This is a genomic window from Enterobacter sp. SA187 (assembly GCF_001888805.2).
Taxonomy (GTDB): Bacteria; Pseudomonadota; Gammaproteobacteria; order Enterobacterales; family Enterobacteriaceae; genus Enterobacter_D.
Genome location: NZ_CP019113.1, coordinates 3,271,403 through 3,385,872, shown reverse-complemented (window position 1 = coordinate 3,385,872; position 114,470 = coordinate 3,271,403). Strand labels below are relative to the sequence as shown.

The window sequence follows — 114,470 nt, the reverse complement described above, 5'->3', positions numbered from 1 at the left end:
GCGTCAGCTGGTTGCCGGTGAGGTCGGCCTGTGCCCCTTCATTCATCATGGCGCTGAAAGTCTGATCCAGCTGATTACGCTGCGGATCGGCACACATCATGCGCGTCATCGCCAGATTTTTCGCCGACAGCGCGCCGTCGGACACTTTCCCCTGACCGGTGAAACGGTTACACATCACACCGGAAAGGTGCATTTTCTCGCCAAAGCTGATTTCCGGCGGATTACTGCCAGGATTGATGGCAGTGCCGTTAACCGTTTGCAGCACAAAACGGTGGTGCATCAGCTCATCCGGCGTGACAGAGACTTTGCCATCACGGGCACAGCCAGCCAGCAGCAACGTGGCTGCGGTTAACGCAATAAAATATTTCATAAAACTCCCTGGATATTCTCCGTGATTGAGCGCTGATTTTAACAGGCGTATAAGAGGTGTCTTGCAGGAAAATCTGAAAGCGCTCCCCTGAAGAGAGGGGAGCGAAGGGCTCTTACACCAGGGCGTTCGGGCAGTTTTCGCCTTTTTCCAGCTGGCGCAGGTTCTCCAGCGTGGTTTCCGAAATGCTGATCAGGGCTTCGGCGGTAAGGAACGCCTGATGGCCGGTGAACAGCACGTTATGACAGGCGGACAGGCGACGGAAAACGTCATCCTGGATCACATCGTTAGACTTATCTTCAAAGAACAGATCGCGTTCGTTCTCATACACGTCCATACCCAGCGCGCCGATTTTCTGGGTTTTCAGCGCTTCGATGGCCGCCTGCGAGTCCACCAGGCCGCCACGGCTGGTGTTGATGATCATCACGCCGTCTTTCATCTGCTCAAACGACGAACGGTTCAGCAGGTGGTAGTTATCCTCGGTGAGCGGGCAATGCAGGGAGATCACGTCCGACTGGGCAAACAGCGTGGGCAGATCCACATACTCCACGCCCAGCTCCAGCGCCGCGGCGCTCGGATAAGGATCAAACGCCAGCAGGCGCATACCGAAACCTTTCAGAATACGCAGCGCCGCCACGCCAATCTTACCGGTGCCGATCACGCCTGCGGTTTTACCGTACATGGTGAAGCCGGTCAGGCCCTCCAGCGAGAAGTTAGCATCACGGGTACGCTGATAGGCGCGGTGAATACGACGGTTCAGGGCCATCATCATACCCACGGCATGTTCCGCCACCGCTTCCGGGGAATAGGCCGGGACGCGCACCACTTTCAGCCCTAACGCTTTGGCAGCCTCAAGATCAACGTTGTTAAAGCCCGCACAGCGCAGCGCAATAAACTTCAGACCCTGTTTTTTCAGTTCTTCCAGTACCGGACGGCTGCCGTCGTCGTTGACAAAAATACAGACGCCATCGCAGCCATGGGCCGTTTTCGCGGTTTTATCAGTCAGCAGAAAGTCGAAAAATTCAAGTTCATAGTTATAATTCTCGTTAACATGCTGCAAATACTTTTTATCGTACTGCTTTGTGCTATATACAGCGAGTTTCATAAGACTTTCTCCAGTGATTGTAATATCAATCCAGCATAATGATTAATTCTAGAACATCTACTCTTATCAGAGGCATTCACTTCACCAATATATGTAAGCATGCCACAATAACGCCACGGACAGACAGAAAATTGATGCCAAATCAGGATATTAACTGCCCATGAAGGGTAAATATAAAGTCGCGCTCGCGCTGCTCTTACTGTTCATACTTTTGCCGCTTACGCTGCTGATGACGCTGGCGCAGTGGGTGCCGGGGCTGGCCGGGATCTGGCTGCCGGTGGGGACACGCATCGCCTTTGAAGAAAGCCCCCGTCTGACGCGTCATGGTCTGAAAATCCCTGATTTGCTTTACCTGGTGGACGACTGCCCGCTGGCGAAACTCACGCATGCCGAACTGACGCACCCGAGCCGCTGGCAGCTGAATGTCGACTCGCTGGTGCTTAACGCCGCCTGTCTGAAAAAACTCCCGCAGACGACAGCATCGCCCGCCGCGCCGCGCACCCTGGCGCAGTGGCAGTCCATGCTGCCTTATACCTGGGTTAATATCGATAAACTGACGGTCACGCCCTGGCAGCAGTGGGAAGGGAAAATCGCCCTTGCGCTGACGCCAGCGCGCCAGCAGCTCAGTTATGAGGGCGAGCGCGTCACCGTGCAGGCGCAGCTTTCCGGACAGGCGCTGACGGTGGAAAAATTCGCGGTCAAACTCGTGGAAAACCAGCCGCCGCTGAGCCTGGCGGGGGAGTTCACCCTGCCGCTGGTGCCGGACGGTCTGCCGGTTAACGGCCATGCCGCCGCCACCCTGCACCTGCCGCAAAGCGCCGATCCTGTGGATGCGGAAATCGAGTGGCGCGACAACGAAGGCCAACTGATCGTCATGGCGCGGGATACCGCCGATCCGCTGCTTGATCTTCCCTGGCAGGTGACGCAGCAGCAGCTTACCATCAGCGACGGACGCTGGAACTGGCCTTATCAGGGCATGCCGTTAAGCGGGCGCGTCGGCATACGCATCAAAAACTGGCAGGCGGGGCTGGAAGGCGCAGAAGTCAGCGGCCGGATGAACGTGCTGACCCGGGGCGATGCAGGCAAAGGCAACGCCGTACTGAATATCGGGCCGGGGCGGCTGAGTCTGGAAAACAGCGATCTGCCCCTGCAACTGACCGGCGAAGCCAAGCAGAACGATTTGATTTTATACGCCGTGTTACCGGCGCATCTGAGCGGCAGCCTCACCGATCCGCTGCTGGCGTTCAGCCCCGGCGCGCTGCTGCGCTCCCGCGGCACGCTTATTGATTCCCTGAATATTGATGAAGTGCGCTGGCCGCTGGCAGGGGTGAAAGTCACCCAGCGCGGCATTGATGGTCGCTTACAGGCCATTTTGCGCGCCCATGAAAACCAGATGGGGGATTTTACTCTGCACCTTGACGGCCAGGCGCACGACTTCCTGCCGGATCACGGTCTCTGGCAGTGGCGTTACTGGGGTGATGGCCGCTTCACGCCGATGCAGGCGCGCTGGGATGTCGCCGGAAAAGGGGAGTGGCGTGATAGCCTGATCCTGCTGACCGATCTGTCCACCGGCTTCGACCAGTTGCAGTACGGCACCATGCATATGGATAAACCCCGGCTGGTACTTGACGCGCCCATACGCTGGCAGCGCGATGAACAGCATCCGCAGTTTAGCGGCGCGCTGTCGCTCGACGCCGCGCAGACCACCTTCAGCGGCGGCAGCGTGTTACCACCCTCAACGCTGAAATTCAGCATCAGTGGACGCGAGCCGACGATCTTTCAGTTTAAAGGCGATCTCCACGCACAGGAGATTGGCCCGGTACGGGTTAACGGGCGCTGGGACGGCGAACGGCTGCGCGGGCAGGCGTGGTGGCCGCGCCAGGCGTTGAAAGTCTTTCAGCCGCTGGTACCGCCGGACTGGAAAATGGCCCTGCGCGATGGCGAAATGTACGCGCAGATCGCCTTTTCTGCCGCTGCGGATCAGGGGTTCGAAGCCGGGGGACACGGTGTGCTGAAAGGCGGCAGCGCCTGGATGCCGGATAACGAGCTGAAAGGCGTCGATTTTGTGCTGCCGTTCCGCTTCAGCGAGGGGACCTGGCAACTGGGGACGCGCGGGCCGGTCCGGCTGCGCATTGGCGAAATCATCAACCAGGTGACGGCGAAAAACTTCACTGCGGATTTGCAGGGCGCATACCCGTGGAGCGAAGATAACCCGCTGCGCCTGAGCGACGTCAGCGTGGATATGCTCGGCGGGAAAATCACCCTCCGCCAGCTGCGTATACCGCAGCACGACGCCGCGCTGCTGCGGCTGGAGCATATTTCTGCCAGCGAAATTATCAGTGCGGTTAATACCAAACAGTTCGCCATGTCCGGCGCGCTCAACGGCGCGCTGCCGCTGTGGCTGAATAACGATCAATGGATCGTGAAAGATGGCTGGTTAAGCAATCCGGGCGCGCTGACGCTGCGTCTTGATAAAGACACCGCCGACGCGCTGGTGAAGGATAATATGGCGGCCGGGGCGGCCATCAGCTGGCTACGCTATATGGAGATTTCGCAATCCTGGACGCATATCGACCTGGACAATCACGGCGTAATGAAGATGCGCGCCGCCCTGAAAGGCATCAGTTACGTTGATGGCAAAAGCAATGCGGTCAACCTGAACTATAACCATGAAGAAAATGTCTTCACGTTATGGCGCAGTTTACGTTACGGCGATAATTTACAGTCATGGCTTGAGCAACATGCGACAGTGCCGGATAACCGCTGCGCGCCTGGCAAGGAATGTGAGGTAAAACAATGAAATTCTCGTTAATCGCTCTGTGTGCGCCCCTGATGTTGCTGACAGGCTGCACGCCGCGAATCGAAGTGGCGGCACCGTCCACGCCAATCACCATCAATATGAACGTAAAGATCGACCACGATATTCATATTAAAGCGGATAAAGACGTCGAAACGCTGCTGAAGACGCGCAGCGATTTACTATAACTCATGCAGGAAGGATCATGATGACGCACACAACAGCAAACACTTTTACCTTCGGCGGGATGACCGTCAACCGTCTGGGCTACGGCGCGATGCAACTTGCCGGTCCCGGCGTATATGGCCCGCCGAAAGATCATGACGCGGCGCTGGCGGTTCTGCGCGAAGCCATTGCGCTGGGCGTTAACCATATTGATACCAGCGATTTTTATGGTCCGCATATCACCAACCGTATCATCCGCGAGGCGCTGCATCCTTATCCGGATGATCTGGTGATCGTCACCAAAATCGGCGCGTGCCGCGATGAAACGGCAGCCTGGCTACCGGCGTTTTCTGCGGATGAGCTGAAACAGGCGGTACACGACAACCTGCGTAATCTGGGCGTTGAAGCGCTGGACGTGGTTAACCTGCGTTCGATGCTCGGCGACGGACACGGCCCGGCGGAAGGTTCGCTGGCGGAACATGTGCAGGTGCTGGCGGATCTGCAAAAGCAGGGGCTGGTGAAACATATTGGTCTGAGCAATGTGACCGCGACCCAGGTCGCCGAAGCGCGTGCAATGGTGGACGTGGTCTGCGTGCAGAATCTCTACAACATTGCCCATCGTGAAGATGACGCGCTGATCGACGCGCTGGCCCGCGACGGTATCGCCTACGTACCGTTCTTCCCGCTGGGGGGCTTTACGCCGTTGCAGTCATCCACGCTGTCAGAGGTGGCGGCGAGCCTGAATGCCACGCCGATGCAGGTGGCGCTGGCCTGGCTGCTGCGCCGTTCGCCGAATATCCTGTTAATTCCCGGAACCTCGTCGGTTACGCATTTGCGTGAAAATATGGCGGCGGCAGAGCTGGAGTTGTCAGAAGAGGTGCTGGCTACGCTGGAAAGTATCGGCGGGTAAGTGTTTTTGCCCGGTGGCGCTGGCGCTTACCGGGCCTACAAAAAGTGTAGGCCCGCGCAAGCGAAGCGCCGCCGGGCGCAAATTAGCAAAAACGTTACGCTGTCACAACGCTGTCGATGGCCGCTTTCGCGTCGGACTGCGCTTTGGTCGCCACTTCCGGACCGTAAGCAATGCCTTCTGCAAACACGAAGTTCACATCGGTGATACCGATAAAGCCCAGGAACACTTTCAGATACGGAGCGATCAGGTCAGTCGGGGTATCTTTATGGATGCCGCCACGGCTGGACACCACCACCGCACGTTTACCGGTCACCAGACCTTCCGGTCCTTTCTCGGTATAACGGAAGGTCACGCCAGCACGGGCAATCAGGTCAAAGTAGTTTTTCAGCTGCGTCGGGATGTTAAAGTTGTACATCGGGGCGTTGATGACGATAACGTCATGGGCCTGCAGTTCAGCAATAAGTTCATCGGACAGCTTCAGGGCTTCCTGCTGACGCGGCGTCAGCGGGGCATCGGACGGACGCAGCGCGCCAACCAGCTCGCCATCGAGAACCGGAACCGGGTTAGCCGCCAGATCACGTACGGTAATTTCATCAGCCGGATGCTTTTCGCTCCACTGTTCAACAAAATAGTCGGAAAGCTGACCAGACTGAGAGTACCCTGCCAGAATACTGGATTTAAGCACTAATACTTTACTCATGGGTGATTCCTTTTATGCATGTATGTTGAGGTATAGCCTCAATAATTACCGTCACTCTATTCATTATCCGCCGCCATGAATAGCGCAATATATCGATACCAATGTTCGAATTTTTTGAATAAGCCAAAGAAAGCGGCGATGTGATAATCTACAGTAAACGAAACAGAGACATTTTACCGGCAGTGTGCTGCCCGATAACCTTATGACAGAACAACAAAATTTTACTTTCTCCGCCCTTAACCAGCAGCTTGAAACCTTAATGCTGCGCGACAGACAACGCTTCGCGCGCCGTCTGCACGGGGCGAGAAAGGTTAAAAATCCAGAGGCGCAACAGGCCATTTACCAGACCATGGCGCAGGAAATTGAACAGGCTGCCGGTAAAGTGCGCCAGCGCATGGCCGCGCGCCCTGACATCACCTATCCGGATAATCTGCCGGTCAGCCAGAAGAAGCAGGACATTCTGGAAGCCATCCGCGATCACCAGGTGGTGATTGTCGCCGGGGAGACCGGCTCCGGTAAAACCACTCAGCTGCCGAAAATCTGCATGGAGCTGGGGCGCGGCGTGACCGGGGTTATCGGCCACACGCAGCCACGCCGACTGGCGGCGCGGACCGTGGCCAGCCGTATCGCCGAGGAGCTGAAAAGCGAGCCGGGCGGTTGCATTGGTTATAAAGTGCGTTTCAGCGATCACGTCAGCGACAACACCATGGTCAAGCTGATGACCGACGGCATTCTGCTGGCGGAGATCCAGCAGGACCGCCTGTTGATGCAGTACGACACCATCATCATCGATGAAGCGCACGAGCGCAGCCTGAACATCGATTTTCTGCTCGGCTATTTCAAAGAGCTGCTGCCAAAACGCCCGGATCTGAAAGTGATCATCACCTCGGCGACCATCGATCCGGAACGCTTTTCCCGCCACTTTGATAATGCCCCGATCATTGAAGTCTCGGGCCGCACCTTTCCGGTGGAAGTGCGCTATCGCCCGATTGTGGAAGAGGCGGACGATACCGAGCGCGATCAGCTTCAGGCAATTTTCGACGCCGTGGACGAGCTGGGCCGTGAAAGCGCCGGCGACATTCTGATTTTCCTGAGCGGTGAGCGGGAGATCCGCGACACCGCCGATGCGCTCAACAAGCTCAGTCTGCCGCATACTGAAGTGCTGCCGCTGTATGCACGACTGTCGAACAGCGAACAAAACCGCGTGTTCCAGTCTCACAGCGGGCGGCGCATCGTGCTGGCGACAAACGTGGCGGAAACCTCGCTTACCGTGCCGGGCATCAAGTATGTCATCGATCCCGGCACGGCGCGTATCAGCCGCTACAGCTTCCGTACCAAAGTGCAGCGCCTGCCGATTGAACCGATCTCGCAGGCGTCGGCGAACCAGCGTAAAGGCCGCTGCGGCCGCGTTTCGGAAGGTATTTGTATTCGTCTTTATTCGGAAGATGATTTCCTGTCGCGTCCGGAATTTACCGATCCCGAAATTCTGCGTACTAACCTCGCGTCGGTCATTTTACAGATGACCGCGCTGGGGCTGGGGGACATCGCCGCGTTCCCGTTTGTGGAAGCGCCGGACAAACGCAACATTCAGGACGGTGTGCGCCTGCTGGAAGAGCTGGGGGCGATCACCACCGATGAGCAGCAAACGGCGTATAAGCTGACGCCACAGGGCCGCCAGCTTTCGCAGCTGCCGGTGGATCCGCGTCTGGCGCGCATGGTGCTGGAAGCGCAAAAGCTCGGCTGCGTGCGGGAAGCGATGATCATCACCTCGGCCCTGTCGATTCAGGATCCGCGCGAACGTCCGATGGACAGGCAGCAGGCGTCGGATGAAAAACACCGCCGTTTCCACGACAAAGAGTCCGATTTCCTCGCCTTTGTGAATCTGTGGAACTACCTCGGCGAGCAGCAAAAAGCGCTGTCCTCGAACAGTTTCCGCCGCCTGTGCCGCACCGAGTTCCTTAACTATCTGCGGGTACGGGAATGGCAGGATATTTACACCCAGCTGCGCCAGGTGGTGAAAGAGCTGGGCATTCCGGTGAACAGCGAACCGGCGGAATACCGCGAAATTCATATCGCCATGCTGACCGGGTTGTTATCGCATATCGGCATGAAAGACGCCGATAAGCAGGAATTTACCGGCGCACGTAACGCCCGTTTCGCCATCTTCCCCGGTTCCGGTTTATTCAAAAAGCCGCCGAAGTGGACGATGGTCGCCGAGCTGGTGGAAACCAGCCGCCTGTGGGGACGCATCGCCGCGCGTATTGATCCGGAATGGGTCGAACCGGTGGCGCAGCATCTGATCAAACGCTCCTACAGCGAACCGCACTGGGAGCGGGCGCAGGGCGCGGTAATGGCGACGGAAAAAGTCACGCTTTATGGGCTGCCCATCGTCAGCGCGCGCAAGGTGAACTACAGCCAGATTGACCCGGCGTTGAGCCGCGAGCTGTTTATCCGTCATGCGCTGGTGGAAGGCGACTGGCAGACGCGCCACGCGTTTTTCCGCGACAACCTGAAGCTGCGCGCGGAAATCGAAGAGCTGGAGCATAAATCGCGCCGCCGCGACATTCTGGTGGATGATGAAACCCTGTTTGAGTTTTACGATCAGCGCATCAGCCATGAGGTGATCTCCGCACGCCATTTCGACAGCTGGTGGAAGAAAGCCAGCCGCGAAACGCCGGATCTGCTGAACTTTGAAAAGAACATGCTGATCAAAGAGGGCGCGGAAAAAGTCAGTAAGCTCGACTATCCAAACTTCTGGCATCAGGGCAACCTGAAACTGCGCCTGAGCTATCAGTTTGAGCCTGGCGCGGATGCCGATGGCGTAACGGTGCACATTCCGCTGCCGCTGTTAAACCAGGTGGAAGACAGCGGTTTTGAGTGGCAGATCCCGGGACTGCGCCGCGAGCTGATTATCGCGCTGATCAAATCCCTGCCGAAGCCGGTACGCCGCAACTTTGTGCCTGCGCCGAACTATGCCGAAGCCTTTTTGGGGCGTGTGACGCCGCTGGCGCTGCCGCTGCTGGATGCGCTGGAGCGCGAGCTGCGCCGCATGACCGGCGTGACCGTTGATCGCGACGCCTGGCAGTGGGATCAGGTGCCGGATCACCTGAAGATCAGCTTCCGCGTGGTGGATGATAAAAATAAGAAACTCCAGGAAGGCCGCAACCTGACGGCGCTGAAAGAGGCGCTGAAAGGCAAAGTGCAGGAAACCCTGTCGGCGGTGGCCGACGACGGTATCGAACAGAGCGGACTGCATATCTGGAGTTTTGGTCAGCTACCGGAAAGCTACGAGCAAAAACGCGGCAACTACAAAGTGAAGGCATGGCCTGCGCTGGTGGATGAGCGCGACAGCGTGGCGATCAAACTGTTCGATAACCCGCTGGAGCAGCAACAGCAGATGTGGCGCGGTCTGCGCCGTCTGTTACTGCTCAATATTCCGTCGCCGATCAAATATCTGCATGAGAAGCTGCCCAACAAAGCCAAGCTGGGCCTGTACTTTAACCCGTACGGCAAAGTGCTGGATCTGATTGATGACTGTATTTCCTGCGGCGTCGATAAGCTGATCCATGAGGCGGGCGGCCCGGTGTGGACGGAAGAGGGTTATGCGCAGCTGCACGAAAAAGTGCGCGCTGAACTTAACGACACCGTGGTGGAGATTGCGAAGCAGGTAGAGCAGATCCTGACCGCCGTGTTCAATATCAACAAGCGCCTGAAAGGGCGGGTGGATATGACCATGGCGCTGGGGCTGTCGGACATCAAAGCGCAGATGAACAATCTGGTGTATCGCGGTTTTGTCACCGGCAACGGTTTTAAACGTCTGGGGGACACGCTGCGTTATCTGAATGCCATTGAAAAACGGCTGGAGAAGCTGGCGGTCGATCCGCACCGGGATCGCGCGCAGATGCTGAAAGTGGAGAGCGTACAGCAGGCCTGGCAGCAGTGGCTGAACAAGCTGCCGCCCGCCCGCCGTGAGGATGACGATGTGAAAGAGATCCGCTGGATGATCGAAGAGCTGCGCGTCAGCTATTTCGCCCAGCAGCTCGGCACGCCGTACCCGATTTCCGATAAGCGTATTTTGCAGGCGATGGAGCAGATCCAGCCGTAATGCCTCGCCGGGCGGCGACTGCGTCTTGCCCGGCCTACTAAAGCGGTGTACACGCCGTTTGTAGGCCCGGTAAGCGCCAGCGCCACCGGGCAGTCACCTCACCAGCCCGTAGGCCCGGTAAGCGCAGCGCCACCGGGCAGTTCACGCCACCCAGGGCAAAACCCTCACCGCACTCCGGTCCACCCGCCGCCAAGCGCCCGGTACAAATCCACCTGTGCCAGCAGCAAATTATTCTTCACCTGCACCACGCTGGTCTGCGCCGAATAGAGCGTGCGTTGCGCATCCAGCTCATCAAGATACGAAGCATAGCCATTCCGGTAACGGTTATGGGCGATCCGCAGCGCCTCTTCCGCCACCGTCGCCTGCTCCTGCAACTCGACTAACTGTTCCTGCAAGCGCGCAATAGCATCCAGGCTGTCGTTCACCTCTTTGAACGCATTGCGCACCGTATTTTCATAGCTGTACAGCGCCTGATTGCGCTGGGACATCGACACATCTACCTGCGCGTTCAGCGCCTGACGGTTAAGCAGTGGCGCAAGAATACTGCCGCCGACGTTCCACAAGCGCAGAGGATTATCCAGCAATCCTGGCAGGGTATCCGCCTGCCAGGTGCCGCCCGCCGTCAGACTGATCGACGGCAACAGCCGGGCCTGTGACGCCGCCAGCGAGGCATCGGCAGCGATCAATGCCTGCTGTGCCTGCACAATATCCGGGCGACGATTTAAGAGCGTAGAGGGCAACTGCGCAGGCACCGGCAACGGCGTTAACCGGTCAAAGGCTCCGCGCGGCACCGGGCCGGGATTGCCGCCAGCCAGCAGGCTGAGGGCGTTTTCCTGCTCGCTAATCTGGTGCTGCAACTGCGGGATCTGCGCGCGGGTGGCGCGACGTTCCGAGTCCGACTGCATCAGCTCCAGCCGCGAGCTGTAGCCCGTTTCAAACTGCCGTTTAGCGAGGTTATAAGCTTCTTCCCGCGCCGCCAGCGTCGACTGCGTAACGCGCAGCTGTTCATCCAGCGACAGCAGCGTGATATAGCCGGAGGCCACCTGCGATGCGACAGTCAGATCGGCCGCCGCCGCCGCGGCTTTCTGCGCCGCCAGCGATGCCCGCGCCGCTTCCGTGGCGCTGCGGTTCGCCCCCCACAGATCCACGTCGTAATTCGCCGTCAGTCCGCCTTTGTAGAGCGTACTGTGTACCGGCTGGCCGGTGGCGGCAGACTGGGAACGCGCCCGCGTGCCGCCAAGGTTAGCATCCAGCGTCGGGAACAGATCGCCTTCCGCGGCATAAATGCGCGCCTGATATTCATTGATCCGCTCGCGGGCGATCAGAATATCGTTGTTCTGGCGCAGCGCCTGTTCCACATAACGGTTCATTTGACTGTCATGGAAATTACGCCACCATACGCCCTCGACCGGGCTTTGCGGACCCACGGCGGTGCGCCATTCCGCGGGAATGGTTAATGAATGACGGGCAGGGGCAACGTCAACAGACTGACAGCCCGCCAGCGCTAATGTCAGCGCCAGCCAGACAGGACGGAAGGTCATTATTCTGCCTCCCGGGTATCAATATTCACCTGCACCGACATCCCCGGACGCAGGCGCTGTAGCTGTTCCGGTTTACCGTCGATCTCAATGCGCACCGGAATACGCTGGGCGATCTTCACAAAGTTGCCAGTGGCGTTATCCGGCGTGACGGCGCTGAATTCAACGCCGGTAGCCGGGGAAATGCTCTGCACCCGTCCGCTGAAGGCCTCGTCGTTAAGGGCGTCAACGGTGATGTGCACCGGCTGGCCCAGACGGATCGACGCCAGCTGCGTCTCTTTCACGTTGGCGATAATCCAGTGCTGCGGCGGCACCAGCGAGGTCAGGTGCGTCCCGGCGGTAACGTAGGCTCCCAGACGCACTGCAATCTGCCCGAGCTGTCCGTCGCGCGGCGCGACGATGCGCGTGTTTTGCAGGTCGATCTGCGCCAGTTCAAGCGCGGCGCGGGCATTTTCCACATCCGCTTCCAGCGAGGCGCGATTGACGATCACCGTTTGCAGATCCTGGCGCGACATCTCAAGGGTGGCGCGTGCCTGATCGATATCGGCGCTGCCCTGCGCTGCGCTGGCAAGGGCGGCATCGCGCTCACGTACGGAGAGCGAACCATCAGAGGCCAGCTCTTTCACGCGCTTCAGATCCGCCTGGCTTTTCAGGCTCTGGGCGCGGGCATTTTGCAGCGCTGCTTCATTACGCTTGATCACCGCCTCGGCGCTTTTGCGTTGTTGCAGATTATTGTTCAGCGCGGCAATTTTCATCGCCAGCTGGGCCTGCGCCTGATGTACGCGCTGGGTATAGATGCGGTCGTCAATCTGCATCAGCAGATCGCCCCGTTTCACGATGGCGAAATCCTGCACCTTAACGTCGGTGATATAGCCGTTGACCTGCGGGCTGATAAAGGTCGTCTGCCCGCGTACGTAGGCGTTATCCGTAAACTGGGTGTGACGGGTAAAAGGGGGAAGTTGCCAGGCGTAGAGGATCACCAGTACGCCCACAATACCTATCGCTGCAGCGGCAAAAATAGAAACCACACGCAAATTGCTGCGCGTGTTGGCCTGCTCTTTGGCGGCGTCCTGCTGACTCATAACCACTCCTGTCGTAATTTCTGTTTCATTTCATTGTTCCGCTATTTTTATGCTTTTTGCTGCATGGCCCGCTTCAGGGCCAGATGAGCCGTAATGCGCAATCGCAGTAACCGCCACAGGATCCACAGCAGGGTGCAGGCCGCGATGGTCGCCGTGAGCAGATAGGTATCGTTATAGGCCAGAATATTCGCCTGCAACGCGCTGGCGGTCTGTAACTGATTGATCGCCTGCACGTTCAGCAGGGTGCTGTCGTCGATCTGGCTGCGGTACATCTGACTGTAGAGCTGGATCCGATCGTTCACCAGCGGATTAAGCGTGGTGAGTTGTTCGGCGAGCACACTGGAGTGATATTTTTCCCGCCACACCTGAAAGGTGCCAAGGATCGCCGAACCGAGCAGGCCGCCGAGGTTCTGGCTTATCCCGAAGAGCACGGAAAAACTCACCAGGTTGCGCGGTTCCGCCACCACGCCGCCGATGGCGGCAAGCATGGCAGGGGCGAGGAAAAAGGCGCTGCCAAAGCCGAGCAGAAACTGGCTGACCAGTAACTGGTCCGGGCGTGTCAGGCTGTTTGACTGACTGTCGAGCAGAGCAGCGATGATCATCAACACCAGCGAGGTGACAATCGGCCAGGCCAGCCGTTGCGGTTTGATGGTCAGGCAACTGGTGACGATGCCGCAGACAATCCCGGCAAGAATAGACCACGCCAGGTGCGTCATTTGTTCATTTTGCAACCCGACATATTGCAGCCAGCCGATGGCGCCGGTGTTCTGTTCCGCCAGCACAATACGAATGAGCACCATAATCAGCCCGAGGCGCACAATACTGCCGCTGGATAACCAGCGGGTATTGAGCAACGGGTTGCTGCGGTTGTGCTCAAAGACAATGGCGCTGACGATCAGCACCAGCGAGCCGGCCAGCGCCCAGCCGATCCACGGCGCTTCAAACCACCAGTCAATTCTCCCCAGCGACAGCACCGCACACAGCAGCGCCATACCCGGGGCAAACAGCATAAAGGTGATGAAATCTTTTTTCTCGAACACCTTTTTTCGATCCCCCGGCGGCAGCTTGAGGAGGATCACTCCGGCAAGCGAGATCAGTGCCAGCCCGAGTTCAAACAGGTAAAGCCCGCGCCATTCGTCGATTTGCAGCAGTTCAGTGGAGAACAGGCGGGCGATGGGGATAGCCAGCGACGAACCGGTAATGCCGATAGTGAGCGCTTTTAACCGATGTTTCGCAGGCCAGGCCTGAATCTGATAATAAATGCCCAACGAACTCAAGGCCGCCGCCACCATACCGTGCGCGGCGCGCACCATCAGGGCAGAGTTGAGATCGTTGACGAACAGGTGAAAAAAGGTCACCAGCACGTACAGCACCAGAAAACCTTCGGTAAAAGCGCGCAGGCCGAACTGCTGACGGAATTTAACCAGCAGCAGGTTAATGGAGACGTTGGTCATCACATAGACGGTCGGCAGCCAGGCGATTTCGTTAGACCAGGCGGCAAACGAGCCCTGCAAATTTTGCAGGTTGGCGGTTACCATGGCGTTGCCAAGCGCGCCGGTCAGGCACACCAGTAGCCCGACAATGCCATAGGCGATGCGCCTGGGCGTGCTGTGAAAGGGGGTCGATGGCGACCCTAAAAGCATGGGCTTTTCATGCGGTGCCCACTCTCTTGGCTGGTACGGATCGCTTTTGGGCAAACGCATTGGGATTCCAGATAACGACAATGAATAATTAGGCGGCTAAGGATTTTATAGTGCCCGCGAATGATAATTCAAGTCAATTAATTACGGTAATTCAATATTTATAGTGAATATTTTACGTGACGTTGTCACATACAACTGGCAACAGCATGACAGAATTTGAAACCGTTAAAGGTATAAACATCTGATGAAAATATTGCGATAAAATTCGGTAAGTTACCTAAGGATTAGGAGAGATCCGCTATTTAAATCTGTGAGCGATCGTACTCTACAGGATGGTACGTAAAAGGAGATTTGCATGATCATTACCCGCTTTCCCACTTTGCCGGAAACCACGCTGGCGGCGGTCAATACGCTCGGGCAGTGGCTGGCGCAAAATGATTTTGCCGGCAAGCCGCATCCGGTGCAGGCCGACGCTATTATTCTGGCAGGGAACGCCGTGATCCCGACCATAGACGCGGCCTGCCAGCTCGCCGCCCGCGCCAGAGCGCCCTTGTTGATCAGCGGCGGTATTGGTCATTCCACGCCGTTTTTGTATGCCGCTATCGCCCGCCATCCGCGTTATAACGTCATCCGCACCACCGGACGTTCAGAGGCGGCCATCATTGGCGATATTGCACGGCAGTTCTGGCGCATTCCCGCTGAACGTATTCTTGCGGAAGATAAGTCCACAAACTGCGGTGAAAACGCGCGACTGTCCTGCGAATTGCTGCGCGCAAAGCTACCGACGGCGCGCAGGGTGCTGGTGGTGCAGGATCCGACCATGCAGCGGCGCACCATGGCGACCTTCGCCCGCGTCAGCGCAGAGCAGTCGCCGGACATTCGTTTCCTGAGCTGGCCGGGCGTGACGCCGCAGTTGCGTAACGGACAGCGCGGGCTGAGCTTTACGCCGCGCGAAGACGGCCTGTGGGCGGCGGATCGCTATCTGTCGCTGATCCTCGGCGAGGTTCCGCGTCTGCGGGATGACGAGCAGGGGTACGGCCCGCGGGGGCGCAACTTTATCGCCCACGTCGATTTTCCCGCCAGCGTGGAAACCGCCTGGCGCACCTTACAGACGGATGACACCCTGAACGCCGCCCTGCGGGATCGGGCATTACGATAACGTGCTGCCCGTTTGCGATATTCACAGCGCAAACGGGCATTCGTCCTCTCTCTGATGTAATACATTTGTTGCATATCCGCCGTGCTTTTATGAGTTATCTCACAAAATCAGCCTATTAAGATGGGAATAGCCCGCTGCACTTGTAGATTTTTAACAACGAATTTACTTGTTAAAAACAATGTTATTACAGGAGCAGGTCATGACAGCACCCGTACAACACCCTATGTATATCGATGGACAGTTTGTCACCTGGCAGGGGGACGCGTGGATTGACGTGGTCAACCCGTCCACAGAAGCGCTGTTATCGCGCATCCCGGACGGTACGGCGGAGGACGCCCGTAAGGCGATTGATGCCGCAGAGCGCGCGCAGCCCGCCTGGGAAGCGCTGCCTGCTATTGAACGTGCGGGCTGGTTACGCAAAATTTCCGCCGGGATCCGCGAGCGCGCCAGCGAAATCAGTCAGCTTATCGTCGCTGAAGGCGGCAAAATTCAGCAGCTGGCGGACGTCGAAGTGGCCTTTACCGCGGATTACATTGATTACATGGCAGAGTGGGCGCGGCGCTATGAAGGTGAGATCCTGCAAAGCGACCGTCCTGGCGAAAATATTTTCGTCTTTAAACGCGCGCTGGGCGTCACCACCGGTATTCTGCCGTGGAACTTCCCGTTCTTCCTTATCGCCCGCAAACTGGCCCCGGCGCTGATCACCGGCAACACCATTGTGATTAAACCCAGCGAATTCACGCCAAACAACGCCATCGCCTTTGCAAAAATTGTCGATGAGATCGGTCTGCCGCGCGGCGTCTTTAACCTGGTGCTCGGGCGCGGAGAAACTGTGGGACAGGAGCTGGCGGGCAACCCGAAAGTGGCGATGGTCAGCATGACCGGCAGCGTCGGCGCGGGCGAGAAGATCATGGCGGCAGCGGCGAAAAACATCACCAAAGTGTGCCTGGAGCTGGGCGGCAAGGCCCCGGCGATAGTGATGGACGATGCGGATCTGGAGCTGGCGGTGAAAGCCATTGTCGATTCACGCATCATCAACGCCGGGCAGGTATGTAACTGCGCCGAGCGCGTCTATGTGCAAAAAGGTATTTACGACCGCTTTGTTAACAAACTGGGCGAGGCGATGAAAGCGGTGCAGTTTGGCGATCCGGCGCAGCGTAACGATATCGCAATGGGGCCATTGATCAACGCCGCGGCACTGACCCGCGTGGAAGAAAAAGTCGCGCGCGCGGTTGAGCAGGGCGCCACCGTCGTGCTCGGCGGCAAAGCGGTGGAGGGCAACGGCTATTTTTACCCGCCGACGCTGTTGGTGGACGTGCGTCAGGAAATGAGCATCATGCACGAAGAGACCTTCGGTCCGGTGTTGCCGGTGGTGTCCTTTGATACCCTTGACGAGGCGCTGGCGATGGCCAATGACAGCGAATACGGGCTGACGTCTTCGATCTATACCGCCAACCTGAACGTGGCGATGAAAGCGGTGCGCGGCCTGAAGTTTGGCGAAACCTACATCAACCGCGAAAACTTCGAGGCGATGCAGGGTTTCCACGCGGGCTGGCGTAAATCGGGCATTGGCGGCGCCGACGGGCGCCACGGCCTGAATGAATATCTGCAAACCCAGATGGTGTATTTGCAGAGCTGATCGCTGCCCCTCATCCGGCAGATGAGGGGAATTTCGACGCGATCCACGCCATCATTAATTCCGGCCACACGGCAACCGGCAGTCCCTGCGCATCGCGTATGCCAAAGCCGTGCTGGCCCTGTTCAAACAGATGCATCTCCACCGGGATCCCCAGCCGCCGCAGGGCGCTGAACATCACCACGCTGTTTTCCACTTTTACCGCCGGATCGTCCACCGCATGCAGCAAAAACGTCGGCGGCGTATTCACACCGACGCGATCTTCCGGGGAGTAGTGCGTAATTTGCGCCTCCGTCGGCGCATCGCCGATCAGCTCAAAACGCGAGCCGGGATGATCAATATCCGCATGCATGGTGATCACCGGATAGACCAGCGCCATAAAGGCCGGGCGGGCGTTTAACGCATCGACGTCATCCACCGGCGCGTACACCGCTTCGTCATAGCGGATGCCAAGGCTGGCGGCGGCATGTCCGCCCGCTGAAAAGCCCATCACGCCGAGTTTATCCGCATCCAGATGCCACTCTGCCGCACGGGCGCGCAGCAGGCGCATCGCCCGTTGCACGTCTGCCAGCGGCGCATCCGCGCCTTCCGCGTGGCCGTCCCCCGGCAGGCGATAGGTCATCACAAACAGCGTGTATCCGCGCGCATTAAAGAACGGGGCCAGCGCGCTGCCTTCCTTATCCAGCACCACGCGGCGATAGGAGCCGCCCGGCGTCACCAGGATACCGATGCCGTTAGGGTTATCCGGAGCATAGACCGTAATGGTCGGCGCACGCACGCCGGTAACGGAACGGTCAAAAGCCGACGGCCCGGTATGCTGCTCTTCGGTGCGAAACGCCACCGGGCTTTGCTGTGCGCCGGGGGCTTCACCCTGCGGCCAGACGGAAAAGGTCGTGGCGCGGCTTGACGCCTCTTCCATAAGTTGTAACAGGTACGCATTACTGAGGGTTTTCAAGCCAGTCTCCTTTATGGTTTACACGTCAGATTCAGAACCGAAAAATTAATGAATTTTTGCAAAAAGCCCGGTATGTTTGCCTTCTTACTGTTTTATTTCAGGAAAGTCTCATGCGCAGCACCTATTCAGGATGGCAGATTGCCATTCACTGGCTGGTTTTTTTATTGGTCGTCACTGCGTATTGCGCCATGGAATTTCGCGGCTTCGCGCCGCGCAGTTACCGACCTTACTTTAATATCGTCCATGTTTCCTGTGGCATCTCGATTCTGGTGCTGATGGTGACCCGTTTGCTGCTGCGCCTGAAAACGCCGTCACCGGCTATTGTGCCAAAGCCCAGAGCGATGCTGACCGGCATGGCGCATCTGGGACATCTGGTGATCTACCTGCTGTTTATCGCGCTGCCAGTCATCGGCCTGCTGATGATGTGGTTCCGCGGCAACAACTGGATCGCTTTCGGCATAGTGATGCCACACGCCGCCGAAGCGGATTTCGATCTGGTGGATATGCTCAAGGATTATCACGTCACGCTGGCGACCCTCGGCTATTATGTTATCGGCCTGCACGCCGCGGCGGCGCTGATGCATCACTATGTGTGGAAAGATAATACGCTGCTGCGTATGTTACCAAAAAAACGCCGCTGATCCGGCAACGACAGGCCCCGCACTGGCGGGGCTTTATATATTCAGCACGGTAATAAATGTGATCCTGACGGGTTTTTCACCGTTTTTGTTCGTTATGCATCACATTTTAAAACGGCTGTAGTGGGCGAAACTCCGGCACAGCGTATAGATAGTATATCTATTATAGAAACACTGTGATTAGGAGAGGGTATGACTCAGCCTGTTCAGCAGTCGCTTGACCGTGCACCAGCCGGGGAAACCAGCGTGGCGGCACGAAAATTACGCAAAGTCTTACTTGCCACCGGCGTCGGCCATTTTGTCGAGTGGTTTGATTTTGGGCTGTACGGTACGCTCGCGGCAATTATCGGCTTGCAGTTTTTCCAGGCCGGCGATCCCGCCGTGGCGCTGCTTTCTTCTTTTGCGGTATTCGGCGCGGGATTCATTATGCGTCCGCTGGGCGGGCTCTATTTCGGTTCGCTGGGCGATCGCGTCGGCAGACAAAAAATCCTCGCCACGGTGATTTTGCTCACCTCGGGCGCCACCTTTGTGATGGGGTTACTGCCCACTTATCATCAGATTGGTATTACCGCCACTGTGCTGCTGGTGATCACCCGTCTGGTGCAGGGCTTCGCCGCCGGGGGCGAAAGCTCTGGTGCCACCACCTTTCTGGCGGAATATGCGCCCGATGCCCGGCGCGGCTACTTTACCTGCTGGATCGACAACTTCGGCTTTATGGCCTTTGTCGCGGGTTCCGGGCTGGTGTTCCTGCTGACCGCGCTGTTGGGCGAAGGGGCGATGAACGACTGGGGCTGGCGGATCCCGTTTTTGATCGCCGGACCGCTGGGCTGGGTCGGGCTTTATCTGCGTAAGCATCTCGAAGACTCGCCGGAATTTCTGGCGATGGCAAAGCTCGGTAAAAAAGAAGCCGCGCCGCTGCGTACGGCGGTAAAAACCGCCTGGGGCGCGCTGCTGTTTTGCGTGGGCTTTGTGGTGATCAAGGCGGTAGGGCACTGGACGTTGCAGACCTTTATGCCGAGCTATCTGTCCACGCAGATGCATTTTTCAAAACTCGACGCTTACGCCATCACCACTATCGGGCTGTTTGGCATCGCCATACTGGTGCCTTTTATGGGGCTGCTGTCGGATAAATATGGGCGTAAACCGCTGATGCTGGCGGGCTGCGGCGGCTTCATCCTGTTCAGCTATCCGGCCATGATGGTGATGGCGAACGGCAATATGCTGTCGGCTGTGCTGGCAATGCTGATGCTGGGCGCGTTTATCGCTGCCTTCGACGGCGCATGCAGCGCGGCCATGGCCGAACTCTTCCCGACCCGCATTCGCTACGGCGGGCTCTCCATCGCCTATAACTTTGCCGTGGCCTTTTTCGGCGGCATCACCCCGTGGTTCTCGGTGTGGTTAATTACCTCTACCGGTAATCCATTCTCCCCGGCGTTCTATGTAATGGGCGCGGCGCTGATCACCTTCCTGACGGTGATGCGCGCGAAGGAAACGGCGGGGCTGCCGCTGAAGCGGTAACCGAGTGGCACTTTCTCATGCACCTCCTAAGCTTAACTACCTGAGCGTAGCGACAAAAATAAGAAGGGATGGGATCGTGAAAATTGCATGTCTTGGCTGGGGATCGCTAATCTGGAAGCCAGAGGCATTGCCGCTGGCCAGCGAGTGGTTCAAAGATGGACCAGCACTACCCATCGAATTTTCCCGCGTCGGGGATGGCGGCGAACTGGCCACCGCGGTGTGCATGAATGCGCCGCTGACCCATGTTTTCTGGGCGATGCTGAATGCCGAAACGCTGCATGATGCGGTTTCAGCGCTACGTGAACGCGAGCAAATCCCGCTCTCCCGTAGTGATGGCGTCGGCGTGATGGTGTTTAACAGTACGTCCGCAGGTCCATTAGCTGAATGGGCAAGGGAAAAACAGCTGGACGCGGTGATCTGGACGGCGCTGCCGCCACGCATTCATGGTCTTGAAGGCCGCGTACCCTGCGTGAAAGAAGTGCTGGACTACCTGGCTACGCTGGAAGGGGAAAAGCGGCAACATGCGCAGGATTATCTGCGCAGGGTTCCCACTGAATTCGAAACGCCGTATCGGCAGGCGATACGAAAAAGTCTGGGCTGGGAGTGTTAAGCGCAGATCTATTTATCAAATGAATGGTTATATTACTGATTTGATTTATTAAATTCTGCTGCGTAGTATGGCTGACGGGTGCTTGAGGCTTTCTGCTTTGAGTTCACCGGGCAGAAGAGAAAAGCCCCACTCGACTATAAATCGAATGAGGCCAATCCAATGCCTAGACAACAGAAGATTAGCCTCTTAATTGTGAGAAATCAATCAGGAGGTTGTATGCGCAGGAGCTATGTGTATTGTCTGATGGTGATTTGTATCACCATTCTGGTTTTCGTCTGGATGGTGCGCGGCACGCTATGCGAGCTGCATATCAAAAGAGGAAGCACAGAGCTTACCGCGTATTTAGCCTACGAAGTTGAAACACGTTAAGAGCCACGGCGGGGAGCGATCCCCGCCACACCTCTGGCGTTTAGTCAGCTCATTGCATCCGCATTTAAAACCCGCTTCGGCGGGTTTTTTCATTATAAGGATGATGTAGCGGTTGCTCAGAAGCGCCGTCAACTTTTCTTGTCCGCGGGGATGTGTTTATTTCAAATCTAACAGATATGATTTAACATATGTGTATTCTAATGGCATCGGAGCAAGTAATGCTGGTTCCCGTTCAGTTGTTCAAGATCCTCTCAGATGAAACACGGCTCTCCATCATCATGCTTCTCAGGGAGGCCGGGGAGCTGTGCGTCTGCGATATTTGTGCCGCCACCTCTGAGTCACAGCCCAAAATTTCACGGCATATGGCGATATTACGCGAGGCAGGGCTGGTCATTGACCGCAGGGAGGGTAAGTGGATCCACTATCGTTTATCACCTCACATGCCAGCCTGGGCCGCCGAGACCATTACCACGTCATGGCAATGCCTGCGGGAGGATGTGCGTGAATGGCTACAAAAATTCGCCTGTACCTCCTGCTGAAACAGTAAAACACATTCACTTATGCATATGTAATGGAGTCTTAAATGTTACTGGCAGGAAGTATTTTCTTACTGACGCTGATACTGGTCATCTGGCAACCCAGAGGCCTCAGGATCGGCTGGAGCGCTAGTATCGGCGCGGTGCTGGCGCTGGCAACCGGCGTCATCCAGCTCGATGATATTCCCGTCGTCTGGGATATCGTCTGGAACGCGACAGCGGCATTTATCGCCGTCATTATTATCAGTCTGTTGCTTGATGAATCCGGATTCTTTGAGTGGGCAGCGCTGCATGTGTCCCGCTGGGGCAACGGACGGGGGCGGCTATTGTTTACCTGGATCGTCTTGCTGGGCGCGTCGGTGGCGGCACTATTCGCTAACGACGGTGCCGCGCTCATTCTCACGCCAATAGTGATAGCCATGCTGCTTGCGCTGGGATTCAGCAAAGGCACCACCCTGGCCTTTGTCATGGCCGCGGGGTTTATCGCCGACACGGCCAGCTTGCCTTTGATTGTCTCGAATCTGGTTAATATCGTCTCGGCTGATTTCTTCAGGCTGGGCTTTACGCAATACGCCTCGGTGATGGTGCCTGTGGATATGGCGGCCATTGCCGCCACCCTGGTGATGCTGCACTTATTTTTCCGCAAGGATATTCCGGCAACCTATGACGTTTCGCTGCTGAAAACACCCGACAGCGCTATTAAAGATCCCGCGACCTTCAGGGCGGGCTGGATTGTTTTGCTGCTGCTTCTGGTGGGTTTCTTCGTTCTGGAGCCACTGGGTATCCCGGTCAGCGCGATTGCGGCGATGGGGGCGGTAGTCCTCTTTGTCGTGGCGAAAAGAGGACATTCTATAGATACCGTAAAAGTGCTGCGCGGTGCGCCCTGGCAGATCGTCATATTTTCTCTGGGCATGTATCTGGTGGTTTATGGTCTGCGAAATGCGGGACTCACCGAATATTTGTCGGGCGTGCTGAATATACTGGCAGTGAGGGGCTTATGGGCAGCCACATTTGGCACGGGTTTCCTGACTGCTTTTCTGTCGTCGATCATGAATAATATGCCAACGGTGCTGATCGGCGCGCTGTCGATTGATGGCAGCGCGGCGAGCGGTGTGATTAAAGAGGCGATGATTTATGCCAATGTGATTGGCTGCGATTTAGGGCCAAAAATCACCCCGATCGGCAGTCTGGCGACGCTGCTGTGGCTGCATGTTCTGGCACAGAAAAATATGACCATCACCTGGGGCTACTACTTCCGCACCGGTATCATCATGACCCTGCCAGTGCTGTTTGTCACTCTGGCCGCGCTGGCGTTGCGTCTCTCTTTCACATTGTAATGAGATAACACTATGAGCAACATTTCCCTCTATCACAATCCAGCTTGCGGCACGTCGCGCAATACGCTGGAGATGATCCGTAACAGCGGCCATGAGCCTGACATCATTTATTATCTTGATACCCCCCCGTCGCACGATGAGCTGGTAAAACTCATTAACGATATGGGAATTTCTGTACGGGAGCTGATACGCAAGAACGTCGAGCCTTATGAGCAGCTTGGTCTTGCGGATGCCAGTTTTAGCGATGAGGAGTTAATCGGATTTATGCTCCAGCATCCTCTGCTAATCAACCGTCCCATCGTCGTAACCCCCCTGGGTACCCGGCTGTGCCGCCCCTCTGAGGTGGTGCTGGATATTCTTCCGGCGCCTCAGAAAGGCGCTTTCACGAAAGAAGACGGCGAAACAGTGATCGATGCCTCCGGCAATCGGGTAAAACCGCAATAGCGCAAATTGATACTGACTAAAACCCGCTTCGGCGGGTTTTTTCATTCAGATTTCTTGTTTACATGAACACCCTTAACTGTTTACTATACCCCCTACAGTATAAGAAGGAGAATGTATGCCGCATTCACCCGAAGACAAAAAACGCGTATTAACCCGCGTGCGTCGCATTCGCGGGCAGGTTGAGGCGCTGGAGCGTGCGCTGGACGCAGGCGAACCATGTATTGCCATTTTGCAGCAAATCGCCGCCGTTCGCGGTGCGGCTAATGGCCTGATGGGCGAGATGGTCGAAATTCACCTCAAAGATGAGCTGGTCAGCGGTGACACTTCACCGGATCAACGTGCAGCCCGGATGGCCGAAGTCGGTCATCTTTTGCGCTCTTATCTAAAATAATCATTACCGTTCAAAGAACAGAAGGGGAGAGACACTATGAAATCACGTGCTGCAGTAGCATTCGGGCCAGGCCAGCCCCTGAAAATTGTTGAGATTGACGTTGCGCCGCCGAAAAAGGGCGAAGTGCTGGTTAAAATCACTCATACCGGCGTGTGTCACACGGATGCGTTTACCCTGTCGGGGGACGATCCGGAAGGCGTATTCCCGGCGGTGCTCGGTCATGAAGGCGGCGGCGTAGTGGTGGAAGTGGGTGAAGGCGTCACCAGCCTGCAACCGGGCGATCATGTGATCCCGCTTTACACCGCTGAATGTCGTGAATGTAAGTTCTGTAAATCCGGCAAAACCAACCTCTGTCAGGCAGTACGCGCCACTCAGGGCAAAGGCCTGATGCCGGACGGCACCACCCGTTTCTCTTACAACGGCGAGCCGATCTATCACTACATGGGCACCAGTACGTTCAGCGAATACACCGTAGTGGCGGAAATTTCCCTGGCGAAAGTGAACCCGGAAGCCCCGCTGGATAAAGTTTGTCTGCTTGGCTGCGGCGTGACCACCGGTATCGGCGCGGTACATAACACCGCTAAAGTAAAAGAGGGCGATACCGTTGCGGTGTTCGGTCTGGGCGGTATTGGTCTGGCGGTGATCCAGGGCGCGGTCCAGGCGAAAGCCGGGCGCATTCTGGCGGTGGATACTAATCCGGAGAAATTCAAGCTGGCGCGTGAAATGGGCGCGACCGATTTCGTTAACCCGAAAGATTACGATAAGCCGGTTCAGGAAGTCATTGTTGAAATGACCGACGGCGGCGTCGATTTCAGCTTCGAATGTATCGGTAACGTCGACGTAATGCGTGCTGCGCTGGAGTGCTGCCATAAGGGCTGGGGCGAGAGCGTGATCATCGGCGTGGCCGGTGCGGGCCAGGAAATCAAAACCCGTCCGTTCCAGCTGGTCACCGGGCGCGTATGGCGCGGCTCCGCCTTTGGCGGCGTCAAAGGCCGTACCCAGTTGCCGGGCATGGTGGAAGACGCGATGAGCGGCAAAATCCAGCTCGATCCTTTCATCACCCACCGTTTACCTCTGGATCAGATCAATGAAGCCTTTGACCTGATGCACGAAGGTAAATCTATCCGTACCGTTATCCATTTCGGCGATAACTAATGCCACAGCCGGCGGTCTGCCGCCGGCAATTTACCCCTTCAGGATTTCTTTAGGGGGTATTGTTTGAATCTGTGAGCCAGCTAGCGCTTTTAGGCATAAGGGAAATTCCCGGATTGCCGATGACTATTTTACAGGCGTGTATGACGCACCTTCCTATAAGAGAGTCGATAGCATGGACAACACAGCAGCGATGCACAAACCGCAAACCGTAGGTTTTTTACATCACATACGGTTAGTTCCTCTGTTTTCTTCAATTCTCAGCGGCATCCTGGTGCTGTTTGCATTGAGTGCAGGGCTGGCGGGATATTTTCTGATTCAGGCTGATGGCGATCAGCGCGACGTCACTGAAGAAATTCAGATACGCATGGGATTATCGAACAGCTCCAACCACTTACGCACAGCGCGTATCAATATGATCCATGCCGGCGCGGCCAGCCGCATTGCGGAAATGGATGATATGAAAGCCAACATCCAGGAAGCGGAAAAGCGCATTAAGCAGTCGCAGGAAGGCTTTGCCGTCTATCAGAATCGCGGCGTAAAAACCTCCGCCGACGAAGCGCTGGACGGCGAACTCACCACCCGCTACAACGCCTATATCAATGGCCTGCAACCGATGCTGAAATATGCCAAAAACGGCATGTTTGAAGCCATTATCAACCACGAAAACGAACACGCCCGTCAGCTGGACAGCGATTATAACGACGTGCTCATGAAGGCGATCAAGATCCGTACCGAACGCGCCGCGGCGCTGAGCGATCTGGCGCACCAGCGTACGCAGCTCGGCCTGATGTTTATGGGCGCGGCCTTTGTCATCGCGCTGATCCTGACACTCATTACCTTTGTGGTGCTGCGCCGTACGGTGATCCAGCCGCTGCAACGCGCCGCAAATCGCATTGAGCACATTGCCGCAGGCGATCTGACGCTGGCCGACGAACCAACCGGTCGCAGCGAGATTGGCTTGCTGACCCGCGATCTGCAAAAAATGCAGCACTCGCTGGTGCAGACCGTGGGCACCGTGCGGGAGGGGGCAGAAGAGATTTATCGCGGCACCAGCGAGATCTCCATGGGCAACACCGATCTCTCCTCGCGCACGGAACAGCAGGCTGCGGCCATCGAGCAGACGGCTGCCAGCATGGAGCAGCTCACCGCCACCGTGAAACAGAATGCCGACAACGCGCATCACGCCAGTAAACTGGCCGGTGACGCTTCCGGTAAAGCCAGCAAGGGCGGGCAGATTGTCTCCGGCGTGGTGAAAACCATGGGCAATATCTCCAGCAGCTCGAAGAAAATTTCTGAAATTACCGCGGTGATCAACAGTATCGCCTTCCAGACCAATATTCTGGCGCTTAACGCCGCCGTTGAAGCTGCCCGTGCGGGTGAGCAGGGGCGTGGTTTTGCGGTAGTGGCAAGCGAAGTGCGCACCCTGGCAAGCCGCAGTGCGAACGCCGCTAAAGAGATCGAGGGGTTGATCAGTGAATCCGTATCCCTGATTGAACGTGGTTCAAACGAAGTGGTCGCCGCCGGTGACACCATGGGCGATATTGTGGACGCGGTTAAACGTGTGACCGATATTATGCTGGAAATTGCTGCCGCTTCGGATGAGCAGAGCAAAGGGATCGAGCAGGTAAGCCAGGCGATCACTGAAATGGATAACGTCACCCAGCAGAACGCCTCGCTGGTGGAAGAAGCCTCGGCCGCTGCTGCCTCGCTGGAAGAGCAGGCCGCGCGTCTGACTCAGGCGGTAGGCGCATTCCGTCTGCAAAAGGCCGCACCGGTTCGTACTGAGAAAGCGGCTCCCAAAGCCCCGCTGGCGACAACGCGCCCGGCGATGGCGAATAACGATAACTGGGAAACCTTCTGACAGGTTGAATTTCCCCTCACCCCGGCCCTCTCCCTGAGGGGAGGGTTAGGATGAGGGGCAACGATTTACGGCAATGCGTAGGCAATAATATAATCACCGCGATCCGGCGACTGACGAGCGCCGCCCGCATTAATCACGATGTACTGCTTACCGGTTTTCGGTGACACATAAGTCATCGGGCCGGACTGGCTGCCAACCGGCAGACGATCCTTCCAGATTTCTTTCCCGGTCGCCGTATCAAAGGCGCGCAGATAAAAATCCTGCGTCCCCGCGAAGAACAGCAGGCCAGATTGCGTGGCCAGCGAAGCGCCCAGCGTCGGCATACCAATCGGGATCGGCAGGTGCATACGAATACCCAGCGGACCGGTATCCTGCACGGTACCCACCGGAACCTGCCACACCAGCTTGCCGGACTTCAGATCCACCGCTGACATAGTACCGAACGGCGGTTTCTGACACGGAATGCCCAGCGGCGACAGGAAACGTTCGCGCATCGCGCCGAACGGCGTACCGTCCATCGGCACAATCCCCATTTCAATCCCGCTGGCGTTTTTCGCCACATTAGCGCGCGGCACCATGTAGTTCGCCAGTCCCAGACGCATGTCGTTGACAAACATCAGGCTATTGTTGGGATCGACGGACACGCTGCCCCAGTTCATGCCGCCCAGCGAGCCGGGGAATTGCAGCGAGCGATCCAGACCCGGCGGGGTAAAGACGCCCTGATGACGCATCGCCTTAAATTCGATACGGCACAGCAGCAGATCGACAGGCGTGGCGCCCCACATATCGGATTCGGTCAACGTCTGATTGCCGATCATCGGCATGCCAACGGAATAGGGCTGCGTCGGGGAGTAACGTTCACCCTCAACGTTCCCCGCAGGCACCGGACGCTCTTCCACTTTCGCCACCGGCTCGCCGGTTTCACGGTTGAGCATAAAGATCATGCCCTGTTTGCTGGTCTGCACCAGCACCGGGGTGGAGCCGCCTTTACCGTCCGGCAGATCGTACAGCAGCGGCTGTGACGGCAGGTCAAAGTCCCACAGATCGTGGTGGGTGGTCTGATAATGCCAGCGCACCTGACCGGTGGCGGCGTCTACCGCCACGATTGACGAGCTGTACTTATCGTCCAGTTCCGTACGCTGACCCGCCCAGAAGTCCGGGGTGGCGTTGCCGGTCGGCAGATAGATCAGGTTCAGTTTCGCGTCATAGGACATCGCCGACCAGACGTTCGGCGTACCGCGCGTATAGGTCTGGCCTTCCGGCGGCAGGCCGGTCAGCGCCGGATTGCCCGGATCCCAGGCCCAGGCCAGTTTCCCGCTGTGCACATCATACGCGCGCACTACGCCCGGCGGTTCACCGGTGGAGAAGTTATCCGCCACGCGCCCACCGACGACCACCACATCCCCTGCCACCAGTGGCGTGGAGGTTTGCTGGTAATAGCCTGGTTTGATCTCGCCCATGCCGATGCTCAGATCCACCACGCCATGATCGCCAAAATCATCACAAAGTTGGCCGTTATCGGCGTTGATCGCCACCAGACGCGCATCGGTGGTCGGCAGGAACAGACGACGCGGGCAGGCCGCGACCTGCGGGCTTTGCGCCGGTGCGCTCTGCGCCTGCGTCTCTTCGTAATAGCCTAAACCACGGCAGCGCTGCCAGTTAGGCGCGGTGGCTTTACTGTCGTAACGCCATTTTTCTTTACCGGTGTCCACGTCCAGCGCCAGCACTTTACTGTAAGGCGTACAGACGAACAGCGTGTCGCCAATCTGTAGCGGCGTGTTTTGATCTTCCGCGCCGGAGCCGTTGCTCTGCGGAATATCGCCGGTATGGGCAACCCAGGCCACTTTCAGGTCGTTAACATTATGCTTGTTGATTTGATCCAGCGCGGCGAAGCGGTCGCCGTGGGTGGTGTTACCCCAGTGCTTCCAGTCTTTCTGCTGCTGACCGGGGGCAACAGGCTGCACCGGGACATCTTCATTTGCACTGACCAGCGTTTGCGGTTTAAACATCCAGCCCGCGCTGACCAGCAGCACCAGCGCCAGCACCGCCGCCACGCCAAAGGCCGGTTTTTTATTGATCGGCTGCGCCGTCTGCGTGGCGCGCAGGAAAGGCCAGAGAATAGCGGCCAGAAACGCCAGCACGCCGAAGGTGAAGAGCCGTGAAAACAGCGGCCAGAATTCCCAGCCTGCATCGCTAATCGCCCAGATAATGGAGGCGATAAATGCCAGCGCATACAGCAGGATCCCGCTGCTGCGCGTGCGGATAATCAACACGGCGGCAATGAGCATCACCACGCCCATCACCAGAAAGTAAGCGCTGCCGCCAAGGGAGACGAGCTTAATACCGGGAATACCTATCGCCAGACCGATAAGGATCATCAGCCCGGCAAGTAACCACTGCAGGATACGAACCATCCCGCGCGGCCTGTTGCTTGTTGCCATAAGTTCTCCTGAACACACCAATCCGCTGGTTATTGCGAACCAGACGGATAAATAAAACTTTAAATTTAGCGTAAAGATGGGGTCTTTACCCACCAGATAATAAGTTAATGAACCATCTGGTGAACTGGCAACATGATAAAACTGTTAAATTGTTTTACGCAATTGTTAAAAATAAAATCAGCATTATTTGGGAACGAAGGGGGGAGAACAAATAACGTAGGCCCGGCAAGCGCGCGCCGCCGGGCAAGGCAGGAAGATCAGGCAATACGCAACGATGGTCGCGTCTGCGCCGGCGTCACCGACACCGGGATCGATTTCGAGGTCGGCGTGCCGGTGCCGTCACCAAAACTGGTCAGCGGCACCAGCGGATTGGTTTCCGGGTAATAGGCCGCCAGATTACCGCGCGGAATGTCATAAGAAACCAGGCGGAAATTCTCCACCTGACGCAGGATGCCGTCGCGGGAGGCGGTGGTAATGTCCACCCGATCGCCATCGCTTAGCCCCAGCGCGGCGATATCGTCCGGATGCATAAAGAGCACATCACGTTGGCCGTACACGCCGCGGTAACGATCGTCCAGCCCGTAAATGGTGGTGTTGTACTGGTCGTGCGAACGCAGTGTTTGCAGCACAAAAGGGGACTCCACATCCGGGCAGATGGAGGCGGGCAGCGGCGCGGCGCTGAATTCCGCTTTGCCAGACGGCGTAGTGAAATTCAGCGCGGCGGCGGCATTGCCCAGCCAGAAACCGCCGGGTTCATCGCAGCGGGCGTTAAAGTTTTCAAAGCCCGGCAGGGTGGCGGCGATGTGATCGCGGATCAGCGAATAATCATCCGCCAGCGCCAGCCAGTTCAGCTTCTCATCCCCGAGCGTAGCGTGGGCGATGTTCGCCACAATCGCCGTTTCCGAACGTTGCAGCGCGCTGAGCGGTTTGCCGATACCTTCAGAGGCGTGCACCATGCTGAAAGAGTCTTCCACGGTGACAAACTGGCGGCCGCTGGCCTGCATATCTTCTTCCGTGCGGCCCAGCGTTGGCAGGATCAGCGAGGCTTTACCCGGCATCAGATGACTGCGGTTAAGCTTGGTGCTGATATAAACCGTCAGCCCGCAGCGGCGCAGCGCGTCGTGAACGCGGGGCGTGTCCGGCGCCGCAGCCGCCAGGTTGCCGCCGAGGGCGATCAGCACTTTCACCTCGTCCCGCAACATGGCTTCGATGGCTTCAACCGTATGATGACCCGGCTCGCGCGGCGGCTCAAAATCAAAGTGACGCCCCAGACTGTCGAGCAGCGCAGCGGGCGGCTTCTCGTCGATCCCCATGGTGCGGTTACCCTGCACGTTACTGTGCCCGCGTACCGGGCAGAGTCCCGCGCCGGGCTTGCCGAGATGGCCGCCCAGCAATTGCAGGTTGGCAATCTCCCGCACCGTGTCCAGCGAGTGTTTATGCTGGGTGATGCCCATCGCCCAGGTGCAGATCACCCGCTCGGCGTGCTGCCACACGGCGGCGGCGTCACGCAGCTGCTGTTCCGTAAGGCCTGACTGTTGCGTAATGGCGTCCCAGGACGTGGCATCGATTTGCGCAAACCAGGCATCAATGCCGTGGGTATGCTGATTAATAAAGGTTTCGTCAAAAATGCCCGGCTGGCCGTCGGTAAGACGCTGGCGTTGCGTCTCCAGCAGCGCTTTCGCCATACCGCGTACCGCCGCCATATCCCCGCCGAGGTTCGGCTGATAGTAGGCGGAGCTGATGGTGCCTGCTTTTGGCGTCACCAGCTCCAGCGGTTTTTGCGGATCCGCAAAGCGTTCCAGCCCGCGCTCGCGCAGGGTATTGAAGGTGACGATTTGCGCACCGTGATCGGCGGCGTGGCGCAGGCTGTGCAGCATACGCGGATGATTGGTGCCGGGGTTTTGCCCGAAGACGAAAATGGCGTTCGCGTGGGCAAAATCATCCAGATGAATGGTCCCTTTGCCCACGCCGATGCTGCGTTTTAACCCTGCGCCGCTGGCTTCGTGACACATATTGGAACAGTCAGGAAAATTATTGGTGCCGAGCATACGGCCAAACAGCTGATAGAGGTAAGACGCCTCATTGCTGGCGCGTCCGGAGGTGTAAAGTTCCAGCTGATTGGGATGAACCATGGCATGCAGATGTTGCGCAATTAATGCATATGCATCTGCCCAGCTTATCGGCTCATAGCGATCGCTCTGCGGGTTATAGCTCAGCGGTTCGGTCAGGCGGCCCTGGTATTCCAGAAAATAGTCGCTCTGCGCGTTCAGGGCGCTGACACTATGTTGCGCAAAAAACTGGGCGTCCACTTCACGGCGCGTCGCCTCCCAGGTCACGGCTTTGGCACCGTTTTCGCAGAAACTGAAGGTACTTTTATTGTCATCGCCCCAGGCGCAGCCGGGACAGTCAAAACCGCGGGCTTTGTTCATACGCAGCAGGTTGCGCATATTGCTGAGGGCATTTTTGCTGTCAATCACGAAGCGGGTGGTCGCTTCCAGAGAGCCCAGACCACCGGCAGCAGCGTGGTAGGGTTTTATGGCGGTTTTGAATTTCATCGGTTCTTCCTGACAGCGGGTTGCTGATGAATGAGTGTAATGTGCGTAACAGCAACCCTTAATCAACAACTTTATTATCACACAATTAACGAAAAATTCATAAATTGCGCAACAGGAAGAACGCCGGATTTACTCCGGCATCGATTTGCGAATGGCGCTGAGCAGCGTTTGCGCACCGGCAGAAAGCGGGGCGTCAATGCGGGTAATGATACCAATGGGTTCGCCCGCGCCGTGCGTCGGCACCGGCAGGGCAACCAGCGCGCCCTGGCGAAGATCGTCTTTCACCGCGCCGGATGGCACAAACCACACGTAGTCATATTCTATCGTTAACTGACGCGAGAGAGAGGCGGATAGCGTTTCGATGCAGCCGGTGGGCAGCGTGCAACCCTGGGTGGCGAGCAGCGCTTCAGTATGCTGACGCGGCGCGGTACCCTCCGGCGCGACCACCACCGGCCAGGAAAGCACGCGGCTTAAGGTCACGGTATCCTGCAACAGCGGATGACGCGGACGCACCACCAGTTTCAGGGATTCAAGGAACAGCAGTTCGTAGTTCAGCCCGCTCATCAGCTCCGGATCGGACATGCGCCCGATGCCGATGTCCAGCTCGCCGGTTTTTAAGCCCGCCAGCAACATCGGGTTATTCATGGTGCCGACCTGAATGGTAATGTCCGGCAGATGCGGATGAAATTCCCCGATCACCGTCGGCAGAATGCCCAGCGCGGCTGTAGGCAGCGCGCCGATGCGCACCACGTCCGTTTTCACGCCTTCTTTACGGGTCAGGGATTGCCCGGCGGAGTTCACCGCTTCCAGTACGCGCACCGCGTGGCTGAGAAATTGTTCGCCGACCAGCGTCAGCTGCGCGCCCATGCGTCCGCGATCGAACAGCCGGGTGCCGGTCAGTTGCTCCAGTTCATTGAGCGTTTTTGATAACGCCGGCTGACTCAGGTTAAGGGTTTCAGCCGCACGCCCCAGGGTACCCTGTTGAGCGACGGCGACAAATGTATGTAGATGGCGCAGACGGATGCGCTGACTGAACAGACCATTTTTTTCCATAAGTAATGTTAAAAACAGAGCGTACCCGCTGACAAGAGAAGTTGTTGAATATTGATAACCTGCTAGCAAAATATTATTAACATTTAATCTATTTGACTTACAACTGCTTATTGCGCAAAGCGGGTACGCACGCCGTCTGGCGGTCAGCAATGGGGAGGAGGCTGAACATAATGTTTTGTTATGCAAGCGGACTCGCGGACGAGGCGGGGGCTGGTCAGGATCACACTTTCTAAATTCTTCCCGCGCGGCCCGGCTGCCTTCTCTACACTCCAGATATATCAACCAGAGGCATGACAATATGGCAAGCAACATCACGGCAGATGACATTCGGGAAGACTTTTCGCAGGCCATGTCGACGATGTATCAGCAAGAAGTTCCGCAATACGGCACGCTGCTGGAACTGGTGGCCGATGTAAACCTGGCGGTACTGGAGCAGAATCCGCGCCTGCATGAACAGCTGGCGAATGCCGATGAGCTGGCGCGTCTGAATGTCGAACGGCACGGCGCGATCCGCGTCGGCAGAGCGTCAGAGCTGGCGACGTTGCGGCGTATGTTTGCCATTATGGGTATGTATCCGGTGAGCTATTACGATCTCTCGCAGGCTGGCGTGCCGGTACATTCCACGGCTTTTCGTCCCATTGACGACGCGGCGTTGCTGAAAAATCCCTTTCGCGTCTTTACCTCGCTCCTGCGCCTCGATCTGATCGAAAATCCCGATCTGCGCGAGCGTTCGGCAGCGATCCTCGCCGCCCGGAATATCTTTACCCCGCGCTGCCTGGCGCTCATCGAACGGCATGAACAGCAGGGAGAGTTCACCGCCGCCGAAGCCCGCGAATTTGTGCGCGAGGCGCTGGAAACCTTTCGCTGGCACCAGCATGCCACCGTTGATCACGCCACCTATCATGCGCTGCACAGTGAGCACCGGCTGATTGCGGATGTGGTGTGCTTTCCGGGTTGTCATATCAACCATTTAACGCCGCGCACACTGGATATCGATCATGTGCAGTCGCTGATGCCTGAATATGGTATCGAACCCAAAGTTCTGATTGAAGGCCCGCCGCGTCGTGAAGTGCCGCTGCTGCTGCGTCAGACCAGTTTCAAAGCGCTGGAAGAGCCGGTGCGGTTTGCCGGGGAGGAGCAGGGGACGCATACGGCACGCTTTGGCGAAATCGAACAGCGCGGCGTGGCGCTGACGCCGAAAGGCCGCGCGCTTTATGATCGTCTGCTGAGCGAGGCGGGCACCGGCAAAGACAACCTCAATCACCAGTTGCATCTCCAGGCGGTGTTTAAAGCCTTTCCGGACAGTGAGTTGCTGCTGCGCCGCCAGGGGCTGGCCTATTTCCGCTACCGCCTGACGCCGACCGGCGAGGCGCACCGCCAGGCTATCCGCCCCGGCGACGATCCGCAGCCGCTGATTGAACGCGGCTGGGTCACCGCGCAGCCCATCATTTATGAAGACTTTCTGCCGGTCAGCGCGGCAGGGATTTTCCAGTCTAATCTGGGCAATGAAACCCGGCAGCGCCGCCAGGGTAACGCCAGCCGCGAAGCCTTCGAGCAGGCGCTCGGCTGCGCGGTGCTGGATGAGTTCAGTCTCTATCAGGCGGCGGAGGATCGCAGTAAACAGCGTTGCGGTCTGCTGTAAACCCGCTACGCTGATGGACTGAACAGCAAGAGGAATGCGCTTATGGAAAATCCCTCCACCCCGCTGGCGGAAACCCGCCAGGGAACGGTTATTGGCCTCGAGGAAAACGGACTGCACGTCTGGCGGGGCATCCCTTATGCTGCGCCGCCGGTGGGTGACCGCCGCTGGCGTGCGCCGCAGCCGTTGACCGCCTGGTCAACCCCACGCGTCGCCGACACCTATTCGCCCTCCAGCTGGCAGAGCAGTGAATACTGCCGCGCGCTGGGCGGCGGCGATCCGGGCGAGTTCTCGGAAGACTGTCTGTATCTCAATATCTGGTCCCCAGCGGTGCGTCGTGAACCGCTGCCGGTCATGGTCTGGCTGCACGGCGGAGGCTTCACCATAGGCGCGGGCGGTCTGCCGCCCTATAACGGCAGCGGGCTGGCACGACGCGATGTGGTGGTTGTCACCCTTAATTACCGCCTCGGGCATCTGGGCTTCTTTGCGCATCCGGCGCTGGAAGAGGAAGCGGGCGAGCGGGTGTATAACTTTGCATTGCTCGATCAGATCGCCGCGCTGCGCTGGGTGAAAGAGAATATTCACGCCTTCGGCGGCGATGCGGAAAACGTCACGCTGTTTGGCGAATCGGCCGGAGCGCGCAGCGCGTTATCGCTGATGGTGTCGCCGCTGGCAAAAGATCTGTTCCATAAAGCCATTATTCAGAGCGGCTATGCGCTGCCCGATACGCCGCGGCGTACGGCGCTGGCGAAAGGCAAAGCGCTGGCGGAGCATCTGGGGCTGCCGGACGCCACGCCGGAACAGCTGCGCGCCATTCCGGCGGAAGATCTGTGGCCGCTGGCCGCGCCGCACAATGTTGCGCCTGTGCCGATTGTCGGCGATGCCGTGCTGCCGCAGCCGATGATTGAATGCTTTTTCAACGCCCGCCAGCATCCGATGCCGGTAATGATCGGCTCCAACAGCGACGAGGCGAGCGTCATGTCGGTATTCGGCGTCGATCTGGCGGGGGAGATCCAGAAGCTGCGCCGTCAGCGCCGCTTCGGTCTCGGGCTTATTAAGTTGCTCTATCCCGGCGTTAAAGGCGATACCGAGCTGGGCCGCCAGGTGTGCCGCGATATGGCATTCACCACCATGGGATTTGTGGTGATGCAGGCGCAGCAGCGCATCGGCCAGCCCTGCTGGCGCTACTGGTTTGATTATGTGGCGGAGGCCGAGCATGAAACCTATCCCCACGGGGCCTGGCATGGCAACGATGTGCCCTATGTGTTCGACACCCTCGGCGAGATTTCACCGTCCTGCGACTATGTCACAGAAAGCGATCTGAAAGTCGCCGGACAAGTGGCGGATTACTGGGTTAATTTCGCCCGTCACGCCAGCCTCAGCTGCACTGCGCTGCACGGCCCGGTGCGCTGGCAGGCCAGCGTACGAGGTAAAGACCGCCTGTTACGTATCGGTCTGAATAAGTATGCCGGGTTTAAGCTGGTCAACCGCTTTATGCGGGCGCGGATGGAGCTGTTTAAACGGGTGATGCACCAGCACGTTAGTCTGGATTAGCGATCAAAAGGGCATTGCGTAAGATTGGCGTCTGGTCCCATTAATGGGAAGGGGCTTCTGATAAAATGTTTCAGAAGGCATTGATATTAAGGAGATAAAATGCGCCAGCGAGTGATTGTTTGTCCGGTGATCCAGAATAACGGAGAGTATCTGCTGTGTAAGATGGCCGCCGATCGTGGTGTTTTTCCCGGACAATGGGCATTACCGGGCGGCGGCATGGAGCCTGGGGAAACGATGGAAATCGCGCTCAGGCGTGAAATCAGGGAAGAGTTAGGAGAGCGTCTCGATATTACGGATATTCAGCCCTGGACGTTTTGGGATGATGTGCGAACCAAAACCTACCCGGATGGCACCACTGAAGAGATTTACATGATCTACCTGATCTTCGACTGCATAACCGCCAACCGCGACATCACCTTTAATGAAGAATTTGAGGAAGTGATGTGGGTGTCGGCGGACGCGCTGAAAGCGTTGGATCTGAACGAGGCCACCCGCATTACCTTTAAACAGAAAGGACTGCTTTAATCAGCATGGATTAGCCGCCAGCAGAATATCGCGGAAGATGGCCAGCCCGGCGGCTTTATCCGGCGACTCCCGCAGTACCAGCCGGTAACAGGCGCCGGTTTTCACGCTGTGGCTGAACGGGCGGCGCAGTCGCCCGGCACGCAGATCTTCGGCCACCAAAGTTTCATCGGCGATGGCGATGCCAAAGCCCTGGATCGCCGCGCTGATCGCCAGATCCATGGTGTCGAAGTGTTGATTTTTTTTCATGACCGGGGCGATCTGCGTCTGGCCCGCCAGCCACAATGTCCAGTCGGTTTTATCCCGCGTCGGGTGCAGAAAGGTCATCTGCTCCGGCGCGCTGTGCTCATCACCTTGCGCGCCGATCACCGGCGTCAGTGCTTCTTCAAACAACAGATCGCCCGCGCTCAGCTGTGTGCCAAACACGATGGCCGCGTCATAAGGTTCGGTTTTGAAATTGACCGTGTGATCGCTGGTGGTGGTCAGCGACACCTGCAAATCCGGGTTTTCCCGCTCCAGCCTTAATAACCGTGGCACCAGCCAGCGCATGGCGCAGGTGGGCGCTTTCAGCCGCACCACCGTCTGCTGCTGGCGCGCCTGCTCGGCCACCGACGCCAGATGTTCAAACGCCGCCTGTAACTCCGGCAGCAGGGCGCTGCCCTGGGGCGTCAGGCGCAAGCCTCTGGCGTGACGTTCGAACAGCGGAAAGCCAAACCACTGCTCCAGCGCGGCGATTTTGCGGCTCACCGCGCCCTGGGTCAGGCACAGCTCTTTTGCGGCGTGGGTCAGATTCAGATGCCGGGCGGTCACAAGAAAGGCGTCAATAGCGTTAAGGGGCAGGGAACGACGCAGCATGGTGTCTCCGGGTATGCATTTTTGTCATGGCTATTATGACAACAATTCGGTTGTCGCCTCAATCGACTTTTGGTTTGAATGGTTATGCAATTTTGCTGAGAAAGGAACGAAAATGACTTTGCGTACGCCGGTGCAGACCCGCTCAAAACTTCCCGATGTGGGCACCACCATTTTTACCGTCATTGGTCAGCTCTCCGCTGAACATAACGCCATTAACCTTTCTCAGGGCGCGCCCAATTTTATGTGTGATGCCGGGCTGATCGCGGGCGTCACCCGTGCCATGGAGGCCGGACATAATCAGTACGCCGCCATGACCGGCCTGCGTCCGCTGAAAGAGCGCATCGTTGAAAAGGTGCAGGATCTATATGGTACCCGGTATGACGTGGATGACGAAGTGCTGATTACCGCCAGCGCCAGCGAAGGACTGTACTCGGCCATCAGCGGGCTGGTGCATCCGGGCGATGAAGTGATCTACTTTGAGCCATCCTTCGACAGCTACGCGCCCATTGTGCGTTTACAGGGCGCAACGCCAGTGGCAATCAAGCTGACGGTGCCGGAGTTTGCCGTCGACTGGGAAGAGGTCAGCGCCGCTATCACGCCGCGCACGCGGATGATCATCGTCAACACGCCCCATAATCCCAGCGGACAGGTCTTTTCCCGTCACGATATTGAGCAACTGGTGCGCCTGACGCGCAATACCGATATTGTGATCCTGTCGGATGAAGTGTACGAACACGTGGTCTTTGACGGGGAGCAGCATCACGGCATGGCGACGCACCCGCAGCTGGCGGAGCGCAGCGTGATTATCTCCTCGTTCGGCAAAACCTATCACGTCACCGGCTGGCGCGTTGGTTACTGTATCGCTCCCGCCGCGCTGATGGATGAGATCGTCAAAGTGCATCAGTTTATGATGTTCTCTGCCGATACGCCGATGCAGTACGCCTTTGCCGAACATATGAACGATCCGCAAACCTGGCTTTCGCTGGCGGCATTTTATCAGCGTAAGCGCGATATGCTGCAATCGCTGCTGGAAGACTCGCCGTTTCGCGTCCTGCCGGGCGCCGGGTCGTTCTTCCTGCTGGCGGATTACAGCGCGTTCAGCGACGAAAGCGACAGCGAGCTGGTGAAACGGCTGATCGTCGAATGCGGCGTTGCCACCATTCCGCTGTCGGCGTTTTATACCGATGGCACGGATAACAAACTGATCCGCCTCTCTTTTGCGAAAGACGAGGCAACATTACGGGCAGGGGCGCAGGCCCTGTGTCGGGTTAAGCCACGCTAAGGAGCGTCATTGATGAAACTGAAAGCACTCTGTCTGGGAATGGGTATGCTCTGCTCGCTGTCGTCCTTTGCGGCCGCCGAGCTGCGTTACGGGCTGGAAGCGGAATATCCGCCCTTTGAAAGTCGCAACGCCAGCGGCGAACTGGAAGGGTTTGATATTGACCTCGGCAATGCCATCTGCAAAGCGGCGGCGCTGAAATGCAGCTGGGTGGAAACCTCTTTCGATGCCCTGATCCCGGGACTGGTGGCGAAAAAATATGACGCCATTAACTCGGCGATGAACATTACTGAACAGCGCCGTCAGAGTATTGATTTTACCCAGCCGATCTACCGTATCCCGTCGCAGCTGGTGGGTAAAGCGGACAGCGGTATGGAAGCCACGCCGGAGGGACTGAAAGGTAAATCAGTAGGTGTATTGCAGGGCTCCATTCAGGAAACCTACGCCAAAGAGCACTGGGAAAAACAGGGCGTGACCGTGGTTTCTTATAAAGATCAAAATCTGGCGTGGGCGGATCTGCTCAATGGCCGCATCGATGCCTCGCTGGTGATGTCCGCTGCCGGACAGGCCGGTTTCCTCAGCAAGCCGCAGGGCAAAGGCTTTGGCTTTATCGGCAAGCCGGTATCGGACGACACCATTCTGGGCAGCGGTATTGGTTTTGGGCTGCGTAAAGGCGATGAGGCGACGAAAAAACAGCTGGACGCGGCCATTGATAAAGTGCGCGCCGACGGCACCATCACCCGTCTTGCCGCGAAATATTTCCCGGGCATTGACGTTAGCGTCAGCGGGAAATAACGCCCTGATCCCCCGCCCGTAAGCCTGTGGCGGGGGATTGCAGCACCTCAGAAGTAATAGCGCATCCCAAGACGGATGCGGTAACGCTCCGCATGATTACCGGTATCCCGATCCAGCCAGGACAGCTGCACAAACGGACGCCAGTTGCGGGTCATTTTCCAGCTGAATTTATGGTTCAGCTCCCAGCTATGATCTTTGCCGTTTTTACGGTTGTAGTTCTGCGTATTGATATAGAGATCCGGTTCAAATTCATAACTCAGCACCTCACTGATTTTATAATTCACCACCATTACCAGCTGATGATTATCATTATATTCCATTTCCCGATCCAGGCTGCGGGTCCGGTAGTTCATATGGTTAAAGCGGTATTTAAACGCGGCGGCCAGATCCGGATTAATGCTGTAACCCAGTTGCACATAAGGCGAGGTGGTGGAACCGGCATTAGTCGAGTTAATAATACCGCCGGGACTGAGCGTGAGTTTATCGGTAATTTTCCACAGCGGGTACCAGCCCTCTATTTCATCGAAGCTGTGCTTAAGCTGATTGAGCTCACCCGTATTATAAACCGTCTGGAACAGTAGCCCCGCGCCGTTATCAAAATTATAGCCCGCACCCAGTTTAAACTGGTGTTCTTCCGACGCGCTTTCCCAGGCTTCGCGTACTTCAAGATAGCCGCCGGCATGGCTAAAGGCGGGCAGCGCAATAGCCAGAAGCAGTATATTTTTATTCATAACAAACCTTTTGACAGAGATAAGATATTCTCAGCAAAGCTGATATTTTTTTAGATAAATATGATTACCAGTATTTTGCTAACGGCGAATGCAGGCGCGAAATTGCCTCAAAGAAAAAATAATCGCCCCACAGACAATATTCATCAACGCCGCGCGATTTATTCATATTGTAAACCGCATGCTTTAAATAACCGCCGTCCGTTAATGCCGGATCGTAATAATTCACGCACAGTTCATTCATGATCGTCAGCGCACTCTGTATGAAGTTCCCGCGTTCGGGATCAAGCACGGACAGCGAATCCGCCAGCGCCAGTAAACCACAAACTGCAATGGCCGCCGCTGAACTATCCCGCGCGGTTCCGGGTGCGCTGAGGCTCAAATCCCAGTAACAGATGGCATCGCCAGGCAGATGCCGCAAAAAATAACGTGCCGTTGCGGTCGCAGCCTCAAGGAATTGTTTTTCTCCGGTGTAGTGCCAGCTGAGGGTAAAACCATAGATCGCCCACGCCTGGCCGCGCGCCCAGCACGAATGATCGGCATAACCCTGATGCGTGGTGCCTTTTAGCGGTTCGCCTGTTTCCACATCCATATAAAAGGTGTGATAGGTGGAGCTGTCTTCCCGCAGCAGATATTTCTGCGCCTGGCAGGCGTGCTGACGGGCGATCTGCGCATAGCGGCGGTCGCCGGTTTGCTCTGAAGCCCAGTACAGCAGCGGTAAATTCATCAGACAATCGATAATCATGCGGCCCTGCTGGTGCGGATCCGCTAAATCGCCCCATGCCTGAATAATCTGCGCATGAGGGTGATAGCGGGCAATCAGTAAATCCGCCGCCCGCAGCGCCTGGGTGCGGGCATTTTCATCCCCGGTGCTGCGCCAGGCGTTTACGCAGGACAGGCTGAATAAGAACCCCAGATCGTGCGTTTCAATATCATGTTGATTATCCAGGCGTTCTGCATAACCGGGTAATTGTTGTTGCAGCTGGCGGAGGAAAAAATCATCTTCCGTCATCTGCCACGCCAGCCAGGTCATACCGCTCCAGAAACCCGTCGTCCAGTCGGTATTGGGCGTTGTCGGGTAAGCGCTGTTAATACTGCACGCCGCGGGATAGCGTCCTGCAAAACCTGTCAGTTGATACTTCAGCTTTTGGGTCATGCTGACCCGTATCGCATTGAGATCGCTATTCAGCGGTTTATCTTTCAGGCTGTTTTGATGCATATTCATGTGGCAGTAAGTCCTTACGAGACGGAAGGTTTAGTATTACTGGCAAGCGCCAGCCGCTCATCGTTATCAGAGAGCACAAAGATGGAGAGCAGGGCAAAGAGGATCACGATGCCGCCCATAATGAAATAGGTATTGCCGAAACCAATATGGTCATACAGATAACCCACTGGCGCCGAGACAAATATGGTGCCGACATACATGGTGCACTGGTAGCCAATCAGGTACATGGTGGCATTGACCTTTTTATCGAAGTGATTGGCGATATATTTGAACACCGCGATTAACAGCAGGGCGTTTTCCAGACCATATAATGGTTTAATAAAGGCGATCATTAACGGACCGGTGGCGAAACCGGAAACGACCAGCCGCAGGCCGATAACCAGACCGGCAAATATTAGCGCTTTGCGTGCGCCAAGTTTATTCACCACCCAGGGCATGGTGAGCATTGAAATAAACTCGACGATAGCCTGCACGGTACTGAGGTAGCCGTACCAGGAGGTGCCGGAATTATCGCCATGAAAGAAGGAAATAAAGTAGCGCGGGAACTGTTGTTCGGCGATATGCATGATCCAGAAAATACCGGCAACATAAAAACAGAAGCGCCAGAACTTGCCATCTTTCAGCAGGCGTCGCACGTCCGGCAGGCTGATTTTCTTCTCCGGCACCACGGCGTTTTCCTGATTATCGGAGGCCGGAATTTTAATGCTCACCAGCAGCGCCAGCATGATAAGCGAGGTGATGCTGCTGATGGTAAAGTTAATGGTCGGCAAAATATTAAATAAGATCCCCGCAAACGAAGCGGTAACCGCTGCGCCACAGGATCCCCACATTCTGATGCGGCCAAATTCAAAGCCTTTTAAGCGGCCAAAGCGATCGCAATAGGATTCAGAGGCGGCGATCCCGGCGTACCACGCAAGGCTAAGATAGAGCGCGCCCGCCACCACGCCGAGCGAAAAATGGCTGCTCAGTAACGGGTGATAAACATAGACGAAAAACGGCATCAGCAGCGACGACATGATCGCCACAAAATAAAGCAGATATTTTTTCATTCCCAGTTTATCGGTAATAAAACCATAAACCGGTTTCATTACCACGGCGAATGCACCGTTCACCGCGAATACCGCGCCGATTTCCGCGCTGGTTAAATCGGCATGCTGACCAAGCCAGATGGAATATAAGCTGAAGCTCATAGTCCAGATAACAAAATACAAAAAAATAAAGGCGCTGATCTTTATATAATCAATACGATGGGTGGTGTTCATTTCCTACTCCACAGTGACGGTACAGGGCAAGGGGATGTCATAAACATGGGGGTGAAGCACCACCTGAATATGCTGCGGCTGACGGATAATTTCCGGCAGCGCAACCTCATCAGGCGGGGTGGTCCCGGCGTGCACAAAACAACACAAAATATGCTCGCCGGGCGCGAGATCCTGTTGCAGAACCGGAACGGCACTACAGCAGGGGTAAAGAATATTGCTGGCAGGCGGGCTGACGATCAGGCTACAGGGGCGCACCAGCGCCGGTGACAGATCCACCATGCGCGAGAAAAAACCGTGTTGCGGGCTGACGCAGGTTCCGGCGCAGGCATCAAACGAACGCTGCGGATCGCCGGTGATCGGCACCGGAAAGCCGCCTTCCACGCTGTGCAGCGATCGCGCGGTATTGACCACATGCAGACGCAGATGGCCTGACGCGAGCGGCAGCAGCCAGCTATGGATAGTGACATCCGGCCACGGCGACCAGACAAAATGCAGTTCGTTTTCCGTGCAGGTTTTCAGTTCGCTGGTGCGACGCCCGCGGTAATACCCGTCGTGCTCCGAGAGCAGCAGCATGGAATCGCAGGCGTTGAGTTCGATACCGTAACGGCTGCGTTCCAGGTTAAATCCCAGCAGCGACGAGCAGGCAAATTTGCTGTATTTGCTTTCGCTGTTGGCGTAATTTTTCCCTGGCCACTGGCCGCCATTAAGCAGGTAATGATGTCCGGCAACGGCGTCGTCAATAATGATTTGTCCGGCATGGGGTAAGGCGCGGCGCGGTTCGCGCGCAGGCAACGGCTGCGCATCGCTGGACCAGAAGGGGTGATCGTCATTAAGAGCCAGCACCAGAAACAGCTTACAGGCCCAGTACGGCGAGCCGGGCGCGTTGTATTCTTCGGCAATGAGATCGCTGGCGTAGCCATATCCGACGGTGAGCACGCCGCGCGCGTCGAGAATGTCCCGTTGCAGCCAGTCGTTGAGATGACGTAACACCAGGCCTTTCAGCACGCCAGGCGGAAAAGTGCTTAACCCGGCAAACGCGGCGGCGCTCCAGAAAGCGGCCTGTGCAAAGCGATAGGTCATACTGCGGCCAAAAGCGATGGCCGCGCCGTCGTGATTAAAAAAACAGATAAAATCGCGGGCGAAGCGATCGGCGCGTTCACGCAGCAGGGCGCAGCGCTGCGGATCATAATCGCCCATCAGACGGGAATAGATCAGGCCGTAAAAATGCAGCGCCATCGCATTATAATAATCGCGGGGTCGATTAAGGCCGTCGCTGTACCAGCCATCGCCACAGTAAAAGCTGTCCAGGCGGGAAAAGTGCTGCTGAATAATGTCCATCGACCAGGACTCACCGCACAGGCAAAAACCCATTTCGATCATGACGGGAAAAAACGACCAGTTATTCGCCGGAATTTTTGCATGGCGTAATTGCCGCAGCCAGTCGATCAGCCGTTGCCACTCCTCATCGCGCATCTGATCCCGCAGTTGTTTACCTGCCAGCGCCAGGCCTGCGCCAAACACCGCCATTTCAACGCTCAACTGGTCAAAGTCCCCCACGTCACCCCAATAATGCGGGTGCGAGGGGTCGGTACCCTCGGCCATACGACGAATAATTTCCGCGGTGATGTCGTGCTTAACTTCTCCCTGCGCTAACAGGGGAAATATTCCCCACAGCAGGCGGCTGAAGGTTTCCATCGCCGCGGTTTTTTCGCCGTAAAGAGGAATGCGATTACCGGTTAAAATACCCGCGTAATCATCATTGCGCTGCTGCCAGACGGCAGCAAATAAGGTGTTAAAACACGATTTAGTTTCGCGGCGTGTTTGTATCTGAGTCGATTTATTGTCTGAAAAGAACATATTCTTTTGCTCGCTTGCGTAACTGAAACAAAGTTTCACTCTGTATTCGATGACGACGAAAATAGGGGGGATCAGCACTGCGAAGCGTTAGCAAGATCACAAAAGAAAACATGGAGGGAAGCAGACAGGATAATACGGCTATTTTCAGCGAATATTTTTAACTATGCTGAAGCGAAATTTAACTATCTTGACCTTAGCCTATGACCGATCAGGCCCTGTTAGATCGCATCAGCCTTGATGACTTCTCAGCGGAATTCAAAAGAAGCAGCGGCAGGAGCGTGAACTATTACCACTGGCATCAGTGCCTGGAGCTGCTTTACATCGAAAGCGGGGTGGGTATTGTGGTGGTGGACAATCAGAAATTCACCGCCAGAGCAGGGCGGCTTTTTGTTTTTCCGCAGGGTAAAATCCACAAGGTTATGGTGGAGAATTCCGATACTAACCGTTATCGCCGCACTATTATTCATGTCGATGCGGCGATGATGAGCGGCTATCTGCGCCCTTTTTCCCAGCGGCATCAATTATTTTTACAGATAGCCGACGCCGGAGCGCGGGTATCGATTTACGATCTTTCAGGCGCGGCGGATAAATTTGCAGGAATGCTGCAAACCTTCTGGGAAAGTTATCATGAAGCGGGCAGTAAAACCGAACTCATGGCGCTGCTGCTGTTAAATATTCTGGGTTTTCTCTCCAGCGGCGTTTATGTCAGGGCAGGGAACAGCGGGGTACTTTCATCGAAAATCATGAATTATATCGAGGTGAATTATGCGCATAAAATCAGCCTCGAAAATATGGCGGCCAGCCTGAATGTCTCAGGGAGTTATGCGTCCAGGACATTTCGTAAGGAAACCGGCGGCACCATTCAGGAATATATTATCATTCGCCGCATCAAACATGCCTGTGAATTACTGGAACACTCTACTCTTTCTGTGGCAGACATCGCCACGCAAAGTGGTTTTAACCATGTCACCTATTTTATTAAGTGTTTCAATGATGTAATGGGCTGTGCGCCGCTGAAGTATAAACAGCGGATGATTACCCCTAAAAAATCGGCGTGTTAGTCATACATTCTGTTGACATTTCATACACTTCTTTACGCAGGAATCAGTGCGCTCCCATCGACAGGGCGATATTGCAACTTTGCGCAGACGATCACCAACCAGGCATTGGATTCTCTATGTTTTTTGTCTAGAGTGAGCGTTCTTTTTGATGCCGCTGTTTCGCCAGTGGCGGAACGCATTCACCCGACCAGAAGGATGTTTTCTCAGGCATGAACCGCAGACGATTTATTAAAGGCTCTATGGCCCTGGCCGCTGCGTGCGGAACAACGGGATTCGCCTCTCTCTTCCCCCGTGCGGCATTTGCTGCGGAACCTGGCATTGCCGATGGTCAAAGCCGTCGCTTCGATTTTTCCGTGCTGCAATCCATGGCCCATGACCTGGCGCAGAACGCCTGGGCCGGTAAACCTAAGCCGCTGCCGGATACGCTGGCCACACTGACGCCGCAGGCTTACAACAGCATCCAGTACGATGCGCAGCACTCATTGTGGAACAACATCCCGGATCGCCAGCTGGATATTCAGTTCTTCCACGTCGGTATGGGCTTCCGCCGCCGCGTGCGCATGTTCTCGCTGGATCCCGCCACCTCCGAAGCGCGCGAGATCCATTTCCGTCCGGAGCTGTTCAACTACCACGACGCGGGTGTAGATACGAAACAGCTGGAAGGGCAGAGCGATCTGGGCTTTGCCGGTTTCCGCGCCTTTAAAGCGCCGGAGCTGGCGCGCCGGGATATTGTTTCCTTCCTCGGCGCGAGCTATTTCCGCGCGGTGGACAGCACCTACCAGTACGGCTTATCCGCGCGCGGGGTGGCGATTGACACCTTTACCGACACGCCGGAAGAGTTCCCGGATTTCACCTCCTTCTGGTTTGAAACCGCGAAACCCACCGACACCACCTTCACCGTGTATGCGCTGCTGGACAGCCCGAGCCTCACCGGTGCCTACAAATTCGTGATCCACTGCGAGAAAAGCCAGGTGATCATGGAGGTGGATAACCATCTGTACGCGCGTAAAGACATCAAACAGCTCGGCATCTCGCCGATGACCAGCATGTTCAGCTGCGGCAACAACGAACGCCGCATGTGCGACACCATTCACCCGCAGATCCACGACTCCGACCGTCTGGCGATGTGGCGCGGCAACGGCGAATGGATCTGCCGCCCGCTGAATAACCCGCAGAAATTACAGTTCAACGCCTTTCAGGACGACAACCCGAAGGGCTTCGGGCTGCTGCAACTGGACCGCGATTTCTCCCACTATCAGGACATCATGGGCTGGTATAACAAACGCCCGAGCCTGTGGGTGGAGCCGCGCAACAAGTGGGGCAAAGGGTCTGTGGCGCTGATGGAGATCCCGACCACCGGCGAAACCCTGGATAACATCGTCTGCTTCTGGCAGCCGGAGCGGCCGATCAAAGCAGGTGAAGATCTCGCCTTCCAGTACCGTCTCTACTGGAGCGCGCAACCGCCGGTGCATACGCCGATGGCGCGCGTGCTGGCGACCCGTACCGGCATGGGCGGTTTCCCGGAAGGCTGGGCGCCGGGCGAGCATTATCCGCAGGTATGGGCGCGTCGCTTCGCGGTGGATTTTGTCGGCGGCGATATTAAAGCGTCAGCACCGAAGGGCATTGAGCCGGTGATCACCCTGTCGAACGGCGAAGCGAAACAGGTGGAGATCCTCTACGTTGAGCCGATCGACGGCTATCGCATCCAGTTCGACTGGTATCCCACTAATGATTCCACCGATCCGGTGGATATGCGCATGTTCCTGCGCTGTCAGGGCGATGCCATCAGCGAAACCTGGCTGTACCAGTATTTCCCGCCCGCGCCCGACAAGCGTAATTACGTCGATGACCGCGTAATGCGTTAATATTTGTAACTTGCAGGCCGGGTAAGCATCAGCGCCACCCGGCGGTGCCGGTATTGTGCCCGGCGGCGCAGGCTTGCCGGGCCTACGTTTCTGCTCAGCGCCTGTAAACCGTAGGCCGGGTAAGCGTCAGCGCCACCCGGCATTTTTCCCGCCTCAAGGAGTTCCCATGACTCAGGACGACCTTATTCCCGTCAGCGACACCCTCACGCTCTGCGCCATCAACGAGCAGGACGTCCCCGAGCTGCACCAACTGGTGCTGAAAAACAAAACCTGGCTGCAACAGTTCTTAAACTGGCCGCAATATGTCGGTTCGGAAGACGACTCGCTGAAAAACGCGCAGAGCAACATCATGCTGCACCAGCGCGGCTACGCGAAAATGTTCCTGCTGAAGTTCAACGAACGCATCGTCGGCGTGCTGTCGTTCAACTCTGTAGAGCCGTCTAATAAAACGGCCTATATCGGCTACTGGCTGGATGAAGATCATCAGGGGAAAGGGTTGCTGTCGCAGGCGTTACAGGCATTTATGGCGTTTTACGCCGCGCGCGGGGAAGTGCGCCGTTTTGTGATCAAATGCCGGGTGGACAACGCCGCCAGCAATCAGGTAGCGCTGCGCAATGGCTTTACGCGCGAAGGCTGTCTGAAAGAGGCCGAATTCCTTAACGGCCGCTTTGACGATCAGTATATTTACGCGCGTATTATCGATTCGGCGTCACAGTGAGCCGATAAGCGGCGTGCGGGTGATATGCTCCGCGCCGTTCAGCACCTTTGGTCCGCGCAGGTGAATGCCACCGTCCGCCTGGCCTGAGATATTGACGGTACCGCTGATCTCCACCTGCTGCTCGATCAGGACATTGCCGCTGATTTTCGCCTCGCCCTGAATAATGACTTTGTTATCCAGCAGGATCGGGCCGCCGTGCAGCCATGCGTGACCGCCGACCAGCACGTGATGTTTGAGCACACAGTTGCCTTCCACTACCGCATGTTCCGCCACCTGCGCGCTGTAGCGCAGCGTCGGAATGGCGTCTTCCTCACTGCCTGCCACCACCCGCGCATGGCCGTAAACTTTGGCGCAGTCGCACACCCAGACGTTATTTTCTTCATTGCCTTCCAGCAGGGCGAAATCAAACACCTCAGCGCGGTGCTCGATAAAAGCATCGTTGACGATGGCGTCACCGTAGATTTGCGCCTGATGCACCACGCGGGAGCGACTGACGGTAGCGCGCTGGAAGATACGCAATCGCTGGTGCTGGTCGGGCGTCAGACCGCGGGCGGCAATGACGTCGCTGCCGTTAAGCACCCGCGCTTCATCGGCGATGTCACAGTCGCCGCGCACCCTTGACGCCTGAACCAGCACCGTACCGCACAGCCTCGCCCCATGGCTGATTTCCGCGGCGTCCACCCAGGCGTTATCGCTGATCTCTGCGTTATGACGCAGAATGCACGCGCCGGTAATACGGGCGTTATCGCGGATCTGGCAGCCGTCAAAAGCGAGGCTGTTTTCATCGTAGATCCAGCAGTCGCCGTGCTGAGAAAGCACGCTTTCATCATCGATCCAGCCGCCGGGCGTCCCGGCCGTCACATCGTTAAATTCGGTAAAGGCTATAATCTGGCGCAGACTGATGCTGCGCTTTTCCACGCCGTCCTGATAGCTGAACGTGCGGCACTCATCGCTGAGACGATATTTATTCATCTTGGTTATTCCGCAGAAGCCTTCACTGAGCGTAGCAAAATTTACGTCACTGGCTATCTGGCGCGAATTTCCATAAAATGTATTTCAAATATCATTTAAAAATTCAACAAAATGTGTAACCGAATTGTTAGCAAAAAAGTGCTGCATTTGCCCGCCGGTTATTTCGGGATGGTGCTGGGGATTATCGGCATGGGCTTCGCCTGGCGTTATGCCAGCACTATCTGGCCGGTCAGCCACGTCATTGGCGACGGGCTGGTCGCGCTGGCGACCTGTATCTGGGCGTTGCTGACGCTGGCATTTCTGTGGCGACTGGCGCGCTATCCGTACAGCGTTTTGCGGGAGATGCGTCATCCGGTGCAGAGCAGCTTTGTGAGCCTCTTTCCGGCGACCACCATGCTGGTGGCCATCGGCATGGTGCCCTGGTGGCGCGCGCTGGCGCTGGGACTGTTTATCGTCGGGGTGACGGTGCAGCTAACCTATGCCGCCTGGCAATCCGCAGGCCTCTGGCGTGGCCGTCATCCGCAGGACGCCACCACGCCGGGGCTGTATCTGCCGACGGTGGCGAATAACTTTATCAGCGCCATGGCCTGCGGCGCGCTCGGTTTTCATGACGCCGGGCTGGTGTTTTTAGGGGCCGGCGTCTTCTCCTGGCTCAGCCTTGAACCGGCGATCCTTCACCGGCTGCGCAGCGCCGGGGAGCTGCCCGTCGCCATGCGCACGTCCCTCGGCATCCAGCTTGCGCCCGCGCTGGTCGCCTGTAGCGCCTGGTTTAGCGTCAACGGCGGCGAGGCGGACACCTTCGCCAAAATGCTGTTTGGCTATGGTCTGCTGCAACTGCTGTTTATGCTGCGGCTGATCCCCTGGTATCTGTCGCAGCCGTTTAACGCCACCTTCTGGAGCTTTTCGTTCGGCGTGTCGGCGCTGGCCACAACCGGATTACATCTGGGGCACAGCGCGGGCGCGGGATTCTTTCACACGCTGGCGCTGCCGCTGTTTGTGTTCTGTAACCTGATCATAGTGCTACTGGGGATCAAAACCCTGATGCTGTTATTTCAGGGCAAACTGCTGATCCGCGTCGACCCGGCACAATTAATTAACGCTAAGGATGAATAATGACCACTCGCGATGAAAACTATTTTACTGAGAAATACGGCCTGACCCGTACCCATTCCGAAGTGCTGGAAGCCGGGGCGATGATCCCACCGGGTAAAACCCTGGATCTGGGCTGTGGCAACGGGCGCAACAGCGTCTGGCTGGCGGCAAAAGGCTTTAACGTAACGGCCTGGGATAAAAACCCCAACAGCATTGCTAATCTGCAACGCATCAAAGCGGCGGAAGGGCTGGATAACCTTGAGATTGCTATTCAGGATCTGAACGCGCTGACCTTCGATGGCGACTACGATTTTATTTTGTCCACCGTGGTGATGATGTTCCTTGAGCCGCAGACTATTCCGGGGCTGATTGCCAATATGCAGCGCTGCACCGTGCCGGGGGGCTACAACCTGATTGTCGCCGCCATGGATACCGAAGATTTTCCGTGCAATGTCGGCTTCCCGTTTGCCTTTAAAGAAGGTGAACTGCGCAACTATTACGACGGCTGGGAGATCGTGAAATACAATGAAAATCCGGGGGAATTACACCGCACCGACGCGAATGGCAACCGCATTAAACTGCGCTTCGCCACGCTGCTGGCGCGTAAAGCCGCCTGAGCATAAATTACCCGGCCTGACGCCGGGTTTTTTATTTGCCTGAAATGTGCGCCACGCCTCTTTTAGTCACAACAGCGACACAATGGTTTTGCTATAACCACCTGTGCATATGTGCACTAACTGAGATCTTATTATGCGTACTCATACTTTATTTAAAGTTGCAGTGCTTACAGGCCTGCTCACCCTGGCAGGCTGTGCGTCGAAAGTGGCGGAGCCTGATAACTATTCCGGGTTTTTGAAAGATTATTCTGGCTTGCAGCAAACCACCTCCGCATCGGGTAAACCTGTTTTGCGTTGGGTGGATCCCAATTTTGATCCCAACCAGTACGACAGCATTATTTATCATCCGGTGACTTACTATCCGGTGGCAAAACCGACCTCGCAAATCGGGCAGCAAACGCTGGATGGTCTGCTGAACTACACCAACAGCAAACTGAAACCTGCCATCGGACAGCGTAAACCGCTGGTGACGTCGCCCGGCGCGCACAGCCTGATTTTCCGCGGGGCGATCACCGGGGTGAATTCCAGCAAAGAAGGGCTACAGTTCTATGAAGTGGTGCCCGTCGCGCTGCTGGTCGCCGGGACGCAGGCCGCCACCGGGCACCGTACCATGGACACGCATCTCTATTTTGAAGGCGAACTGATTGACGCCGCCACCAATAAACCGGTGCTGAAAGTGGTGCGTAAGGGCGAAGGGAAAGATCTCAACAATGAAAGCACGCCGATGACCGTCGAAACCTTAAAACAGGTGGTTGACGACATGGCGACCGACGCCACCATGTTCGATCTCAACAAAAAGTAAAACCGCGCGCCACCGACCGGTGGCGCAGTTTTATGCCTGTTTCACCCGCCAGCCCCTGCCGGTAAACCACTTTTCCGGGCGGGCGAACATCACCAGATTGCCCACCAGGATCAGCGCCAGTCCGCACACTGCATTCAGATGCCAGACATAACCCTCATACAGGGTGGAGATGGTCAGGGCGACCAGCGGAAACAGCAGGGTGCTGTATGCCGCTTTGCTGGGGCCGATGCGTCCGACCAGCGTGAAGTACGCGCCGAAGCCGATTACCGAGCCAAACAGCGCCAGGTAGACCAGCGCGCCGAGGTAAGAGAGCGTCCAGTCTGGGGTAAAATCGTCGCCGCGCACCAGCGCAATCCCGCCCATAATCAGCGTGCCGTAGAGCATCGCCCAGGCGTTGGTGGTCATGGTTTCCAGCCCGTTACGCTGATGGCGCAGACTGATCATATTGCCCATCGAAAACCCCAGGGTGCCGAGCGCCGACAAGCCGATACCCATCAGCAGCGTACTGCTCATATCGGTGGCGACCAGATCGTGCCAGAACAGGGCCACAATACCGCACAGTCCCAGCAGCGCTGCCAGGTAAAAGCGGGCAGGTGGCCGGTTACCGAAAAACAAAAAGCTGTTGATGGCGTTAAACAGCACCGCCATGGAGAAGATCACCGACTCCAGCCCGGTATTGATCCATGCCGCCGCGGTATAAAAACACCAGAAGTTAAAGCCGAACACGCAGCCGCCCTGCAACAGGCAAAACAAGTGATCGCGTCGCGCCAGCGGCCGCAAACGCCGCCACACAATAAGCGTCGTCATGATGACCAGGGTCGCCAGCGCAAAGCGCCAGAATATAGAAACCGGTGCCGGGACGCTGCCCTGTTGTAAAAAGATGGCGATCCAGGTGGTGCCCCAGATCACCACTACCAGGCAATACAATAATGCGTTCATGTTTTATCTCTTCTCGGTTGACCTGCTGCTGATTCTGGCGTGGCATTTCGCCCGCGGCTTGCACCGTATTGCGGTCAACTTGCAAATTCTTGCGCTTTTTTATCGGGCGGCGGGACAATATGCGGGGAAGGCGGGTAAACTGCGGATCTGGTTAATCATTTGTTAAGCGGCGTTATGGCGGAAACTTATCGGGCGTTTGAAAATCTGCGCAATCACAATGCGGTGCTGCATGATTCGGTGGCGCTTAATACCGGTATGCAGCTGGCCGCCTGGTCTAACACGCGCGATAACATCACCCAGTATTGCGATCACCACACGCTGAGCCTGTACATCGCCGACGGTTACGAGAGCTATCACAAAACCTCCGGCGGCTGGAAGAATGGCGGCGGCCCTGATCGTTTCTGCCTGATGCCGACCGACAGCGAATCCAGCTGGGATATTCGCGACGACCTCTCCTTTGTGCATCTCTACTGTACCGATGCGCATCTGCGTACGGTCAGCGAGCAAATCTGGGATCGCCGTCCCGCATCCTTAACCCTGAACGAACAGATGTTTGGCGAAGACGCGCAGATCACCGCGCTGTACCGTCATTTTCTGCTCGGCTGCGACTGGCAGCAGCAGGCGAATCAGCTGACGCTGAGCACCGCCTCAACCTTACTGTTAACCCATCTGGTGCAGCACTACAGCAACGTGCGCTGGCGGCTGCCGACCGTCACCGGCGGGCTGTCGCCGTCGGTATTACGCAACGTCCTGGCCTATATTGACGCCAGCCTCGCGCAACCGCTGACGCTGGCGGATCTGGCCGCCGAAGCGGCATTAAGCGAATTCCATTTCGCGCGCATGTTCCGCCAGTCGATGGGGCTGGCGCCGCACCAGTATGTGATGCAGCGCCGCATGGCGCAGGCCGAGCAGATGGTGCGCTACAGCGACAGCTCCCTGACCGATATTGCGCTGGCCTGCGGCTTTAACTCCGCCAGCCATTTCAGCAACCGCTTTAAAAGCGTCACCGGTATAACGCCTTCGCAGCTACGCGCGCGCCGCGCGTGACAGCAGGGCGTAGCATGCGCCGCCGATAATCAATCCCCAGAAGGCGGAGCCGATGCCGAGCAGCGTAATGCCGCTGGCGGTGATCAGAAAGGTGACAATGGCCGCGTCACGCTCACGGGGATGCGCCAGCGCCTGATACAGGCTGCCGCTGAAGGTGCCGAGCAGCGCCAGCCCCGCCAGCGTCTGGATCCAGCTCACCGGCAGCGCCGTCATCAGCGCGGTAATGGAACCGCCAAAAATCCCCGCCAGCAGATAAAACCCTCCGGCAGCCATTGCAGCCAGCCAGCGTTTACTGGCGTCCGGATGCGCATCCGGGCTGAGACACACCGCCGCGCTGATCGCGCCAATGCACACCGAAAACGCGCCGAAACCCGACAGCAGTACCGTTAACCCGCCGGTAAAAATCATCAGCGGCGAAACGGGAACCTGATAGCCCGCCGCCTGAAAGGTCGCCACGCCAGGCGCGTTTTGCGATGCCATGGTGACGAGGAAAAAAGGAATGCCGATGCTGATAAGGGTGGTCAGGCTGAACTGCGGGGCGATAAATTCCGGCATGACCGGGTTAAAATGCAGTCCATAAGTGACAACGTCACCTGAAGCCCATGCGGCGACAATCCCCGCCAGCAGCGTGCCGACGATGGCGTAGCGGGGCGCGAACGCCTTGCCCAGCATCCACGCCAGTAGCATACTGCCGCACAATAAAAAGTGTCCCTCAATATTCCTGAAGGCTTGCAGGCCAAAACGCAGTAAGATGCCGCCCAGCATGGCGGCAGCCAGCGAATGGGGAATAATTTTCATCAGCCGTGCAAATAAGCCGGTGAGGCCGCACAGCAGGATCAGCGCATTGGCGAAAATAAAAACGCCTACCGCTTCGTTAATGCTTACCCCGTGCAGGCTGGTCGCCAGCAGCGCCGCGCCGGGCGTGGACCATGCGGTGAGCAGCGGAACGCGGTACCATAGGGTGAGCGCCAGCGTACTGACGCCCATCGCGAGGCCGAGGGCGGTCATCCAGCCGGCGATCTGCGCCTCGCTGGCACCGGCGGCAGAAGCGGCCTGCCAGATAATGGCCGCCGAGCTGGCGTAACCGACCAGCACCGCAACAAAACCCACGAGCAGCGCGGGGAGTGGGAAAGAGAACGGACGCATAATGATCCTTGTGCGTTATAGCGTCCGCACAAACTATCACTGTGCGCTATAACGTACAAGCGACGGGTAATGCAACCAGGAGAAAATGATGGATCTGACACAGTATCTGGCCGGGACGCTGAAAAGCCTGCGTCAGGCGCGGGGCTGGAGTTTGTCACGGCTGGCGGAAGAAACCGGCGTATCCAAGGCGATGCTCGGCCAGATTGAGCGCAACGAGTCCAGCCCGACGGTGGCGACGCTGTGGAAAATCGCCACCGGCCTGAACGTGCCGTTTTCGACCTTTATTGCCGCGCCCGATACGATGGTGCCCCAGGCCTACGATCCCGACCAGCAGGCGATGGTTATCACGCCCTTGTTCCCCTGGGATGCGCAACTGCACTTTGATCTGTTTTCCATCACGCTGGCCCCCGGCGCGCTGAGCGAATCCACGCCCCACGAATGCGGTGTGATTGAACATGTGGTGGTGATTTCAGGCGTGCTGGAGATGTGTCTCGACGGCCAGTGGCAGAGCATTAGCGCCAACAGCGGCGTACGTTTTGCGGCGGATAAAGCGCATGCCTATCGCAACAGCACCGCGCAGACCGTGCACTTTCATTCACTGATCCATTACCCCAAAGAAAAAAGCCGCGGTTAAGGCGTGGAAAGTGTTTTGGTCTGTGGGCTATTCTCACTACAATAGCGGCCATTTTGACCATCCTGGATAACGACGACCGTATGCGCCTGCAATCCCATCATCTTGAATTATTAAGCCCGGCCCGTGATACCGACATCGCCCGCGAAGCCATTCTTCACGGCGCGGATGCGGTGTACATCGGCGGCCCCGGCTTTGGTGCCCGCCACAATGCCAGCAACAGCTTGCAGGACATTGCGAAACTGGTGCCTTTTGCCCATCGCTATGGCGCGAAGGTGTTTGTGACGCTGAACACCATTCTCCATGATGATGAGCTGGAACCGGCGCAGCGGCTGATCACCGATCTCTACCAGACCGGCGTGGATGCGCTGATCGTCCAGGACATGGGCGTGCTGGAACTGGATATTCCGCCGATTGAACTGCACGCCAGCACCCAGTGCGATATTCGCAGCGTTGAAAAAGCCAAATTCCTCTCGGATGTCGGCTTCTCACAGATTGTGCTGGCACGTGAACTTGACCTCCAGCAGATCAAAGCCATCCATCAGGCCACCGACGCCACCATTGAATTTTTCATTCATGGCGCGCTGTGCGTGGCGTACTCCGGCCAGTGCTACATTTCTCATGCCCAGACCGGGCGCAGCGCCAACCGCGGCGACTGCTCGCAGGCCTGCCGTCTGCCGTACACCCTGAAAGACGATCAGGGGCGCGTGGTGTCCTATGAAAAACACCTGCTGTCGATGAAAGACAACGACCAGACCGCCAACCTCGGGCAGCTGATCGACGCCGGTGTACGCTCCTTCAAAATCGAAGGACGCTATAAAGACATGAGCTACGTGAAGAACATCACCGCCCATTACCGGCAGATGCTCGATGCCATCATTGAAGATCGGGGCGACCTGGCGCGCTCTTCTGCCGGGCGTACCGAGCACTTCTTTGTTCCGTCCACTGATAAGACGTTCCACCGTGGCAGCACCGATTATTTTGTGAATGCCCGTAAGGCTGACATTGGGGCCTTTGATTCGCCGAAGTTTATCGGCCTGCCGGTGGGCGAAGTGCTGCGGGTGGGTAAAGATCACCTGGATGTGGAAGTCACTGAACCCCTGGCGAACGGCGACGGGCTTAACGTGATGATCAAGCGCGAAATCGTAGGTTTTCGTGCCAACACGGTGGAGAAAACCGCCGAAAACCGTTATCGCGTCTTCCCGAACGAGATGCCCGCCGATCTGTTTAAGGTGAAGCCGCATACGGCGCTGAACCGCAACCTCGACCATAACTGGCAGCAGGCGCTGACCAAAACCTCCAGCGAACGCCGTATCGCGGTGGATATCGAGCTGGGCGGCTGGCAGGAACAGCTGATCCTCACCGTCACCTGTGAAGACGGCATCAGCGTCACCCATACGCTGGACGGTCAGTTCGATGAGGCCAATAACGCCGAAAAAGCGTTAAACCAGTTGCAGGATGGCCTGGCAAAATTAGGCCAGACCCGTTACTACGCGCGCGATATTCAGGTAAACCTGCCGGGTGCGCTCTTTGTACCGAACAGTCTGCTCAACCAGCTGCGCCGTGAAACCATTGAACTGCTGGACGACGCCCGTCTGGCTAACTATGAGCGCGGCAGCCGTAAACCGGTGGCGGTACCTGCGCCGGTGTACCCGGAAACGCATCTGTCATTCCTCGCCAACGTCTATAACGCCAAAGCGCGGGCGTTTTATCATCGCTACGGCGTACAGCTGATCGATGCCGCTTACGAGGCGCACGAAGAGAAGGGCGACGTGCCGGTGATGATCACCAAACACTGCCTGCGTTTTGCGTTTAATCTCTGCCCGAAACAGGCAAAAGGTTCGATCAAGAGCTGGAAAGCGACGCCGATGCAGCTGGTGCATGGCGATGAAGTGCTAACCCTGAAATTTGACTGCCGTCCGTGTGAGATGCACGTAGTGGGTAAGATCAAAAACCGTATCCTTAAAATGCCGCATCCGGGCAGCGTGGTGGCGTCGGTGAGTCCTGAAGATCTGATGAAGACCTTGCCGAAACGCAAAGGAGTTTGACGTTATTGCCGGGTGGCGGCTACGCCTTACCCGGCCTGGGGTATGGTGTGGTTGCGTGAATGTGCCGGGTGGCGGCTGCGCCTTACCCGGCCTACGTATGGTGTGGCTGCATGATTGCGCCGGGCAATAACCGCCCATCAATGTGACTTAAACCCCGCCGCGCTCATCAGCAGCCGGAACCCCATACTCACCGCGCCGAGCGCCAGCACGCTGGCGCCCCAGATGATCACCAGCCACATCAGCCGTTTCCATAAAGGTTTCTGCATCAGTGATAGCCCTCGCCGGGTTTAACTTTGCCGCGGAACACGTAGTAGCTCCAGAAGGTATAGACCAGGATCACCGGAATAATCAGCAGCGCGCCGACCAGCATAAAGCCCTGGCTTTGCGGCGGCGCGGCCGCCTCCCAGAGCGTGATGGACGGCGGGATAATGTGCGGCCAGATGCTGATGCCCAGCCCGCTGAAGCCCAGGAAAATCAACCCCAGCGTCAGCACAAAGGGCAGCGAATGGTGCTCGACGTTACTCAGGCTGCGCCATTGCCACAGGCTCAGCAGCACCACCAGCACCGGCACCGGCATCAGGAAGAAGATATTTGGCATACTGAACCAGCGATCGGCAATCGCCTGATGCGCCAGCGGCGTCCACAGACTGATCACCGCCGTCACCACCAGCAGCGCCAGCAGCAGCTGTTTCGACGAGCGACGCATTTTCACCTGTAATTCACCGCCGCTTTTCATCACCAGCCAGCTTGCGCCGAGCAGGGCGTAGGCCACGACCAGCCCAAAACCGCAGAACAGGTTAAAGGGCGTCAGCCAGTCCAGCGCACCGCCGCTGAACGTACGGCCCGTCACCGGGAAACCGTTCAGCACCGCACCCACCACTATCCCCTGGGTGAAGGTGGCGAGGATCGAACCGCACAGGAATGACTTATCCCAGAACGGCCGGTGTTCCGGGGTGGCTTTGAAGCGGAACTCAAAGGCCACGCCGCGGAAAATCAGCCCAATCAGCATCAGCGTCAGGGGGATGGTCAGCGCGTCAATAATGACCGCATAGGCCAGCGGGAACGCACCGAACAGACCCGCACCGCCCAGCACCAGCCAGGTTTCGTTGCCATCCCATACCGGGGCGACCGTGTTGACCATCACATCGCGCTCGTCTTCATCCTGTACCAGCGGAAACAGAATGCCGATGCCCAGATCAAAGCCGTCCATCACGATATACATCAGCGTGGAGAAGACGATGATCACAAACCAGATTACCGACAGATCGATACCCATTATTTAAACTCCTCCCTGGTGGCCGACAGCGGGCGGGCAGGCCGGCCATCTGTGGGATGTTCGTCAGGTGGCTGCGGCCCCAGTTTGATCAGGCGCACCATGTAGCTGTAACCGACGCCGAAGACCGAGGTATAGACCACGAAGAAGGTCAGCAGGCTGATACTCATCTGCAAATCGCCGTGGGCGGAAACCGCGTCGATAGTGCGTTGCAGGCCATACACCACCCAGGGCTGACGGCCGACTTCCGTCGTCACCCATCCGGCGAGAATGGCGATAAGTCCGGAAGGCCCCATCCATAACGCAAAATGCAGGAACGGCCGCGACTCGTAAAGGCGGTGTTTATAACGCAGCCACAACGCTGCGACGCCAAGCAGCATCATCAGCAGGCCCATCGCCACCATGATGCGGAACGACCAGAACACAATGGTGGAGTTGGGGCGGTTCTCTTTCGGAAACTCTTTTAACGCCGGAACCTGTTTATCCAGACTGTGCGTGAGGATCAGGCTGCCTAGCGCGGGGATCTCCAGCCCGTAGCGGGTGCGCTCTTCTTCCATATCCGGCAGGCCGAACAGCAACAGCGGCGTCGCTTCGCCCGGTCTGTTTTCCCAGTGGCCTTCAATGGCAGCGATCTTGGCCGGTTGATGCTCCAGCGTGTTCAGCCCGTGCATATCGCCGATCATCGCCTGAATGGGCGCGACAATCAGCGTCATCCACAGCGCCATGGAAAACATGGTGCGAATAGCGGGGGTGTTATTACCGCGCAGCAGATGCCAGGCCGCGGACGCCCCCACAAACAGGGCGCTGCTGAGAAACGCCGCCACCGTCATATGCAGCAGCCGGTACGGGAAGGAAGGGTTGAAAATAACCGCGAACCAGTCCACCGGCACCACCTGACCGTTGACGATCTCAAAGCCCTGCGGGGTGTGCATCCAGCTGTTGGACGCCAGGATCCAGAAGGTGGACATCAGCGTACCCAGCGCCACCATGCAGGTCGCCAGAAAGTGCAGCCCCGGCCCGACTTTATTCCAGCCGAACAGCATTACGCCAAGAAAACCCGCCTCCAGGAAGAAGGCTGTCAGCACTTCATAGGTCAGCAGCGGCCCGGTGATACTCCCGGCAAACTGCGAAAAGCCGCTCCAGTTAGTGCCGAACTGATAGGCCATCACCAGACCGGAAACCACCCCCATACCAAAGTTAACGGCGAAGATTTTCGACCAGAAATGGTACAGCGCACGCCACACCGGATTTTTGGTTTTCAGCCACAACCCTTCCAGCACCGCAAGGTAACTGGCCAGCCCGATGGTGATCGCCGGAAAGATAATGTGGAATGAAACCGTGAAAGCGAACTGGATCCTCGCCAGATGAAACGCATCAAGACCGAACATAGACAACCTCTGATAACCTGCTGTTAGCGTTAATGGTAATGATCCGGGAGCGAAACGTGCAGACGCAGATACCCGATATTTTTAGATAACAGTTTGCAAAAAGCCGTCATTTTGAGTGAACTGATATAGCGAAAGGGCAACTGTCGTGGTACGGTAAGTTTAGGTTAGTTTTGTGTAAGTGAAATGAAAAAATATCAGCGCCTTGCGCAACAAATTATCGACCAGATCGAACTCGGCGTCTGGCAGCCAGGGGACCGTTTACCTTCGTTGCGCGAGCAGGTGACGCACAGCGGCCTGAGCTTTATGACCGTTGGCCATGCCTATCAGATGCTGGAAAGCCAGGGGCGCATCGTCGCCCGCCCGCAGTCCGGCTATTTCGTCGCGCCGCGTCCGGTGAGCCAGAAACTGACGCCGCCCGCGCAGGTGATGCGAGATGAGGCGGTGGACATCAACACCTACATTTTTGACGTGTTACAGGCAAGCTGTGACGCCTCGGTGCTGCCGTTTGGCTCGGCGTTTCCCGATCCACATCTTTTCCCGCAGCAGCAGCTCAACCGCTCGCTTTCGGCGATTGGCAAAACCGCCACCGCCATGAGCGTGATCGAAAACCTGCCGCCGGGCAATGCCGCGCTGCGTCATGCCATTGCCCGCCGTTACGCCCAGCAGGGCATGACCATATCGCCGGATGAAATCGTGATCACCGCCGGGGCGCTGGAAGCGCTCAACCTGAGTTTGCAGGCGGTCACGCAGCCGGGAGACTGGGTGATCGTCGAAAACCCCTGTTTTTACGGCGCATTGCAGGCGCTGGAGCGGCTGCGGCTGAAGGCGTTGTCAGTGGCGACGGACGTGAAAGAGGGTATCGATCTGGAAGCGCTCGCCCAGGCGCTGAACGACTATCCGGTAAAAGCCTGCTGGCTGATGACTAACAGCCAGAACCCGCTCGGCTTTACCCTCAGCGCCGACAAAAAAGCCAGACTGGTGGCGCTGCTGGCACAGCATAACGTCACGCTCATTGAGGATGATGTTTACAGCGAGCTGTATTACGGGCGGGAAAAACCCTTGCCGGCCAAAGCCTGGGACACGCAGGACATGACGCTGCACTGCTCGTCGTTTTCCAAATGTCTGGTGGCGGGATTTCGTATCGGCTGGGTGGCGGCGGGGAAACATGCGCGGCGTATCCAGCAGCTACAGCTGATGAGCACCTTATCCACCAGTTCGCCGGTGCAGCTGGCGCTGGTCGATTACCTCTCCACCCAGCGTTACGACGCCCATCTGCGCCGCCTGCGGCGCACGCTGGCCGCCCGCAAACAGCAAAGCTGGCAGGCGCTGCTGCGCCATCTTCCGCCGGAGGTGAAGATTCACCACAACGACAGCGGCTATTTTTTATGGATCGAACTGCCCGCAACCCTGGATGCGGGAAAATTAAGCGAGCAGGCGCTGGCGCACCGCATCAGCATCGCGCCGGGCAAGATGTTTTCCACCTCCGACGCCTGGGTGCCGTTTTTCCGCTTTAACACCTCCTGGGAGTGGGGCGACCGCCAGGAACAGGCGGTGAAGATCCTCGGACAATTAATTCGTGAATTGCTGAAATAACAACTCTTTGCGGCGGCTTATTTACTGAATTTAACGCCGGTCACAACCTGAGCAAATTTCTTTTATACGGATCGTGCCGCTGTCTACCTTTATGAAGGGAGACTTTTTAACGGCACGGCTGCCGCACCTCTTATTGCGACAGGAGTACATCCGTATGAGCAAAACATTTGCGCGCAGCTGTCTGTGTTCGCTGGGCATGACCCTTGCCTGCGCCCACGCCGCCGAACCGCCCACAAAAATCGGCGATGGCGAAGGGCGGCTCGATATTATCGCCTGGCCCGGTTATATCGAGCGCGGGCAAACCGATAAGGACTACGACTGGGTGACGGCCTTTGAAAAAGAGACCGGCTGCGCCGTTAACGTCAAAACCGCCGCCACCTCCGATGAAATGGTCAGCCTGATGGCGAAGGGCGGCTACGACCTGGTTACCGCCTCCGGCGACGCCTCCCTGCGGCTGATCATGGGAAAACGCGTCCAGCCGATCAATACCGCGCTGATAGAGAACTGGAAAAACGTCGATCCGCGTATGGAGAAGGGCGACTGGTTTAACGTCAACGGTAAAGTCTACGGCACGCCGTATCAGTGGGGGCCGAACCTGCTGATGTACAACACCACCACGTTCCCCACGCCGCCGGACAGCTGGGCGGTGCTGTTTATCAAACAGCAACTGCCGGACGGCAAAAGCAACCAGGGGCGCGTACAGGCCTATGACGGGCCGATTTATATCGCCGATGCCGCGCTCTATGTGAAAGCCACCCAGCCGGAACTCGGCATTGAGGATCCCTACCAGCTCACCCAACAGCAGTACGACGCCGTACTGAAGGTACTGCGCGACCAGCATCAGTTGATCCATCGCTACTGGCATGACACCACTGTGCAGATGAGCGACTTCAAAAACGAAGGCGTGGTGGCCTCCAGCGCCTGGCCGTATCAGGCAAACGCGCTGAAAGGCGAAAATCAGCCCATCGCCACCGTCTTTCCGAAAGAGGGCGTCACCGGCTGGGCGGACACCACTATGCTGCACGCCGACGCCAAACACCCGAACTGCGCCTATAAGTGGATGAACTGGTCGCTGACGCCAAAAGTGCAGGGCGATGTGGCGGCCTGGTTTGGCTCGCTGCCGGTGGTGCCGGAAGGCTGCAAGGCCAGCACGCTGCTGGGCGAGAAAGGCTGCGACACCAACGGCTACAGCTTCTTTGACAAAATCGCCTTCTGGAAAACGCCGGTGGCGGACGGCGGTAAATATGTGCCGTACAGCCGCTGGACGCAGGATTACATCGCCATTATGGGTGGACGTTAAGCATGGCCCGGGCCGTAGAGTTTCAGAATGTCTCGCGTCTGTATGGGGATGTGCGGGCGGTGGATGGCGTCAGCCTTGAGGTGCAGGACGGGGAGTTTTTCTCGATGCTGGGGCCGTCCGGCTCCGGCAAAACCACCTGCCTGCGGCTGATCGCCGGGTTTGAACAGCTGTCAGGCGGGGCGATACGTATTTTCGGGCAGGACGCCAGCACGCTGCCGCCCTGGCAGCGCGACGTCAATACTGTGTTTCAGGATTACGCGCTCTTCCCGCATATGTCGATCCTCGACAACGTCGCCTACGGCCTGATGGTGAAAGGCGTCGACAAAAAACAGCGCCATGCCCGCGCCCGCGAGGCGCTGGAAAAAGTGGCGCTGGGATTTGTGCACACCCGTAAACCGTCGCAGCTTTCCGGCGGCCAGCGGCAGCGGGTGACAATCGCCCGCGCGCTGGTCAACGAGCCGCGGGTATTGCTGCTGGATGAACCCCTCGGCGCGCTCGATCTCAAACTGCGTGAGCAGATGCAGTTCGAACTGAAAAAGCTGCAACAGGATCTGGGCATCACCTTTATTTTTGTGACTCACGATCAGGGGGAAGCGCTGTCGATGTCTGACCGGGTGGCGGTGTTCAACAATGGCCGCATCGAGCAAATCGACAGCCCGCGCGAGCTCTATCTGCGACCGCGCACGCCCTTTGTCGCCGGTTTTGTCGGCACCGCCAACGTTTTTACCGCCGACACCGCCCGTCAGCTGTGCGGTATGACGGGGATGTACTCCCTGCGTCCGGAGCATATCCGGCTGAACGAGTCCGGCGAGATCCAGGTGCAGGGCGTGGTGCAGGCAGTGCAGTATCAGGGGGCGGCGACGCGCTTTGAGCTGCGCTTGCCGGGCGGGGAAAAATTACTGGTCAGCCAGGCGAATCTCTCCGACGCGCAGCTGCCCGAACTATTACAGCCGGGGCAGAGGGTGCTGGCCTGCTGGGCGCGGGCGGCGATGGTACCACTGCAGGGGGCGGGCTGAATGGCGACAAACTTCTCCCGTCTTTCTGCGCCGCCACAAACGGGGCGGCTGTCGGGCTTTTTCTGGCGCAGGCCTGGCCTCGGGCTGTTCCTGCTGCTGGTGCCGCCGCTGATGTGGTTCGGCGTAGTCTATTTCGGATCGCTGCTTACGCTGCTGTGGCAGGGGTTTTACACTTTCGACGATTTCACCATGTCGGTGACGCCGGATCTAACGCTGGCGAACCTGAAGGCGCTGTTCAACCCCGCCAACTATGACATTATCCTGCGCACGCTCACCATGGCGCTGGCGGTCACCGTTGCCAGCGCCATTCTTGCCTTCCCGATGGCGTGGTTTATGGCGCGTTATACCACCGGCAAAATGAAAGCGTTTTTCTATATCGCCGTGATGTTGCCGATGTGGGCGAGTTACATCGTCAAAGCCTACGCCTGGACGCTGCTGCTGGCGAAAGACGGTGTGGCGCAGTGGTTTTTAAGCCATCTGGGGCTGCAACCGCTGCTGGCGGCCTTTCTGACGCTGCCCGCCGTGGGCGGTAGCACGCTTTCCACCTCCGGGTTCGGGCGCTTTCTGGTGTTTCTCTATATCTGGCTGCCATTCATGATCCTGCCGGTGCAGGCGGCGCTGGAGCGGTTACCCGCCTCGCTGTTGCAGGCGTCGGCGGATCTGGGCGCGCGTCCGGCGCAGACGTTCCGTTATGTGGTGCTGCCGCTGGCTATTCCCGGCATTGCCGCCGGATCGATTTTTACCTTCTCGCTGACGCTGGGGGATTTTATCGTCCCGCAACTGATCGGCCCGCCAGGATATTTCATTGGCAACATGGTTTACTCCCAGCAGGGGGCGATTGGCAATATGCCGATGGCGGCGGCCTTCACGCTGGTGCCCATTGTATTGATTGCCCTTTATCTGGCGTTCGTGAAACGTCTGGGAGCTTTCGATGCACTCTGATCGCGCCCCCTTTTTGCTCAAAGTCGCGGCCTGGGGCGGGGTGATCTTCCTGCATTTCCCCCTCGCCATCATCGCCATCTATGCGTTTAACACCGAAGACGCCGCCTTCAGTTTTCCCCCGCAGGGGCTGACGCTGCGCTGGTTCAGCGTGGCCGCCACAAGGGGCGACATTCTCGAATCCGTGACGTTGTCACTTAAAGTCGCCGCGCTGTCGACGGCGATTGCCCTGGTACTTGGCACGCTTGCTGCAGCAGCGTTATGGCGCAGCACGTTTTTTGGCAAAAACGCCATCTCTTTACTGTTGCTGCTGCCCATTGCATTGCCGGGGATCATCACCGGGCTGGCGCTGCTGACGGCCTTTAAAACCGTCGATCTGGAGCCGGGTTTTTTAACCATCGTCATCGGCCATGCGACTTTCTGCGTGGTGGTGGTGTTTAACAACGTGATTGCCCGCTTTCGCCGCACCTCATGGAGCCTGGTGGAAGCGTCGATGGATTTGGGCGCGACCGGCTGGCAGACCTTCCGCTATGTGGTGCTGCCGAACTTAGGTTCGGCGCTGCTGGCGGGGGGCATGCTGGCGTTCGCGCTGTCGTTTGACGAAATTATCGTCACCACTTTCACCGCCGGGCATGAACGTACGCTGCCCCTGTGGTTGCTCAACCAGTTAGGCCGACCGCGCGACGTGCCGGTGACTAACGTGGTGGCGCTGCTGGTGATGCTGGTAACTATGCTGCCGATCCTCGGTGCCTGGTGGCTGACCCGCGAGGACGACACCGGGAAATAACTGACCACAGAGAAAGGACCATATTATGCAACATCAACTGTTAATTAATGGCGAGCTGATCAACGGCGAAGGCGAAACCCAGGCAGTGTATAACCCGGCCACCGGGGAGGTGTTGCTGGAGATCGCCGAAGCGTCCGCAGCCCAGGTCGACGCCGCCGTGCGCGCCGCCGATCGCGCCTTTAGCGAATGGGGGCAGACCACGCCGAAAGTACGTGCCGAAGCGCTGCTGAAACTGGCGCAGGTCATAGAAGACAACGCCGACGCGCTGGCAAAACTCGAATCGCTGAACTGCGGCAAACCGCTGCACTGCGCGTTAAACGATGAGATCCCGGCGGTGGTGGACGTGTTCCGCTTCTTTGCCGGGGCGGCGCGCACGCTTAATGGTCTGGCGGCGGGGGAATATCTGGAAGGTCACACCTCTATGATCCGCCGCGATCCGGTGGGCGTGGTGGCGTCCATTGCCCCCTGGAACTATCCGCTGATGATGGCGGCCTGGAAACTCGCACCGGCACTGGCGGCGGGCAACTGCGTGGTGATCAAACCTTCGGAGATCACGCCGCTGACCGCGCTGAAGCTGGCGGAACTGGCAAAAGATATTTTCCCGGCGGGCGTGCTGAACGTGCTGTTTGGCCGTGGCAAAACCGTCGGCGATCCGCTGACCGGTCATGAAAAAGTGCGTATGGTGTCGCTCACCGGCTCCATTGCCACCGGCGAGCATATCATCGCTCATACCGCTTCTTCGGTGAAACGTACCCACATGGAACTGGGCGGCAAAGCGCCGGTGATCGTCTTTGACGATGCGGATCTGGAGGCGGTGGTGGAAGGCGTGCGCACTTTCGGCTATTACAATGCCGGACAGGACTGCACCGCCGCCTGTCGTATCTATGCGCAAAAGGGCATTTATCCGGCGCTGGTGGAAAAACTCGGTGCGGCCATTGCCAGTCTGAAAATGGGCGCGCCGGAGGACGGCTCCACCGAACTGGGGCCATTAAGTTCCGAAGCACACCTGGCGCGCGTGGCGGCGGCGGTCGAAGAAGCCAAAGCGCTGCCGCATATCAAAGTGATCACCGGCGGGGCGAAGCGCGAGGGCGCGGGCTACTATTACCAGCCGACGCTGCTGGCCGGGGCGAAGCAGGAGGACGCCATCGTCCAGCGCGAAGTCTTCGGTCCGGTGGTCAGCATGACAGAATTCGACGACGAAGATCAGGTACTGGCATGGGCCAACGATTCGCAGTACGGGCTGGCGTCATCGGTATGGACTCAAGACGTGGGCCGGGCGCACCGCCTGAGCGCTCGCCTGCAATACGGCTGCACCTGGGTGAATACGCACTTTATGCTGGTCAGCGAAATGCCGCACGGCGGGCAGAAAATGTCCGGCTACGGCAAAGATATGTCAGTCTTCGGGCTGGAAGATTACACCGTAGTGCGGCACATCATGATTAAACATTGAACCACCTTGTGACAGGCGTCTCCTTCAGGGCAGCAGGTTAGGTTAATAATGCCTGCTGCCTTTACGCAGGGAGCGACCGTCACCATGACACTGTATCTGAAGCTACTGATTTTTTATGGGGTGATGGCGATAGTGAGCGGCGTCATCACCTGGTTTCTCACCAAAGACAAAGTCTGGGTTCGCCTGCTCGCCGCCGTGCTGGTCGGGCTGACGTGGCCGATGAGCTTTCCGATGGCGTTACTGGTATCCCTGTTATAAATGCCCTGTCTCAATGACTCGTTTTTTACTCCAGTTGTAGTTCACCAGCGCCAGCGTCAAGGGCGCGCTTACTCCACCAAAACGTGAGGCGCGCTGGTCCTCAAAATACTTACGAAAGCGCACAGGCAGACGGGCCGCTTCATAGCGCACCAGCGTGCTGTGCCAGAAAGGCGGCGGCAGCGGGGTGTTGCCGTAACGCTGCGTTAACGCTGATTTCCAGGGGCTGGCGAGCAGGGCGTCCGCAAAATGTTGCCGCCGCGCGAGGCTGACGGCATCCGGCGTGCCGGCGAGCAGGAGTTGATCGGGAAGGGCGACCAGCCGCAGATCGCTGATGGTCACGGTCAGCGGCGCTATATCCATAAATGCCGACTTCAGGCTGGCGAGTTCCTGCGGCGGCTGCGGCCTGTCATAAAGCGCATCGGTAACGGCTAAAAAGGTGAAGTGCAGCGCACTGGCTGGCATGACATCCGCCAGCGGATCCCCTGCCGCCAGCGTATGCAACTGCTGTAACAGGGTGGCGATGGCAGGCGATAACGGCGGGGTGATGCCCGTCGCCAGCGCGTATTTATCTTTCGCATAACGCGGCTTGCTGCGTGTCGCACCTGTGCCGGGATCCTGCGCCCAGGCCGCCAGGGTGCAGGATGATGTACTGTCGTAAAGCGCATTTAGTGTCTTAATCAATTTACCCCTTCCTTTTGTTGTAACAAAACTTGATTAATATCAATAAACGATGCATATTGCGGCGGTTTTGTCTCTGGAATCGATCACAACAATGACGCTATATCAAAAAATGCTGGCTTTCTACGCTGTCATGGCCGCCATCAGCGCACTGATCACCTGGTTTTTGTCGAAAGATCGCAAGCGTATTCGCTTCCTCAGCGCTTTCCTGGTCGGCTCAACCTGGCCGATGAGTTTTCCGGTCGCGCTGCTGATCTCACTTTTCTAATCGATTCAACGGGCTGACGCGAAAGCATGATCCCTGGGTCGTTAATTAAAACAGCGTTCCATTAATATCAATCCTCCATTTCTTAAAATGACGAGGCGAGATGATGGCGAAACGCGGTTTTGGTCTGTCAGCAGCATTATGTATGCCGCTGGTGTTGCATGGCTGTGCCAACGGCGGCGGAAAAGTACCGGGAACGCAAACGCGCGGTATATTGACTGCGCAGGAAGCGGCTCCCTATACGCCGGAAAATTATTTTGCCCGCGGCGGTCTGCTTGCCGCCCCGGACGGCCCGTGGCAACCGGAAGCCATCCATCCTGAGCAGGTTTCCACGCCCTGGCGCGTTGGCCCAAATGAACCCTGGCAAACGGTGCAACAGGCGATAAACGCCGCCATTCGTAATGCCACCGATCGCTCGCGCATCTATATCAGCGTGCAGCCCGGCGTTTATCAGGGCGCGGTGTATATTCCCGCCGACGCGCCGCCAATCACCCTGTTCGGCACAGGTGAGCAGCCCCAGGATGTGCGCCTTGAACTGGCGCTCGATTCACCGTTTTCTCCCGCCCGCTATCGCCAGACGGTCAATCCTGCCCAGCAGTTCCGCGAGGGCGATCCCGCCTGGTATCTCTATGCGCAATGTGCCGGTAAAACCAGCGCGCTGATTGGCACCAACTGCGCGGCTGTGGTCTGGTCGCAAAGTAATGATTTTCAGCTGGCGCAGCTCAGCGTGGTGAATTCGCTGCTCGATACTGTAGATGGCGGTACCCATCAGGGCGTGGCGCTGCGCACCGACGGCGACCGCGTACAGCTGGAAAACGTGCGGCTGATTGGCCGCCAGGACACGGTATATCTCAATACCAGTAACCGTGAAAATCTCGCGGTGACCGACCGCATCAGCCGCGTACTGGTGAAAGACAGCTATATCGAAGGGGATGTGGATTACGTGTTTGGCCGCGCCAGCGTGGTGTTTGACGGCGTGGAGTTCCACACGGTATCCACGCGCCGCTCGCAGGAAGCTTACGTGCTTGCGCCAAACACCCTGCCGGATCAGCCATATGGATTTCTGGTGCTGAACAGCCGTTTCACCGGTGATGCGGGTTATCAGGGAAGCTTTAAAGCGAAGCTGGGACGGGCATGGGATCAGGGCGCGGGCAAGACCGGGTATCTGCCGGGTAATACCGCGAACGGTCAGGTGCTGATTGCCTGGAGTACGATAGATTCCAGCTATGACCGGTTATCACCCTGGGGATCGGCGGCGACCACCTCGCGGCCATATCGTGCCAGCGTGGCGGCGGATCGCAACCTCAACGACACCGCATGGAACCGGTTATGGGAGTGGCAGACCCGGTGGCAGTGAGTTTTTGCCCGGCGGCGCGTTGCTTGCCGGGCCTACGTGATACGTCCACCGATAATATTTTGTAGGCCGGGTAAGCGCAGCGCCACCCGGCAACAAGGCTCACCCCAGCGCCAGCCCAAACAACCGGCTCATGGCAACTTTCCCGCTGGTCGTCACGCTTACCTCGCGGTATCCCGGCGTGCGGCTGATCCAGGCTTTTTGCAATAACAACGCCATCAGCGCCGCGCCTGCATCGCCGCCCAGATGACAGCGTCTCTCGCTCCAGTCCAGGCAAGGGCAGCAGGGCTTGCGGCGCGTATGAGGATTTAACACCGCACCGAGGCGCTGCAACCGATCTTTGCCGATGGCGGTCAGCGCCGTGCCGTCAGCGCTGATCCACTTCTCATGCTGCATAAATTCATAGATCTTTACCGCCAGCTCACCCGCCAGATGATCGTAACAGGTGCGGGCATAACGCAGATGCTGGGGCGTGCGGGTCACCGGCGTGGTGCGCGCCTGCATCGACACGCCCATCAGGTTTTCCAGTAGCCCGGCAATGTGATGCCCGGCCAGGCTGTAATAACGGTGCCGCCCCTGGGTCAGGCACATCACCAGCCCGTTATTCAAAAGACGAGTCAGATGCCCGCTGGTCGTGGAGGCGGCAATGTCCGCCACGGCGCTGAGTTCCGTGGCGGTCCAGGCGCGGCCATCCATCAGCGCGCATAAAATGCTGACCCGCGACGGATCGGCAAGGGCGGCGGCAACCAGCGACATGGATTTTTCCAGACCCTCATCCGGGTCATCCTGGTATTCAGTGTTCAGCAGACTCATGCAGCGGCATCCATTGGCGGGTAAGATCAGCAGCCCGCGCGTCATCGTCCGTCAGGAGGATGAGCTGGTTACTGTGGTCGCTGTACTGTACCAGAATATTGATGCCGTGGCGGGCCAGCGCCTCTGCAATTTCTCCCAGCTCGCCGGGGCGTTTTTGCGGCAGTTTTCTGATCACCGGCCGACTGATCTTCACGACTTCAAAACCGGCGGCAAGCAGCACGGCACGCGCCTTTTCACCGTCTTCCACCAGAAAATGGGCGTGGCTGACGTCCGCCACGGAAAAGACACCGCCGCCTTCCAGCCCGACACCGTTTTTGCCCAGCTCGCAACCTAGCGAAGCCAGCGCGCCGGGCGCATTGCTGAGGATCACGTGAATATCATGCATGGGCATGGGCTCCTTTATCAGAGGAATAGTCGCGGAACACGGTGGCGACGCGAATTCGGTAGAAGGAAAAGATCGAGGTTTTCCCTTCCTGCTGGGCGGCGAGATGGCGCAGATTGTGCTTCCAGCCAGCCACAGCCTCTTCATCTTCCCACCAGGAAAGCGAAAGGATTTTTCCCGGCGTGCTCAGGCTCTGGAAACGTTCGATAGAAATAAAACCTGCCGTCTGTGTCAGCAAGGGCTTAAGTTCAGCCGCCAGCTGGAAATAGCGATCCTGCGCGTGCGGCAGGGCGTCGGCCTCAAAAAGAACTGCGATCATGGATTTTCTCCGTCGTTGAATTTCAGCCAGCGTAATGGGGATGAAAGACGGATGCTTCGGCGGGGAGCGAAATGTGGATGTGGTGTGGAAAGGGGCAGTGCCCGGCGGCGCGTTGCTTGCCGGGCCTACGGGGTATGTCCACCGAAATTATGGGCATCCGGTGCCCGGCGGCGCTGCGCTTGCCGGGCCTACGCCAGATCGGTAGGCCGGGTAAGCATAGCGCCACCCGGCGTTAAATCCCGGCAATCACCATCACACCAGCTTAATCAGTTTCTTACGCATCGCCAACGGCACATCAAGCGGATGCTGATAGCCGATGTTTTCATTGCTGCGGGTATACAGCGCAACCAGCCAGTCATACACATAGCGCGTGGCGGCATGAACCGGCTGCTCGCCAAGACGCGTCAGGCGGGCATCGCTGGCTGCGGGGGCGCTGGCGCTGAAAATACCCTGGCCTTTCTGCACCCGGCTGGCAGGACGCTGATCTTCCGGCAGCGACGCATAGCCAAGCCAGGCAATAAAATTACCTATCGCGGCATGCAGCTGCGCGGCGCAGGCGGTATCGCGCTGCATGATCTGCTGTAAACTTTGCGGCAGTTCCAGCCGATAGCTGGTGACGATCAGTGTATCCGCGACCTGGCGCAGCGCGGCAGGGGTCAACCCTAAGCGTTCGGCGCTGACGTCGTTACGGCTCCACTGACGCAGGTGATTGATCCACATCGCATGGGCCTGATGGCCGGTGTCTTTCGCCGCCGTGACGGTTTCCGGCTGCGCGGCGACATCAGCAAACAGATCGATGGCGTCGTTAAACAGCCCGCTGACTTTTTCTTCGCGCGGCTGCTGCACCTTCCACAGCGCGTCGAAATGCTTCATCTCCGGCAGTAAAGCGTCCAGCAGTTCACCGTGACGGCTCGCCTGGCCCTGTAATTCGCGGATCGCCGCTTCAGCGCGGGCGCGCTGGCTTTCCGGCGTCTCTTTCAGCGGCGCGGTCCAGTGTTGCATCAGATCGCGCAGCAATTGCAGATGGCGATCGCGCAGCGCTTTCAGGCGCACCGTGCGCTGTGAAGCAGCCGTGGCCTGCGACAGCCACTCGATCAGACGTTGCAGACTGCTGGCATCCAGCGCCTGTAACGTACCCCAGTATTGCCCCGGTTTGCCGAGCAGCTGTTGCACGGTCTCATCCAGATTCTGCGCGGTAGTGAAACGCGCATCCTGCGGGGTAATCGCCCATACCAGCCCCGGCAGCGCCGTTTCCTGGCCGGACTGGGTTTCCTTCACCCAGTTGAGCAGCGTGCGCGCGGTAGTGGCGGTTTCGCTGCGCTGCGGCGTGGCGTTACAGATCATCAGCACGTCCGGCTGCAACTGCTGACGATAATGGTCGGGCAGCCAGCGGCATTTACTGTTTTGCAGCGACGGCTGCGCGCCCAGGGCAGGTACCGGAATATCGAGAATATCCACGCCGTCCAGCACACCGTTTTCCACCGGCAGCACCAGTTCACGGGTCAGCAGCGCCAGGGTGGCAAGCGGGATGCTGACGGCGTTATGTAACCGATCTTCCGACCAGGGATGCACCACCACTTCGCCGTGGGCGCTGTCGCCGTCCGTCGGCTGCGGGTTCAGAAAACCCTCCGTCGGCAGGGCGAAGTTATCCACCAACAGGCTGAGCGGGGCGGCGAGCGCGCGGGCATTACCGGTCTGATGCAGGATGTGCGCCAGCGCCAGCCACTGTTGTGTTAACTCCTGATGCTCGCCCCACAGCAGCGACCATGCGCTGGCGCGGGCGCTGAGATCCAGCGACGGCAACAGCGTAATAAACTCATACCATAACCTGTCGTCCAGCTGCTGGCGGGCAGACGGGACAGTGGCGCGCCAGAAACGGGCAATTGCGCCCACCTCGTCGGCGGTGATCCCCGGCACCTGTTGCGGCTGGCGCAGGGCGCGCCAGCGGGTCAGCCGATCTTCAATGACGCTTTTATCCACCATGCGCAGATCCGGCAGATGCTGCGCATGGGCGATAAACACCTGCACCAGTTCTGCTTCGCTCAGAATGCCCAGTTGCAGCGGGAAACGCTCGTCAGGGGTCGCGCTGGTCTGTGTGAAACGCAGCGCCATACCGGTCAGCGCATGGCCCGGATTGATATGGGTAAAGTAGTCGAGGGTTTTGTCGCCGGGTTTAACATTCACCCGGCCATTGCCGCTGTTGCACAGGGCGGCGAGCAGGTGCGCTTTCGATGCCTGCGAATGACCGTACAGCGCCACCGTGCAGGTGGTCTCTGCCGCCTGCATCAGCACGGATTCCTGGGCCGACGCGGCGGTAAGGCGCGCCAGCAGGGCGTCGGCGTCATCGTCGAGCAGTGGCGCATGGGCGCGGGTGTCATGCACCCAGGACATCACGGCCTGGGAAATTTTTAAAGGCGCTTTCATTTCAGGTACACACTCCCGCTGTCGATCCAGTAGTGGCTGCCGCTGTGACGGCGATCGGCCAGCGTATTCAGTTTAAACGTCAACGCATCGGCATCCACCGGGGTGCCGTCCGTCAGCCAGGCATCGCTCAGGTTGAAGGCTTCCGGCCCCTGGGCTTTGCTGCCGCCGGTAAATTGCAGGCGCACATTCAGCACGCCGTCTCCGGCAATGGCTTTCGCCAGCTCCGGCGAATTGATGCTGAGCGTATACAGCGGCGTCGCGGGCCAGCGGGCGTTGGCCAGCTGACGGAAGCCGAGCGTGACGTTGCCGCGCAGCGGGAAATGCAGTCTGGCGTCGAGCTTCGCGCCGGGCTTGTCCAGATCGATATCGTGATACCAGACGTTCTCGTCGCGCAGCGTATTAACGGTGTTATCCAGCACGCCGAGATAGCGCACGGTGGAATACGCGCCGATGTCCGCCGCTTTAAAGTTAAAGCGTGGCAGACGCAGATCCAGCGCCAGGCTGCACAGCATGGCGCCCACGGCGGCGGTTGATTTCGGGTTGCCGATGCGCCCCTGCTGGCTGAACGGATACCACTCATGCACGCGGTATTTATCCAGCCACACCATGCGGTTGACCGGCACCGGTTGCAGATGACGGATCAGCGCCTGCACGCCCGGCAGACAGCCCGGACGCCCGGTGATCAGCAGTACATCGCAGCAGTAGTGGGAGATGGCCTCGCACACCGCATGCAGCGGGGCGGTCAGGGTGAACTGCCCGGCGAGCATCGCGCTTTGCAGTTCGCTGAAATTGACCTGTAACGGCACGGCGAAAATATCGAATTCCGCTGCGCCCTGTGGCAGCGCCGGATCGATGGCCTGTTTCAGATAGTTAAGCACGTTGCGCGTCGGCGGCTGTTTGATCAGATCGCCAAAGGTGGCGTGCAGACCGGCCAGCGGATCGTTAACGTCGCTGGATTCCCAGGCCGCCAGGATCGCATGACCCACCGGCATAAAGAGTTGCAGGGTGGTTTGCTGGCGCAGTACCGCCTGGGTGTCAATGCGCCCGGAGTCGCCGAACAGTGTCGCCATCAGCGCGGCGGCGTCAGTAATGCCCGCTTTTTGCAGCTGGGTTTGCAGCGCGGGCAGCACGCAGCGCTGGATCACATCCAGCAGAATGTCATCGCCTGCGACTTTGAAGCCTTCGCGGAACAGCAGTTGCGGCGTGATTTTGACGTTGCTGCCGGTGCCGTCATCCAGCTGATAGTGGGTGATCGCCATATCGGTAGTGCCGCCGCCGATATCAATGGACGCCACCCGCAAGGCGCGTCCCGGCGCTTCGCCAGGCGCTGTGGGGCGATCCGGGCGGGCGAGGGAGGCGAAAAAGGTTTCCGTCTGTCCGGCAAAGTGGGAAATGGCTTCGTTATACAGCCACACCAGCTGACCACAGCTGGCTTCGTCCCACTCCATCTGAATGCGGGGTACCGGCACGACGCTTTTTTCCTGCTGCTTGCGGCTGGCGAAATCATCGTCCTGCGGGTGCCAGCCCATCGCTTTCCACACCAGCGCGATGGCTTCGAACATGCGGCGACGGAAGATCTCGCGCTCCTGTTTCGGCATCGCAGACGGCAGGGTAAGAATAATGGTGCGCAGCTGACGCGGCGAGGCGGGGAAGCCCAGACGCAGACGCGTCGCCACGCTGTTAATCTGTCCTAACGCCTGCGCCAGCAGTTCGCACAGCATATGGGTCATCAGCGTGCTGCGGCTGTACTGCGGCGAAAAGACCGGCAGACGTTCGTCCAGCGGCAGCGTGTAGAGCGGCTGGCCATCGTCGTTCATCAGGTTCATCAACGGGAAGGCGGTCGCCAGCGGCTCGCGCTGGGATTTGCTGTTCATCTGGCTGAAGCGCCAGTCCTGCAACACCGGGGTTTCATCCCACAGGTAACGGCGCGGGCTGGAGATGCCGCTGTTGCCTTCGGTGCCCAGACGACCCGTCGCCAGTTTGCGGGCTTCGTCACCCACGCGCACGATGGACGGCCAGATAAAAGCATCTTCACGACCACTTTCCACCGAGAAATGCTGTTTGCCAAAGCGCGCTTCGGAAAACTCAAGGCGGCTTGTGAACAGCGGTTCATTTAAAAATTGCGGTTCGCTAAGAGAGCGCACCTGGAGTTCGGCGGTCTGGCGCAGGCCATCGTTGGCATCGCCATGATCTTCGATGATCACACCGCAGGTATGGGTGTTGCCCACGTCGAGAATTAAATCCACCGGGATCGCCGGGGTGCTGAGCGTATGGGTAACGATCTTCACTTCAGGCACGCTGAGCTGCTCGCCGAGCAGCGTCATCAGGTTCAGCCAGTGCGCCTGATATTCAAAGCCGCGCAGCGCCTGCGCCACGTCGCGCTCGCTGCGGTTTTCATCCTGGATGGCCTGCAAAAAGACTTCCCGCAGCCAGCCGTCGATCCACGTCTGATCGAGGAAATCCGCCACTTCATCATCGCGCCACGCCAGTGAAAAACGCGTACCGTTCAGAATGTCGTTTTCAATGGGCGCAAGGGCGGCAGGGGAGAGATCGTTGATCTGGCTGTCGAGGGCCACCGTCACGCGGTGGGTGTGACCGTTGCTGTCCGGCTCGCTGAGCTTGCGGATCTGCACCCGCGCCCAGTTATCCGGGCCTTCCACAAAGGTACGCGGCGGGTTGAAACGTAAAAACGGGATCGGCAGCCAGACGCCGTCAAGCAGGGCGAGGGACGCCAGCAGGCCGATAGTGTTTTCCGGCTTGACCACTTCCGCCGGGCCGCCGTTGCTGGCGGGCAGGGTAAAGCGCTCGTTCACCAGATCGTAATCCAGACGCAGCAGCGGGCCGTTGGCGGTTTTACGCACGAAACGGCCATTGTGGGTGGACACCAGCGGCGTCAGCCCGAAATCAAGAAACTGCACGCCGCTGTTGGCAATCAGCGTCACGCTCTGTTTGTAGTCGCAAAGATTTACCAGCATAAAATCAGGCACCTGTTTTTCTGAAGGTTACCGGCACAACGGTGTTGCCGTCATAGCGTGCGGTACATTGCGCAATATCATTGCTGCCCGCGGTGCAGGTGATTTCCGGCATCGGGTAGCGGGAGCCATCGCTGCAACGCGCATTGCTGCGGCTTTTGATCATCAGTTCGCCGGTCTGATGCAGACCAGAGAACAGATCGGCGCGGCAGGTGATATTGCCAGCCTGGACCAGACGGGCCGTGCCTTTGTTGTTCTGGATCTGGTAGCGCAGGGTCGGCGCTTTGCCGGTGGCGTGATCTTTGATCTCTGGCGTTACGCGCCAGTTACCATTCAGGAAGCGGGTATTACCGGTTTTCACCTGAATGGCATCCATCACCATCACGTCTTTCGGGATGGCGGCGATCACCGCCGGGGCGGTTTTCTTCTCTTCGACAACCGTGGTTTTCACGGCGACGACATCCGCCTGATGCAGCGGCAGGGAAGCGGTGAGCTGTGGCGCAGGCGTCACCGGCACGGGCGGGGTAACGGGCGCGGCGGCGCTGGCCAGCGGCGTTTCAGGGGTAACCTGTTGTTTCAGCAGCATGGGCGCGGCGACGGCAACGGCGACCAGCGCCGCGACGGGCAGCAGCCACAGCGCAGGGGAACGTTTTTTAGCCACAGGCGCGGCAGCCGGTTCCGGCGCAGGCGCTGGGGTAACGGAGGCCGCAGGCTGGGGTTTTTCATAAACGGCTTCAGCAACCTCTTCGGTTTTCACCACGGGCGGCGGAGCGATCAGCGGTTCGTCCGCCTGGCTGAAATTAACCACCGGCGCGGGCTCTTCTTCCGGCTCGGGTGGCTCAACCAGCGAAATTACCGGTTCCGGCAGCGCCTGCTCGCGCAGACAGGCCAGCACGTCGTCACGGGCGCTTTCGTTCAGATTAACAAAGCCCCAGAAGGTGATAACCGGTTTGCCATCCACCAGGAAAACGTGGTTAACGCCGGGAAACTGCAAGGCTTTTTCCAACAGCGAGCCAAACAGCTGTTGCGCGGTTTTATTTGATTGCAGGCTTTTGCGGCTCAGCGCGGCGGCGCTGTCGAGGGTGCTTTCCAGATAGCGCAGAGCGCGAAAACGCGCGTCCTCATCAGCGGCTTTCCACGAGATGGCGCGTCCGTCAATCGGCGAATACCAGTCAACGCGATCGCCATCATCGTTAACCTGCGGGATTGCCAGACAATCTACCATCGCCTGCTGTTTACGCAGACGTAATGCTTCACGAATTTGCAGTGCCGAATCAAATACGGCCTGACCGCCGCCGCCAACTGCCTGAAAATCATCCAGATCGCCGCTGCGCAAGAGAGTTTTTGCCACGTTTTCATCCCATAGACTTCTTCACACGTCTACTTTACGCAAACCGGCATGTAAACAAACGACAGAAGAGAGGCTAAAAGCGTTGAATTCTCGTCGTATTGAGAACGTCTTCAGGGCTTGACCTTTGCGAAAATACTTAACGCAAATTTTCAGCGATTCAGTGGATGAATATTCAACAAAAAACGCGGCATTAGAATAACCTGATAGTGATTCGTTATTTGCCAGTTTTATATTGCTGTGCTGTGATCACTGTCTGTCATAAAAATCCATAAGGCATAACAATGAATACAGGGAAAACGCTGCTCGCGCTGGCGCTGAGCACACTCTTACCGGCAAGCGCCGCGCTGGCGGCATCTAACGACACGCTGATTTACTGTTCTGAAGCATCTCCGGAATCTTTTAACCCGCAGATCGCCAGCTCCGGCCCGACCTTCGTGGCCAGCTCACAGGTGCTGTATAACCGGCTGGTGAATTTCGACCCCAAAAATAATACCCCGGTGCCGTCGCTGGCGACGGAGTGGAAAATTTCCCCGGACGGCAAAACCTATACTTTTACGCTGCGTCAGGGCGTGAAATTTAACAGCAATAAATATTTCAAACCAACGCGGGATTTTAATGCCGACGATGTCATTTTCTCGGTACTGCGCCAGAAAAATGCCGACCATCCGTATCACAATGTTTCCCAGGGCAATTACGAATATTTTAACGATGTCGGTCTGGATAAGCTGATCAAAGACGTGAAAAAGCTGGATGATTATCACGTTCAGTTTGTTCTCAACGAACCGAACGCCGCGTTCCTGGCTGACTGGGGCATGGATTTCGCTTCCATTCTGTCCAGCGAATACGCCGATGCGATGCTGAAAAAGGGCACGCCGGAATATGTCGATACCTGGCCCATCGGTACCGGCCCTTATGCGCTGCAACAATATAAAGTGGATTCATTGATCCGTTACGTCGCCAACCCGAATTACTGGGACGGTGAAGTGCCGACCAAACACCTTATCTTCTCCATCACGCCGAACGTGCAGACCCGTCTGGCGAAACTGCAAACCAATGAGTGCCAGATCATTCCGGCGCCTGCTCCGGTGCAGTTTGACGAGATCAAAAAGAATAAGGATTTAACGCTGCATTCCGTCGATGCGCTGAACGTCGGTTATCTGGCGTTTAACACGGAGAAAAAACCCTTCGATAACGTGCTGGTGCGTCAGGCGCTGAACTACGCCACCGATAAAAAAGCCATTGTGGACGCGGTGTTCCTCGGCTCCGGCACGGTGGCGAAATCGCCGCTGCCGCCAAATATGCTCGGCTTTAATAAAGATCTGAAGGATTACCAGTACGATCCGGAAAAAGCCAAAGCGCTGCTGAAACAGGCAGGGGTGGCAGAGGGTACAGAAGTGACGCTGTGGTCAATGCCGGTACAACGTCCTTATAACCCGAACTCCAAACGCATCGCTGAGATGATCCAGAGCGACTGGGCAAAAGTGGGCGTGAAGGCAAAAATCGTCTCTTATGAGTGGGGCGAATATCTCTCCGGCATGCGTAAAGGCGAGCACGACAGCGCGCTCTTTGGCTGGATGTCTGACAACGGCGATCCGGATAACTTTGCCGATGTGCTGCTCGGCTGCAACAGCATCAAAACCGGCTCTAACGCCGCCCGCTGGTGCGATAAAGGCTATAACGATCTGGTTGAAAAAGCGAAGCTGACCAGCGTGCCGGAAGAACGCGCGCGTCTGTACGAACAGGCGCAGGAGGTGTTCTATCAGCAGGCGCCGTGGATCGCGCTGGCGAACGGCAAAACCTTTTATGCCACGCGCAGCAACGTCAGCGGTTATAGTGTCAGTCTGATGGGCAGTGATTTTTCCAAAGCCAAAGTTAACTAGATCGTAAGGAGAGGGTATGTCGCATCTGGATGAGGTTATTGCGCGCGTGGATGCCACCATTGACGAGAACGTCATCGCGCACATGAACGAGTTGCTGATCGCCCTGAGCGATGACGCGGAGCTGAGCCGGGAGGAACGTTACCAGCAGCAGCAGCGCCTGCGCCATGCTATCGCGCATAAAGATCGTCATAACAAGGAAGAGCTGGAGGCCAGGCGCGAGCACCTGACCCAGGGCGGCGTTATTCTCTGATCTAAAACTGGCGTCTGGCCACGAGCCAGGCGCCGACTACCAGCAACACCGCGCCGCAGACCGGGCCAATCAGCGCCCGCAGCGGGATCCCCTGACTTTTCAGCACGTCCATCACCAGCCCGCCAATCAACTGACTGGCGACCAGCACGGCAATAGTCGTGGCTGCCCCGACATACTGATAACCGCTGATACTGGCAAAAACGAAAAAGGATCCCAGCAGGCCGGGAATAATCGTCCACCAGCGCACCGTCGCCGCCAGTTCACTGAATCCCGCGAAGCCATTTTTAATCAGCAGAATGCTGACAAACAGCACAATGCCCACCAGCGAATTCAGCAGCATGGCGATCAGAATGGTTGAGGAACTCTGGGTAATGCGCACCATCAGCGTGTTCTGCACCACCAGACCAATGCCCGCCGCCACCAGAAACGCCAGCGTCAGCGACTGATTCATGGCAGCGCGTCCGGTTCGCTACGGTTATCCAGCTGGAGCTGCATAAAGGTCAGATCCAGCCAGCGGCCAAATTTGGTGCCCACCTGCGGCATCTGCGCGGTGATGGTAAAGCCGAGCTTTTCATGCAGATGAATGGAGGCGTGGTTTTGCGACTCAATGCCCGCCACCATCACATGTTTGCCGATGCGCTTCGCTTCTTCGATCAGGCGGATCATCAGTGCCTGGCCGATGCCTTTGCCCTGGTGCGCCGGGTGCACATAGACCGAATGCTCGACCGTATGGCGAAAGCCGTCGAAGGCGCGCCAGTCGCCGAAGGAGGCGTAGCCGGTGACTGTGCCGTTTTCTTCACTCACCAGCACCGGATACCCCGCCAGCGAGCGCGCTTCAAACCAGGCGATGCGGTTATCCACATCCACCGTGGCGTCGTTCCAGATGGCAGCGGTGTGCAGTACCGCATGGTTAAAAATTTCAGCAATGGCCGCGCAGTCGTCTTTGTGCGCGTAACGAATATTCATGGTTGAACCTCTGGAGTTGTTCACTATAGTATTACGATATGAATACTATTACAGACAACATAAATCAACGGATCAGTGTGCGAATTCGTCTTGAGCGCGAAGCCAGAGGCTGGTCGTTAAGCGATCTGGCGAACCGGGCCGGGGTGTCGCGGGCGATGATCCACAAGATTGAAAAGGGCGAGAGCAGCCCCACCGCCACGCTGCTGGCGCGGCTGTCGGGCGCTTTCGGCATCAGCATGTCGACGCTCATCGCCCGTGCGGAAATGCAGGAGGGCAAACTGCTGCGTTTTGCCGATCAACCGCTGTGGCGCGATCCGCAAACCCATTACCTGCGCCGCCATGTTTCGCCACGTACCGATCTGCCCCTTGATCTGGTGCAGGTGGAGCTGCCGCCGGGCAGCGACATTCCCATGCCCGCGTCGTCCTATGCGCTGGCGCGTCAGCTGATCTGGTTGCAAGAGGGCGAGCTGACGTTTGTCGAAGGGGATACCCGCCATCAGATGCACGCCGGTGACTGTCTGGAGCTCGGCCCGCCCAATGACTGCCGATTTATCAACGATTCCGCAGAGATCTGCCGCTATCTGGTGGTGCGCTTAAACCATTCTGGCTCGTAATGTGAAAGCAAACCTGGCTTTAAGCTTCTACCCTTGTTTAAGGTTTACTTCGAAAGGAAATCCGTATGAGTCAAAATTCACAACGTAATCGTCGCTGGGTACTGGCATCCCGTCCGAAAGGCGCACCGGTAAAAGAAAACTTCCGCCTGGAAGAAGATGACATCGCCACGCCGGGGGAAGGCCAGGTGCTGCTGCGCACGCTCTACCTGTCGCTCGATCCCTATATGCGTGGCCGTATGAGCGATGCGCCGTCCTACACGCCGCCAGTACAGATTGATGAGGTGATGTGCGGCGGTACCGTAAGCCAGGTGGTGAAATCCTTTAGCCCTGACTTCGCCGAAGGCGATCTGGTACTGGGCTACAGCGGCTGGCAGGAGTTTGAGATTTCCGACGGCAGCGGGCTGGTGAAGCTTCAGGAAACGGAACATCCGTCCTGGGCGCTGGGTGTTCTGGGGATGCCGGGCTTTACCGCCTATATGGGCCTGCTGGATATCGGGCAGCCAAAATCCGGTGAAACCCTGGTGGTAGCCGCCGCCACCGGGCCGGTGGGCGCCACCGTCGGGCAAATTGGTAAGCTGAAAGGCTGCCGCGTGGTGGGCGTCGCTGGCGGAGAAGAAAAATGCCGCTACGCAGTGGAGAAACTGGGCTTTGATGCCTGTATCGATCACCGGGCGGACGATTTCGCCGAACAGCTGAAGAAAGCCTGTTCTGAGGGCATCGATATCTATTATGAAAACGTCGGCGGCAAAGTCTTCGACGCCGTTCTGCCACTGCTGAACAGCGCGGCGCGCGTGCCCGTATGTGGTCTGGTCAGCGGCTATAACGCCACCGACCTGCCGGACGGCCCGGACCGTCTCTCCCTGCTGATGGGCACCATCCTGAAAAAACGTCTGCGCGTGCAGGGTTTCATCATCAATCAGGATTACGGCCATCGCCTCGACGAGTTCCGCAACGAGATGATCCCCTGGGTGAAAGAGGGCAAGATCCAGTATCGCGAACACATCACCGACGGGCTGGAAAACACCCCCGATGCCTTTATCGGTCTGCTGGAAGGGAAAAACTTCGGCAAACTGGTGATTAAGGTTGCCGAACGGTCATAACAACATTGATGGCGGTCAATGCCGCCATCAAATTCCAGGCAAAATTTCCATTAGCGTCTTTAATTAACTCTGAATAACCAAAATTTATACTAACCTTTCAGAGACGAACCATACCAGGCATGCATAAAGAGAATATATCCCTACGATTTCGTGCATTTAATTACACTAGCCCGCTTGAGATTGTTAAGTATTGGACAGGAACGGAATATGCTTGATCTGGTCAAAGCGCAACGCATGAGCCTTACTATGCAGGTGGAAGTAAGCCTGAAAAGCGCACTTATTGTTGGCGCATTAAAGCCTGGCGCGCGGCTCATCACTAAAGAAATTGCCGATCAACTGGGTACCAGTATTACGCCGGTGAGAGAGGCGCTTTTACGGCTGGTTTCCGCAGGCGCGCTGCATGCCACCCCCGCACAGGCGTTTCTGGTGCCGGAAGTGCGTCGGGAAAGGTATCTGGAAATCAATGCGATACGCAAAAAAGTCGAGGGTATGGCGGTGGAAGTGGCCTGCGCTAATCTCGATGCCGATAAAATGAAAAAGCTGCAACAGCTGGCGGCAAGTTATCAGGAAGCGCTGGCCAGCGGCAATATTGAACAGACCTTACAGGCCAACCGTACGTTCCGTTTTTGTCTTTATGATTATGCGGAAATGCCCACGCTGACAGCCATCATTGAGCAACTCTGGGTGCGCCTCGGCCCATGCTTTAATTATCTCTATCCTTCGTCCGAAAGTTTAATGCGCAGTCACGGCGCTTACGATGAATTATTATCCTCGCTGGAAAAAGGTCAGTGCGCGGAAAGTAAACAGGCAATAATAGATGCTATCGAGGTGGGTGAAACAATTCTGCTTCGTCAGTATGACAACGATATGCACTAATAAAAAAATCCGGCCTGATGATCAGGCCGGAATCGTTTTACTGGAAGCTATAGGCCACGGACAAGCCAACGCCATAATTTCGGCCTGGCGCAGGTTCGTAGTAGCGACCGTTAGATTCGTTGACGATCACTGAACCGACATATTCCCGGTCAAACAGATTATCCACGCGACCAAACACGTCCATCATCCAGTTACCATAATTGAGTTTGTAGCCGCTGTTCAGGCCAACCACGGTATAAGACGGCGCTTTAGCGGTGTTTTCGTCATCGGCCTGGATGTCGCTCATATAACGCACATCCGCCCCGGCGTACCAGCCGCTTTCCGGCTGCCAGCCCAGTGACGCAAAGCCCATATTACGCGCGATGCCCGGCATACGGTTGCCGTTGCAGTCGCCGTCATTACAGACGTTAGTGCGGTAGGTGGCATTCAGATAGGTCCAGGCCATTTTCGCGCGCCAGTTACCGGCAAACTGCTGATCAACCGACAGCTCCGCGCCCTGACGACGGGTTTTACCGGCGTTTTTATAGGTGGTGCGGCCGCCGCTGCTGGCATCGGTGACGATCTCGTTATCGGTATCGGTCTGGAACAGCGCCGCGGTCAGCAGGCCGTTACCCACACGGGTTTTACTGCCCACTTCCCAGGTGGTGTTGGTGGACGGTTGCAGATCGAAATTCAGGCCGCTCTGGCCGCCGGAACGATAGGAAAGCTCGTTAATGGTCGGCGTTTCAAAGCCACGACCGCCCGCCACGTACAGATTCCAGGCATCGGTCACCGCATATTTCAGCGATCCGGCCGGCAGCCATTTGTGATAGCTGGCTTCACCGCTGTCATCGCCGTTACGCGGGGTGACATAGTGATCGTTGGAGTCAAACCATACGGAGCTGTAGCGCACGCCCGCGTCCAGAGAAAGCTTGTCGGTCAGCTGCCATGCGGTTTGCAGATAAGGATCCACGTTCCACATCAGGTTGCGCTCGTTACGGCGCTGCTGGCCTTTCTGCCCGTATACCGGCGTACTGCCGGACATCACGAAGTTCTCGTAGCCTTTACGATCTTCGCTCATATTTTCGTAGTTCAGACCGGTGGTAAAAGTAACCGGCACGCCCAGTTCGCCACGGTGCGTCCAGCGGGTGTCGACGCCCTGATAATGACGGGTTAAGTCGATCACGCCGCCCGCGTGGGTCGGATTAAGCTGCGGGGCGCGGGGAATAGACTGGTATTGGGTAGTTTCGCGCTCACCGGCGTACATCATCACGCTCAGATCGTCCTGCTCGCTGAGCTGGCGTTCATAGCGCAGGCCCGCCTGGGTCTGCTTGATGGTTTTACGCATGTTGTACTGATCGCCACGGGGCGACTGGCGCGGGTTATCTTTCCATTCGCTTTTGCTCAGGCCGCCGGGATCGTTCGCTTTGGTATCAACGCTGTTAAGGATCAGCGTTAGCTTACTAACGTCATCAATGCGAACGCCCAGTTTGGCGTTGGCGAGATTTTTCTGCGCGCCGCTGTGATCGCGATAGCCGTGGGTGGCGAAACGGCTGGAGGAAACGGTGTAATCCACGTCGCCCGGCTGCGTGCCATCGCCGACCGCGCCTGTGGCTTTCAGGCCGTAACGCCAGCTGCCAAAGCTGCCGTAATAGCTGCTCGCTTCAATGGTGGCGGGTTCGCGACCAGTTTCGGTGGTGACGTTCATCACGCCGCCGGACGCGTTACCGTACAGGGCAGAAAAGGGCCCGCGCAGCACATCGACGCTTTCAATACTATTGATGTCGATGTTGGACGTCTGGCCCTGGCCGTCCGGCATGGTCGCCGGAATGCCGTCCACATACATACGAATGCCGCGCACGCCGTAGGTGGAGCGGGAGCCAAAACCGCGGATCGACAGCTGCAAATCCTGGGAGTAGTTCTGACGGTTCTGGATCTGTAAGCCCGGCACGCTGGTCAGCGATTCCGAGAGGTTCACGCGCGGCGTCGCCTGACGCATATCCTCGCCCTGGACCACGCTGACGGCGGCAGGCGTATCCAGTTCGGAGACGGTTTGCGGGGACGCGGTGACGATCATGGTCTGTTCCGCTGCCGCGAAGGCAGGGTGAAAGACCGCGGGAAGTAACAAAAACGGCAGGGCCGCCGGGCGTGCAAAAATGATTTTCATGGTTAAACCGGTTAAAAATAAAACGTACCAAATGGAACATGCGCCAACATGTTACGGGTAATGTAAAGAAATTGAAAACTTTAACGGCACTTACTGTGAATAATCGCCGGGAGAAATTATGGCCTGAATGGCGGATTCGGCAAGAAAGAGTGCCATTTTAATCAATTAATGATTACTATTCTCACTTAGAAAAACAAGCGAAGCGCGACTTCGCTGACCGGAAGCCATGTGATGCAGCTATACATTCGTTATCAAAGGGAGTCGTCATGTTTACTCGTCATTTAAGCTCACCGCGCCTGCGTGGTTCACTGTTATTAGGTTCTCTGCTGCTTGCCGGCACGTTCAACGCCACCGCAGCGGAAGAAATGCTGCGCCAGCCGGTAGGGAAAGGGGCCTATGAAATGGCGTTCAGCCAGCAGGAAAACGCGCTGTGGCTTGCGACATCGCAGAGCCGTAAAACAGACAAGGGCGGGGTGGTTTATCGTCTGGATCCGGTCACGCTGAACGTGACCCAGGCGATCCATAACGATTTAAAACCGTTTGGCGCGGCCATCAACACCAGGACGCAGACCCTGTGGTTTGGCAACACGACCAGCAGCGCCGTTACCGCCATTGACGCCAAAACCGGCGATGTGAAAGGCCGTCTGGTGCTGGATGAGCGTAAACGTTCCGAAACCGTGCGCCCGTTGCAGCCGCGTGAGCTGGTCGTGGACGAAAGCACCAACAGCGTTTATATCACCGGCGTCGGCAAAGAGAGTGCGATCTGGGTGGTGGATGGCGACAATATCGCACTGAAAACCACCATTAACGGCACCGGCACTTTTGCCACCGGTCTGGCTATCGACAGCGCCGCCAAACGCCTGTACACCACTAACGGCGACGGTGAATTCATCACTATAGACACCGCGACCAATAAAATTCTCAGCCGCAAAAAAGTGCAGGACGACGGCAAAGAGCATTTCTATCTTAACCTGAGCCTGGATACCGCCGGACATCGCGCCTTCCTGACCGATTCCAAAGCGCCGGAAGTAGTGGTGATCGACACCCGCAACGGTAACGTGATCGAGAAGATCGCCGCCCCGGAATCGCTGGCGGTGCTGTTTAATCCGGCGCGTAATGAAGTCTATGTCACCCACCGTCAGGCCGGTAAAGTGAGCGTGATCGATGCGAAAAGCTACAAAGTGGTGAAAACCTTCGACACCCCGACGCACCCGAACAGCCTGGCGTTGTCCGCAGACGGTAAAACGCTGTACGTCAGCGTGAAGCAGGCCTCCACCCGCGAGAAAGAAGCCACGCAGCCGGATGATGTGATCCGTATTGCGCTGTGATGTGATGTGAAAAAAAGAAAGGCTCCGTAAGGAGCCTTTTTTGTGTCTTTTTGCCCGGCGGCGCTTTGCTTGCCGGGCCTACGGTTTATGTAGGCCGGGTAAGGCGCAGCCACCACCCGGCACACTGTCTTAACGGGATAACTCTTCCGTTAACTTCCCGTCTTTACCGTCTTCCGGATGTACCGGCGCGGTGCTCTGGATTTCGTTGACGCGCTTACGCACGCCGAACCAGCCCGCCACTAACAGCACGGCGAGGAAGGGGATAGAGGCGATGGTGTAGGTGCCGTTCGGGTAGTCGAACGCCATCAGCACCAGCACGCTTAACAGGAACAGCAGCGTTAGCCAGGAGGTGAAAGGCGCGCCCGGCAGTTTGAAGGACACATCTGCCGCTTTACCTTCTTTGATGGCTTTGCGCAGGCGCAGCTGGCAGACCACGATAAAGGCCCAGGACGCGATAATGCCCAGCGCCGCCACGTTCAGCACGATCTCAAACACGCTGGCCGGAACCAGGTAGTTCAGCACCACGCCGAAGACGTAGATCACCAGCGTCGCCAGAATACCCGCCCACGGCACCTGCTGCTTGCTCATTTTCGACATGAACTTAGGCGCGGAACCGCCCATCGACATGGAGCGCAGGATACGACCGGTGGAGTAGAGGCCGGAGTTGAGGCTGGAGAGGGCCGCAGTCAGAACCACCATGTTCATGATGTCGCCGATATAGGGCACGCCCAGCTTCGAGAAGAAGGTGACAAACGGGCTTTGTCCCGCCTGGTACGCCGTCCACGGCAGTAGCAGCACCAGCAGCACTACCGAGCCAACGTAAAACAGGGCGATACGCCAGATCACGCTGTTGATGGCCTTTGGCACCATGGTCTGCGGATCCTTACATTCGCCTGCCGCTGTGCCCACCAGTTCGATGGAGGCGAAGGCAAACACTACGCCCTGCACCAGCACCAGCGCCGGCAGCAGACCGTGCGGGAAGAAACCGCCGTTATCGGTGATCAGATGGAAGCCCGTGGCGTTGCCGTCCAGCGGTTTACCGGTGCCGAGGAAAATCGTCCCGACAACGAGGAACACCACGATGGCCAGCACTTTAACCAGCGCGAACCAGAACTCCATCTCGGCGAACCATTTCACGCCGATCATGTTCATGGTGCCGACAATGGCCAGCGCGCCGAGGGCAAACACCCACTGCGGCACATCGCCGAACGCGCCCCAGTAATGCATATAAAGCGCCACGGCGGTGATGTCGACGATGCCGGTCATCGCCCAGTTAACGAAGTACATCCAGCCCGCTACATAAGCGGCTTTTTCGCCGAGGAATTCACGGGCGTAGGAGACGAAGCTGCCGCTGGACGGACGATGCAACACCAGTTCGCCCAGCGCGCGGAGGATGAAGAAAGAGAAGATACCGCAAACGGCATAGACGATAGCCAGGGACGGACCGGCCATTTGCAATCGTGCGCCCGCGCCTAAGAACAGCCCGGTGCCGATCGCCCCGCCAATCGCTATCATCTGCACCTGGCGGTTGCCCATCGCTTTGTTGTATCCCTCTTCATGAGAGTTTAACCAGCGACGTTTTGCAGCATGATGCTCCGCTGCGCTGTTGTTGTTTTTGTTCATTGAGTTACCTGTTGACCTGTCTGAATCATCGAAGGATTTCCTCACCCGTCAGGACAGAACAAACGATTGCCCTGACGAATTAATGCACTGTCTTTCCAGTCATTCTGCGTATGGATAAGACAAAACATGGCGCAGCATCCTACCTGCAAACCGTAAGCTACGCAAAGCCTGGCCTGCCAAAAATTGACAGCCTTCATAACCCTGAAACGGCACTTTGCCACTTTTTAGCTTTTCAAATGTTATTTAGTTGTTTCACAAGTGTTTCATAGGCATTTATTAATGGTGACATGTTAAGCAGAGTGAGTGTGCGCATGTCATATCGTCTGAGTATTCTGGATAAAAGTCCCCTCGCGGAAGGCGAAACCGCAGCAGAGGCGCTGGCGCGTACCCTGCAATTAGCCAGACTGGCCGATGAGTGGGGGTATCACCGTTTCTGGGTGGCGGAACACCACAACACCGCACAGCTCGCCAGCCCGTCGCCGGAGCTGGTGATTGCCTGGATTATCGGGCAAACCCGGCGTATTCGGGTCGGATCCGGCGGCGTGATGCTGCAACACTACAGCCCCTATAAAGTGGCGGAAAATTTCAACCTGCTGGCGTCGCTGGCGCCAGGGCGTATCGATCTGGGCGTCGGTAAAGCGCCGGGCGGTCTGCCGCTGTCCACGCGGGCGTTACAGCAGGGCGTTAACGCGCAGGAGAAGGGCAGCTTTGCCGATCAACTGGCGCAGCTGGATCACTGGCTGTCGCTGCGCGTTAACGAACAGGAAGCCGAAACCGTATTAGCCACCCCGGTGCCGCCGCAGCGCGTCGACGGTTTTTTACTCGGCGCCAGCCCGGAAAGCGCGCGCCTCGCCGCCGCTCTGGACTGGAATTTTGTCTTTGCCGCGCACCTTAACGGCGACAAAAACCTGCTGCGCGAGGTGCTCGGCATCTGGCAACAGAACAGCGCGCGCAACACGCTGGTTGCCGTGCAGGCGATCGTCGCCCCGACGCAGCAACAGGCCGACCGGCAGGCGGCGCAGATCGAATTGTGGGGCGTGGAGCTGGAAAACGGGCAGCGCGTCACCGTGGCGAGCGAATCCCAGGCGCAGGCCTTTGCCCGGCAGGCGGGCAGCCCGGCGAAGCAGATCGTGCGGCGGGAATCCGCAGTGATCAAAGGCACCGCCCGGAGCGTTCTTGCCGCCCTCGACGAACTGCACCGCGACCACGGCATCGATGAATTTGTCATTGATACGCCGGTGGCGGAGGGCCAGCCGCGTTTCGACTCCCTGCGTCTGCTGGCGGAGGCGCACGCCTCAGCAAACGCCTTGCAGGAGGTCGCCGGATGAGTTTTGCACAACAGCTAATCGACTGGCGGCGCGAGCTGCATCAGTACCCGGAACTGTCGCTGGAGGAGTTCGAAACCACCCGTCGCGTGCGCCAGTGGCTGGAAGTCGCCGGGCTACGCCTGCTGCCCTGTGATCTGCCCACCGGCGTGGTGGCGGAAGTGGGGACAGGGGAAAAAATCATCGCGCTGCGTGCCGACATCGACGCGCTGCCCATCGCCGAAACCAGCGGCGTACCTTTCAGCTCCCTGAATCCGGGCGTGATGCACGCCTGCGGACATGACATTCACACCAGTGCGATGCTCGGCGCGGCACTGCTGTTAAAAGCGAACGAGCAGCAACTGGCAGGCCGGGTGCGCATTCTTTTCCAGCCCGCAGAAGAAAATTTTGGCGGCGCGAAACGCCTGATCAAAGCCGGGGCGCTGGAAGGCGTCAGCGCGATTTTCGGCATGCATAACGAACCGGGCTTACCCGTCGGCGAGTTCGCCACCCGCGGCGGGCCGTTTTACGCCAACGTCGATCGTTTTGTGATCGCGGTGAAGGGCAAAGGCGCGCACGCCGCGCGGCCCCATGAAGGCAACGACGCCATCCTGCTTGCCAGCCAGCTGGTGAATGCCCTGCAAAGCGTCGCCAGCCGTAACGTGAATACCCTGGATTCGGTGGTGCTGAGCGTAACGCGCATCGCCGGGGGCAATACCTGGAACGTGCTGCCGGAAACCGTCGAGCTGGAAGGCACGCTGCGTACCCATAAGCGTGCAGTGCGCCAGCAGGTCAAAGATCGCGTCAACGAGATCGCCGCCGGATTAGGACAGGCGTTCGGCGCGGAGATCGCGGTGACCTGGTTCGACGGCCCGGAGGCGTTAGTTAACGATGAAAAGTGGGCCGCCTTTGCCCGCCGCGTCGCCGACGAGCAGGGCTATCGCACCTATCACGCTGAGCTGCATATGGGCGGTGAGGATTTCGCGGTTTATCTGCAACAGATCCCCGGCGCGTTCGTCAGCATCGGCAGCGCCAGCGAATACGGTTTACACCATCCGGCGTTTAATCCCGACGACACCTTACTGGAAGGGGCGGCGCGATATTTCGCCCGGCTGGCAGAAAAAGCGTTATTACATACTGACTGAGGACATTCTATGACAAGCGCAAGACAATTACGCCTGGGCACCATTTTGCATGGCGCGTCAGGGAATATGTCCGCCTGGCGACACCCGGCCGCTGCCGCTGACGCCAGTATTAATTTTGATTTTGTAAAAGAAACCGCGCTGAAAGCCGAACAGGGCAAACTGGATTTTTTATTTGTCGCCGATGGCCTTTATATTAATGAAAAATCCATTCCGCATTTTTTAAATCGCTTTGAGCCGCTGACGGTATTATCGGCGCTTGCCAGCCTGACCAAAAACCTCGGGCTGGTCGGGACGCTCTCCACCTCCTACAGCGAACCCTTTACCGTAGCGCGCCAGTTCGCCAGCCTCGATCATCTGAGTAATGGCCGCGCGGGCTGGAACGTGGTGACGTCGCCGCTGGAAGGGTCGGCTAAAAATTTCTCCCGCGATAAACACCCGGAACATGCGCTGCGTTACCGCATCGCCGATGAATATCTCGACGTGGTAAAAGGGCTGTGGGATTCCTGGGAAGAGGATGCCTTCGTGCGTAATAAAGCGAGCGGGCAGTTTTTCGATGCAGCGAAATTACATACGCTTAATCATGAAGGGGAATTCTTTAAGGTGGCGGGGCCGCTGAATATTGGCCGTACGCCGCAGGGACGCCCAATTGTATTTCAGGCTGGCGCGTCTGATGATGGCAAGAAATTAGCCGCCAAACATGCCGACGCGATATTTACCCATCACGATACGTTAGAAGAAGCCAAAGCCTTTTATCGCGACGTTAAGCTCCAGCTTGAAGCCAATGGCCGTCAGGCGCATGAACTGCATATATTTCAGGGCGTCAGCGTCATTGTCGGAAAAGACGCGGCGGACGTGGAGCAGCAGTATCAGACCACGGCCGCGCTGGTATCGGTTACCGATGCGCTGAACTATCTGGGGCGCTATTTCGAACATCACGATTTCAGCCAGTATCCGCTGGATGAACCCTTCCCGGACATCGGCGATCTGGGGCAAAACAGTTTCCGCAGCACCACCGATGAGATCAAACGCAATGCCCGAGAACGTGGCCTGACGCTGCGTCAGGTGGCGCTGGAAGCCGCCTCACCGCGCCCGCGTTTTGCCGGTACACCGGAGGAGGTGGCGGACGGTCTTGAACAGTGGTTCAGCCAGTACGCCGCCGATGGCTTCATTATTCAGGGCGGTACGCCGGATACCTTCCCGCGCTTTGTTGACCAGGTGGTGCCTCTGTTACAGGCACGGGGCCTGTTCCGCACCGACTACCCCGGCACCACGCTGCGCGAAAGTCTGGGCCTCGAATTGCCGGTGAATCAGTTTATAAAAACAAAATAGAGAATAACGCTATGCAGAAAACTTCACTCTTACTGGCTATGACCCTCGCCTTAACGCCGCTGGCGTATGCAAAAGAGGTCACTATCAATGGCACCGGCGTCAGCATTGAGGCCAATAAGACGCCGATCAATACTCCGGCCAATCCGCAGGCGATCGCGCAGTTGCCAAAAGATCACCGTTTTGTGCAGCCGGGGAAATTCACCGTGGCGGTCGCCGCGCTGAACTCGCCGCCGCTGACGGTGTTTTCCGATGACAACAAAACCCTGCTCGGCAGCGAGGTGGACATTGCCCGCCTGGTGGCGGACAGCCTGGGACTGGAATTAAATGTCGTGCCGACCTCCTGGGAGGACTGGCCGCTGGGCGTGGCGTCCGGCAAATATGACGCCGCCATTAGCAACATCACCGTCACCAAAGAGCGCAAAGAGAAGTTCGATTTCGCCACCTACCGCAAGGATTCGCTGGGCTTTTACGTGAAATCAACCAGCCCAATCAGCAACATTGAGAAAGCGGAAGACATCGCCGGACTGCGCATTATCGTCGGCTCCGGCACCAATCAGGAAGCGATCCTGCTGGCATGGGATAAAGCGAACCAGCAGAAGGGGCTGAAGCCTTTTGTGCCGGTGTACACCAAGGATGACGCCGCCCAGACGCTGGCGCTGCAATCGGGTCGCGCCGATGCCTTTTTTGGCCCGAACGTCACGGGTGCCTGGAAAGCGGCGCTGACGCAAAAAACCAAACTGGTGGGCGTGGTGGACGGCGGCTGGCCGAAAGCGGCGCACATCGCTGTGACGCTGAAAAAAGGCAGTGGCCTGGCGGAGCCGGTGCAAACCGCCCTTAACGGCGCGATCAAAAACGGCGACTACCAGAAAGTACTCGCCCGCTGGGGAGAAGGCGTCGAACGCATCCCGTCATCGGAAATCAACCCGCCAGGCCTTGGCGATTAAGGAGCGGCCCATGAGCGAACATTTTCGCGATCTCTCACCGGAAGCACCGGAACTTCAGCCGGTCATCGAAGGTTTATTTGCGGAATACGCCGCGCGCTACGGGGATTATTTTTCGAAAGACGCCGAGGTGGAGCTGACCGAATGGTATTTGCCGCCGCAGGGGTTGTTTATTGTGCTGGAGCGCGACGGGAAGATCATCGCCACCGGCGCGTATAAACCCTTTGATGCGCATACCGCCGAAATAAAACGCATCTGGACGGACAAAACCCTGCGTCAGCAGGGGCTGGCGGCGCGGGTGGTGCGCGAGCTGGAGCGGCGGGCGGTGCTGGCGGGTTACAGCCGTATTTATCTGACCACCGGTTTTCGTCAGCCGGAAGCGGTCAGGCTCTATCTCAGTCAGGGCTATGAGGCGCAGTTTGATGTCGAGCGCGATCCGGAAATCTACAGCCAGCCGCCTTATGACGGACGGTTGCGCTTTACCAAAGCGCTCGGCGTGGCGCTGGGGAAATCAGCCTGAGGAATCAACATGAAAACATCTGAACCCATTAAAGTGATCCCCGCGCGTTATCCGCTGCGTATTGTCGGCGCGGCCGTGGCGCTGCTGGTGCTGGCCATTGTGATCCAGTCGGTTGCCTTTAATCCGCGCTGGGAATGGAGCGTATTTGCCCGCTGGTTCTTCGATCCGGTGATCCTCGAAGGGCTGGGGCAAACGCTGCTGCTGACCCTGCTCGGCACGGTGCTGAGCGTGATCTTCGGCGGCCTGCTGGCCCTTGCCAGGCTGTCGTCGTCCTGGCTGTTGAGCAGTCTGGCATGGGGTTACATCTGGCTGTTCCGTTCGCTGCCGCTGATTGTGGTGCTGATCATCCTTTATAATTTCTCCTATCTCTACGACACGCTCGCCATCGGCATTCCTTTTACCGGCATCACCTGGGCGAGCTATGACACCATTAACGTGCTGGGGCAATTCTCCACCGCCGTGGTGGGGCTGACGCTGGTGCAGAGCGCCTACACCGCCGAAATCATTCGCGGCGGTTTTCTGGGGGTCGATCACGGGCAGTATGAAGCCGCCGCCGCGCTGGGGCTACCTGCCAGCCGCCGCACGCTGCGCATTATTCTGCCGCAGGCGCTGCGGACGATTTTGCCGTCCGGCTTTAACGAGATCATCAGCCTCGCCAAGGGTACGGCGATGGTGTACGTGCTGGCGATGCCTGAGCTGTTTTACACCATTCAGATGATCTACAACCGCACCCAGGAAGTGATCCCGCTGCTGATGGTGGGGGCGGTGTGGTATCTGGTGATCACCAGCGTGCTGTCGCTGATCCAGCATCTGGTGGAGCGCTGGATGGCGCGCAGCGAGCGCCGCTCAGCTATCAATTCCACCCGCGTCGCCCGCGTTGCCGCACCGGGTCGCGTCGCTCAGCCACAGGAGCCAGTCCATGCACACCTCTCATGAAGGCCATATTTCCATTACCGGCGTCAGCAAATACTTTGGCCGTCACAAAGCGCTGGATGATATTTCACTGGAGTTAGCGCCGGGTTCGGTGACGGTGATCCTCGGACCGTCCGGTTCCGGAAAATCCACGCTGCTGCGGGCGATTAATCATCTGGAGCGTGTCGATGAAGGTTTTATCCAGATTGACGGCGATTACATCGGCTACCGCCGCCAGGGTGACAAACTCTATGAACTCAAGGAGAAGGAGATCCTGCGCCAGCGCGTCAACGTCGGCTATGTGTTCCAGAACTTCAATCTCTTCCCGCACTTAACGGTGCTGGAAAACCTGATCGAAGCGCCCATCGCCCACAAACAGCTTAGCCGTAAGGCCGCCATCGAGCGGGCCTATGAATTGCTCGACGTCGTGGGGCTGCGTAATAAAGCCGATGCCTGGTCACGGCACCTTTCCGGCGGGCAACAACAGCGCATCGCCATTGCCCGCGCCCTGGCGTTGCGCCCGCGGGTGATGCTGTTTGACGAGCCGACCTCGGCCCTCGATCCGGAACTGGTGGGCGAGGTGCTGGATGTGATCAAAAAGCTGGCGCGTTCCGGAACCACCCTGGTGGTGGTCACCCATGAAATTGGCTTTGCCCGCGAGGTGGCCGACAACGTGGTGTTTATGGTGGACGGCAAAATCGTGGAGCAGGGCAGCAGCGACGAGGTGCTGAACCATCCGCAGCACCCGCGCACCCGGCAATTCTTATCCAAAGTGTTGTAAGGAGAGAGCATGAAACAGGGATTATGGGCGCTGTTGCTGGTCAGTACGCTCAGCGGCGCGCAGGGTATCGATCTGAAAGCTAACGAGACGCCGTTGCACAGCCAGCGCGATGAGGCGGCGATCGCCAGAATTCCGCCGAATTTTGCCTTTGTCGAACCGGGTACGCTGACGGTGGCTATTTCGGCGCTGAATTCGCCGCCGCTGGCGCTGCTCGCCAGCGATAACCGTACCCGCATCGGCAGCGATCCGGACATTGCCCGCCTGCTGGCGGACAGCCTCGGGCTGAAGTTAAAGCTGGTGCCGACGGCGTGGGAAGACTGGCCGCTGGGCATCTCCGCCGGGCGTTATGACGTGGCGCTGGTCAATATCGCCGTCACCGAGCAGCGCAAAGAGAAGTACGACTTCGCCACCTACCGCGTCGATTCGCTGGCGTTTTCGGTGAAATCCACCAGTCCCATTGAGGCAGTGCACGGACCTGAGGATTTGTCGGGGCGCAAGGTGATTGTCGGCTCCGGCACCAATCAGGAGAAGATCCTGCTCGGCTGGAACACGGAAAACGAACGGGCAGGACGAAAACCCGCGCTGCCGGTCTATCTGACCGATGACGCCTCGGGCAATCTGTATATTCAGTCCGGGCGCGCGGATGTGTTTTTCGGTCCGCAGTCAGTGGCGTTTTATAAAGCGGCGCTGACCGGTAAAACCAAAGTGGTCGGCCTTGGTCCGAAAAAAGCCTATGTCGCCACCACCACCAAAAAAGGCAACGGGCTGGTTGAGGCGCTGAAAGCGGCGCTGGATGGCGCTATCGCAAGGGGAGAGTATCAGAAGGTACTGGCACGCTGGGGGGAAGCCGGAGAAGCAGTGACAACGTCACAAATCAACCCGCCGGGGATCACTTATTAAGCGCACCCTTTTCAGCGCCGGGTGAGCTTGCGCCATCCGGCTAATTCAGGGATCCTTAGTTTCATAATTTCCATGAATGAAAAATGAAGAGTCAGCCTGCGCATGAAAATCAACGTCATCGGCACCAGCGGCAGCGGTAAAACTACGCTCGCCCGCCGTCTGGCAAGTCACCTGGATGTGCCTTATATCGAAATGGATGCGCTGTACTGGCGACCCAACTGGCAGGGCGTTTCCGATGAAGAGCTGCTGGCGCTGCTTGGCGAAAAGCTGAACGCCACGCCAGGCTGGGTGCTGGATGGTAATTACAACCGCACACGGCCTGTGAAATGGCAAAAGGTGGATATGGTGGTATGGGTGGATTATGGATTTGCCCGTACCCTGCGTCAGGCCGTCATGCGCGCCCTGAAACGCGCCTGGCATAAAAAGGAACTCTGGCCGGGCACCGGCAACCGTGAAAGCTTTCGGCAGTCGTTTTTCAGCCGTGAGTCAATTCTGCTGTGGACGCTGAAAACCTGGCGCAGCAACCGCGCGCGTTATGAAGCGGATATGGCGGATCCGGCCTTTGCGCATATCCGCTTTGTGCGTCTGCGCAGCCCGCGCCAGACCAGGGACTTTCTGAATAACGGCATCAATTGATAATCTGCGGCGGTGCGGTGTGTTAGGTTTAACGTTATCTCAATAAGGAGCCTGCTATGCCACACGTTGATATTAAAAGTTTCCCGCGTGATTTTAACGATGAACAAAAAGCCGCGCTGGCGGAGGCCATCACCCAGGTGATCGTCAGTCATTTTGACAGCAAGGAGAGTTCGGTGAGCGTGGCGTACAGCCAGGTGCAACCGGACGACTGGAAAGCGCAGGTGTGGGATACGCAAATCGGCCCGCAAATGGATGAGTTAATCAAAAAACCGGGTTATTCGATGTGATTTTTGCGCCGGGTGGCGGCTGCGCCTTACCCGGCCTACACGTCACACGCCTGGTTTTTGTAGGCCGGGTAAGCGTTAGCGCCACCCGGCGCTTACTTCACACTCAACGCCTTTCCGCTCGCCACAAAATTCCCGCCGCCCAGATGGTGCAGGGTGTTGAGCTTATCGTCATCAAAATCCCAGCGACCGTTGATAAACGCCCGTTCATCGGCGGCGGCGGAAACCACTTCGCCAAATAACGTATCGTATTTTTCCTGCGCGGCGGTGGCGGGCAGCAGGCGGCACTCCATCCAAGCCAGACATTTCTCTTCCACAACGGGTAACCCCAGTACCGGCCCGGCAATGGCCGGTATGCCGTAACAGTTAAACTTATCCTCATCCCGCCCGGTCACGCTGCCGACCGCATAGGTCCAGTTGGTAGCAGCGACGCCGGGGATAACAATGCCAAACATGCCGCTGCGCTCGATAAGCTCCCGCGACCAGGTGCTTTTATCCACCACAATGGCAATGCGCGGCGGCGAGAACTCCACCGGCATCGACCAGGCGGCGGACATCACATTCCGGCGGTCAATCTGTTCGTCGCGGCTGGTGATCATAATGGTCGGCCCGTGATTAAGCAGGCGGCTGGCATGCTCCAGGGCGACAGGGCGAAAATGGCTCATGATATTGTCCTCGTCAGGTTGATGACGCATTAAGGGACTGAAAGCGTCCGGAAAGCAAGTCGTAACCTAAGCGTAATCTATCCGTCACACTCCCTCCCTATAGTCTCGCCTTACTAAGTCCCAAAGAGGATAACAATATGTTTACTCCCCTGTGTTTTCCACAGGTGAGTGCGGCCCGGCGGATGTCGATCCCGGGCGCGTGTCGGCTTCCCGCTGCGGGAGGGCGATCGTGAACGCATTCACCGATATAAGGCTGCAGGGCGTCTCTTTCGCCTTCGGCTCACATACCGTTCTCAATCAGATCGATCTCACTGTCGACGCCGGCAGCATTGTGGCGCTCCTCGGCCCGTCGGGGTGCGGCAAAAGCACGCTGCTGCGCCTGCTGGCTGGGCTTACGCAGCCTGCGGAAGGCGAAATCTATTTCGGCGATCGTCTGGTGGCGAAACCCCACTGGTCACTGCCGCCGGAAGCGCGCGACATCGGCATGGTGTTTCAGGACTACGCCCTGTGGCCGCACATGACGGTGGCGCAGAACGTCGCTTTCCCGCTGAAGATGCGCAACGTGCCGCGCGGTGAGCGGGTGGCCCGCGTGCTGGCGGCGCTGGATCGCGTCGGCCTGGCGGATTTCGCCGACCGTAAACCGGCAGGCTTATCTGGCGGGCAGCAACAGCGCGTCGCCCTGGCGCGGGCGATTGTCGCTGAGCCGCGCGTGTTGTTATTTGATGAGCCGCTCTCCAATCTCGACAGTGAACTTCGTGAGTCGTTATGCCTTGAGATGTCGCGCCTGCTGCGCCAGCTCGGCATCACCGCCGTCTATGTCACCCACGATCGCCGGGAAGCCGAACTGCTGGCCGACCGCATCGTGCATCTTTCTGCGGGCAGCATTGCCGCTGTACGCGCTGTCACACCATCCTCAGGGGAATATGCATGAAAGCTGTAATGTCTGTGAAGAAAGGAGTTGCTCTCGCCATGATGCTGTCTTCCGTCATGATCTCCAGCGCCCACGCGCTGACGGTCTATACCGCAGGTCCGGGTTCGCTGGCAAAAAGTCTCGCCAGCGGGTACGAGAAAAAGACCGGCGTGAAAGTGAATATTTTCCAGGCCACCACCGGCAAAGTGATGGCACGTCTGGAAGCCGAACAGGCCAATCCGCAGGCGGATATTTTGATCTCCGCCTCCTGGGATACCGCAGAAGATCTGCATACCCGCGGCTGGCTGCTGCCGTACCAGAGCAGCAATGCCGAAAAGGTGCCCGCAGCGCTGAAAACCAGCGAATACGTGGCGCAGGGCGTGTCGGCGCTGGGTATTGTCTGGAACACCAAAAGCGGTACCCCAGAGCCGAAAGAGTGGCAGGATCTGACCGCCCCGGCGTTTAAAGATAAAGTGACCACGCCGGATCCGGCGCTGTCCGGTGCGTCGCTCGATCTGCTGATCGGCCTGCAAAACAGCATGGGCGATAAAGCCTGGGCGCTGTTTGACGCGCTGAAGCAGAACGGTATGGTGGTCAGCGGCCCAAACGCCCAGGCGGTGACGCCGGTGATGCAGGGGGCGAAAGCGGCGGTGTTCGGCGCGGTGGATTACGTCTCCTACGGTAATATCAGCCAGGGCGAATCCCTGAAGGTGATTTTCCCGGCCAGCGGCACGGTGATCGCGCCGCGACCCATGATGATCCTCAAAACGACCCAGCATGCTGACGATGCCAAAGCTTTTGTGGATTACGTGCTGTCGCCGGAAGGTCAGGCAATGGTAGCCGATGCCTGGCTGATGCCCGCGCGCAGCGACGTGCAGGCCAAACGCCCGCTGCTCAACGATCTGCATATTCTGCCAACCAGTCAGGACGGTAACAGCGAGCGCAGCGAAGTGCTGCAACGCTTCAATACCCTTTTCAGCAAGTAAATTCAGCCGACGGGGGCGACCCCGTCTTCAGGATCCGTTGTGAATCAGAGAATGCTTTCTGTCCTGACGCTGGCGCTGCTGGTGATACTGGTGGCGCTGCCGCTGTCCTTTATTGTTTTACAGGCGATTTTCCCGTCATTCAGCGCCGGTTCTTTTGCCGCGCCGTTCAGCGCCATATTGCCGCAATTCAGCGATCCGCAACTGCCCTCCATGCTCGGCGGCACCTTGTGGATCGCCGCAGGCGTAGCGCTGCTGAGCGCGCTGATCGGTTTGCCGCTGGGCGTGGCGCGCGGGCTATTTAACCTGCCGTGTCCGCGCTTGTGGGATGTGCTGTTTTTGATCCCGTTCCTTACGCCGCCCTATATCGCCGCGCTTTCGTGGATGCTGGTGTTGCAGACCAACGGCTATCTGGCGCAGGTGGCGGGGTTTGATCTCAACGATCTGCTGTTCAGCCGCAGCGGGATCGTGCTGGTGATGACGCTGAACATTTTCCCGGTGGTCTATTTTGCGGTATCCCGCAGTTTGCTTGCCAGCGGGCAGCGGCTGGCGATTGTCGCCCGCGTGCACGGGGCCAGCGCCTGGCGCGCCTTCTGGCACGTCACGCTGCCGATGCTCTCGCCCGCGCTGGCGGCGGGCATGCTGCTGGCCTTTACCCTGGCCGTTGAAGAATATGGCGTACCGGCGGCGCTGGGATCGCGATCCGGCGTGGTGATGATGACCGTCGGCATTGAGAAAAAGCTGGCCGACTGGCCGATTGATCTGCCTGGCGCGTCGCTGCTGTCGCTGATGCTGATCGTTATCGCGCTTGGCGGCTGGTGGCTGCAACGTCAGCTGGTGGGGGATAAAGACGTGACCAGCGTGACGGGCAAACCCACGGAAAATACCGGCGCGTCATTAGGTATCGCCACCGTGCCGGTGATGCTGCTTATGGGCGGCGTGGGTTTTCTGGCGGTCGGTCTGCCGGGGATCTCCATGGCGGTGACCGGTATTATGTCCACGCTCTCCGGCGGACTTTCCTGGGATAACGTGACCGGCAGCCATTATCACGCGTTGTTCTCTCAACAGGGGGATGCGCTGTCCGCCCTTGGCACCAGTCTGTCGCTGGCGCTGGGCTCGGCGCTGGTCACCGGCGTGCTCGGGCTGCTGGCGGCCTGGCTGGTGGTGGTGCAAAAAATCCGGGGCCGCGCGGTGCTGGATGCGCTGTCCTTGATGCCTGCCGCGCTGCCGGGGATCGTGGTGGGCGTCGGGCTGATCCTGCTGTGGAACCGCACCTTCTGGCCGGTGTCGCCTTATAACAGCTGGATGATTTTGCTGCTCTCTTACTGCTGTCTGCTGATGCCCTGGCCAGTGCGCTATGTCGGCAGCGCGCTGCGGCAGCTCGGTGGTAATCTGGAGCCTGCCGCCCGCGTTCATGGCGCGAGCGCATTGCAGGCGCTGCGGCTGATTGTTCTGCCGCTGGTGTTCCCGGCGCTGCTGGCGGCCATGCTGATGGTCTTCGCCATCGCCTCGCGGGAGCTGGTGACCTCGCTGCTGCTGGCGCCTGCCGGTACGCAAACCGTCGCAATCTTTATCTGGCGTCAGTTTGAGCAGGGTTCCGTTGGGCAGGGCATGGCGATGGCGACGCTGACGCTGGTCACCGGGCTGATCCTGATGCTGACGGCGCTGGGCATTATGCAGCGAAAAGGCCGGGCATAAGCGGCAGTGCACAAATTGCCGCATCAAAATATTCATCCAGTGTATAAATAGGACTCATCTTTTGCCGGAGTGTGAAATGAGTCCTTTTTTAACAGCCTGGTTTCAACGCCTGAACTGGACGGGTGTCCCGCAGGCCGATCTGCCGACCCTACAGTCGCTGCACCAGCACCATAACAGCGCTATCCCTTTTGAAAATCTCGACGTGCTGTTGCCGCGGGAAATTGAACTGACGGACGAGGCGCTGTTCGCCAAGCTGGTTGTCGCCCGGCGCGGCGGCTACTGCTTTGAGCTGAACGGCCTGTTTGAACGCGGGCTGCGGGAAATCGGCTTCAGTGTTCGCAGTCTGCTTGGTCGGGTGGTGATGGCCAACCCGGAGCAGATGCCGCCGCGCACGCACCGCATACTGCTGGTGGAGCTGGACGGCGAACCCTGGCTGGCGGATGTCGGTTTTGGTGGGCAGACCATCACCGCGCCAATCCGGCTGCAAACGGATGTTGAGCAGAAAACGCCGCACGGTCTTTATCGCCTGCAACGAGAAGGCGATGACTGGATCTTACAGTTCAGGCATCACGATCGCTGGCAGCAGATGTACCGCTTCGATTTAAGCCAGCAATACTTCTCTGATTTTGTGACCGGGAATCTTTATACCGCGCACTTCCCGCACTCGCATTTCCGCCATCATCTGCTGATGTGTCGTCATCTGCCGGATGGCAGCAAACTGACGCTCAATAATTTTCACTTCACCCACTGGCAGGACGGGGAGGTGGTAGAGCAGTTTAACGCTGTGGATGTGCCCGCGCTCCATGAATTCTTACAGACCCGCTTCGGTCTGGGGACTGACGATGCCCGGCACGGCGTGACGTTGTCACAGCTAAGCGCAGTAATGGCGGGGATCGCCGCCCGGGAGAAGTAACAGGGCCGCCGTCAGCGGTAAAGCTCCAGTTCGATCGCCCGGTCAATGTGGCGATCGAAAGCTTCGTCATCCAGCCCCTCAAGTCCCAGCACGTGCATGCCGTCCAGACCGCACACCAGCGCAATCAGTCGCCAGGCGACGTTTTCCACGCTGTCGCTAAGGGTGAACTCGCCGGCCTGCTGTCCGGCATAAATAATTTTCACCGCCTCCTCATGCCACATCTCCATGGTCAGTACGTAAGCCCCTTTAATTTCCGGATCGCGCATCGCCATCAACTGCGCTTCCCGCCACAGCTTGATATAGCGCTCAAAGCCGCGATCATCGCTGCCCAGCATGGAATGCAGGCGCTGACGCCAGCTGGCGTCTTCGGGCACGACTTCGGTGTCCAGCAGCACGCGGATCAGACGGATAAACGCCAGCGCGCGCAGTTCACTGGTAGAGGCAAAGTGGTGATGCACCTGGCCTGCGGCCACACCCGCCACGCTGGCGATGCGGCGCACGGTCATGGCGGATAATCCCTCGTCCAGCGCCACGCGCATGGCGGCGAGCAGAATATTTTCCCGGCGGTCTTCCCGATTGAGGTAGTTCATAGCGGCTCTCTGAATAATGGGCGAAAAGAATATAACAATAAGCTGGACATGCGTCCAACTTTACGTAAGATCGCCATTTCTGGACGGGTGTCCAAATTAGGGAGAGAGGGCTATGTTTCGTCAGTGGCTGACGTTGTGGATTATTGTTCTGGTCTATATTCCGGTGGCGATCGACGCCACCGTACTGCATGTGGCGGTACCGACGCTGAGTATTACCCTGCGCCCCGGTAGCAATGAGCTGCTGTGGATCATTGATATCTATTCGCTGGTGATGGCCGGTATGGTGCTGCCGATGGGCGCGCTCGGCGATCGCATTGGCTTTAAACGGCTGTTGCTGTGTGGCAGCGCGCTTTTTGGTGTGGCCTCGCTGCTGGCGGCAAGCGCCTCCAGCGCCAGCGGGCTGATCCTGGCGCGGGCGTTGCTGGCAACAGGGGCGGCGATGATCGTGCCCGCCACCCTTGCCGGGATCCGCGCCACCTTTACGGAAACCCGCCATCGAAATATGGCGATTGGCATCTGGGCGGCAGTCGGCTCCGGCGGTGCGGCTTTTGGCCCGCTAGTGGGCGGTCTGCTGCTGGAGCATTTTTACTGGGGCTCGGTGTTTCTGATTAACGTGCCGATTGTTCTGGTGGTGATGGCGCTGACCGCCTGGCTGGTGCCGCGACAGACCGGTCGCCGCGATCAGCCGCTCAATTTCGGTCATGCAGTGATGCTGATTGTGGCGATATTACTGCTGGTCTACTGCGTCAAAATGGCGCTGAAAACCACGGTCGCGCCGGGATTACTGGCAGGCGGGGCGGTGCTCGGCATGATCCTGCTGGTGACCTTTGTGCGTATCCAGCTTGCCGCCCGCACGCCGATGATCGATATGCGCCTGTTTACGAATCGCATTATTTTAAGCGGCGTGATAATGGCTATCACTTCGATGATCACCCTGGTGGGATTTGAGCTGTTAATGGCGCAGGAGCTGCAATTTGTGCATGGCTTTACGCCTTTCGCCGCCGGGGTGTTTATGCTGCCGGTGATGCTGGCGAGCGGCTTCAGCGGCCCCATCGCCGGTCTGCTGGTGTCGCGGCTTGGGCTGCGCCGGGTGGCGACGGGGGGCATGGCGCTGAGCGCGCTGAGTTTCCTTGGCCTGTCGGTCACTGACTTCAGCAGCCAGCAGTGGCAGGCCGCCGCGCTGATGGCGCTGTTAGGTTTCAGCGCCGCCAGCGCGCTGCTGGCCTCCACCGCGGCGATTATGGCCGCCGCGCCAAAAGAGAAAGCGGCCGCCGCCGGCGCAATCGAAACCATGGCTTACGAGCTGGGGGCGGGACTGGGGATCGCCATTTTTGGCCTGTTGCTAAGCCGCAGTTTTGCTACGTCCATCGTCCTGCCGGATGCGCTCACCGTCAGTCAGGCGGCGCAGGCGACGTCGTCCATTGGTGAGGCGGTACAACTGGCGCAGACGCTGGAGCCTGGACTTGCCGCCGCTGTTATGCAGGCGGCAAAAACGGCCTTTATCAGCTCGCACAGTGTGGCCTTAAGCAGCGCAGGCGTGATGCTGTTTATCCTGGCGGTGGGGATCTGGTTTAGCCTTGCGGGTACCGATAACCGCCAGACGGATTAACGCCGTCGGGTGGCGTACCAGCACAGCAGCGATCCGCCGCAGACCATCAGCGCCCCCTGCCAGAACGACAGTGACAGCGGGGCGCTCAGCAGCAACGCCGCCAGCGCCGAGGAGAGGACTGGCGTGAAATAGGATGCCGCCGCGAGCACGTTGACGTGACCATGCAGGATGCCGGTATTCCATGCCGCATAGCCAAAACCCAGCGCACAGGCCACCAGGAGTAATTTTAGCGTCACCGGCCAGCTGAACATCATCGGCGGCTGCTCGCCGAGCGCATATTTGATCCACAAGCTCATGGCGGTCAGCAAAATAAAAAAGGTGATGCCGTTATGCCCGCGGGCATATTTGCTGGTGACCGTACAGTACGCTGCCCAGATAATGGCCCCGCAGAATGCCAGAATATAACTCAGCGGACTGGAGACCACATTACGGATAATATCCTGCGGGTTGAGACCATTCTCACCGCCGAGTACCCAGCTGACGCCAAGCACGGAAAGCAACAGACCGGGGATCACCCACAGGCTGGATTTTTGCCCGTTAAACAGGATGGCAAACAGAATGGTCAGGCTGGGCCACAGATAATTTACCATGCCCACCTCAATCGCCTGTTGACGCGTCGCGGCATAGCCCAGCGACAGGGCGAGGCACATCTCATAGCTGACAAACAGCAGGCTACCTATCAGTAAATAACGTGGCGGGAAACGACGAATATCGGGAAAACCCACGGTGAGGAGTAATAATAAACCGCTGAGGGTGTAAATCATGGCCGCGCCGCCAACCGGTCCCAGTCCTTCGCTGACGCCACGGATCAGCCCAACCATGGTGCTCCATAATATAATCGCCAGTAAGCCGGTCAGCGTTGCTCTTTTTTGGGTCATCCCTCGTCCGTTATTTTTCTGAATACCGAAGGCGAATTTATAACACTATTTTCGCTAGCCAGGGATCAGATTAAAAATTCGAACTGATTAACGGGGTAGAAGAGCGTTAACGGCTGCGATTTTGAAAGCGTGAAGCCTAATGACTGATAAAATTTTACGGCGGCCTCGTCTTTGGCTTCGACGAAAAGCGCATAGATGCCGACCATGCCCGCGGTTAACCAGGTGCGGCGTAGGGCATCAAACAATAATTTCTCACCGAAACCCCGTCGTTGCAGGCGTCGATCAACCGCCATTCTGCCAAGCAGAACACAGGGCAGGTTACGATAAGGTAGTTTGCGTTGCTGGGATCCGGAAAGGTGCTGTTTTTCATATGAAGCCCCCGAGAGGGTATAAAATCCCATAATTTCAGGAACGGCTTCGTTTGTGACCAGCACGTAGCAACGCAGAATACGTCGCTCTTGCTGAACAGACATCTGGGACGTTAAAAACACATCCAGCGCCTCAACGCCACAACTGAAATTTTCTGTCCGATAGGTTCGGGCAGGATCGTATGACTCTATGCTTAACGTTAATTCTTCTGCCACGTCCAGCTGTCTTTGTCATGATAATGTGCAGCCATTGCTTTCATGCGTTCCGTTGGCTGTGGGGGATTGTCCAGCAAGGTCTGAATGCGCTCCCAGTTTTGCTCATCCAGCACGATACGCCGGTGCTCATTAATAACTTCTGCTGCCCGCTCCCGCACCGCATCGATCACAAAAGTACTGACTGGTATGCTTAGCAGGCTGGCGGCTTCTTCCATTTGTTTTTTCAGACTTTCATCAAGCCGGAAATCAAAGCGTTCTTTTTTCGCGGTGGACATGGTCAACCTTCGTATGTACGGTAAATTGCCGTACATTCTATCATAGCTGATTAAAATGACGCCAGCGGGTTATCGCTGGCGCCATAAAACTCAGATAGACGTCCGGCGGTAGCTGCGGTATTCCGGCTGCCAGAAGTTTTCTTCGATGGACTGCTGCAAGGCTTCGGCGGAAGTTTTCACCGCAAGGCCTTCTTCCTGCGCCATTTTTGCCACCGCCAGCGCAATCGCCCGCGACACGGTCTGAATATCTTTCAGCGCCGGAAGCACCATGCCTTCGCCGTGGTTGGCCAGCGGGGAGTGCTGCGCCAGGGTTTCGCTGGCGGCCATCAGCATGTTGTCGCTGATACGTGACGCGCCGGAGGAGATCACCCCGAGGCCGATGCCAGGGAAAATGTAGGCGTTATTACACTGGGCGATGGGGATGATTTTATCCTGCCAGTGGACCGGCATAAACGGACTGCCGGTGGCGACCAGCGCCTGGCCTTCGGTCCAGGTAATAATGTCCTGCGGGGTGGCTTCCACGCGGGAGGTCGGGTTCGACAGCGGCAGCACGATAGGGCGCGGGCAGTGCTTATGCATTTCACGAATAATTTCTTCAGTGAATAATCCGGTCTGCCCGGAGACGCCGATCAGAATATCCGGTTTCACATTACGCACCACATCCAGCAGCGACATAGCTTCTGCATCGGTATCCCAGTGCTGCAGGTTGTCGCGCTTCTGCACCAGTTTGCTCTGGAAGGAGAGCAGGTTCGGCATCTGGTCGGTCAGCAGGCCAAAACGATCCACCATATAGACGTTCTGCCGGGCGGCTTCCTCGCTCAGGCCTTCACGCTGCATCTGGGCGATAATCTGCTCGGCGATGCCGCAACCAGCAGAGCCTGCGCCGAGGAACACCACTTTTTGCTGACTTAACTGGCTACCCGCGGCACGGCTGGCGGCAATCAGCGTGCCGACAGTTACCGCAGCGGTGCCCTGAATATCGTCGTTAAAGGAGCAGATTTCATCCCGGTAACGGGTCAGCAACGGCATGGCGTTTTTCTGCGCGAAATCTTCAAACTGCAACAGCACGTCCGGCCAGCGCTGTTTCACCGCCTGAATGAATTCATCGACAAAGGCGTAATACTCATCGCCGGTGATGCGCGGATGACGCCAGCCCATATACAGCGGATCGTTAAGCAGCTGCTGATTATTGGTGCCGACATCCAGCACCACCGGCAGGGTGTACGCCGGGCTGATGCCGCCGCAGGCGGTGTAAAGGGAGAGCTTGCCGATGGGGATCCCCATGCCGCCGATACCCTGATCGCCCAGCCCCAGAATGCGCTCGCCGTCGGTTACCACAATCACTTTGATATTGTGGGTCGGCACGTTTTGCAGCATGTCGTCCATGTTGTGACGGTTCTGATAGGAGATAAATACCCCGCGCGCGCGGCGGTAAATCTCGGAAAAACGTTCGCAGGCGGAGCCGACGGTCGGGGTGTAGATCACCGGCATCATCTCGTCGAGATGGTTATCGACCAGACGATAGAAAAGAGTTTCGTTGGTGTCCTGGATGTTACGCAGGTAAATGTGCTTATCGATTTCCGTTTTGAAGCCCTGATACTGTAACCAGGCGCGTTCAGCCTGCTCCTCAATGGTTTCAACCACATCCGGCAACAGGCCCAGCAGGTTGAAGTTGCTGCGCTCTTCAAGGCTGAAGGCGCTGCCTTTGTTGAGCAGCGGGAATTCCAGCAACACCGGACCGGCATAGGGAATGTACAGAGAACGGTTTTTTTTATACTTCAGTAACATCTCAAAACTCCTTAAAAAACGATCCCGTCGCCTGCATGCTGACGGGGACGGCGGCGGCGCAAGTATAAAGCATGCCGATGGCAAATACTTCCCGGATGCGTCTAATCGTAAGGAGAATGTTAAAGAATTGCGAGGCGGGTTCAGCAGGCCCGGCAGACGTACGTCGCCGGGCGATAACATTATGACTTCGCGCGACGATGGCGACCGGTGCGGTGGGTGACTACCGTCGGTTGATCTTCACTGGTAACGATTTTTCTCTGGTTAGACACTTTGTAGTCCATACCCAGAATGTGACGTGCCTGACGATTCGTTTTCATGCTGACTCCTTAATCCTGTGACAAGTTTCAAGGACGCGCCCGCAACATTGACGGGTGAGCGTAATCCCATAGCGAAAGCCAATGCCGCGCGGTACGAAAAGTGCGCGGCACCTTTGATGTTGGGTCATTCCATGCCAAATATCAATGGCCGCGCCGGGTTTCAGAACAGTCTGTGACCCGGCGCGGGTTTCGCTACTCCAGCTGCCGGTTGATGTCGTCAATAGCGGCTCGCCACTGCGCCTGTAGTTGCGGCTTCTGATGTTTCGGCTTGCGCGCCAAATCTTCCGCCAGCCGGGTTTCCAGGGCAATCAGCTCAGCGAGCAGCCGATCGCCATCAGTCTCCGGGGGCCGGGGGGAAGATCCCGCCGCGACAGGTGCCGTCACCGCGTCCGGCTCCCGCAGTCGCGCAAACACCGCCTCGACGTCGTGCCACTCGTGAAGCTCGCCGTCCTCAATCAGCCAGAAACGGTTACAGCTGCTGGCGATCAAATCACGATCGTGGCTCACCAGCAGTACGCCGCCGTCAAAGCCGGAAAGCGTCTGCGCCAGCGCTTCTTTGCCTTCCATATCCAGATGGTTGGTCGGCTCGTCCAGCATCAGCAGGGCATAACGCGCCAGCGACATGCCGACAAACAGCAGACGCGAGCGCTCGCCGCCGCTTAAGGTGCTGACCCGCTGCCCGTGACGCGCCCAGGCGAAACCGGCGGCGATCAGCGCCTGTTTCCGCACCTCCGGCGGCGGGGCGAACGGCTCCAGCGCATCGAACAGCGTATCCTCATCATGCAACTGATGGAGCGTCTGATCGTAGTAACCGATGGTAACGCGCGGATGCAGCACCACGCCTTCACTTAGCCGCTGTTGACGGTAATGCTGCCACAGCAGACGTAACAGCGATGATTTCCCGCAGCCGTTGCGTCCCATAATCGCCACCCGATCGCCGCTTTTGATACGGCCCAGGGGCAATCTGAACAGCGGCGCAGCATCCGCTGCCGGAGCGACATCAAGTTCGCTCAACTCCAGCAGACGGTCGGCGCGCAGCGCATCGCCCTGAAGGGAAAGCGTCCAGTGACTACCGGCGGTGACGTCGGTTTGCACCTCTTTCAGGCGCAGGATCTGTTTTTCCATCTGCTTCGCCTTGCGGGCGAGATCTTCGTTATCGTAGACCTGTCCCCAGGTCGCCAGCCGTTTCGCGCTGGCGGTGATGCGGTCGATCTCTTTCTGTTCGGCTTTCTGACGCAGGGCGTCGGCTTCATCCCGTTCAGCCAGCGCCTGTCGTGCGGCCTGGCATGGCAGGGCAAAACAGTGCAGCGTCTGGTCGCGCAGGATCCAGGTGGTGTTGGTCACCGCATCCAGCAGTCGCGCATCGTGGGACACCAGCACAAAGCTGCCGTTCCAGCGCTGCAAAAACTGCTCCAGCCACAGCAGCGTCGGCAGATCGAGGTGGTTGCTCGGCTCATCCAGCAGTAACAGATCCGGCTGACGGATCAATGCCCGCGCCAGCAACAGCCGCGTGTGCTGGCCGCCGCTGAGCGTACCCGCGCATAATTCCCACTCCCGCTCGCTGAAGCCCTGGCTGGCGAGCAGCGTTTCCGCCTGCCAGCGCCGGGCATCGCGTTCCGCCTGCGGCAGTTGCGACAGCACCGCGTCAAGCATGGAGAGAGAAGAAAGCTCATCGGGCAGGTGTTGTTCGACCCGCGCCAGCAGGCAGTGTCGGGCCACAGAATAGACGCCAGCGGTCGGGGAAAGGGTGCCGTCCAGCACTTTTAACAGCGTACTTTTGCCGCAGCCGTTATAGCCCACCAGACCAATGCGGTCGCCTTTTTTGACGGTAAAAGAGAGATCGCGAAACAGCGAACCGAAAGCCGTATCGACACGAAGGGATTGTGCAGTTAGTAATGTGCTCATTGCTTACTCAAGAGTTACAGGCACGCGCGTGCCTCGTCAAACATCGCTGACGATAACCCGGTAAGCCCGAGAGAAGGGAGTCAGGTGATAGCTTCGCTCAAGCTTCAGTTATCGCAGCACGATACTGGTAACGCTTGAGCAGTGGCGATCGCCAAAATGATGTGAATGGATAAACAATTCACAGCACAGCATAAGTAACCTCCTTTTATATTTATCAGGTGAATGAATACAGTGAGTGTAACGGGGGAACCGAAGTTTGACTAGTGGCCCCTCGCTACCAGATTTTGCTCTGTCAGACGCATAAGATCCCCCCAGCCGCACGTTATTGAGCGGGCGCAGCGGGGCAAGGCGGTTATTGACTGCCGCGGAGCAGGTATAGAGAGAGCACCAGGCTTCCATCCATGCCAGATTGGTCGGCTGATTTAAAAAGTGACGATCCTGCTTAACGCCCGTGGCGTCGCGGAACGGTGTGGGATCGTCCAGCCCGGCAATCACCCGCTCACCCAGACGTTTCAGCGCGGCGGTTTCGGTGTCGCTCAGCGGAACCTGACTGGCGCGGGCAAACAGCGCCAGCATCACCAGCGGTTGCAGGGCGTAATTATGGTAAGCCAGCGCCCGCTGCCGTCGTTTAAGTTCGTTAGGTAAAAATCCGCGATCGTCCACCTGGCGCAAAGCGGTACGCAGCAGAGCGACGGCATCAGCAAACAGATCGTCCCGCCCGGTGGCGAGCGCCGTGGACATCAGCGCCCAGCCCGCCCAGTAGCTGTGGTTGTTGATTTTGTTGAGCGGCAGCCCTTTCCAGTCGCGGGCGACGAGCGTGCCGAGCTGGCTTAGCCAGTTTTCCACCTGTGAAGCGGCAGCCGGATCGTCTTTGAGTGGGTACTGTGGGGCGAATTTCAGCTGGATCCAGGCCGATGAAAAGCTGGCCAGCGCCCATTTTCGCACCGCTCTGCCGGTATGCGTGGTGTCTGTGGAGGTCAGCGCACCGGCCCGCGCCCAGCGGTTAAGCGCGTCTATAGCGCAATGGCTGTCGCCCCGTTGTACCAGTTTGCTGACCTGGCGCTCCATCGCATCGACCGTGCGGGTCGCGTCACGATAGGCCTGCTCCGCACCGGCATTCAGCGTGGCGCGGGCGGCGTCGGATCCTTCATATTTACTGCGCAAACGCAGCGCACCGGTAAAGGGCGGCGGCACCGGCGGGCAGGTAACTGCTGTCGTCGCGGCAGGGCGAACGGGCAGGGTAAAACCGGCAGGCGGCAGATACTGTGCGCCAGCGGCCATCGCGCTGAACGACCCGGCTGCCGCCAGTATCATAAGGAAAGAAATGCGTAACGATCGCAGCACAATGTCAGCCTTGAGGTCTGATAAGGCTGAAAACTATAGCAGATTAGTGGCTGCCAAAAACCTGCACCGCCCGCTGCAGGCGCGCGGCGCGGGCAGAGAGATCTCCTGCGGCGTGAGTGACCAGCTCCACCATGCCATTATTGTTATGCGTCATTACCCCGATGCGTGAGACGGACTCATTGATCAGCGCCAGCGCCTGGGTCTGCTCCCGGGTCGCGGTGCCGATCTCTTTGATCATCTGTGACATCTGTAGCACGTTGTCGATCATGGCCGTCAGGTGCGATTCGGTGCTCTCCACCATCGCCACGCCATGACTGACGTTGGCCACATTTTTCTCGATCAGCGTTTTGATCTCTTTCGCCGCCGACGCCGAGTGCTGCGCAAGGTGCCGTACCTCGGCGGCGACCACCGCAAAACCGCGTCCGGACTCGCCCGCGCGGGCAGCTTCCACCGCCGCATTCAGCGCCAGAATATTGGTCTGGAAGGCGATACTGTCGATCACGCTGATGATGTCAACAATCTGCCGGTTATCACGGGATACGGACTGCATCATGCTGATGGTCTGTTTCATGATGTTGCCGCTGTTCATGGCATTGCCGCTGGTTTCATCGGCGCGGAGCATCGCTTCGCCTGCGGTTTCCGCCGTTTGTTTTACCGCACTGGCGATTTCTTCCACCGCCGCTGCCGTCTGCTGCAAATCGGCTGAAGTTTCTTCCGTGCGGGTATGCAGGGAGACGCCTTCTTTGGCGATGCGCTGGCTGATCTGCCGGATGCCGTGCAGTTGGGTATTGACGTCATCCACCAGGGAATTCAGGTTAAGCCCGGACTGATTTACCATGCGCAGCAGTAAACCGATCTCATCGACGCGATTAAACTGCACGTAATCGGCCTTGCGCCCGGAGATCACTTTCTGCATCTGGGTAAGAATGGTTTTTAATGGTCGCGCAATTTGCGCGGTGAGAAACCATGATAACAGCGCCAGGATAAGCATCGTGGCGCTTATTTTCACCGGCAGCATCACGGGCGTCATTTGCAGCGCTACTATCGCCAGCAGACTAATACCTGTTCCAAGATGAATTCGCCGGGCGAGGCTGAGCCACTGAAACAGCGACAGGAAGGAAAATAAACCCCGCCGCACCAGCAGGCCTTTATAAAAGCGGTGACCTTTGAGGTTATTTTCATTTACCGCAGCGTAGAGTTTTTCGGCGGCGTTAATTTCGTCGCGCAACGGAATATTACGCACCGAGATGTAGCCGGTAAGCCGCTCCTGCTGATAAACCGGCGTGACGTTGGCGCGTACCCAGTAATGGTCGCCGTTATGACGGCGGTTTTTCACCAGCCCCGTCCAGCTTTCGCCCTGTTGAATGGTAAACCACATATCCGCAAAGGCCGCCGCTGGCATATCGGGATGGCGAATAACGTTATGCGGTTCGCCCGTCAGCTGTTCTTCTTCATAGCCGCTGGCGTCAATAAAAGCGGAGTTAGCATACGTAATATGGCTGTGCGTATCGGTGGTCGACATTAATGTCATACCATCTTTAAGCAAATACTCTTTTTGTGTAACAGGAGTGTTACGCTTCATAAAATCCCCACGATGAAGTGTTTCAGGTAAACCCTGAAAATAAGTGTCGGGCAGTGCATATTTTTGTTTTCGGCGTGGCATTTTCTACTAAGCGCAATGCGACGGATAGTAGGCGGAAGAAATATTTTTTAAGCAGGGATTAAATAAGCGTGTTATAAAATTGATAAATAAAAATATCGGCACTCTTATTTAAAGAACGACCTCAAGACTTAACGCAAATAAAAAGAACATTTCCTGAATAAACGCAGGCCAGGCATTTTCGCAGGAGGCATTTTATTAACACCTCATGCACATTTAGCGACGTGCAGCCACCGACTCCCGAATAATCAGCGTTCCCTCGTGGCGCGGCAGCGGGTCGGTTTCGCTTTCGGCGGTGGGGGATAACAGAATGCGAACCGCGTCGCTGATCATCTCATCCATCGGGATATGTACCGTCGTCAGCGTCGGGGTGAAGTATCGCCCGATAGTGGAATCATCAAAACCGGCGACGGAGATGTCCTGCGGTACGCGGAAACCCTGATCGGTCAGCGCTTTGGTGACGCCGATAGCCATATCATCGTTGGCCGCCAGAATGCAGGTCATGTCGCGACGCTGTTTCAGCAGCGCGC

103 protein-coding genes and 1 pseudogene (2 of these 104 running past the window's edge) are annotated in these 114,470 nt (G+C 57.7%); 60 read left to right on the top strand and 44 right to left on the bottom strand.

Features of this window, described 5'->3' with window-relative positions:
• Window positions 1–370, bottom strand: the 5' portion of a protein-coding gene (gene hslJ / locus BMF08_RS16210) for a heat shock protein HslJ (protein WP_072568572.1). 53 nt of this gene lie to the left of the window's left edge; 370 of the gene's 423 nt are visible here — the first part of the coding sequence; its start codon is at window positions 368–370; its stop codon lies off the left edge, out of view.
• A 112-nt stretch (window positions 371–482) separates the two neighbouring features.
• Entirely contained in the window at window positions 483–1,472 is a 990-nt protein-coding gene (locus BMF08_RS16205; RefSeq protein ID WP_072568571.1) for a 2-hydroxyacid dehydrogenase, read from the bottom strand.
• A gap of 160 nt (window positions 1,473–1,632) precedes the next feature.
• On the opposite strand from BMF08_RS16205, the gene BMF08_RS16200 reads away from it, so the two are divergent.
• Genes BMF08_RS16200 through BMF08_RS16190 form a run of 3 tightly spaced genes read left to right on the top strand, consistent with a single transcriptional unit; the run spans window position 1,633 to window position 5,344 of the window.
• Window positions 1,633–4,272, top strand: a complete 2,640-nt coding sequence (locus BMF08_RS16200; protein ID WP_072568570.1) for a YdbH family protein — start codon at window positions 1,633–1,635, stop codon at window positions 4,270–4,272.
• A complete protein-coding gene (locus BMF08_RS16195) occupies window positions 4,269–4,457 on the top strand; it encodes a YnbE family lipoprotein (protein WP_072568569.1) in 189 nt (62 codons plus the stop codon). The genes BMF08_RS16200 and BMF08_RS16195 overlap by 4 nt, the downstream gene beginning before the upstream one ends.
• A 20-nt stretch (window positions 4,458–4,477) precedes the next feature.
• On the top strand, window positions 4,478–5,344 hold the full coding sequence (locus tag BMF08_RS16190) for an aldo/keto reductase family oxidoreductase (protein WP_099458793.1): 867 nt from the start codon (window positions 4,478–4,480) through the stop codon (window positions 5,342–5,344).
• 94 nt (window positions 5,345–5,438) lie between these two features.
• Here the strand turns inward: BMF08_RS16190 and azoR are convergent, their stop codons facing one another.
• Window positions 5,439–6,044, bottom strand: coding sequence for an FMN-dependent NADH-azoreductase (gene azoR / locus BMF08_RS16185; protein ID WP_072568567.1), 606 nt, complete (start codon window positions 6,042–6,044; stop codon window positions 5,439–5,441).
• 202 nt (window positions 6,045–6,246) lie between these two features.
• Here azoR and hrpA point away from each other — a divergent pair, with 202 nt between their 5' ends.
• A complete protein-coding gene (gene hrpA / locus BMF08_RS16180; protein ID WP_072568566.1) occupies window positions 6,247–10,149 on the top strand; it encodes an ATP-dependent RNA helicase HrpA in 3,903 nt (1,300 codons plus the stop codon).
• A 164-nt stretch (window positions 10,150–10,313) separates the two neighbouring features.
• On the opposite strand, the gene BMF08_RS16175 is transcribed toward hrpA, so the two are convergent.
• From BMF08_RS16175 to BMF08_RS16165, 3 genes are read right to left on the bottom strand one after another with little or no spacing between them, the layout of a single operon-like run.
• Complete coding sequence (locus tag BMF08_RS16175; protein WP_072568565.1) at window positions 10,314–11,690, bottom strand: efflux transporter outer membrane subunit; 1,377 nt, start codon at window positions 11,688–11,690, stop codon at window positions 10,314–10,316.
• A complete protein-coding gene (locus BMF08_RS16170; protein WP_072568564.1) occupies window positions 11,690–12,769 on the bottom strand; it encodes an HlyD family secretion protein in 1,080 nt (359 codons plus the stop codon). Before BMF08_RS16170 ends, BMF08_RS16175 begins: the two co-directional genes overlap by 1 nt.
• Before the next feature lie 47 nt (window positions 12,770–12,816).
• A complete protein-coding gene (locus BMF08_RS16165; RefSeq protein ID WP_072568563.1) occupies window positions 12,817–14,472 on the bottom strand; it encodes an MFS transporter in 1,656 nt (551 codons plus the stop codon).
• Between the two features lie 295 nt (window positions 14,473–14,767).
• Here BMF08_RS16165 and BMF08_RS16160 point away from each other — a divergent pair, with 295 nt between their 5' ends.
• Both BMF08_RS16160 and aldA read left to right on the top strand, forming a co-directional pair.
• The gene (locus BMF08_RS16160) at window positions 14,768–15,571 is read left to right on the top strand and encodes a YdcF family protein (RefSeq protein WP_072568562.1); all 804 of its coding nucleotides are present in this window, start codon (window positions 14,768–14,770) and stop codon (window positions 15,569–15,571) included.
• 199 nt (window positions 15,572–15,770) lie between these two features.
• On the top strand, window positions 15,771–17,210 hold the full coding sequence (gene aldA, locus BMF08_RS16155; RefSeq protein WP_072568561.1) for an aldehyde dehydrogenase: 1,440 nt from the start codon (window positions 15,771–15,773) through the stop codon (window positions 17,208–17,210).
• A 10-nt stretch (window positions 17,211–17,220) separates the two neighbouring features.
• On the opposite strand, the gene BMF08_RS16150 is transcribed toward aldA, so the two are convergent.
• Window positions 17,221–18,126 carry an alpha/beta hydrolase gene (locus BMF08_RS16150; RefSeq protein WP_099458791.1) on the bottom strand — a complete coding sequence of 302 codons (906 nt, stop codon included), beginning with the start codon at window positions 18,124–18,126 and terminating at the stop codon, window positions 17,221–17,223.
• 146 nt (window positions 18,127–18,272) lie between these two features.
• Here BMF08_RS16150 and cybB point away from each other — a divergent pair, with 146 nt between their 5' ends.
• From cybB to BMF08_RS16100, 10 genes are all read left to right on the top strand, one after another.
• Complete coding sequence (gene cybB / locus BMF08_RS16145) at window positions 18,273–18,803, top strand: cytochrome b561 (protein ID WP_072568559.1); 531 nt, start codon at window positions 18,273–18,275, stop codon at window positions 18,801–18,803.
• A gap of 189 nt (window positions 18,804–18,992) precedes the next feature.
• Entirely contained in the window at window positions 18,993–20,318 is a 1,326-nt protein-coding gene (locus tag BMF08_RS16140; protein ID WP_072568558.1) for an MFS transporter, read from the top strand.
• A 76-nt stretch (window positions 20,319–20,394) separates the two neighbouring features.
• Window positions 20,395–20,928, top strand: a complete 534-nt coding sequence (locus BMF08_RS16135) for a hypothetical protein (protein ID WP_072568557.1) — start codon at window positions 20,395–20,397, stop codon at window positions 20,926–20,928.
• A 216-nt stretch (window positions 20,929–21,144) separates the two neighbouring features.
• Window positions 21,145–21,297: a Hok/Gef family protein gene (locus BMF08_RS16130; RefSeq protein ID WP_083580923.1), complete on the top strand. Its 153-nt coding sequence runs from the start codon at window positions 21,145–21,147 to the stop codon at window positions 21,295–21,297.
• A gap of 218 nt (window positions 21,298–21,515) precedes the next feature.
• A complete protein-coding gene (locus BMF08_RS16125) occupies window positions 21,516–21,836 on the top strand; it encodes a transcriptional regulator (RefSeq protein WP_072569452.1) in 321 nt (106 codons plus the stop codon).
• A 44-nt stretch (window positions 21,837–21,880) separates the two neighbouring features.
• On the top strand, window positions 21,881–23,170 hold the full coding sequence (locus BMF08_RS16120) for an arsenic transporter (protein ID WP_072568556.1): 1,290 nt from the start codon (window positions 21,881–21,883) through the stop codon (window positions 23,168–23,170).
• Window positions 23,171–23,182: 12 nt separating this feature from the next.
• Window positions 23,183–23,614 (top strand): glutaredoxin-dependent arsenate reductase, encoded by a 432-nt coding sequence (arsC, locus tag BMF08_RS16115; RefSeq protein ID WP_072568555.1) that lies wholly within the window; start codon window positions 23,183–23,185, stop codon window positions 23,612–23,614.
• 115 nt (window positions 23,615–23,729) lie between these two features.
• A complete protein-coding gene (locus BMF08_RS16110) occupies window positions 23,730–24,005 on the top strand; it encodes a metal/formaldehyde-sensitive transcriptional repressor (RefSeq protein ID WP_072568554.1) in 276 nt (91 codons plus the stop codon).
• A 36-nt stretch (window positions 24,006–24,041) separates the two neighbouring features.
• Entirely contained in the window at window positions 24,042–25,160 is a 1,119-nt protein-coding gene (locus BMF08_RS16105) for an S-(hydroxymethyl)glutathione dehydrogenase/class III alcohol dehydrogenase (protein WP_072568553.1), read from the top strand.
• Window positions 25,161–25,332: 172 nt separating this feature from the next.
• Window positions 25,333–27,021, top strand: a complete 1,689-nt coding sequence (locus tag BMF08_RS16100; protein ID WP_072568552.1) for a methyl-accepting chemotaxis protein — start codon at window positions 25,333–25,335, stop codon at window positions 27,019–27,021.
• Between the two features lie 65 nt (window positions 27,022–27,086).
• Here BMF08_RS16100 and BMF08_RS16095 read toward each other — a convergent pair whose 3' ends face one another.
• The 3 genes from BMF08_RS16095 to BMF08_RS16085 all read right to left on the bottom strand — a co-directional run bounded on the left by BMF08_RS16095 (window position 27,087) and on the right by BMF08_RS16085 (window position 33,070).
• The gene (locus BMF08_RS16095) at window positions 27,087–29,462 is read right to left on the bottom strand and encodes a membrane-bound PQQ-dependent dehydrogenase, glucose/quinate/shikimate family (protein ID WP_072568551.1); all 2,376 of its coding nucleotides are present in this window, start codon (window positions 29,460–29,462) and stop codon (window positions 27,087–27,089) included.
• Between the two features lie 257 nt (window positions 29,463–29,719).
• Window positions 29,720–32,017 (bottom strand): FdhF/YdeP family oxidoreductase, encoded by a 2,298-nt coding sequence (locus BMF08_RS16090; protein WP_072568550.1) that lies wholly within the window; start codon window positions 32,015–32,017, stop codon window positions 29,720–29,722.
• A 129-nt stretch (window positions 32,018–32,146) separates the two neighbouring features.
• Window positions 32,147–33,070, bottom strand: coding sequence for a LysR substrate-binding domain-containing protein (locus BMF08_RS16085; protein WP_072568549.1), 924 nt, complete (start codon window positions 33,068–33,070; stop codon window positions 32,147–32,149).
• A 298-nt stretch (window positions 33,071–33,368) separates the two neighbouring features.
• On the opposite strand from BMF08_RS16085, the gene hglS reads away from it, so the two are divergent.
• From hglS to nudI, 3 genes are all read left to right on the top strand, one after another.
• Window positions 33,369–34,712: a 2-oxoadipate dioxygenase/decarboxylase HglS gene (gene hglS / locus BMF08_RS16080; protein ID WP_072568548.1), complete on the top strand. Its 1,344-nt coding sequence runs from the start codon at window positions 33,369–33,371 to the stop codon at window positions 34,710–34,712.
• A 42-nt stretch (window positions 34,713–34,754) separates the two neighbouring features.
• On the top strand, window positions 34,755–36,263 hold the full coding sequence (locus BMF08_RS16075) for a carboxylesterase/lipase family protein (RefSeq protein WP_072568547.1): 1,509 nt from the start codon (window positions 34,755–34,757) through the stop codon (window positions 36,261–36,263).
• A gap of 99 nt (window positions 36,264–36,362) precedes the next feature.
• Entirely contained in the window at window positions 36,363–36,788 is a 426-nt protein-coding gene (gene nudI / locus BMF08_RS16070; RefSeq protein WP_072568546.1) for a nucleoside triphosphatase NudI, read from the top strand.
• On the opposite strand, the gene BMF08_RS16065 is transcribed toward nudI, so the two are convergent.
• Window positions 36,789–37,640 carry a LysR family transcriptional regulator gene (locus BMF08_RS16065; protein ID WP_072568545.1) on the bottom strand — a complete coding sequence of 284 codons (852 nt, stop codon included), beginning with the start codon at window positions 37,638–37,640 and terminating at the stop codon, window positions 36,789–36,791.
• Between the two features lie 112 nt (window positions 37,641–37,752).
• On the opposite strand from BMF08_RS16065, the gene BMF08_RS16060 reads away from it, so the two are divergent.
• Both BMF08_RS16060 and BMF08_RS16055 read left to right on the top strand, forming a co-directional pair.
• Complete coding sequence (locus tag BMF08_RS16060; protein WP_072568544.1) at window positions 37,753–38,922, top strand: pyridoxal phosphate-dependent aminotransferase; 1,170 nt, start codon at window positions 37,753–37,755, stop codon at window positions 38,920–38,922.
• 12 nt (window positions 38,923–38,934) lie between these two features.
• On the top strand, window positions 38,935–39,714 hold the full coding sequence (locus tag BMF08_RS16055) for an ABC transporter substrate-binding protein (RefSeq protein WP_072568543.1): 780 nt from the start codon (window positions 38,935–38,937) through the stop codon (window positions 39,712–39,714).
• 47 nt (window positions 39,715–39,761) lie between these two features.
• Here the strand turns inward: BMF08_RS16055 and BMF08_RS16050 are convergent, their stop codons facing one another.
• The 4 genes from BMF08_RS16050 to BMF08_RS16035 form a co-directional block, all read right to left on the bottom strand.
• Window positions 39,762–40,445 (bottom strand): oligogalacturonate-specific porin KdgM family protein, encoded by a 684-nt coding sequence (locus BMF08_RS16050; protein WP_072568542.1) that lies wholly within the window; start codon window positions 40,443–40,445, stop codon window positions 39,762–39,764.
• Between the two features lie 64 nt (window positions 40,446–40,509).
• Window positions 40,510–41,667, bottom strand: a complete 1,158-nt coding sequence (locus tag BMF08_RS16045) for a glycoside hydrolase family 88 protein (RefSeq protein WP_072568541.1) — start codon at window positions 41,665–41,667, stop codon at window positions 40,510–40,512.
• 14 nt (window positions 41,668–41,681) lie between these two features.
• Window positions 41,682–42,929, bottom strand: coding sequence for an oligosaccharide MFS transporter (locus BMF08_RS16040; protein WP_072568540.1), 1,248 nt, complete (start codon window positions 42,927–42,929; stop codon window positions 41,682–41,684).
• Between the two features lie 3 nt (window positions 42,930–42,932).
• Complete coding sequence (locus tag BMF08_RS16035) at window positions 42,933–44,786, bottom strand: DUF2264 domain-containing protein (RefSeq protein WP_072568539.1); 1,854 nt, start codon at window positions 44,784–44,786, stop codon at window positions 42,933–42,935.
• Between the two features lie 200 nt (window positions 44,787–44,986).
• Here BMF08_RS16035 and BMF08_RS16030 point away from each other — a divergent pair, with 200 nt between their 5' ends.
• Both BMF08_RS16030 and BMF08_RS16025 read left to right on the top strand, forming a co-directional pair.
• The gene (locus BMF08_RS16030) at window positions 44,987–45,847 is read left to right on the top strand and encodes an AraC family transcriptional regulator (protein WP_072568538.1); all 861 of its coding nucleotides are present in this window, start codon (window positions 44,987–44,989) and stop codon (window positions 45,845–45,847) included.
• 209 nt (window positions 45,848–46,056) lie between these two features.
• Window positions 46,057–47,712, top strand: a complete 1,656-nt coding sequence (locus BMF08_RS16025; RefSeq protein WP_072568537.1) for a glucan biosynthesis protein D — start codon at window positions 46,057–46,059, stop codon at window positions 47,710–47,712.
• On the opposite strand, the gene BMF08_RS21190 is transcribed toward BMF08_RS16025, so the two are convergent.
• Window positions 47,709–47,855: a hypothetical protein gene (locus BMF08_RS21190; RefSeq protein WP_158684896.1), complete on the bottom strand. Its 147-nt coding sequence runs from the start codon at window positions 47,853–47,855 to the stop codon at window positions 47,709–47,711. The two genes, BMF08_RS16025 and BMF08_RS21190, sit on opposite strands and share 4 nt — an antisense overlap.
• Before the next feature lie 23 nt (window positions 47,856–47,878).
• Here BMF08_RS21190 and rimL point away from each other — a divergent pair, with 23 nt between their 5' ends.
• The gene (rimL, locus tag BMF08_RS16020; RefSeq protein WP_072568536.1) at window positions 47,879–48,430 is read left to right on the top strand and encodes a 50S ribosomal protein L7/L12-serine acetyltransferase; all 552 of its coding nucleotides are present in this window, start codon (window positions 47,879–47,881) and stop codon (window positions 48,428–48,430) included.
• Here rimL and ydcK read toward each other — a convergent pair.
• Window positions 48,422–49,402: a YdcK family protein gene (gene ydcK / locus BMF08_RS16015; RefSeq protein ID WP_072568535.1), complete on the bottom strand. Its 981-nt coding sequence runs from the start codon at window positions 49,400–49,402 to the stop codon at window positions 48,422–48,424. The genes rimL and ydcK overlap by 9 nt on opposite strands.
• Before the next feature lie 111 nt (window positions 49,403–49,513).
• On the opposite strand from ydcK, the gene tehA reads away from it, so the two are divergent.
• The 3 genes from tehA to BMF08_RS16000 all read left to right on the top strand — a co-directional run bounded on the left by tehA (window position 49,514) and on the right by BMF08_RS16000 (window position 51,913).
• Window positions 49,514–50,515 carry a dicarboxylate transporter/tellurite-resistance protein TehA gene (tehA, locus tag BMF08_RS16010; protein ID WP_072568534.1) on the top strand — a complete coding sequence of 334 codons (1,002 nt, stop codon included), beginning with the start codon at window positions 49,514–49,516 and terminating at the stop codon, window positions 50,513–50,515.
• Window positions 50,515–51,111, top strand: coding sequence for a tellurite resistance methyltransferase TehB (gene tehB, locus BMF08_RS16005; protein ID WP_072568533.1), 597 nt, complete (start codon window positions 50,515–50,517; stop codon window positions 51,109–51,111). Before tehA ends, tehB begins: the two co-directional genes overlap by 1 nt.
• A 133-nt stretch (window positions 51,112–51,244) precedes the next feature.
• Window positions 51,245–51,913 (top strand): DUF3313 domain-containing protein, encoded by a 669-nt coding sequence (locus tag BMF08_RS16000; protein WP_072568532.1) that lies wholly within the window; start codon window positions 51,245–51,247, stop codon window positions 51,911–51,913.
• Window positions 51,914–51,943: 30 nt separating this feature from the next.
• Here BMF08_RS16000 and BMF08_RS15995 read toward each other — a convergent pair whose 3' ends face one another.
• Entirely contained in the window at window positions 51,944–52,852 is a 909-nt protein-coding gene (locus tag BMF08_RS15995) for a DMT family transporter (protein ID WP_072568531.1), read from the bottom strand.
• Here BMF08_RS15995 and BMF08_RS21185 point away from each other — a divergent pair.
• Complete coding sequence (locus tag BMF08_RS21185) at window positions 52,851–53,018, top strand: hypothetical protein (RefSeq protein WP_158684895.1); 168 nt, start codon at window positions 52,851–52,853, stop codon at window positions 53,016–53,018. The two genes, BMF08_RS15995 and BMF08_RS21185, sit on opposite strands and share 2 nt — an antisense overlap.
• An 8-nt stretch (window positions 53,019–53,026) precedes the next feature.
• A complete protein-coding gene (locus BMF08_RS15990) occupies window positions 53,027–53,899 on the top strand; it encodes a helix-turn-helix transcriptional regulator (protein WP_072569451.1) in 873 nt (290 codons plus the stop codon).
• On the opposite strand, the gene BMF08_RS15985 is transcribed toward BMF08_RS15990, so the two are convergent.
• The gene (locus BMF08_RS15985; protein WP_072568530.1) at window positions 53,879–55,045 is read right to left on the bottom strand and encodes a benzoate/H(+) symporter BenE family transporter; all 1,167 of its coding nucleotides are present in this window, start codon (window positions 55,043–55,045) and stop codon (window positions 53,879–53,881) included. The genes BMF08_RS15990 and BMF08_RS15985 overlap by 21 nt on opposite strands.
• A gap of 88 nt (window positions 55,046–55,133) precedes the next feature.
• On the opposite strand from BMF08_RS15985, the gene BMF08_RS15980 reads away from it, so the two are divergent.
• Together BMF08_RS15980 and BMF08_RS15975 are read left to right on the top strand one after the other, a co-directional pair.
• Window positions 55,134–55,679 carry a helix-turn-helix domain-containing protein gene (locus BMF08_RS15980; RefSeq protein WP_072568529.1) on the top strand — a complete coding sequence of 182 codons (546 nt, stop codon included), beginning with the start codon at window positions 55,134–55,136 and terminating at the stop codon, window positions 55,677–55,679.
• 80 nt (window positions 55,680–55,759) lie between these two features.
• A complete protein-coding gene (locus BMF08_RS15975; protein ID WP_072568528.1) occupies window positions 55,760–57,724 on the top strand; it encodes a peptidase U32 family protein in 1,965 nt (654 codons plus the stop codon).
• Between the two features lie 137 nt (window positions 57,725–57,861).
• Here the strand turns inward: BMF08_RS15975 and BMF08_RS15970 are convergent, their stop codons facing one another.
• From BMF08_RS15970 to BMF08_RS15960, 3 genes are read right to left on the bottom strand one after another with little or no spacing between them, the layout of a single operon-like run.
• The gene (locus BMF08_RS15970) at window positions 57,862–57,990 is read right to left on the bottom strand and encodes a DUF2474 domain-containing protein (RefSeq protein WP_072568527.1); all 129 of its coding nucleotides are present in this window, start codon (window positions 57,988–57,990) and stop codon (window positions 57,862–57,864) included.
• On the bottom strand, window positions 57,990–59,000 hold the full coding sequence (gene cydB / locus BMF08_RS15965; protein WP_072568526.1) for a cytochrome d ubiquinol oxidase subunit II: 1,011 nt from the start codon (window positions 58,998–59,000) through the stop codon (window positions 57,990–57,992). Before cydB ends, BMF08_RS15970 begins: the two co-directional genes overlap by 1 nt.
• Window positions 59,000–60,385, bottom strand: coding sequence for a cytochrome ubiquinol oxidase subunit I (locus tag BMF08_RS15960; RefSeq protein ID WP_072568525.1), 1,386 nt, complete (start codon window positions 60,383–60,385; stop codon window positions 59,000–59,002). Before BMF08_RS15960 ends, cydB begins: the two co-directional genes overlap by 1 nt.
• Before the next feature lie 183 nt (window positions 60,386–60,568).
• Between BMF08_RS15960 and BMF08_RS15955 the strand changes: the two genes are divergently transcribed.
• The 7 genes from BMF08_RS15955 to BMF08_RS15925 all read left to right on the top strand — a co-directional run bounded on the left by BMF08_RS15955 (window position 60,569) and on the right by BMF08_RS15925 (window position 67,728).
• Window positions 60,569–61,978 carry an aminotransferase-like domain-containing protein gene (locus BMF08_RS15955; protein WP_072568524.1) on the top strand — a complete coding sequence of 470 codons (1,410 nt, stop codon included), beginning with the start codon at window positions 60,569–60,571 and terminating at the stop codon, window positions 61,976–61,978.
• A 154-nt stretch (window positions 61,979–62,132) separates the two neighbouring features.
• Entirely contained in the window at window positions 62,133–63,278 is a 1,146-nt protein-coding gene (gene ydcS, locus BMF08_RS15950; protein ID WP_072568523.1) for a putative ABC transporter substrate-binding protein YdcS, read from the top strand.
• Window positions 63,279–63,280: 2 nt separating this feature from the next.
• On the top strand, window positions 63,281–64,294 hold the full coding sequence (locus BMF08_RS15945) for an ABC transporter ATP-binding protein (protein ID WP_072568522.1): 1,014 nt from the start codon (window positions 63,281–63,283) through the stop codon (window positions 64,292–64,294).
• Window positions 64,295–65,236 (top strand): ABC transporter permease, encoded by a 942-nt coding sequence (locus BMF08_RS15940; RefSeq protein ID WP_072568521.1) that lies wholly within the window; start codon window positions 64,295–64,297, stop codon window positions 65,234–65,236.
• Window positions 65,226–66,020, top strand: a complete 795-nt coding sequence (locus tag BMF08_RS15935; RefSeq protein ID WP_072568520.1) for an ABC transporter permease — start codon at window positions 65,226–65,228, stop codon at window positions 66,018–66,020. The genes BMF08_RS15940 and BMF08_RS15935 overlap by 11 nt, the downstream gene beginning before the upstream one ends.
• Window positions 66,021–66,045: 25 nt before the next feature.
• Window positions 66,046–67,470 (top strand): aminobutyraldehyde dehydrogenase, encoded by a 1,425-nt coding sequence (gene patD / locus BMF08_RS15930; RefSeq protein WP_072568519.1) that lies wholly within the window; start codon window positions 66,046–66,048, stop codon window positions 67,468–67,470.
• 84 nt (window positions 67,471–67,554) lie between these two features.
• The gene (locus tag BMF08_RS15925) at window positions 67,555–67,728 is read left to right on the top strand and encodes a GhoT/OrtT family toxin (protein WP_072569449.1); all 174 of its coding nucleotides are present in this window, start codon (window positions 67,555–67,557) and stop codon (window positions 67,726–67,728) included.
• Here the strand turns inward: BMF08_RS15925 and BMF08_RS15920 are convergent.
• On the bottom strand, window positions 67,723–68,409 hold the full coding sequence (locus tag BMF08_RS15920; protein WP_083580920.1) for a hypothetical protein: 687 nt from the start codon (window positions 68,407–68,409) through the stop codon (window positions 67,723–67,725). The genes BMF08_RS15925 and BMF08_RS15920 overlap by 6 nt on opposite strands.
• Window positions 68,410–68,500: 91 nt before the next feature.
• Here BMF08_RS15920 and BMF08_RS15915 point away from each other — a divergent pair, with 91 nt between their 5' ends.
• A complete protein-coding gene (locus BMF08_RS15915) occupies window positions 68,501–68,674 on the top strand; it encodes a GhoT/OrtT family toxin (protein WP_072568518.1) in 174 nt (57 codons plus the stop codon).
• A gap of 100 nt (window positions 68,675–68,774) precedes the next feature.
• Window positions 68,775–70,028: a putative acyl-CoA thioester hydrolase gene (locus tag BMF08_RS15910; protein WP_083580919.1), complete on the top strand. Its 1,254-nt coding sequence runs from the start codon at window positions 68,775–68,777 to the stop codon at window positions 70,026–70,028.
• A gap of 99 nt (window positions 70,029–70,127) precedes the next feature.
• On the opposite strand, the gene BMF08_RS15905 is transcribed toward BMF08_RS15910, so the two are convergent.
• From BMF08_RS15905 to BMF08_RS15880, 6 genes are all read right to left on the bottom strand, one after another.
• A complete protein-coding gene (locus BMF08_RS15905) occupies window positions 70,128–70,838 on the bottom strand; it encodes an ArsR/SmtB family transcription factor (protein ID WP_072568517.1) in 711 nt (236 codons plus the stop codon).
• Window positions 70,819–71,223 carry an amino acid-binding protein gene (locus tag BMF08_RS15900; protein WP_072568516.1) on the bottom strand — a complete coding sequence of 135 codons (405 nt, stop codon included), beginning with the start codon at window positions 71,221–71,223 and terminating at the stop codon, window positions 70,819–70,821. Before BMF08_RS15900 ends, BMF08_RS15905 begins: the two co-directional genes overlap by 20 nt.
• Entirely contained in the window at window positions 71,216–71,539 is a 324-nt protein-coding gene (locus BMF08_RS15895; protein WP_072568515.1) for an antibiotic biosynthesis monooxygenase family protein, read from the bottom strand. Before BMF08_RS15895 ends, BMF08_RS15900 begins: the two co-directional genes overlap by 8 nt.
• Before the next feature lie 252 nt (window positions 71,540–71,791).
• On the bottom strand, window positions 71,792–73,963 hold the full coding sequence (locus BMF08_RS15890) for a virulence factor SrfC family protein (protein WP_072568514.1): 2,172 nt from the start codon (window positions 73,961–73,963) through the stop codon (window positions 71,792–71,794).
• Complete coding sequence (locus BMF08_RS15885; RefSeq protein ID WP_072569447.1) at window positions 73,960–76,938, bottom strand: virulence factor SrfB; 2,979 nt, start codon at window positions 76,936–76,938, stop codon at window positions 73,960–73,962. Before BMF08_RS15885 ends, BMF08_RS15890 begins: the two co-directional genes overlap by 4 nt.
• 4 nt (window positions 76,939–76,942) lie before the next feature.
• A complete protein-coding gene (locus tag BMF08_RS15880; protein ID WP_072568513.1) occupies window positions 76,943–78,286 on the bottom strand; it encodes an SrfA family protein in 1,344 nt (447 codons plus the stop codon).
• Between the two features lie 281 nt (window positions 78,287–78,567).
• Here BMF08_RS15880 and BMF08_RS15875 point away from each other — a divergent pair, with 281 nt between their 5' ends.
• Window positions 78,568–80,166, top strand: coding sequence for an ABC transporter substrate-binding protein (locus tag BMF08_RS15875; protein ID WP_072568512.1), 1,599 nt, complete (start codon window positions 78,568–78,570; stop codon window positions 80,164–80,166).
• 16 nt (window positions 80,167–80,182) lie between these two features.
• Entirely contained in the window at window positions 80,183–80,416 is a 234-nt protein-coding gene (locus tag BMF08_RS15870) for a DUF2526 family protein (RefSeq protein ID WP_072568511.1), read from the top strand.
• A gap of 1 nt (window position 80,417) precedes the next feature.
• On the opposite strand, the gene BMF08_RS15865 is transcribed toward BMF08_RS15870, so the two are convergent.
• Window positions 80,418–80,867 carry a DMT family transporter gene (locus tag BMF08_RS15865; protein WP_072568510.1) on the bottom strand — a complete coding sequence of 150 codons (450 nt, stop codon included), beginning with the start codon at window positions 80,865–80,867 and terminating at the stop codon, window positions 80,418–80,420.
• Window positions 80,864–81,382, bottom strand: coding sequence for a GNAT family N-acetyltransferase (locus tag BMF08_RS15860; protein ID WP_072568509.1), 519 nt, complete (start codon window positions 81,380–81,382; stop codon window positions 80,864–80,866). Before BMF08_RS15860 ends, BMF08_RS15865 begins: the two co-directional genes overlap by 4 nt.
• 38 nt (window positions 81,383–81,420) lie before the next feature.
• On the opposite strand from BMF08_RS15860, the gene BMF08_RS15855 reads away from it, so the two are divergent.
• The 3 genes from BMF08_RS15855 to BMF08_RS15845 all read left to right on the top strand — a co-directional run bounded on the left by BMF08_RS15855 (window position 81,421) and on the right by BMF08_RS15845 (window position 83,972).
• Window positions 81,421–81,996: a helix-turn-helix domain-containing protein gene (locus BMF08_RS15855; RefSeq protein ID WP_072568508.1), complete on the top strand. Its 576-nt coding sequence runs from the start codon at window positions 81,421–81,423 to the stop codon at window positions 81,994–81,996.
• Between the two features lie 65 nt (window positions 81,997–82,061).
• Window positions 82,062–83,096: an NADP-dependent oxidoreductase gene (locus BMF08_RS15850; RefSeq protein ID WP_072568507.1), complete on the top strand. Its 1,035-nt coding sequence runs from the start codon at window positions 82,062–82,064 to the stop codon at window positions 83,094–83,096.
• A 207-nt stretch (window positions 83,097–83,303) separates the two neighbouring features.
• Window positions 83,304–83,972 (top strand): GntR family transcriptional regulator, encoded by a 669-nt coding sequence (locus BMF08_RS15845; protein WP_072568506.1) that lies wholly within the window; start codon window positions 83,304–83,306, stop codon window positions 83,970–83,972.
• Window positions 83,973–84,009: 37 nt separating this feature from the next.
• Here the strand turns inward: BMF08_RS15845 and pqqU are convergent, their stop codons facing one another.
• Window positions 84,010–86,118, bottom strand: a complete 2,109-nt coding sequence (gene pqqU, locus BMF08_RS15840) for a TonB-dependent receptor PqqU (RefSeq protein ID WP_072568505.1) — start codon at window positions 86,116–86,118, stop codon at window positions 84,010–84,012.
• A gap of 266 nt (window positions 86,119–86,384) precedes the next feature.
• Here pqqU and yncE point away from each other — a divergent pair, with 266 nt between their 5' ends.
• Window positions 86,385–87,446, top strand: coding sequence for a 7-bladed beta-propeller protein YncE (gene yncE, locus BMF08_RS15835; RefSeq protein WP_072568504.1), 1,062 nt, complete (start codon window positions 86,385–86,387; stop codon window positions 87,444–87,446).
• Between the two features lie 129 nt (window positions 87,447–87,575).
• On the opposite strand, the gene ansP is transcribed toward yncE, so the two are convergent.
• Window positions 87,576–89,069, bottom strand: a complete 1,494-nt coding sequence (gene ansP, locus BMF08_RS15830; RefSeq protein WP_072568503.1) for an L-asparagine permease — start codon at window positions 89,067–89,069, stop codon at window positions 87,576–87,578.
• Window positions 89,070–89,380: 311 nt separating this feature from the next.
• Between ansP and BMF08_RS15825 the strand changes: the two genes are divergently transcribed.
• From BMF08_RS15825 to pptA, 9 genes and pseudogenes are all read left to right on the top strand, one after another.
• On the top strand, window positions 89,381–90,397 hold the full coding sequence (locus BMF08_RS15825) for an MsnO8 family LLM class oxidoreductase (RefSeq protein WP_072568502.1): 1,017 nt from the start codon (window positions 89,381–89,383) through the stop codon (window positions 90,395–90,397).
• Complete coding sequence (locus BMF08_RS15820) at window positions 90,394–91,518, top strand: amidohydrolase (RefSeq protein WP_072568501.1); 1,125 nt, start codon at window positions 90,394–90,396, stop codon at window positions 91,516–91,518. The genes BMF08_RS15825 and BMF08_RS15820 overlap by 4 nt, the downstream gene beginning before the upstream one ends.
• A 9-nt stretch (window positions 91,519–91,527) precedes the next feature.
• Window positions 91,528–93,791, top strand: a pseudogene (locus BMF08_RS21365) (NtaA/DmoA family FMN-dependent monooxygenase).
• A 10-nt stretch (window positions 93,792–93,801) separates the two neighbouring features.
• Window positions 93,802–94,308, top strand: coding sequence for a GNAT family N-acetyltransferase (locus BMF08_RS15805; RefSeq protein ID WP_072568498.1), 507 nt, complete (start codon window positions 93,802–93,804; stop codon window positions 94,306–94,308).
• Window positions 94,309–94,317: 9 nt separating this feature from the next.
• A complete protein-coding gene (locus BMF08_RS15800) occupies window positions 94,318–95,244 on the top strand; it encodes an amino acid ABC transporter permease (protein ID WP_072568497.1) in 927 nt (308 codons plus the stop codon).
• Window positions 95,228–96,001, top strand: coding sequence for an amino acid ABC transporter ATP-binding protein (locus BMF08_RS15795; RefSeq protein ID WP_072568496.1), 774 nt, complete (start codon window positions 95,228–95,230; stop codon window positions 95,999–96,001). Before BMF08_RS15800 ends, BMF08_RS15795 begins: the two co-directional genes overlap by 17 nt.
• A 9-nt stretch (window positions 96,002–96,010) precedes the next feature.
• Window positions 96,011–96,901: an ABC transporter substrate-binding protein gene (locus BMF08_RS15790; RefSeq protein ID WP_072568495.1), complete on the top strand. Its 891-nt coding sequence runs from the start codon at window positions 96,011–96,013 to the stop codon at window positions 96,899–96,901.
• A 102-nt stretch (window positions 96,902–97,003) separates the two neighbouring features.
• Window positions 97,004–97,537: an AAA family ATPase gene (locus tag BMF08_RS15785; protein ID WP_072568494.1), complete on the top strand. Its 534-nt coding sequence runs from the start codon at window positions 97,004–97,006 to the stop codon at window positions 97,535–97,537.
• A 56-nt stretch (window positions 97,538–97,593) separates the two neighbouring features.
• Complete coding sequence (pptA, locus tag BMF08_RS15780; RefSeq protein WP_072568493.1) at window positions 97,594–97,824, top strand: tautomerase PptA; 231 nt, start codon at window positions 97,594–97,596, stop codon at window positions 97,822–97,824.
• A gap of 92 nt (window positions 97,825–97,916) precedes the next feature.
• Here the strand turns inward: pptA and BMF08_RS15775 are convergent, their stop codons facing one another.
• Entirely contained in the window at window positions 97,917–98,486 is a 570-nt protein-coding gene (locus BMF08_RS15775) for a flavin reductase family protein (protein WP_072568492.1), read from the bottom strand.
• Window positions 98,487–98,715: 229 nt separating this feature from the next.
• Between BMF08_RS15775 and BMF08_RS15770 the strand changes: the two genes are divergently transcribed.
• The 4 genes from BMF08_RS15770 (at window position 98,716) to BMF08_RS15755 (ending at window position 102,990) form a co-directional block, all read left to right on the top strand.
• The gene (locus BMF08_RS15770) at window positions 98,716–99,417 is read left to right on the top strand and encodes an ABC transporter ATP-binding protein (RefSeq protein WP_072568491.1); all 702 of its coding nucleotides are present in this window, start codon (window positions 98,716–98,718) and stop codon (window positions 99,415–99,417) included.
• Window positions 99,414–100,382 carry an ABC transporter substrate-binding protein gene (locus BMF08_RS15765; protein WP_072568490.1) on the top strand — a complete coding sequence of 323 codons (969 nt, stop codon included), beginning with the start codon at window positions 99,414–99,416 and terminating at the stop codon, window positions 100,380–100,382. Before BMF08_RS15770 ends, BMF08_RS15765 begins: the two co-directional genes overlap by 4 nt.
• A gap of 39 nt (window positions 100,383–100,421) precedes the next feature.
• Window positions 100,422–102,077, top strand: a complete 1,656-nt coding sequence (locus BMF08_RS15760; protein WP_072568489.1) for an ABC transporter permease — start codon at window positions 100,422–100,424, stop codon at window positions 102,075–102,077.
• A 76-nt stretch (window positions 102,078–102,153) separates the two neighbouring features.
• Window positions 102,154–102,990, top strand: coding sequence for an arylamine N-acetyltransferase (locus BMF08_RS15755; RefSeq protein WP_072568488.1), 837 nt, complete (start codon window positions 102,154–102,156; stop codon window positions 102,988–102,990).
• 11 nt (window positions 102,991–103,001) lie between these two features.
• Here BMF08_RS15755 and BMF08_RS15750 read toward each other — a convergent pair whose 3' ends face one another.
• Window positions 103,002–103,580 (bottom strand): TetR family transcriptional regulator, encoded by a 579-nt coding sequence (locus tag BMF08_RS15750; RefSeq protein WP_072568487.1) that lies wholly within the window; start codon window positions 103,578–103,580, stop codon window positions 103,002–103,004.
• Window positions 103,581–103,692: 112 nt separating this feature from the next.
• Here BMF08_RS15750 and BMF08_RS15745 point away from each other — a divergent pair, with 112 nt between their 5' ends.
• A complete protein-coding gene (locus tag BMF08_RS15745; RefSeq protein WP_072568486.1) occupies window positions 103,693–105,189 on the top strand; it encodes a SmvA family efflux MFS transporter in 1,497 nt (498 codons plus the stop codon).
• Here BMF08_RS15745 and yddG read toward each other — a convergent pair.
• From yddG to BMF08_RS15700, 9 genes are all read right to left on the bottom strand, one after another.
• A complete protein-coding gene (yddG, locus tag BMF08_RS15740; protein ID WP_072568485.1) occupies window positions 105,186–106,067 on the bottom strand; it encodes an aromatic amino acid DMT transporter YddG in 882 nt (293 codons plus the stop codon). The genes BMF08_RS15745 and yddG overlap by 4 nt on opposite strands.
• Window positions 106,068–106,132: 65 nt before the next feature.
• Complete coding sequence (locus tag BMF08_RS15735) at window positions 106,133–106,651, bottom strand: GNAT family N-acetyltransferase (protein ID WP_234007186.1); 519 nt, start codon at window positions 106,649–106,651, stop codon at window positions 106,133–106,135.
• The gene (locus BMF08_RS15730) at window positions 106,636–106,926 is read right to left on the bottom strand and encodes a type II toxin-antitoxin system TacA family antitoxin (protein WP_072568484.1); all 291 of its coding nucleotides are present in this window, start codon (window positions 106,924–106,926) and stop codon (window positions 106,636–106,638) included. The genes BMF08_RS15735 and BMF08_RS15730 overlap by 16 nt, the downstream gene beginning before the upstream one ends.
• 90 nt (window positions 106,927–107,016) lie before the next feature.
• On the bottom strand, window positions 107,017–108,714 hold the full coding sequence (locus BMF08_RS15725) for an NAD-dependent malic enzyme (protein ID WP_072568483.1): 1,698 nt from the start codon (window positions 108,712–108,714) through the stop codon (window positions 107,017–107,019).
• A gap of 179 nt (window positions 108,715–108,893) precedes the next feature.
• Window positions 108,894–109,031: a stationary-phase-induced ribosome-associated protein gene (gene sra, locus BMF08_RS15720; protein WP_072568482.1), complete on the bottom strand. Its 138-nt coding sequence runs from the start codon at window positions 109,029–109,031 to the stop codon at window positions 108,894–108,896.
• A gap of 192 nt (window positions 109,032–109,223) precedes the next feature.
• Entirely contained in the window at window positions 109,224–110,936 is a 1,713-nt protein-coding gene (locus BMF08_RS15715) for an ABC-F family ATP-binding cassette domain-containing protein (protein WP_072568481.1), read from the bottom strand.
• Between the two features lie 108 nt (window positions 110,937–111,044).
• Window positions 111,045–112,250 (bottom strand): mannuronate-specific alginate lyase, encoded by a 1,206-nt coding sequence (locus BMF08_RS15710; protein WP_083580951.1) that lies wholly within the window; start codon window positions 112,248–112,250, stop codon window positions 111,045–111,047.
• 73 nt (window positions 112,251–112,323) lie between these two features.
• Window positions 112,324–113,862, bottom strand: a complete 1,539-nt coding sequence (locus BMF08_RS15705) for a methyl-accepting chemotaxis protein (RefSeq protein ID WP_072568479.1) — start codon at window positions 113,860–113,862, stop codon at window positions 112,324–112,326.
• A gap of 294 nt (window positions 113,863–114,156) precedes the next feature.
• Window positions 114,157–114,470: the final stretch of a LacI family DNA-binding transcriptional regulator gene (locus BMF08_RS15700; protein ID WP_072568478.1), read on the bottom strand. 694 nt of this gene lie beyond the right edge of the window; 314 of the gene's 1,008 nt are visible here — the last part of the coding sequence; the start codon falls outside the window, past its right edge; it ends in the stop codon at window positions 114,157–114,159.

Excerpts from the sequence above, each read along its gene's own strand:
- BMF08_RS16205 (WP_072568571.1), bottom strand. The coding sequence starts at position 1,472 with ATGAAACTCGCTGTATATAGCACAAAGCAGTACGATAAAAAGTATTTG.
- BMF08_RS16200 (WP_072568570.1), top strand. The coding sequence starts at position 1,633 with ATGAAGGGTAAATATAAAGTCGCGCTCGCGCTGCTCTTACTGTTCATA.
- BMF08_RS16195 (WP_072568569.1), top strand. The coding sequence starts at position 4,269 with ATGAAATTCTCGTTAATCGCTCTGTGTGCGCCCCTGATGTTGCTGACA.
- BMF08_RS16190 (WP_099458793.1), top strand. The coding sequence starts at position 4,478 with ATGACGCACACAACAGCAAACACTTTTACCTTCGGCGGGATGACCGTC.
- azoR (WP_072568567.1), bottom strand. The coding sequence starts at position 6,044 with ATGAGTAAAGTATTAGTGCTTAAATCCAGTATTCTGGCAGGGTACTCT.
- hrpA (WP_072568566.1), top strand. The coding sequence starts at position 6,247 with ATGACAGAACAACAAAATTTTACTTTCTCCGCCCTTAACCAGCAGCTT.
- BMF08_RS16175 (WP_072568565.1), bottom strand. The coding sequence starts at position 11,690 with ATGACCTTCCGTCCTGTCTGGCTGGCGCTGACATTAGCGCTGGCGGGC.
- BMF08_RS16170 (WP_072568564.1), bottom strand. The coding sequence starts at position 12,769 with ATGAGTCAGCAGGACGCCGCCAAAGAGCAGGCCAACACGCGCAGCAAT.
- BMF08_RS16165 (WP_072568563.1), bottom strand. The coding sequence starts at position 14,472 with ATGCGTTTGCCCAAAAGCGATCCGTACCAGCCAAGAGAGTGGGCACCG.
- BMF08_RS16160 (WP_072568562.1), top strand. The coding sequence starts at position 14,768 with ATGATCATTACCCGCTTTCCCACTTTGCCGGAAACCACGCTGGCGGCG.
- aldA (WP_072568561.1), top strand. The coding sequence starts at position 15,771 with ATGACAGCACCCGTACAACACCCTATGTATATCGATGGACAGTTTGTC.
- BMF08_RS16150 (WP_099458791.1), bottom strand. The coding sequence starts at position 18,126 with ATGGAAGAGGCGTCAAGCCGCGCCACGACCTTTTCCGTCTGGCCGCAG.
- cybB (WP_072568559.1), top strand. The coding sequence starts at position 18,273 with ATGCGCAGCACCTATTCAGGATGGCAGATTGCCATTCACTGGCTGGTT.
- BMF08_RS16140 (WP_072568558.1), top strand. The coding sequence starts at position 18,993 with ATGACTCAGCCTGTTCAGCAGTCGCTTGACCGTGCACCAGCCGGGGAA.
- BMF08_RS16130 (WP_083580923.1), top strand. The coding sequence starts at position 21,145 with ATGCGCAGGAGCTATGTGTATTGTCTGATGGTGATTTGTATCACCATT.
- BMF08_RS16125 (WP_072569452.1), top strand. The coding sequence starts at position 21,516 with ATGCTGGTTCCCGTTCAGTTGTTCAAGATCCTCTCAGATGAAACACGG.
- BMF08_RS16120 (WP_072568556.1), top strand. The coding sequence starts at position 21,881 with ATGTTACTGGCAGGAAGTATTTTCTTACTGACGCTGATACTGGTCATC.
- arsC (WP_072568555.1), top strand. The coding sequence starts at position 23,183 with ATGAGCAACATTTCCCTCTATCACAATCCAGCTTGCGGCACGTCGCGC.
- BMF08_RS16110 (WP_072568554.1), top strand. The coding sequence starts at position 23,730 with ATGCCGCATTCACCCGAAGACAAAAAACGCGTATTAACCCGCGTGCGT.
- BMF08_RS16105 (WP_072568553.1), top strand. The coding sequence starts at position 24,042 with ATGAAATCACGTGCTGCAGTAGCATTCGGGCCAGGCCAGCCCCTGAAA.
- BMF08_RS16100 (WP_072568552.1), top strand. The coding sequence starts at position 25,333 with ATGGACAACACAGCAGCGATGCACAAACCGCAAACCGTAGGTTTTTTA.
- BMF08_RS16095 (WP_072568551.1), bottom strand. The coding sequence starts at position 29,462 with ATGGCAACAAGCAACAGGCCGCGCGGGATGGTTCGTATCCTGCAGTGG.
- BMF08_RS16090 (WP_072568550.1), bottom strand. The coding sequence starts at position 32,017 with ATGAAATTCAAAACCGCCATAAAACCCTACCACGCTGCTGCCGGTGGT.
- BMF08_RS16085 (WP_072568549.1), bottom strand. The coding sequence starts at position 33,070 with ATGGAAAAAAATGGTCTGTTCAGTCAGCGCATCCGTCTGCGCCATCTA.
- hglS (WP_072568548.1), top strand. The coding sequence starts at position 33,369 with ATGGCAAGCAACATCACGGCAGATGACATTCGGGAAGACTTTTCGCAG.
- BMF08_RS16075 (WP_072568547.1), top strand. The coding sequence starts at position 34,755 with ATGGAAAATCCCTCCACCCCGCTGGCGGAAACCCGCCAGGGAACGGTT.
- nudI (WP_072568546.1), top strand. The coding sequence starts at position 36,363 with ATGCGCCAGCGAGTGATTGTTTGTCCGGTGATCCAGAATAACGGAGAG.
- BMF08_RS16065 (WP_072568545.1), bottom strand. The coding sequence starts at position 37,640 with ATGCTGCGTCGTTCCCTGCCCCTTAACGCTATTGACGCCTTTCTTGTG.
- BMF08_RS16060 (WP_072568544.1), top strand. The coding sequence starts at position 37,753 with ATGACTTTGCGTACGCCGGTGCAGACCCGCTCAAAACTTCCCGATGTG.
- BMF08_RS16055 (WP_072568543.1), top strand. The coding sequence starts at position 38,935 with ATGAAACTGAAAGCACTCTGTCTGGGAATGGGTATGCTCTGCTCGCTG.
- BMF08_RS16050 (WP_072568542.1), bottom strand. The coding sequence starts at position 40,445 with ATGAATAAAAATATACTGCTTCTGGCTATTGCGCTGCCCGCCTTTAGC.
- BMF08_RS16045 (WP_072568541.1), bottom strand. The coding sequence starts at position 41,667 with ATGAATATGCATCAAAACAGCCTGAAAGATAAACCGCTGAATAGCGAT.
- BMF08_RS16040 (WP_072568540.1), bottom strand. The coding sequence starts at position 42,929 with ATGAACACCACCCATCGTATTGATTATATAAAGATCAGCGCCTTTATT.
- BMF08_RS16035 (WP_072568539.1), bottom strand. The coding sequence starts at position 44,786 with ATGTTCTTTTCAGACAATAAATCGACTCAGATACAAACACGCCGCGAA.
- BMF08_RS16030 (WP_072568538.1), top strand. The coding sequence starts at position 44,987 with ATGACCGATCAGGCCCTGTTAGATCGCATCAGCCTTGATGACTTCTCA.
- BMF08_RS16025 (WP_072568537.1), top strand. The coding sequence starts at position 46,057 with ATGAACCGCAGACGATTTATTAAAGGCTCTATGGCCCTGGCCGCTGCG.
- BMF08_RS21190 (WP_158684896.1), bottom strand. The coding sequence starts at position 47,855 with ATGCCGGGTGGCGCTGACGCTTACCCGGCCTACGGTTTACAGGCGCTG.
- rimL (WP_072568536.1), top strand. The coding sequence starts at position 47,879 with ATGACTCAGGACGACCTTATTCCCGTCAGCGACACCCTCACGCTCTGC.
- ydcK (WP_072568535.1), bottom strand. The coding sequence starts at position 49,402 with ATGAATAAATATCGTCTCAGCGATGAGTGCCGCACGTTCAGCTATCAG.
- tehA (WP_072568534.1), top strand. The coding sequence starts at position 49,514 with ATGTGTAACCGAATTGTTAGCAAAAAAGTGCTGCATTTGCCCGCCGGT.
- tehB (WP_072568533.1), top strand. The coding sequence starts at position 50,515 with ATGACCACTCGCGATGAAAACTATTTTACTGAGAAATACGGCCTGACC.
- BMF08_RS16000 (WP_072568532.1), top strand. The coding sequence starts at position 51,245 with ATGCGTACTCATACTTTATTTAAAGTTGCAGTGCTTACAGGCCTGCTC.
- BMF08_RS21185 (WP_158684895.1), top strand. The coding sequence starts at position 52,851 with ATGTTTTATCTCTTCTCGGTTGACCTGCTGCTGATTCTGGCGTGGCAT.
- BMF08_RS15995 (WP_072568531.1), bottom strand. The coding sequence starts at position 52,852 with ATGAACGCATTATTGTATTGCCTGGTAGTGGTGATCTGGGGCACCACC.
- BMF08_RS15990 (WP_072569451.1), top strand. The coding sequence starts at position 53,027 with ATGGCGGAAACTTATCGGGCGTTTGAAAATCTGCGCAATCACAATGCG.
- BMF08_RS15985 (WP_072568530.1), bottom strand. The coding sequence starts at position 55,045 with ATGCGTCCGTTCTCTTTCCCACTCCCCGCGCTGCTCGTGGGTTTTGTT.
- BMF08_RS15980 (WP_072568529.1), top strand. The coding sequence starts at position 55,134 with ATGGATCTGACACAGTATCTGGCCGGGACGCTGAAAAGCCTGCGTCAG.
- BMF08_RS15975 (WP_072568528.1), top strand. The coding sequence starts at position 55,760 with ATGCGCCTGCAATCCCATCATCTTGAATTATTAAGCCCGGCCCGTGAT.
- BMF08_RS15970 (WP_072568527.1), bottom strand. The coding sequence starts at position 57,990 with ATGCAGAAACCTTTATGGAAACGGCTGATGTGGCTGGTGATCATCTGG.
- cydB (WP_072568526.1), bottom strand. The coding sequence starts at position 59,000 with ATGGGTATCGATCTGTCGGTAATCTGGTTTGTGATCATCGTCTTCTCC.
- BMF08_RS15960 (WP_072568525.1), bottom strand. The coding sequence starts at position 60,385 with ATGTTCGGTCTTGATGCGTTTCATCTGGCGAGGATCCAGTTCGCTTTC.
- BMF08_RS15955 (WP_072568524.1), top strand. The coding sequence starts at position 60,569 with ATGAAAAAATATCAGCGCCTTGCGCAACAAATTATCGACCAGATCGAA.
- ydcS (WP_072568523.1), top strand. The coding sequence starts at position 62,133 with ATGAGCAAAACATTTGCGCGCAGCTGTCTGTGTTCGCTGGGCATGACC.
- BMF08_RS15945 (WP_072568522.1), top strand. The coding sequence starts at position 63,281 with ATGGCCCGGGCCGTAGAGTTTCAGAATGTCTCGCGTCTGTATGGGGAT.
- BMF08_RS15940 (WP_072568521.1), top strand. The coding sequence starts at position 64,295 with ATGGCGACAAACTTCTCCCGTCTTTCTGCGCCGCCACAAACGGGGCGG.
- BMF08_RS15935 (WP_072568520.1), top strand. The coding sequence starts at position 65,226 with ATGCACTCTGATCGCGCCCCCTTTTTGCTCAAAGTCGCGGCCTGGGGC.
- patD (WP_072568519.1), top strand. The coding sequence starts at position 66,046 with ATGCAACATCAACTGTTAATTAATGGCGAGCTGATCAACGGCGAAGGC.
- BMF08_RS15925 (WP_072569449.1), top strand. The coding sequence starts at position 67,555 with ATGACACTGTATCTGAAGCTACTGATTTTTTATGGGGTGATGGCGATA.
- BMF08_RS15915 (WP_072568518.1), top strand. The coding sequence starts at position 68,501 with ATGACGCTATATCAAAAAATGCTGGCTTTCTACGCTGTCATGGCCGCC.
- BMF08_RS15910 (WP_083580919.1), top strand. The coding sequence starts at position 68,775 with ATGATGGCGAAACGCGGTTTTGGTCTGTCAGCAGCATTATGTATGCCG.
- BMF08_RS15905 (WP_072568517.1), bottom strand. The coding sequence starts at position 70,838 with ATGAGTCTGCTGAACACTGAATACCAGGATGACCCGGATGAGGGTCTG.
- BMF08_RS15900 (WP_072568516.1), bottom strand. The coding sequence starts at position 71,223 with ATGCATGATATTCACGTGATCCTCAGCAATGCGCCCGGCGCGCTGGCT.
- BMF08_RS15895 (WP_072568515.1), bottom strand. The coding sequence starts at position 71,539 with ATGATCGCAGTTCTTTTTGAGGCCGACGCCCTGCCGCACGCGCAGGAT.
- BMF08_RS15890 (WP_072568514.1), bottom strand. The coding sequence starts at position 73,963 with ATGAAAGCGCCTTTAAAAATTTCCCAGGCCGTGATGTCCTGGGTGCAT.
- BMF08_RS15885 (WP_072569447.1), bottom strand. The coding sequence starts at position 76,938 with ATGCTGGTAAATCTTTGCGACTACAAACAGAGCGTGACGCTGATTGCC.
- BMF08_RS15875 (WP_072568512.1), top strand. The coding sequence starts at position 78,568 with ATGAATACAGGGAAAACGCTGCTCGCGCTGGCGCTGAGCACACTCTTA.
- BMF08_RS15870 (WP_072568511.1), top strand. The coding sequence starts at position 80,183 with ATGTCGCATCTGGATGAGGTTATTGCGCGCGTGGATGCCACCATTGAC.
- BMF08_RS15865 (WP_072568510.1), bottom strand. The coding sequence starts at position 80,867 with ATGAATCAGTCGCTGACGCTGGCGTTTCTGGTGGCGGCGGGCATTGGT.
- BMF08_RS15860 (WP_072568509.1), bottom strand. The coding sequence starts at position 81,382 with ATGAATATTCGTTACGCGCACAAAGACGACTGCGCGGCCATTGCTGAA.
- BMF08_RS15855 (WP_072568508.1), top strand. The coding sequence starts at position 81,421 with ATGAATACTATTACAGACAACATAAATCAACGGATCAGTGTGCGAATT.
- BMF08_RS15850 (WP_072568507.1), top strand. The coding sequence starts at position 82,062 with ATGAGTCAAAATTCACAACGTAATCGTCGCTGGGTACTGGCATCCCGT.
- BMF08_RS15845 (WP_072568506.1), top strand. The coding sequence starts at position 83,304 with ATGCTTGATCTGGTCAAAGCGCAACGCATGAGCCTTACTATGCAGGTG.
- pqqU (WP_072568505.1), bottom strand. The coding sequence starts at position 86,118 with ATGAAAATCATTTTTGCACGCCCGGCGGCCCTGCCGTTTTTGTTACTT.
- yncE (WP_072568504.1), top strand. The coding sequence starts at position 86,385 with ATGTTTACTCGTCATTTAAGCTCACCGCGCCTGCGTGGTTCACTGTTA.
- ansP (WP_072568503.1), bottom strand. The coding sequence starts at position 89,069 with ATGAACAAAAACAACAACAGCGCAGCGGAGCATCATGCTGCAAAACGT.
- BMF08_RS15825 (WP_072568502.1), top strand. The coding sequence starts at position 89,381 with ATGTCATATCGTCTGAGTATTCTGGATAAAAGTCCCCTCGCGGAAGGC.
- BMF08_RS15820 (WP_072568501.1), top strand. The coding sequence starts at position 90,394 with ATGAGTTTTGCACAACAGCTAATCGACTGGCGGCGCGAGCTGCATCAG.
- BMF08_RS15805 (WP_072568498.1), top strand. The coding sequence starts at position 93,802 with ATGAGCGAACATTTTCGCGATCTCTCACCGGAAGCACCGGAACTTCAG.
- BMF08_RS15800 (WP_072568497.1), top strand. The coding sequence starts at position 94,318 with ATGAAAACATCTGAACCCATTAAAGTGATCCCCGCGCGTTATCCGCTG.
- BMF08_RS15795 (WP_072568496.1), top strand. The coding sequence starts at position 95,228 with ATGCACACCTCTCATGAAGGCCATATTTCCATTACCGGCGTCAGCAAA.
- BMF08_RS15790 (WP_072568495.1), top strand. The coding sequence starts at position 96,011 with ATGAAACAGGGATTATGGGCGCTGTTGCTGGTCAGTACGCTCAGCGGC.
- BMF08_RS15785 (WP_072568494.1), top strand. The coding sequence starts at position 97,004 with ATGAAAATCAACGTCATCGGCACCAGCGGCAGCGGTAAAACTACGCTC.
- pptA (WP_072568493.1), top strand. The coding sequence starts at position 97,594 with ATGCCACACGTTGATATTAAAAGTTTCCCGCGTGATTTTAACGATGAA.
- BMF08_RS15775 (WP_072568492.1), bottom strand. The coding sequence starts at position 98,486 with ATGAGCCATTTTCGCCCTGTCGCCCTGGAGCATGCCAGCCGCCTGCTT.
- BMF08_RS15765 (WP_072568490.1), top strand. The coding sequence starts at position 99,414 with ATGAAAGCTGTAATGTCTGTGAAGAAAGGAGTTGCTCTCGCCATGATG.
- BMF08_RS15755 (WP_072568488.1), top strand. The coding sequence starts at position 102,154 with ATGAGTCCTTTTTTAACAGCCTGGTTTCAACGCCTGAACTGGACGGGT.
- BMF08_RS15750 (WP_072568487.1), bottom strand. The coding sequence starts at position 103,580 with ATGAACTACCTCAATCGGGAAGACCGCCGGGAAAATATTCTGCTCGCC.
- BMF08_RS15745 (WP_072568486.1), top strand. The coding sequence starts at position 103,693 with ATGTTTCGTCAGTGGCTGACGTTGTGGATTATTGTTCTGGTCTATATT.
- yddG (WP_072568485.1), bottom strand. The coding sequence starts at position 106,067 with ATGACCCAAAAAAGAGCAACGCTGACCGGCTTACTGGCGATTATATTA.
- BMF08_RS15730 (WP_072568484.1), bottom strand. The coding sequence starts at position 106,926 with ATGTCCACCGCGAAAAAAGAACGCTTTGATTTCCGGCTTGATGAAAGT.
- BMF08_RS15725 (WP_072568483.1), bottom strand. The coding sequence starts at position 108,714 with ATGTTACTGAAGTATAAAAAAAACCGTTCTCTGTACATTCCCTATGCC.
- sra (WP_072568482.1), bottom strand. The coding sequence starts at position 109,031 with ATGAAAACGAATCGTCAGGCACGTCACATTCTGGGTATGGACTACAAA.
- BMF08_RS15715 (WP_072568481.1), bottom strand. The coding sequence starts at position 110,936 with ATGAGCACATTACTAACTGCACAATCCCTTCGTGTCGATACGGCTTTC.
- BMF08_RS15710 (WP_083580951.1), bottom strand. The coding sequence starts at position 112,250 with ATGATACTGGCGGCAGCCGGGTCGTTCAGCGCGATGGCCGCTGGCGCA.
- BMF08_RS15705 (WP_072568479.1), bottom strand. The coding sequence starts at position 113,862 with ATGAAGCGTAACACTCCTGTTACACAAAAAGAGTATTTGCTTAAAGAT.